Here is a 115,343-nt window from a genome sequence, read left to right as displayed (position 1 = left end):
TGCTTTGGTTCAGTTGTAGCTTTTTCTGTATCAGTGCCATCATCACTTAAGAAAATAGAGACGGCGACAATGACAATAAGAATCGAGACAACGGTGATTGCGATATTATATATTTTATTTACTTTTCTTTTTTGATCTCTCTGATTGTATCTTGAGCCCAAGGTCCATTCCTCCCTTACCATTTCGTCCTGCCTCATTTTAACATGATTTGGCTAGAGATAGAAGGGAAGGCTTTCCTAGACTTTTCGTCAATTCTTGCACTAGTCCTGGTTCTTGGAGTACATAACTTTTACAATATCTGAAAAAAGAGGCGTCATGCTGGCACTATCTTCTTTCGTTTCAAAACTGACTGTAACCAATGCATATTTAGGATTTTTATAAGGGAAATAGCCTGCAAACCATTTATTGAGCTCCCCTTTTTCAGTTTTCGTCTGCGCTGTTCCAGACTTGCCTGCGACCTCTACAGGCAAATCCTTCAAGGAAGCGCCAGTCCCTTTCTCTTCGGTTACGACTTTCCGTAAAAGATGCTGCAGCTTCATTGTTGTATAGGGAGAAAGGGAATTTCCATCCATACTTTTATTTGGAAAGCTTACAACGGTCGTACTGTTGTTAAATTCAACCTTTGACACGGCTTTAACCTGTTCTTTCTTACCGCCGCGGGCAATCGTCGCCATCATGTTGGCTATTGCAAGCGGTGTCGTTTGGACATCCTTCTGACCAATTGCTGTTTGGGCAATCATTTTAGGGTCCTTTTTTAAATCGTCATCATGCCAGACCTTCCCTTGTTGTTCATGATACAGTTGAGTAACTGCTGTATGATACACATCTCCCTGCCATCCTGATTCGCCGGTTAAGCCTAACATTTTCGCATATTTATCCAGATAGTCAGGATCTTTCACAGCGATTTCCTGTGACAACTCAGCAAATGTCCTGTTACAGCTTTGAGCAAAGCTGTTTTCAAAATTAAGCATGCCCAGATCCCTCTGTTTATCTGTTTTTCCGTCAATCGTCAAATTACAATTGAATGTTCTTGTAGGACTAGCTGCTTCATAATCAATTGCAGCTGCAGCTGTGACCGTTTTGAAAACGGAACCTGGCGTTTTTTGAGTTAGCATCATATTGATGGCTCCTTCGCCATTCGGATCCTTTATATCAAGTGCTGGACGTGATACCATGGCTACGATCTCACTTTTTTCTATATCAATCAGTACGAGACCCCCTTTTTTTATTCCGCGTTCGTCAACAAGCTTCTCCGCTTTTTCCTGGATTTCTTTATCAATCGTTGTTACAACCTTCACTGGGTAGAGCGGGTTTGCAGGTTCTACGTATTTTACATCCACACCGAACATTGGACCGCCAGTGGCATCTACATGAAAAACGAGTTTTGATTCTCCTGCTGAAAGCAAGAATTCGTCAAAGGTTCTTTGCAGTCCAGTATTGCCGATCTTCGTTTCGGCAGCTAGTTCCACATCCGGGTAACGCTTTTTCTTTTCGGCATCTGATATATTCGTCGTGCCAATCAATTGCGCTGCCGGAGTTTGATCGTGATATAGCTTTTCTTTCACAGCAAAAACCCCAGGGATCTTCATTTCATTGATAGCCTTCGATTGGCTGGCCGTTAACTCAATCGGTTTATCTCCGCCAAAAACAAATGGTTCATCCGATTCCGCAATTGCCCTTTTCAACTCCGATTCCGGTCTGCCGATAATCGAGGCAATTTCTTCTATAGGCCATGTCATTTTGTTCAAAAACGGAAACAGCACAAGGGTTGGAATCTCTTCATGGGCAAGCGGCTCTCCATTTCTATCATAAAACTTCCCCCGTCCATCATCAATCTTTAAAATCTGCGACCGCTGGTTTACACTTGCTTCTATTAAATTCACATCATGTTTAGAGAAAGATTCTGTCGATACAAGTTGGATGTAGGCAAGCCTGCCTATAAGCATTAGCATCAAAGTAGCCAATACAATAGCCAGCATCCTCATTCGTTTCTTTTTCATAAAAATACACCTCGTAACCATTGTTGACGAGGTGTGAATTTTTAAACAATTATGAACAAATTTAAAGTAGCTTGAATTTCTACTTTCATTCAACTTATAGAGAGACTAACATGAAACCGACAAAAAGAGGATGCCCTAAGGGGCATCCTCTTTAAATGTCATTAGCTAATAGAAACGATTTTGACGCTCATTTCGCCGCCAGGTGTCATAATCGAAACCTTGTCGCCGACTCTTTTTCCAATTAAGCTTTTGGCAATTGGTGAATCATTTGAAATTTTCCCTTCGAATGGGTCCGCTTCAACGCTACCCACGATAGAATAGGTTTCTTCGTCACCGTTTGGAAGTTCTACAAACGTTACAGACTTTCCAAGTGAAACTGTATCTGTATTCGAATCATTGCCTTCAATGATTTTTGCATTACGAATCATGTTTTCGATTGTAGTAATACGCCCTTCAACAAATGCCTGCTCTTCTTTTGCGGAATCGTACTCTGAGTTCTCAGAAAGATCTCCAAAACTGCGGGCGATTTTAATTCTCTCTACAACTTCTTTTCGTTTAACTGTTTTTAATTGTTCCAGTTCCTGTTCAAGCTTTAACTTACCTTCTTTAGTCATTGGATATTCTTTTTCAATTGCCAAAACCCTTCACTCCTTCTAATTCTTTACAGCAAGCATTCGCTGTGACAAGTTTATGTACTATATAGTTCTTAACCCTAAAACTTGAATCAGATTTATAAGTGCACGCCTTTAATAAAGCACACGCTTTGATACTAAGAAACAAACTGTTCCTTAGTATATAAACCGACTGCATTGAGCAGCCGGTTCGTTCTGTATCAAGAATAGAGTATTGCGTTTTCCAACATTTGTCCAGTCTTTCCCAATAAATAAATGGGATTTTTATAAAAAACGAAGGAAAATGGCACCTATCATTATTTATGCTATGTTATTACAAAAAAGACTTTTGTTCAAGGATTGTTTGAATTTTTGTCACCATAAGGTCAATCGCCACATGGTTTTGACCACCTTCAGGAATAATAATGTCCGCGTAACGTTTTGTCGGTTCGATGAACTGATTGTGCATCGGGCGAACGACACTGATGTATTGATCGATGACAGAATCTATGGAACGGCCGCGTTCTTTAATATCTCGCGTCATTCGGCGAAGTATCCGCAAGTCTGCATCAGTATCTACATAGAGCTTCATATCCATCAAATTTCGAAGGCGCTCATCTTCCAGCACCAGAATCCCCTCAAGAATGATAACATCCTGTGGTTCAACGGTGATGACTTCATCTGAACGTGTATGAATCGAATAATCATAAACAGGCTTTTCTATCGTTTCATAGCTTAGCAACGCATTAAGATGCTCGATTAACAAATCATTGTCAAATGCGAGCGGATGATCATAATTTGTTTTCAATCGTTCTTCAAACGGCAGATGGCTCTGATCTTTATAATAATAATCTTGTTCGATCATCAAGATTGAATGCCCTTGAAAGAATTCAAAAATTGAACGGGTAACACTTGTTTTACCTGACCCTGATCCGCCGGTAACTCCGATTACTACTGGTTTTTTCCCTGTCATGTTAATTCTCCTTCCGCATCATATTGTTCACATATACTTGCTTATCTACTTGAATGCGGACAATTTGAAGCGGATGGCGTGCTGCGTCCAACTCATTACCTGACTCATCCCAGATCGTGCCAATTTTTTGAGTGAAGTTTTCGATTTCCGGTCCGAAAAATTCCACTTCATCGCCAGGCTTGAAGAAGTTACGCTGCTGCAGGGTGACGATTTGAGATTCTTCATTGTAATCAAGTACCAGTCCAGCGAAGTCGAAGCGAGTCTTTACGGTATGATTCCCGAACATTTGCTGTTTATACCCAGGAATTTCTCCCTCCATGAACGCTGATGCTGTCTCGCGGTTCGCACATTTGTCCAACTCTTCCAACCATTCTTGCTTAATCTTGAAATTATCCGGATCGGCACAATACGCATCAATCACCTTACGATAGACACTGACTACTGTAGCGATATAATGAATGGACTTCATCCGGCCTTCGACTTTTAAGCTATCAATGCCAATTTCAATCATGCCAGGCAAAGATTCAATCAATTTCAAGTCTTTCGGACTCATTGCGAATGGAGCATCTTCTTTATCAAATAAAGCTTTTTCCCCGTCTTGATTTAATTCATATAAATCATAATCCCAACGGCAAGACTGGCAACAGCCGCCTCGGTTCGAATCACGTGCAGTCATATGGTTTGAAAGGGTACAGCGACCAGAATAGGCAATACACATTGCACCGTGAACGAACGCTTCGATCTCAATATCGACTTTCTCCTTCATTTCACGGATTTCCTCAGCACTTGTCTCACGTGCTAAAACAACACGCTCCAGACCTTCCTCTTTCCAGTACTGAACAGCCTTCCAATTCGACAACGACTGCTGTGTGCTTAAATGGATTTCAACGTTAGGAGCAACCCGCTTACAAGTTTCAATGATTAATGGATCAGCAACGATAATTCCATGAACTCCGGCATCCTGAAGGCCTTCCAGATATTCTTCAAGTCCATCGATATTTTCATTATGAGCGAAGATATTCGTAGTCACATATACTTTAGCACCATATTTTTTAGCGAATTCGACGCCTTCCTTCATTTCCTCAAAAGTGAAGTTACCGGCATTTGAACGAAGTCCGTATTCCTGTCCGCCAATAAACACGGCATCTGCGCCATAATGGACAGCTATTTTTAATTTTTCCAGGTTGCCAGCGGGAGCCAGCAATTCTGGTTTTTTAACAATGACTCTCTTTCCATCAACTATTTTGGAAATTTTATTAGCAATAGCATTCAAGGCTATTCCTCCTCTTTCTCTTACCCTTTTCTTTAATAAACCGATTCTTTAAAGAAGAATCCTGTATCCAACTCACGGTTTTCCGGCTGAATCGCTTTAACCTTTTCATATAGTTCTGTTTTCATATCATCATAACGATCCGTATCTTCTACACATACATCAATCGCTTCACGATATAATTTTGTTATTTCTACGATATACTCAGGTGTTTGTAACACCCCTTCAATTTTCAAAGAATCAATATCCGCTTCAATTAATTCCTGAAGTTCATCAATCATGCACATATCGTTCGGACTCATGATATGCGTTCCATTTTCGTCTTCATAAATCGGATATTTATTTTCACGTTCCTTGTCATGCAGGAACATACTTTTTTGTTCCTTCCGATTTTCCACTTCTAACGCTTTGCCTTGGTATTCGAAATAGTTACCTAGCAGTGTGCGCTTCGATTGGAACATGCACGTCATGCCATGGACCTGCACTTCAATCTCGACTTCGGCATTTCCCTTCATTTCAACAATTTCGTCCAAACTTATTTCACGAGCAGCCAAGGCACGGACAGCACCGCGTTTTCCCCAATAATTACACGTGTACCAGTTCGTTACCGTCATCTCTGTATTCCAGTGCAACGGCATATCCGGCGCTACAGCTCGAACGGCCATTAGGACAGCAGGATCTCCGAAGATAATCCGGTCGGCCCCTGCTTCCTTAAGGAAAACGACATATTCTTCAAGCTCGTCCACTTTTTCATTATGAAAAATAGCATTCATAGACACGTATACTTTTTTACCTGCTGCATGTGCAAGTTCAATTGCTTTCTTGACGTCCTCACGTTTGAACTCCCCTGCTAGACGAAGCGCATAACGTTGTTCCCCGATAACGAATGCATCAGCACCCGCATCGATAAGCGCTGTAATATGAGTGACACTTGTCGGAGTCACGAGTAATTCAGGCTTTTTCATTTTTGTCACCTCTATGTTTACTTATGGCCACACCATCACCAATCGGCAGAATTACTGTATCGTAATGTGGATGGTTGTGTAACCAATTGTTAAAGTCTCTAATTTTTTTTATAAGAGCACGTTTTCGTCTCGTCATTTCCATTTCTTCTATGTTTTCAGCAACCAAGCCTTTAAATAATACATTATCAGTAATAATAATGCCAGCATCCTTCAGGAATGGCTCAAACAGCTCAAAGAAGCGCTTGTACTGCCCTTTAGCTGCATCAACAAAGATGATATCAAACGGACCATGTTCTTTTACTAGCGGCCCTGCTTCAAGGGCATCCCCTTCAATAAGGGTAATCCGTTCCAAAAGGTCAGCCTTAGCAAAATTAGCTCTCGCTTGTTGAATTCTAGCTTCATTCCGTTCAAGTGTGACGATACGAGCTTCTGGCAAGGTTTCAGCCATTCTTATAGCCGAATAGCCAATCGCTGAACCAACTTCCAATATCGCCTGCGGTTGATGAAGCCTCAAAATCTGGAGTAGCACCTCTATACCTTCCGGCTCCATGATCGGCACATTATTTTCCAGTGCAAAATCCTCTAACTCCTTAATTAAACCCGTACGTTCCGGGATTAAGGAATGAAGATATTGTTCTATTTTTCCGTTCAAGACATTTCCTCCAATAATAAGAAAAACGAAAGCGCTTTGGTTGGTTCAAGCAGAAGATGGGCTGGACCGAAAGATAATCAGTACCTTTCAAGTGCCATCATCTTTACACAACATGCTGAAACCAGTATGCTTGACGATCTATATTTCCTTATCTTTCAAAATAAAACCCGGCAATCGCCGAGTTACAGTCATCGATAAAAATCGGATCTGAAATTTCACTTTTACTATTCTATCATAAAAACAAGGGGAAAGTAATATCCCTCCCCCCTAGTCGCTTTAGCTATCAGCTATTATTTATTGGTAATATGTTCTGCCTTTTTATTATTGTGATCTTCCAACGTTTTCGAATAAAGAACTTCTCCTTCAGGTGTTGCCAAGAAGTATAAGAAATCTGTCTTCTCAGGCTTTAACACCGCATCAATCGATGTCGTTCCGGCATTGGCAATCGGACCCGGCGGCAACCCTTTGTTCTTATACGTATTATACGGAGACTTCACCTCAAGGTCTTTGTATAGCACCTTACTTTTATGTGAACCTTTTGCATACAAAACGGTCGGATCCGTTTGTAGCGGCATATCTTTCTTGATACGATTATAGAAGACGGAAGCAATTTTCCCACGGTCTACCTGGGCAGTTGCCTCTTCTTCAACAAGCGAAGCAAATGTCAACATCTGGTGAACAGAATAATCTTTTTTGTTCATCTGAGTTTCATATGCCTGCAAGGTCTCTTCCGTTTTCTTCAGCATCTCAATTACTACTGCTTCTAAAGACGGTTTTTCCTCATAAAAGTCATAGGTCGCTGGGAATAGATACCCTTCAAGCGGATACAAAACATTTTTATTCTCAATCTCCGACGTTAACAGCTCCGGAAATCTCTCTTGCATGGAATTAACGAACTTTTCACTATTCAATTTCTTAAAAATTTCTTTTGGATCTTGATCCGTCTTCACGGCAATGATATCAGCAATCTGAATTAGCTGCTTTCCTTCTGGAATCGTTATTTTCATGGTCGCTTCTTTCATAAGTTTCCCGGTTTTGATGCTAGTCACAATATCTTGAATTGGCATGGATGGTGATAATTTATACTCCCCTGCCTGAAAACCGGATTCATTACGGAATTTAATATAATATTTGAATACACGGGCGTCCTTGATTATCCCCTGCTCTTCAAGCAATGTTGAAATTCCATTCACGGAAGAACCGATTGGAATCTTCACTTTCTTAATCGTGTCATCGTCAGGATCAACTGGCTTCATGGCTGAGTTGATATATAAAAAGCCAACAAGACCAACTATCCCGATTAATAAAATTAGCGAAGCTATCGTAATCATGATAATTTTACGAACAAGCCTTGCTTCTCCTTGCTGTTCTAACAATTTCATTCGAATATGTTCCTTTTTTGATAACTTATGATCTTTTTCATCCATTTTCATTCCCCCTGCAAACTCACACCAACTACATAATAGTTCCTAGAAGATGCTTTCTCTAATTAGACTTTGCTTCGAATATTATACTAAAACCAACAAATAAATACATGTTTTTTGCAAAACTACATTCGTTATTACTCTATTTATGGCAAAATCGCACTAGTTTTGTCAATATACAGGTGTTATTTAATAGGGAATTAGTGATATTTTTTAGTAATTAGCTGTAATAGACTTTCATGAGATTTTCTTCGAATACGATTGGTGTTTCAGACATTTGATAAAATAAAAAGAATATTTATGTGGTTATGCTACTATTAATTTTATGATAAAGAAAGGTGTGAAGGAGTTGGATAATTCTTATTTTGTTGGTTGGGGGACACTAGCACTCATTAATGCCGGGCTTGCTCAAGGTAAAAATAGAACAGCTTTGAATTGGTTCATATTATCATTATTTTTAGGTCCGCTCGCCACTTTTATTCTTTTGTTTGTGGAGAAAAGATAAGGATTTTTTGGTACATAATGAAAAAAACTGACCTTGGTTTAAGGTCAGTTTTTATATATATTATTCTTCTTCAGCTTCTTCTTGGTCAAGGAATGTGTTTAACATTTCTTCGACTAGATCCCACTCTTCTTCTGTTTCGATTGGTGCAAGTTCACCATCTTTATTATCTTCGCTTGGTGTGAATGATGAAGCGTGGATTTCAATTTCTTCCTCGTCATCTTCAGCAGACATCGGATAGTAAAGTACATAAGATTTGTTAAATTTATCAGAATCGAATGTGAACAGGATTTCGCAAAGCTGCTCGTTTCCGTTTTCATCTACTACTGTAATGTTGTTTTCGCCGTGTTCCATTTGTATTCACCTCATATTGAATTTGTTTGTCTGTCCAAGAAACCTTGTAGAATCATGACAGCTGCCATTTTATCAATGACTTTCTTACGTTTGCTTCGGCTCACGTCCGCCTCAAGAAGAACACGTTCAGCCGCCATCGTTGTCAACCGTTCATCCCAGAGAAACACCGGCAGCTTGAATTTGTTTTCTAATCGCTTGGCGAAATCTTGGCTGATCTCACCGCGCGGTCCTACGGTTCCGTTCATATTTTTGGGTAAACCGAGGACAATTTTAGAAACTTCATGTTCTTTTATTATTTCATTAAGACGTTTAAAGCCGAAGTCATTTCCAGCTTCGTTAATTTTGATTGTTTCCAATCCTTGTGCAGTCCAACCCATCGCGTCACTCACAGCAACACCGATAGTTTTTGAACCTAAATCAAGTCCCATTGTGCGCATTAGTATTCCTCTCGATGGTTCTTAAGATACGATTTAACCAATTCTTCAATGATCTCATCGCGTTCAAGCTTACGAATAATGTTTCGAGCATCCATATGGCGCGGGATGTAGGCCGGGTCACCAGATAATAAATAACCGACAATCTGGTTAATCGGGTTATAACCTTTTTCCTGAAGTGCAACATAAACTTGAGACAATACTTCCTGTACATCTCTTTCGAATGGTTCTTCGGGAAAATTAAATTTCATCGTTTTATCAAAGGAACTCATTATCATGCACCTCTCCTCAGCGTCCAGAATCCATTATTATCTTCATTGTACAACACTTTTCATTGATTATGAAATCGTTAAGACCCATTCTTCAACAAAATTAAGTGCTGCATCCAATTTTTCTGGGTCTTTTCCACCGGCTTGTGCCATATCTGGTCGGCCGCCGCCGCCTCCACCGCAACGAGATGCGACTTCTTTAATTAATTTACCGGCATGGAAACCGCGTTCGATATAATCCTTCGTAACTCCGGCAATCAAATTGACTTTATCGCCTTGAGCCGATCCTAATACGATAATGACAGAATCAAGCTTTTGTTTCAAATCATCTGCCATAGCACGCAGATTATTCATGTCAGTAGCTTGAACTTTTGCCACTAATACTTGTACACCATTAATTTCTTTTACGTTAGAAACAAGGCTTCCTGCTTCAATATTACTTAATTTTGCAGTCAAGCTTTCATTTTCACGATGAAGATCTTTCACTTCCGCTAAAACTGTTTCAATTCTTGAAGGTACATCTTTCAAGTTTGTTTTCAATTTAGCAGCTGCGTCTTTTAATACACCGATTTGGTCCGTCATCAATTTGTATGCTCCTGCTCCTGTTACTGCTTCGATCCTGCGTGTACCCGCACCGATGCCGCTTTCAGAAACAATTTTGAACAAGCCGATTACCGCTGTATTCGGGACGTGAACACCGCCGCAAAGCTCAAGACTATAATCGCCAATTTGAACGACACGGACTATCTTGCCGTATTTTTCGCCGAACAAGGCCATCGCGCCCATTGCTTTTGCTTCTTCAATGTTTTTATAATCCGTATTCACTTGTAAGCTTTGCCAAATTTTTTCATTTACAATCGTTTCAATCTGTTCAATCTCTTCTGCTGTAATCTGACCGAAGTGAGAGAAGTCAAAACGAAGACGCTCAGCTTGTACCAGTGAACCAGCTTGGTTAACATGTGTTCCTAGTACATCTTTCAAGGCTTGATGTAAAAGATGTGTCGCCGTATGATTTTTCGTAATATGGATGCGGTTTTCTTGATCTACCGCAGCAACAATTTCAGTGTCTGTAGTCAAAGTACCGGCTACAACAGTTACACGGTGCAGGTTTTGGCCATTTGGTGCTTTTTGAACATCATGTACATTCACTTTAACGGATTCACTAGCCATCGTTCCTTTATCAGCTATTTGTCCGCCGCTTTCTGCATAGAAAGGTGTTTGGTTCAGAATCACCTGAACTTCTTCGCCTTCTTGCGCTTCTGTTACAAGCTCGCCATTTTTCACGATTGCCGCAACTTTTGCATCAACTGCCACCTGATCATATCCGACAAATTCACTTCCAACTTTAATGTCGCCTAATACTCCACCTTGAATCTGCATGGAATCCACATCTTGACGAGCAGAGCGAGCACGTTCACGCTGTGCTTCCATTTCTTTTTCGAAGCCAGATTGATCAATCGTCATGCCTTCTTCTTCCGCATATTCTTCCGTTAATTCGATTGGGAAGCCGTATGTGTCATACAAACGGAATGCATCGCTACCTGGAATGACTGTGCCGCCTTTTTCTTTTTCTTTTTTGATGACTTCAGAAAGAATAGCTAGTCCATCATGAAGCGTTTCATGGAACCGTTCCTCTTCATTCTTGATTACTTTCGCAATGAATTCTTTATTAACGAGAACTTCTGGGTAGAAATCTTTCATGATTTCACCAACCACTGTCACAAGCTCGAACATGAATGGACGGTTAATGTTGATTTGCTTCGCATAACGAACCGCTCTACGAAGTAGGCGACGTAGCACATAGCCGCGACCTTCATTGGATGGAAGTGCTCCGTCTCCAACAGCAAATGCTACTGTACGTATATGGTCGGCAATGACTTTAAATGCCACATCTTTTTCTACATCGACACCATATTTCACATCAGAAATTTCTTCAACAGCTCTAATAATTGGGATGAACAGGTCTGTATCATAGTTTGTCGCCACATTTTGCACGACTGAAGCCATACGTTCTAGACCCATGCCTGTATCAATATTTTTCTTCGGAAGCGGTGTATAAGAACCGTCAGGATTATGGTTAAATTGAGAGAACACAAGGTTCCAAACCTCTAAATGCCGTTCATTTTCGCCACCTGGATATAGTTCTGGATCATTCGGGTCATCACCATATTCTGGGCCACGGTCATAGAAAATCTCCGTATTCGGGCCACTTGGACCTTCACCGATGTCCCAGAAATTCTCTTCCAAACGAATGATTCTTTCAGCAGGAACACCGATTTTTTTATTCCAAAGCTCAAATGCTTCGTCATCTTCCGGGTGGATTGTCACCGCTAATTTCTCTTTGTCAAAGCCAATCCATTTTTCGTCGGTCAAAAATTCCCATGCCCATGTGATTGCTTCTTCTTTGAAGTATTCACCAATTGAGAAGTTACCAAGCATTTCGAAAAACGTATGATGACGCGCAGTTTTCCCCACGTTTTCAATATCGTTTGTACGAATTGCTTTTTGTGCATTTGTAATTCTTGGATTTTCAGGGATCACCCGTCCATCAAAATATTTCTTTAACGTTGCTACCCCAGAGTTAATCCATAGCAATGATGGATCTTCATGAGGAACCAATGACGCACTTGGTTCAATGTTATGGCCTTTTTCACTAAAAAAATCTAAATACATTTGGCGGATTTGAGCACCAGTTAAATACTTCATCTATATATCCTCCTTTAAAATTATGTAATTTTGAGCACACAAAAAACTCCCATCCCAAAAACAGGGACGAGAGTTAACTCGCGGTACCACCCTGATTATGGACGTAGAAAAAGCCTTCGTCCATCACCTTCATAAAAGCCTTAACGCGGCATGACGGCAGGTATTAGCTGCTCTCCGGACTAGCTTTCTGCTGCTCTTCACCTTGAAGTCCCTTTCAGCCAGGGGGACCCCTCTCTTTTAGATGGACTTCAGCATACTTCATCCTTCAACGAATTATCTTATGTAATGGATTATATTCACAAGACTTTTATTTGTCAATAAGGGGCGGCCTCTTTCTGAAGTGAACACGGGCATGAAGCACAAAAACTTTCAGTACAGCCAAGATAGGGATTGAAAGTACCATTCCCGTAATCCCGCCTATTTCACCTCCAGCTACCAATGCAAGCATGATGAAAAGTGGGTGCATATGGAGGCTTTTCCCGACAATAAGAGGTGACAGAATATTCCCCTCAAGAAATTGAAGCACAAGCACGATAACTATTATAATCATCACCATTTTCACAGATATTGTGGCGGCAATTATAACCGCAGGAATGGCCCCGATAATCGGTCCAAAATACGGTATGACATTGGTTATTCCGATAATCGCTCCTAACAACAACGGATATTGCATTCCGACTATCCAAAAAAGAATGGATGAGATCACTCCAATTGCAACACAGACGATAATTTGCCCGCGGATATACCCACCTAGGGAAGCGTCAACATCCCGTACGAATGCACGTCCCTGCTTGCGCCATTTTTTCGGGGTCATATACCAGGCCATTTTTTTTAACGCAGCAAAGTCTTTCAGGATATAAAAAGCAATGAAGGGAATAAGCGCAATCAGAACAACAAAATCAAACAGCTTCATCGCATACTCCATTGCTTTTTCCGGCATACCTTTTAGCCAGCCTTCGAAAAGAACGACCCCTTCTTCAAACCTTTCATGTATCCCGAAAGGCCAGGCCGCCGTTTGATGATTGAGCCTGTCTACCCTGCCTTGATACTGCTCGACCAGCTCAGGAACACTTTCTGACAGCTCACGCACCTGACTAACCATCACCGGAATGCCTTTATAAACCGCAAATCCAATGCCTCCAAAAAACAGCAAGTAAATGATTGTAATCGAAAGCCAGCGATGCATACCTTTCTTATTTAAAAATTCCACAACAGGGTGCAATAAATAACTGATGAATGCACCAATGAGAAAAGGCAGCAGTACTGTTACACTTATAGTTACAGCCGGTCCCCACATAGGCTTCAGTTTCATAAAAATATATATAACAAAAAATAAGAGCAATAAAAAACCAAGCCTATAAAACCACTTGAGACGAATACTCACAAAATCTACACCTCCCGCTCGTTTATTCTTCGAAAGGTGAGAGGTTTTCATACATAAAAAAGAGTGCCCTTAGCATCAGGACACCCATTCCCTTTAAAGTAATGATTTTATTCTTTTGCGTATTTTTTTGATACTTCGGTTAATCATTTTTGTGTTCATCATGTTCATAAGACCATTACGTGAACGTCTAGCCATTGCAAGCACCTCTTCCGTTAATTACATGCTGAAGCGGCGGTCATTTTCCTCAAACAAGTCGTCTAATGAGCTTAAACTTCCATCTTCTTCGACCTGGTGCGTATTAATGATTCCCTCAGAAATGGTCATTTCAATAAAACAATTCCAACAATAATATTGATTTACACCAATCTTCCCAACATCTTTACTGCGGCAATTCGGACAATTTATTTCCAAAATGGACACCTCACTGTTCATAAACTGAAACAATGATGGTATCCTTCCCTAATGTAGGCGGCTGTTTAGATTCAATCACTGTCGTCTCTGAGAAAAAACCATCTGTTGTTTCATACGCTATAATCGTGCCCATTTTTTCCCTAAAATATACATCCTGCAGTAAACCGAGCTCCTCGCCCATTTCTGAAAGAAGCATTCGTCCCAATACTTCATCCTTTGTTAGCCAGATGGAATTATCAGGCACCTTCTTTGGGGTTGACTCCTGTTGTATGATGACAATCCCATCCGGACCATATGAAGAAATATCGTCCAGAGTCAAATGAAAAGATCTCTTAAACAATGCTTGTTGATGAATGACCAAACCTGTTACCTGACCCGCTTCAGAAATAGATAAATCATGGACCGTGCCGATTCTTTCTCCTTTGATAGTAAAAACCGGCATTCCTTTCAATACAGAAAACGTCCGCAAGGTCATCCCGCCTTTCCGAACATTTTTATTATTTCTTTCATCTCGTAAATAGATGTGCTGAAAGGTTTTCCATTGTTGAATCATCTTAGAAAACTAAAGTTTCAGGCATAAAAAAAAGACCGGTTTCCCGGTCAAATCTACCTTACCATCCACGGCTAGAACCTCCGCCACCGGAGCTTCCTCCGCCACCGCCTCGTGAGCCTCCGCCTCCACCTCCGCCTCCGCGACTAATGAACATCAATAGGATATTGATGATAATTTGAAGGAAAAATCCGTTAAACAATTTGGCATCGAGGATGAACAAAATGATGACCACAACGATGATGAGAAAAATCTGTAAACCTGATGGCTTAAAAGTTCCTGTATCTGTCTGAACGGAAAGATCTTGATAAAACTCGTCACCTAAATTATATTCCTCGGTGACCTCGTTATAAACAGCCTTATAGGTTTCAGTCAGAGCAAGATTGTAATTACCTTCTTTCAGCTGAGGGATTGCCACATTGTCCAAAATCTGTCCTGATTTTATATCAGTAATGGCACCTTCTAACCCGTACCCCACTTCAATCCGGATTTTCTGCTCCTCTTCGGCCAGAACAATGAGGACTCCGTTATTTAGCTCTGCATCCCCGAGCTTGAATTTCCTAAATGCTTCGACCGAGTATTCCTCTATTTCAGAGCCTTCCATTGAGTCAACGGTCAAAACAGAGATTTGTGCTTTTGTAGCATCATCTAATCGTTTTCCCAATTCTATAAGCTCTGATTTTTCCTGATCATCGAGGACTCCAGCAAAATCCTGGACATAAATATCTCCAACAGGTTTCGGAATGTTAGGTTCTGCTGCGACTACGTTTGCTAAATTGAAAGTGAAAATAAAAAATAGCGCAAACACAGCGAGTTTTTTCATTATTTATCGCTCCCGAAATCAACTTTCGGCGTTTCTTTTTCTTGATCAGTCACTTCAAAATATGGTTTTACATCGAACCCAAATGCGCTAGCCATCATATTCTTTGGAAACCGTTTAATGGTCTTGTTATACGTGGTTACTTCGTCATTATAGTCTTTTCTTGCGACGGTCAATCTATTTTCTGTTCCTTCTAAACTATCCATAAGGCCCTTAAAGTTCTCATTGGCTTTCAAATCCGGATAGTTCTCGACGACCACCAAAAGGCGGCTTAACGCCCCACTCAGTTCTTGATCTGCATTAATGGCATCTTCTGTTGAATTAGCACCTGCCAACTTTGAACGTGCATCACTGACCGCTTTAATGGCTTCAGTTTCGTGCGACGCATAACCTTTTACCGTTTCCACAAGATTCGGAATCAAATCTGCTCTTCGTTTTAATTGGTTATCTACCTGTGACCACTTATTGTCGACGTCTTCATTGGCACTTACAAGACCATTGTAAGAAGAAACCCCATATATGACAATTAAAACGACAACAACTAATCCTATAATCCATCCCTTTTTCATCCAAATCCTCCTTACTCTTTCTGCACATATAAACTATATTTTATATTAGTTCCACTAAAACTATGAATTTTAAACAAAATTTATCCAAACCAGGTAAAGAACCAGACATTAATCTCCACCTACATAAAATCATAAGGTGTGACATTACCCATCCCAATCATCGGATCTTCATGCATCAGTATGTCAAAATAACTTTCCTCTTGCAATGGCAACTCTGCAGATTCGGCTGGCATTTCTTCATCATTCAAAGTTTCACGAAGTTTTTCAAGTAATGTAGTTTTCCGGCGCATTTCATCATTGCGCTCGATACCTAAACGGAAAGCATCTTCTTCACCACAAAGTATCAAGAAATTCTTGCTTCGGGTAATCGCTGTATACAATAGATTACGTCGGAGCATCCGATAATAACTTTTTACAACAGGCAAAATCACAATGGGAAACTCGCTTCCCTGCGATTTATGGATTGAACAGCAATACGCGTGGGTAATCTGGTTCAAATCCTGCTTCGTGTAAGTTACTTCAATGCCTTCAAACGATATAATGATCTTATCGACATGATCAGTATTTTCCTTCGCAAACAAAATTGATACGATTTCACCCATATCACCGTTAAAGACGCCTTCTTCCGGCTGGTTCACCAGTTGAAGCACTTTGTCTCCCGTTCGGTAGATCACGTCTCCAAACTTGATTTCCCTCCGCTTTTCATTCACATTGCTATTAAACACTTCTTGCAGCATTTTATTCAACGCATCAATCCCGGCAGGTCCTCTATACATTGGGGCCAGCACTTGAATATCTTTGGCAGTGAAGCCCTTCGTCCTGGCATTCGCAACAACTTTCTCAATAACCTGAGCGATTTGGTCAGTCTTACAGCGAATGAACGATCGATCTTCCTGCTGCTTCGTAACATCATTTGGAAGCCGGCCTTTTTTTATATCATGGGCCAGTTCAATGATTGATGAACCATCCGCTTGACGATAAATATGCTCAAGACTGACAGTCGGCACACAATTCGAAGCAAGCAAATCCTTTAGCACCTGTCCCGGTCCGACTGAAGGCAGCTGATCTTCATCACCAACTAAAATCACTTGGCAATTTTCCGGCAAAGCTTTAAACAATTGATGAGCTAACCACGTATCCACCATAGAAACCTCATCAATAATGACAATGCGGCCTTCTAACTGATTATCTTCATCATGGGAAAAGCCTTCACTTCCGTTCCATCCGAGCAAGCGGTGAATCGTAACAGCGGGAAGACCCGTCGATTCAGCCATGCGTTTCGCTGCACGTCCAGTAGGTGCCGCAAGCACAAATGGGAACGGATCGCTGCCCTCTTTTTTATAATCGTTAATGTCCATAGATACACCATGAAGTTCGGCATATAACTCGACAATCCCTTTGATAACCGTTGTCTTCCCCGTACCAGGTCCACCCGTCAAAATCAACATAGGCGACTGCAGGGCTGTTTGTATCGCCTCTTTTTGAGCTGAGGCATAGGAAACATTTAGACGCTCTTCCAGCTTACCAAGTGCCAGTAAAAATTCCGATTCTGGGAACTGGTCTTCATACTCAGTTTGTGCTAGCATCCGCTTGATGTTCATAACAATTCCCTTTTCAGAATAGTAAAGAGATGGCAGGTAAATTCGTTGATCTTCGACAACGATTTTCCCCGCCTCCGTTAATTCGATTATTTCCGAGGAAATGTTTGTGAACTCAATTCGATCGCGCTTATTCTCCTCAAGCAGCCGCTTGACAGCTTCCAACAGCTGCTCAGCTTCTATGTAGATATTTCCATCCTGCAGACATTGTGATTCTAGTGTATATAAGCACGCAGCCTTGATACGATCAGGATGGTTACCGGAAATGCCGAGCTGATGCCCAAGCTCATCCGCTCGCCCAAAACCAATTCCTTCGATATCCTCCACAAGCTTATATGGATTTCCCTGAACCATGGTGATTGTATCATGCTTATACATTTGATAAATCTTCATAGACAGCTGTGGACCAAAGCCATATTGATTAAGAGCAATCATTACCTGTTCCAGACCTTGATGTTCGACTAAAGTATCATAGAGACTCTTCGCCTTTTCCCCGGATAGCTTCGGAATATCATCAAGTATGGAAGGCTGAGCCAGAATTTTAGAAATTGCCTTCTCCCCGAGTGTTTCGACAATGCTTTCGGCTGTTTTTTTCCCAATACCTTTGAACAGTTCACCAGATAAATAACTGACGATTCCTTCCTTGGATTGGGGCAAATCCTTTCGAAAATGCTCGACATGAAATTGAAGACCAAAACGTTGGTGCTCTTTCATTGCTCCATAAAAAATATACGTCTCATCCTCATGCATCCTCGGAAAATAACCCGTGACGACCGCTTCCTTCTCGTCATAGTTCAAATTCGTTTCATTCACACGGATTCTTACAACCGAGTACATATTTTCTTCATTATGAAAGATCGTCACTAAATGACTTCCTTTCATAAACATTTTCTCTTCTGCAAACAAATCCATCGAATCTTGCTGGCTCAACGCTTCTCCCCACCCTTCCATACATATGTCGTCTATTTATTCAGCATTCATTTCTTCCATCAATTTCTTACCGTGTGCCGCCAACATATGGTCTGGCTGTGCTTCCAATGCTTTTTCAAAATATGTTATCGCAGCTTGCGGATCTTCACGGTACCCTGCAAACGCAACCCCTAAATTATAATAAGCATCCGCATGGTCTGGATCCTGTTCAACCACTAAATTCAATTGATTGATCAATTCATCATACAGTTCCGCATTTGCTAGGCAAAGCGCATACTGGAACCTTGCATCCACATCCTCAGGACTCAATTCCACCGTTCTCTGTAAATAAGGCATAGCCAATTTCGGTTGATCTAACGCCATCAACGTCAATCCAAGCATAAAGTAAGCATCGCTGTTCTCAAGACCCAAACGGATTGCTTTTTCAAACATATCTTTCGCTTCGACTAATTTAGAATCTAATTCGTAGTATAAGTTCCCTAGCGAATAATAAGCTGCCGCTGCATTTTCATCAAGCTCAATCGCCTTTTTATAAAACTTGATGGCTTTTTCCGTTTCACCGACAGCTGTAAGTACATTTCCAAAGTTTATGTATGCAACCGGCTCCTTCGGGTTTTCTTCTATAGCCTCATTAAAAACTTTAGCCGCTTCTTCGTATTTTCCTTGTTGCATAAACTCAATACCTTGTTGATTTTTATCCATGATCATTCACGCTCCATTTTTATATTAAAAAGTATAGCATAAGCTAGCAGTGTAATTCAGACGATGCTGTTCACAATCCAAAAGAAGTCCCCAACCGCAAACACAGCTGGGGACATGATTATTTTACCCTACGTAAGTCAGTTTTTCACCTTTTTTAAATACTTCATCAATCGTACCGCCACCTAGGCATATGTCACCATCATAGAAAACGACTGCTTGTCCAGGTGTAATCGCGCGGATTGGCTCGTCAAATATGACTTCGACATCGCCACTTTCCAATACTTTCACCGTAACGCCGCTGTCCTCTTGACGGTACCGGAATTTTGCCGTACACGTAAATTCCGCTGCAGGTTTATGTTCCGCTACCCAACTGACATTCACAGCATTCAGGGAATTGGAATAAAGCACATCGTTATCAAAGCCTTGACACACATATAAAACATTGCGCTTCAAGTCTTTTCCCGCAACGAACCAAGGCTCGCCGCTGCCGCCAATACCTAGACCGTGACGTTGCCCGATTGTGTAATACATCAAACCGTCATGCTTACCCATTACCTTGCCTTCCATCGTAACCATATCACCCGGTTGTGCTGGAAGATAATTGCTTAAAAATTCTTTGAAATTGCGTTCCCCGATAAAACAAATACCGGTTGAATCTTTTTTCGTTGCCGTTGCAAGACCCGCTTCTTTCGCAATTTCACGAACTTCCTTCTTATCAATGTGACCAAGTGGGAACATGACTTTTTCCAATTGTTCTTGAGTAAGCTGGTTCAAGAAGTACGTTTGATCTTTATTATTATCGACACCGCGAAGCATTTTATATTCGCCATCTCTGTATTCAACCTGTGCGTAATGACCTGTCGCTACATAGTCAGCACCAAGGCTTACCGCATGCTCAAGGAATGCCTTGAACTTAATTTCCTTGTTACACATTACGTCCGGATTCGGCGTACGGCCTGCTTTGTACTCATCCAAGAAATACGTAAAAACTTTATCCCAATATTGCTTTTCAAAGTTGACTGCATAATAAGGGATACCGATTTGATTACAAACGGCAATCACATCATTGTAATCTTCCGTTGCTGTACAGACTCCGTTTTCATCTGTATCGTCCCAGTTTTTCATGAAAATCCCAACTACGTCGTAGCCTTGATTTTTCAATAGCAGGGCTGATACAGAAGAATCGACGCCTCCTGACATCCCAACGACGACGCGGGTGTCTTGTGGTGCTTTATTCATTCTGTCACCTCATTTATTTAAAGAAAAAATTATTGTTGTACCAATCTTTTAACGATCTTCACGGTTGTTTCAGCAGCCTGCCTAACTTCCTGTTCGGTGTTGTTCAGACCGAAGCTGAAACGAATCGAATTCTTCGTCCGCTCCGAACCTTTTCCAAACATCGCTACGAGCACATGCGACGGTTCAATTGACCCAGCTGTACAAGCAGATCCACTTGATACCGCAACACCGGCCAAGTCCAGATTAACGAGCATCGATTCAACATTCGTACCCGGAAAACTAACATTCAGCACATGTGGCAGCGACTGCTCCATAGATCCGTTAATTTCATATTGTACATCCGCCTCGTCAAAGACGGCAAGCAATACGTCTTTAAATTGCAAGTATTGCTCCGTTTTCTTATCCATCATGCTTTGAGCAATCCAAACCGATTCGGCAAAGCCAGCAATTGCCGGCACACTTTCCGTACCAGCTCGGCGTTTACGCTCCTGTTCTCCGCCATATAAATGGGGATTCAGCTTTAACCCTTCGCGTATATATAAAAAGCCGATTCCTTTTGGTCCGTTGATTTTATGCGCTGATACACTCAGCAAATCCACGCCCAACTCGCGGACATCAATATGAATCAGTCCATATGCCTGTACCGCATCAGTATGGAAAAAGGCTTGATGATCCTTAAGCAGTTGTCCGATTTCAGCAATCGGCTGGATAGTCCCAACTTCGTTATTACCAAACATAACCGAAACCAAAATTGTATCGTCCCGCAATGCCGCTTTTAAATCGGCAAGTGAAATAAGCCCCGCTTCATTCACAGGTAAATATGTGACCTCAAAGCCAGACTTCTCAAGGAATTGGCATGTATGCAATACTGCATGGTGCTCAATCTCTGTCGTAATGATATGCTTTCCCTTTTCTTTATACGCATTCGCAACCCCAATGATCGCCGTATTATCTGCTTCTGTTCCACCGCTCGTAAAAATAATTTCATTCCGCCCGGCCCCGATACTTGTGGCAATACTTAAACGCGCTTCATCTAAAACATGGCGCGCTTCCCGCCCGAACGCATGAATACTAGACGGATTACCAAAGTCATGGCTCATGACTGTCATCATCTTATCAATCACATTCGGATGCATCGGTGAAGTCGCAGCATGATCTAAATATATTCTGTTCACTTTTTTGTCGCCTCCATTAAAAAACGCAAGCGCCTATATAATAGGCGCGTTGCTAATCACTTAAATATAATACATATAAGAATTGATTTCACCAGTATCCTTGTAGTTCGCCAAATCCATCAACGTAGTATTATCCAATACATCCTTCACAGCATCACGAATCCGAATCCAAAGCTGACGTTTTACCGGCTCTTCATCCTCAATTCCCTCAACAGGAGTAATCGGTCCTTCCAATACGCGAATGACATCACCAGAAGTAATCTCCTGAGGATCTTTTGATAGGACATACCCACCATATGCACCACGAACACTCTTCACCAATCCTGCATTACGAAGTGGCGCAATCAGCTGCTCCAAGTAATGCTCTGACAAACTATGCGTCTGAGCAATCGATTTCAAACTTTTCGGACCTTCTCCATAATGTTTAGCAAGCTCAATCATGATCGTTAAACCATAGCGGCCTTTAGTAGATATCTTCATTAATATACACCTCATATTATTTATCCGTTTATAAATTCTGTTGAAATTATAGCATATTCCCACTAGAAATGCATTCACCCGCCCTTCATTTGTCAAATTATCCTAATTGGAGAGGTAGGAAAAGAGTTAAATATATTGCTCAAGGACGAATTATCTTAGCTCAAGGACGAATTATTCCGCTGACGGACGAATTATCTTCTCTCAAGGACGAATTATTCCGCTGACGGACGAATTATCTTCTCTCAAGGACGATTGTTCCGCTGACGGACGAATTATCTTCTCTCAAGGACGAATTGTTCCGCTGACGGACGAATTATCTTCTCTCAAGGACGAATTATCCCACATGTAGGACGAATTATCTTCTTTGTAAAACCAACGTTCATTTTTTAAAATGAAAGTTCTGTTCTTTGACACATTTATTTTCACTAAAAATACAGGAAACCTATCATTAATAGAGAATATTTCTATTAAAATATCGATAAGGAGTGGTTAAATGATTATTAAAGAATGCGAGATACCTTTAAAAGTACATATGATAGAAGCTCTAATGAGGCGCTTACCACCTGATCATGCTAGGCAACCGATATTAAACTTAGATATCAAAAAAATCAAAGCTGGATATAGCGGAGAATATAGAGTCTTATCAACTCTAAATGCCCTTCCTGAAAAAGAGTATCTACTCTTTCATGACCTCCGTCTAATCGGATTACCCTTCCCCTTCCAAATGGACATCCTTATTCTAACTTCTTATTTTCTATTAATTATTGAAGTGAAAAACATGGCTGGTGAAATCTATTTCGACAACACATTCAATCAACTTATCCGCACAAATACAGATGGAAAAACGGAAGCTTTTGATGATCCAATTCTGCAAGTGAATCGGCAGCGCCAACAGCTGTTAGAATGGTTGAAATCAAAAAAATCATCAACATTCCAGTAGAAACATTAGTCGTCAGTGCCAATTCGTCAACTATAATACGAGCTGAGAATAGAGATATTAATAGAAAAGTGATACGTAAAGATAGTATTCTTATAAAAATTGGAGAATTCAAAGAAAAATATAAAAAGAAAATCCTTTCAACTAGAGATATGAAGAGAATATCTACTTTATTGCTCGACGAACATACACCTTATATTCCAAAGCTTTTAGAAGGTTATGGAATTCCTATTAACGCCCTTCAAACAGGAGTGTACTGCCATAAATGCTATGCATTTTCTATGGAGAGGCGATTAAGAAAGTGGATTTGCCGCATATGTTTGCATTCTTCCCATGATGCCCACATCTCCGCACTTCAGGATTATGTATGCCTCGTTAAACCTACCATTACCAACAGCGAATTCCGGCAATTCCTCCAACTCAAATCTCCATCCAGCGCAAAAAAATTATTAACTTCATTAAAGTTAAATCATTCTGGCCACACCAAAGGAAGAGTTTACTCTTTACGTTCGATTATTGAGGATAGGACGAAATAATTGGTGTGAAGGACAGATTATTTTCCTGAAGGTCGATTTAACTTGCTCAACGGACGGATTAACTTCCTGAAGGTCGAATTAGTTTGATCAACGGACGAATTCATTCACTGAAGGTCGATTTAGTTTGAACCACGGACGAATTTTCTTCCTGAAGGTCGATTTATTCCGACCCACGGACGAATTTTCTCACTGAAGGTCGATTTATTCCGACCCACGGACGAATTCATTCACTGAAGGTCGAATTATTCCGACCCACGGACGAATTTTCTCACTGAAGGTCGATTTAAATACTAATTCAACTGGATTCACAGCATAATCAGAGCATTTTACCCTTTATTTGTGATACCTTATATAAAAAGGAGAGGTGCGCAATGAATATTAAACCGCTTGCTTTCCGGATGCGGCCTCGGTCGATTGATGAAATCATTGGACAGGAGCATCTGGTCGGTGAAGGAAAGATTATCGCAAGGATGGTCAAAGCCAAGCAGTTATCTTCAATGATTCTGTATGGTCCGCCTGGAATTGGTAAGACATCGATTGCTAGTGCGATTGCCGGAAGTACGAAGTTTGCGTTCCGGACGCTGAACGCGGTAACCAATAACAAGAAAGATATGGAGATCGTCGCTGCAGAAGCGAAGATGTCTGGTAAAGTGATTTTACTGCTTGACGAGGTCCATCGCCTTGATAAAGCGAAACAGGATTTCCTATTGCCTTATCTCGAAAACGGGATGATTACCTTAATTGGCGCGACGACTAGTAATCCTTATCATGCAATCAATCCGGCAATCCGTAGCCGGTGCCAGATTTTCGAGCTCAAATCATTGGAAATCAGCGATATCACAAAAGCCCTGGAACGTGCACTTCATGATGAAGAGCGCGGACTTGGTCAATATAAAACAGAGGTCAGCATTGATGCCCTTACGCATTTTGCGACCGCTTCGAACGGAGATGTCCGCAGCGCTCTGAACGCCCTAGAGCTTGCTGTTATTTCCACCGAACCTGACGAGTCTGAAACGATTATTATAGATTTACAAATTGCCGAGGAATGCATGCAGAAAAAAAGCTTTTCACATGACAAGGATGGAGATGCTCACTATGACGTCCTGTCCGCTTTCCAAAAATCAATCCGTGGCAGCGATGTGAATGCTGCCCTTCATTATTTAGGGCGCTTGGTGGAAGCCGGCGACCTTGTCAGCATTGCCCGCCGTTTGGTCGTCATTGCTTATGAGGACATTGGTCTTGCTAATCCGCAGGCTGGCCCGCGAGCCCTCGCTGCAGTTGAAGCCGCTGAACGGCTCGGTTTTCCAGAAGCCCGGATTCCACTGGCCAACTCAGTTGTCGAGCTGTGCTTATCACCGAAATCAAACACAGCCTATATCGCGATTGACGCAGCCTTATCTGATATTCGCAGCGGCCATAGCGGTGACGTTCCTGACCATCTTAAGGATGCCCATTACAAAGGGGCAAAAGATCTCGGCCGAGGCATCGACTATCTATATCCGCATGACTACGAAAACGGCTGGGTGAAGCAGCAATACTTACCTAACAAACTCCGCAACAAAAAATATTATAAACCGAAAAAGAGCGGGAAATTTGAACAAGCCCTTGCCTCGGTCTATGAAAATATTGAGAAAAAGAAATAACTCCGGATCACACCAGACCCGGAGTTTTTTCATTGAGGAAAATGAAAGCTTTTCACATGTCTCATATTGACAAAAACCGTATCACCTTGAGCATTCACCATCTCAATGATGCTGTCTTGCAGATGATTGATTTTCCCAATATCCATCGGATGCCTACCTAAATTGAGCACGACCAGTTTATTAGTTAACTTTTTTAACTGTTCCTCTAATGTCCGTGCCCAGCTTAAAGTAGAGACCTGAAGAAGTTGTTCACTTTTGTTCAAGCCGTACGGCCCTTTTTCTTCATCACAAACTGTAAGCCACTTTAAATGATCCATCGAGATGAACATCGTTTTAAACACAGGTGAATAAAAGACAAAGTAGTTATTCATAATGCCCACGATATAGCCATAGACCGGATTTGTTTTAGCGAGTAAAATTTCAACAAACATGCCCTTCGCGTTCATCAACAATTTGCGGAACGACGTCTCACTGATTTCTGGATCTACCCCCATCTCAATCTCCTCATCCGTTATTGGAAAGGAAAAATTTTTAATGTGCCTTAATGGAATGTAGCGGTACACTTTTCCCGTATACAGGACAATAATGTCCGAACTTGCTTCTATTAAAATCCCAACTACTTGAATATTTCCAGAGAGTTCTAGTTCAATATACTGACCAATATTTTTAGATAACAAGTTGTGACCACCTTTCTATTTTATTGTTTAAAAAACTCAAATCCCACCAATAAGCCATTTTGTCCAAATCATCCACAGGCAGGATGTAAAACTGTCAGTTAAACACTAAGACTAAGCCTTTCTTATTTTGTAACCGGAACACTTAGCTAAATTACATTTGAATTGCCTTGCTTGGCCAATTTTTTCCGGAAATTAGTCATAACTGTGTTAGGGTTTCATCAGTGAGAAACAACATTTCAATCTCTCAATTCTATCCCGATGATCTTTACAGCATTTAATTTAGACCAATTTGGACTGCTATCGACGCGCTTGTAGCCGCAGTAAAATCGCTCCTCGTAACCAGTAAAAGGATTACACTTTTAAGAGTAATAGAATACATTTTCCATTACGAGCACTAGCGGCATGTCCACTTTTCATAAGAAGGCACAACAACTTTGTTGGTTGCTGTACCTGTATGGTCAATCTTCTTCTTTTTTATATTTATAGGTACCATTCGCTGCTTTAATCATATTTTCAAGCCACATTTGCTTAAATATATTTACACGACGACGACGACCCTCAGGTCTGACATTCTCTTCACCCTCAAGACCGACATTCTCTTCACCCTCAGGACCGACACTCTCTTCACCCTCAGCTGGACTTTCATTTAAATTATTTTCTTCTGTTGAGAATTCAATTGTACCAAATCCCTCGATAAGGCATTCATTTGAATTGCCTTCTTCTGATGAGCTTTCAGTTGAACTACTTTCATCTGATGAGCTTTCAGTTGCATTGCCTTCTTCCGATGAGCTTTCAATTGAACTACTTTCATCTGATGAGCTTTCTGTTGGATTGCCTTCTTCCGATGAGCTTTCTGTTGAACTACTTTCTTCCGATGAGCTTTCTGTTGGATTGCCTTCTTCCGATGAGCTTTCTGTTGAATTGCTTTCTTCTGATGAACTTTCTGTTGGATTGCCTTCTTCTGATGAGCTTTCTGTTGGATTACCTTCTTCTGATGAGCTTTCTGTTGGATTACCTTCTTCTGATGAGCTTTCTGTTGGATTGCTTTCTTCTGATGAGCATTCTGTTGGATTGCCTTCTTCTGATGAGCTTTCATTTGAACTACTTTCATCCGATGAACTTTCTGTTGGATTGCCTTCTTCTGATGAGCTTTCTGTTGGATTACCTTCTTCTGATGGGCTTTCTGTTGGATTGCTTTCTTCTGATGGGCTTTCTGTTGGATTGCTTTCTTCTGATGAGCTTTCTGTTGGATTGCCTTCTTCTGATGGGCTTTCTGTTGGATTGCCTTCTTCTGATGAGCTTTCTGTTGTACCTTCTTCTTCTGAGCTTTCAGTTGTTCCACTTTCGTATGGTGAGCTTTCTTCTGTACCACTTTCGTATGATGAACTCTCAGTTGTGTCACTTTCGTATGATGAGCTTTCTGTTGTATCACATTCGTATGATGAGCTTTCTGTTGTATCACTTTCGTATGATGAGCTCTCTGTTGTATCACATTCGTATGATGAGCTTTCAGCTGTATCACATTCGTATGGTGAGCTTTCTTCTGTATCACTTTCGTATGATGAGCTTTCTTCTGTATCACTTTCGTATGATGAGCTTTCTGTTGTATCACTTTCGTATGATGAGCTCTCTGTTGAATTACTGTTTTCTGATGAGTTCTGATTTGAATCACTGTTTTCTGTTGATCCTTCATTTGAATTACTGTTTTCTGATGTGCCTTCATTTGAATTACTGTTTTCTGTTGATCCTTCATTTGAATTACTGTTTTCTGTTGAGCCGTTGTTTGAACTATTTTCATCCTCATCCTTTGCTAAGGACAAAACTTTGATTTGTTCGGTGGTAACATAAAATATTTCTTCATTTTTGACAACAATGACGTGCTCGTCTGCCACTTCAACCAGTACTCCGCCTACCTTTTCAGGTCCGCCGGTATTAATCGAAACCCAGTTGTGGATAAGCAAGGATAGGACGTCATTAAGTGTAATTGCACCCGAAAAGGTAACCTCAGATGAATCATCATTAGATTGGCTTTCCAAGATGGTTACATTTTTAACGTTTGATAACGGGAATACGACAAGCCCGTCCTTCTCGGTGGATAACACTAAAAACTCCTCTTTTGCATCTAAAACCCGGCCAATCTTTGATTCTGGCCCTCCTCCATTCACTTTAATGGAGCTAGCGACAAGTGTTTCCAATAATCCCAAATAAGTATTTGGAAAAACACGCGCTTCATCTACCGTTAAAACATCAACACCTGCTTTTTTCGCTTGCCCGATTACCATTTTCAAATACTGACTGGCATAATAAACTAATTGATTATCTTCTGTTTGAAGAATAATATAATCGTCCTTCACTTCTAATAGCTTGCCTTCTCTAGAATCCGGCCCGCCTTTAAACACTTTCACAAATTTACCTTTCAAAGCTTCAAGGTACGGTAAACTAACAGTCTCTGCCATTTTTCCTTTAGCCTCCAATAGTTATTTATACTTTAATGATATCCGTACTGCATATATATGCGCCTCCTTTCTAATACGGACTCTGCTAATCACCCATTTTAAAGTAAATCCTCGTTCCCCTAGAAAAGATTCAAGCGCTTTTCTCCTTGCAAACAAAAAAATAACCTCGGAAACTTTTCCGAAGCTACATTATTATTTTTCCTTCATATATGAGCACACGGGCACTTTCCTTTTGCCCAGATTTTGTAACTGTCACATAGACCTTTCCTGATTTTTTACCGAGTTGCTTAATGGAAGATGTCACTCCTTTCCCCTTTACCGTTAATTTAGCAAACACACCACCTTTTGAGTTGTTCACCTTAACTACTCACTTTCACGGTATCGGTCTTTCCTTTATTATTCGATGCATTCTCTTGGTTTTTTTTAGATGCAACCAATACGTTTTTTCACAATAAAAAAAACTCCAAATACTAATTTGGAGTCATACAATTTACCTATGATGTCCCTTCAGCCACCCGACCACCGATTTTCCACTACTTTCGCGGAGGTCCTCGACATTTTCCTTGGCGATGATCTGGCCATCCTTAATCAGAATGACTTCATCAAGAATTTTCTCGAGAATCACTCACCTTCATCGGATGAGCTTTCAGTCGAACTACTCTCGTTTGATGAGCTTTCAGTCGAACTACTCTCGTTTGATGAGCTTTCAGTCGAACTACTCTCGTTTAATGTGTTTTCAGTTGAATTACTTTCATTTGAAATTGCCATTTTTCCTTTAGCCTCCAATAGTTATTTATACTTTAATGATATCCGTACTGCATATATATGCGCCTTCTTTCTAATAGGGACTTTGTTTAACCGCCCATTTTTCAAGTAATCTATTTTAATTAGATTCAAAGGCCTTCTCTTTTTCAAACAAAAAAACCTCGGAAACTTTTCCGAAGCTACATGATTATTTTCCCTTCATATTTACCTATGATGTCCCTTCAGCCACCCGACCACCGATTTCCCACTACTTTCGCGGAGGTCCTCGACATTTTCCTTGGCCATGATCTGGCCATCCTTAATCAGAATGACTTCATCTAGAATATTCTCGATTTCCTCGATTTCATGAGTCGTGATGATAACCGTTCGCTTTTCAAAATCGATATAAGACAGCAAACTACGTACAATCGACTCGCGGACCATAACATCCAACCCTGAAAATGGTTCATCTAATAGCACGACCGGAGCATCCCGTGACAGAGCGAGCACTAATTTAAGCCGACCCCGATTACCTTTCGACAGCGAGCGTACCTTCTTCCGGACATCCAACTTCATGAATGCCAGCATTTCGATTGCCTTATCCCGATTAAAATCAGCAAACTGCGATGCATGAAAATCAATATACTGACCCACCGTAAAATTAGGATAGAAAAAATCAATCTCAGTTAGATAAGAGACTGCCGCGGCAATCCTCCTGCTCACCGCCACTCCTTCGACCGTCACAACACCATGATCCGGTTTCGCCAGACCAGCAATCAGCTTGAGCAAGGTCGACTTACCGCTTCCATTCGCTCCTAACACCCCGTATATCTTCCCCACTTCAAACGTGAGCGAAACATTATCCAGGGCAACGACTCTTCCATACTTTTTCGTTATTTCACGCAGTTCAATTATCATTCTGCTTCCCCCTGCTTCATCAAAAATTGCTGTACTGCTGCCAACATTTCTGTTCTGGACAAGCCGATTTCTTTCATGTTTTCAACGAACGTTTCAATAACTTCTGTTTGAATCCGGGTACGCAGTGAAGCAATCAACTCCGGATCATTTTTAACGAATGTACCTTGCCCCCTTCTCGTCTCCACAATTCCATCCCTCTCAATCTCGGCGTAGGTACGCTGAATCGTATTCGGATTGACCCCCATCTCAACAGCCATTTCGCGAACTGATGGCAGTTTTTCGCCGCTTTTTATCTCTCCACGCACAATCGAATAACAAATTCGATCGGCTACTTGTAAATAAATTGGTTTTGATGCATGAAAATCCTCTGACATCAATCACACCTCAATCTTTCGGTCTAGCAGCCAACATGCTGCGAGAAACAATAGCACTAATCCAATAACATCCAACCCGCTTGTTAAAAGTGAAATATCCCCCCCGCCTTCTAGATAAAGCTCCAACTTGAATTCAGACATATTCATTGAAGAACCACTCATCGCAGGTATTAACCATATATCATCTAGCTTCTGATAAAATGCCGTATTTACAATCTCATTCCGGAGCATAATTATCCCTAAACATAGAACAGAAACAAACAGCCAACGAAGATGTTTAATAGAATGCAACCGGGCGAGCGCATGATATACCACCCATAAAAACAGTAAAAACACGGCAATTAAAATACTAACTGTTAACATAAACGCGTCTATCTTAAGTAAGCCCATTATTCCCAACTTATTTTCCACCTGAAAGTCTGCCTGAAAATAACTCACCGGTATCGTCGATGCCACAAAAATAAGACAGGAGGAAAAAATAAGCGAAACCATTTGAAACAGAACACTCGTCAATAATTTACTTCCAAGCAAAATTGCCGACGACTGAGGATTGTAAATCCATAACTGTGTCTTCCCGTCAGAATTCAAACATCCAAAAATCAGAGAGACCATAATAAACGGTTGCATAATCATGATCAACCATGTGCACATATAAAAAAGACCTGCAACTTCCCAATACCTGGATGCTAAAAAAGAAATAAACACTAACCCCCCCTGTACAACCAACAGCCAGAGCAGAGCATTTTTCCCAATCAGCCACTCCTTTTTCATTAAACCTTTAAATGAATTCAACTTCTCAACCCCTTCACCACTGTGTTAGTTACATAGTACACGGTAACACCAAAAATTGTCAAAGGTATTATAAAATAACAAAATAAACTATTCTTTTAAACTGAAATTAAATATAATAGACTAAGTGATTACAAAACGAGGAAGGAAGTAAGATATGAGAAACGAAAAAAAGAAGAAAAAGAAACGGACATGGCTGAAAGTAGTCGGAATTGTCGTCCTTCTTATTATATTAGGCGGTGGGGCCTTTGCCTTCTCCGTATGGAATGCCCTAACAAAAACTGTAGAAACGATGCATACGCCCATAGACCGTAACACGGATAAACGAACTAAGGACCTTGCCCTATCAGATCAGGAGCCCTTTTCTATACTCATGCTCGGTGTCGATGAACGAGATGGCGACAGAGGCCGTTCTGATACAATGATCGTCTTAACCGTTAATCCACAAAAGAAATCGGTTAAAATGCTGAGCATCCCGCGTGATACACGCACCGAGATTGTCGGACACGGTACACAGGATAAAATCAACCACGCGTATGCATTTGGCGGCGCGGCAATGTCAATGGATACTGTCGAGAACTTCCTCGATATTCCGATTGACTACTATATGAAGATCAATATGGAAGGCTTTAAGGATATCGTTGACGCAGTCGGCGGTGTGACTGTGCAAAATAATTTGGACTTCAGCTCTGATGGTGTTCATTTCGCAAAAGGTACGCTTACCCTTAATGGGAAAGATGCGCTAAGTTATGCACGAATGAGACATGATGATCCGAATGGTGATTTTGGCCGTCAATCCAGACAACGCTCCATTATCGAGGCTGTTATCAAGGAAGGCGCAAGCATTTCATCCTTGACGAAATACGATGAAGTTTTCGGTGCACTAAGTAAAAATATTCAGACAAATTTGACGTTTGATGACATGATGGACATCCAAAAGAACTACCGGGCCGCAAGCAAAGACATTTCCGAATCATCCATTAATGGCACTGGAACGAAAATCGACGGAATCTACTATTATATTGTGTCGGAAGAAGAACAAGAAAAAGTTCAAACCGAATTAAAAGAACATTTAGCCATAAAATAATAAATAATAAAAAAGCTGTCTGGACCCGCATCCAGACAGCTTTTTCATTTTCTTCGTCCAATATTCTGACAAAAAACGGACATCAATTGTAGAGATTTGTTGGAATCTTTGTTGTTTATTAGGCGCAAAAAGACGGTATAATCTAGTATGAGTTGAATATTCCTTTCTTCTACTTGAACCTTTTTTATCACTAGACACTATTATTCTTTGGACACGAAATTATGTTAAATATCCTTCATATTCTATAACAATCATAAAAGGAGTGAATTGTATGAAAATCAAGGCAGGTAGTTGGACAATGCTAAGCAAACAGGACAAAATGTTTATTCTGAAAGCCATCAGTGATCGCTCTAAAATGAAATATGTTTCATGAGAAGGAAAACTGTTGATTTCCTAGGTATATACCCTCTCCATTTTCAATAATTAAAAGAATCTTAAACCTCGAAAAAGGAGAGGAATCTATTCAAAACGATAATCCCATAACAAACGCCATTCGTCTTTTTCCTTTACCACATAGCAATCCTGTTCTATTGTAAACACGCCAAAGCGAGAATCGAAGACCTGTGTTACAGGAATCATATAGGCAGTTTTATGCACTTTTCCATCCTTAGCCAGGCTCCAGTTCTTCACTTTCTTAGATCGACCTACATCATACTGAAAGGTTTCCACTTCCATATGCGACATAAAAACATGGGCCCGATTTTGCACATAATCGCCTCGATTCGGGAACCGCAGCTTCATTTCAGAACTTAATAAATCCCATGACTTCCCGAACTCAGCCCCACTCTCATACTCATAAAAATCCTCCACCAAGCGTACAGGGCCACTCGGCCAAAGAAAAAAGATACAACCTCCTACAGCTAAAACTAGGAGCATACTTGCCAATATTCCTTTTGGACTCTTATTTTGTCTTTTCATCTTTCATCACCTTCACAAAGGTCATTGCTATAATATATATGGGATAAACGATAAAAAAGAAGCATGTTGTTAGACATACTTCTTAAGTATTGTATGGGTACGGTTTCATGGGAGATTTCTTATTTATAAGGAGTTGAAGGATAAAGGGGAAATCATTCAATGACGCTTTCGCCGTCGATTTATTATAAAAAAGCATAAAATACCTAGTAATCCACCAAACGTATCAAGCATAACATCCTGCCACAAGGGGGTACGTCCACCTGTGAATTTTTGATGCAGTTCGTCCGCACTAGCATAAAAAAGGACACACAAAAGAGCACCTAAAGACGAAATAACGCCGTTTTTTACAAAAGTGCGCCAAACACTAATCGTCAAAAAACCGAACACAAAAAAGATAATAAGATGGGCACCCTTACGAATAAAAAACTCCAAAAACCCAGCCACTCCAGCTGTATGAACACTCACCTCAAGCCCACCATACATAAATGAAATACCACCGAGTTTTTCATACAAAAACGGGGTATTTAACTGTCCTAAAAAGGGAGAAATCCTTTGCTCCTCATACGTCTGTGAGGAAAAAAAGAAGATTAACATGGCCCATAAAACGAACAAAGCTGGGATTAACCACTTACGGAACTTACGGATCATATTCTATCATGTTCCTCAATGATACCGCTTAGTTTTTCCTTAAGATCTTCCACAAGATCATTTACTGTAACATCCTGCTGAAACTCGCCTTTTGTATACGTATCTATTAATATATCAATAAAATCCATTAGAATATCCACTCCAATTTGAATAGAGCCTCTATGTAAAACAGTTGTACTAAACCTATTTTTCTAAAATAAGGAATATAGCTCTTTTAATTGATAATCACATATAAAAAGTGTATTGGCAAGCGGAAATAAATTCAAAAAGGGTAAAATCAGAATTTTTAAAGAAATATTAATAGAATAATCACAAAAAGTTCATAACTGACGGATTATTAATATCATCAGCTGAAAATATGTAGTTCATTAGGTGTAAAAAACAAAAGAAAAAGAAATCAAAAAGGACTGATCTCTCAGCCCTATTTGATAAACACCCTTATGATCGACCAAGAAAAAAAGTCAATAAAGAAATCAAGATTAAAGTAATAGTAATATAAGACCCAATAAAAATTTTCTTGCTTCTTTCTTTCTTTTCATAAACTTCCTCGAACGTAATATATTTATTTTTTGTCATCAAATTCTCCTTGTATTTTGATGGCAGCTTGACATCGCCCTCTGCGAAGTCCTTTTAGCTTTTTCTTTATAGTATAGTATCGTCAAATACACAAAAATATTAACTGTTTTATTCACTATTTTTTTGTTGGGCATTTATATCTATTCGTCACTTTATAGTCTACTATAAATCATACAAAATACATTAATTCAAAATATTCCAATATACCAATTACCCTATTAAACTGTCCAAGGTTTCATCCATCACTAAAAAGTTTTCTATCTTTATCTGTTGCTAAAGAACTGTTTTTAGGGCTACAATTTGTTTAAACCATTTACTGTTCTTAAATAATACCACTTCTTTGTACTCACTACCTTCTTCATATTAATCCAATGAGAAAACGCTTACAATAGTACTATATACTTATTATCCTGATTTTTTATTAAATATTTTACTACTTGTTGAAAAGTCTTAGAGCCGGAACATTCTAGTCGGAAAAATATCTAATTATATCCAAATATTCTATAGAAATATTGGTACTTACAATTTCCGAACAATACTATAGGGAACTAACAATATATTGTGCTAATCTATTAGAAACTCTTAGGTATCAGCTCACGCAAATGACTAATTTTGTTGATAGCAGATCGCTTCATCCGCAAGCTTTTAAGTTATAACAAAAGATAACAGAAGAATCCAGTTCATAAAAAAAAAGGCTGAATAACAGCCCTCCAAAGTATATATATATTTTTGTTTATCTAATTCTAATTCTTGTGGGGCTGATTATTCAAGTTCTGTTCATTCTGAATAAACTCTCGCACTTCTTGAATGGAAACCCCTACACTTTTTGCTTCCAAAATTAAAATAATCCATTCTGCATCAATTTTTTTCTGCATATCTTCTTTTTCACCCTATTTGTGGTAACACAGCCGTCTTAGCATAGCCTTAGACCTGTAATTTTGCGTCCCTACTTTTCAATAGGTTTGCGTTTCTCAAGAGTATTGAACATTTTACGTAATCTTCTTACGATGGTGGTTAAAAACCATGATAAAGACACTTCCATTATCTATTTAAAAAGCTTAACTCCAATTAATTTAATTGGTGTCCAAATTTCTCTCATTTGAATTAAAGGCATAAATTCATTTCATCCTTTTTGCGGTAAACCAGCCTCCTAGCAAATACCTTAGACCTCTGGTTTTGCGCCCTTACTTCAATTACTATATTGAGATTAATTATACTTAATAAGTTAACAATTGTTAATAGATAACTATTAATTACTTTATAACATTATTCGATAAAGTTTTAATTAGTAAGTAATTCAAATATCTTCTTAATAATCTTAAGGTCTATATTCTTTAGTCTAATGACAGGCTATAACTAATTCTCTTCCTTTATATATTAAACATAAAAAAACTACTATATATAAACCTTTGACATAAACAGTTTTTCCGTCCCCCATTTACTTTAAAACTGACTTTGAAAACTGTATATCCCTTATATAAAACCTCCCCTAAATACCAACTGGTCAGTAACACTTTCTTTAAAGTTTTTTAAATTCAAATTCCAAGAAGATTGAAATTTACCAGCTTTCCGGAATTTCCTTGTAGATTCAAATTTAAACTTCCCCTAATAATTTGCTTATAGATTAGGATACCATGGTTCACCTTTTTACTTTTTTTGTCTATTTTTGTCTACCTTTGTCTGTTTTAGAGAACTAACTATACTTTATAACGAACAAATGCTATATTATAAAAAAAACGGTTCTTATGGAGGGGGAATATGTCTAGTAGATATGAGGAATTAGACTCACTAAGAGGATTAGTCGCACTTATTGTATTAATTGGGCATTATATGATGATATACCCATCATATGCAAGTTATCGGTATGATTCAAGCAGTCCCTACATATTCTATTTATTCAAGGAAACTCCTCTAAGACTTTTTTTCAGTAGCGGCAATGAGTCTGTCATTCTATTCTTTGTATTAAGTGGTTTTGTTTTGTATTTATCTATTAATAATGAGAAATTCCATTATCCTACATACTTAATAAAACGAGTTTTTCGAATTTATTTACCATATCTAGTAGCAATAATTATAGCTATATTGGCTAAAATGCTTTTAAGCCATAATGATATGCCGTTTATTAGTAACTGGTTTAGCAAATCCTGGACCGTTTCAGACACACCGACTCTATTATTACAACATCTTTTGTTTATCGGGAGTTACAATACTGACGCCTATAACAATGTAATATGGTCTCTTGTCCACGAAATGAGAATCTCGATTATATTTCCAGTTTTGATTTTTCTATTTATACGAAAAAAATTCAAATATTCCTTATTTTGGTTTATGATTTTAAGTTTTTCATCAACTATGGTTTTATATTTGTTTGGTTCCAATTTGAACATAACTAGCAGTCTTTTGAGTTTCCACTACATAACTATTTTTTTATTGGGAGCAATATTAGCGAAGTATCGCCATTACCTATTTAACTATACTTCCAAGATGAAAAAAACTGTAAAAATTGTAGTACTGATGATCGCATTTATTTGTTTTATGTACGAAGGTATAATTGGTGAAGTAGATTTATTAAACAATTATATTTTCAGGGACTATGTTGTATCGTGTGGTGTTTGTATCTTTATGATTATGAGCATATCTTCCTTAAAACTTTCATCATTATTACGGTCTAAAGCACTTACTTTTCTCGGTAAAATTTCTTATAGTCTGTATTTGTATCATCTCATCTCGTTATTCTCCTTCATGTACCTATTTTATGATAAGTTGCCTACCGGCTTAATATTAATGTTTTCATTCTTCTTTTCCTTTTTACTATCTTCATTGGCGTATGTATTCGTTGAAAAACCATGCATGAACCTTGGATCGTATATTACGAGAAGAAAAAAACCAGTAACAGAAATATCCGTGAATCCTAAACCTGTAAAACGAAAAATAGGGTAAAAGCTTACCTATATTAAGTGGGATTTTTCAAACTGATAGTGCGAAATGAAAGGTAAATATTTATTGAATATGAGTCTCAAACAAAATTTTTACGATTCCTAAAAAAGTGGTGAAATTGATGAATGAAAAAGTAAAAATTAAAGATTTTATACGAATCTTAAAAAAGCGAATATTAATCATTATACTTTCTACACTTTGTATTACTGGTTTCGTTATTTTTTCGTCCATGTACATTATGAAACCGACTTATCAGTACTCTACTCAAGTTTTGGCAGGATCTTTAAGTATGGGAGAAAAGGAAACTTCCATAAATAAAGTGCAAGAAAACAGACAGTTGGCTCTTTCGTACATGGATATCATTAAAAGCCCACAAATTATGACAGGAGTTAAAGATTCGTTAAACCTAAAGACTTCAAGTTATGAGTTACTCAAGCAAGTTTCCATTACCAATAGAGATAATTCGCAGATTATTATTATTACCGTCAAAGATTCTAATCCTGAATCAGCTAAAGCCATTGCACAGGCTGTCGCAATTCAGTCCATAACTAAATTTAAAGAGTTTGCAAATGTAAAACAGATTAATATTCTTAATGATAACGAAATGGAACAAGCAGAACTTCTTTTTCCAAAACCAAAGTTTATTATAGCCATTTCCATCGTAATAGGCTTTTTTGCTGGAATAGGTTTAGCACTTCTTCGAGAACACTTTGATGATGCGGCTTACAGCGATCGTGAGCTTGAGCGTCTTGGACTTCCATTGTTAGGAAGAGTGAACTTAAATACAAAAATGAAAAACAAAAAACGGAAAACACCTTATCAGACATTATCCTCTACGGAACGAGGTGAACATGGTGGCTATTAAATTCACAAGGAAACAATCCTTTTATCTAAATGATGTCAACAATAAAGAACAATTTTATTCCATATGTAACAATATCGAATCAAATCTCAAAAAAGAAGATTCACTATTAATGGTTACATCACTTACACATTCACAAAATATAGCTAATGCAACCGCGTTCTTAGCCCTTGCCTTTTCTGAACAGCGTAAACGAGTGCTGGTAGTGGATGCTAATCTTCGCCAACCTTCTCTACATCATGTGTTTAATATCGATAATTCATTTGGTTTGACCAACTTGCTCTTAGGTGAGCACCCCAAAAATAGGGATCATGCTATACATATAAAGGATAGTCTTTTCTGTTTACCCACAAGTGAAGTCCAGTATGAGCCAACGACATTATTAACTTTAGAGACCCTTCCCTCATTAATTGAGGAGTGGAAAGAGCATTTTGATATTATTCTATTTCATACTTCAGATAGTATAAACAAACCTGATGCACAAATTCTAGCGAAACATTGTGATGGCATTATTTTAGCGATACAAGAAGGAAGAGATAAGTTAGAAAAGATTGTGAATGTGAAAACACAATTTGAAAGGGGCAAACATGAAATAACCGGTACAATGATCATTTCATGAATAAAGGAGGGTAACCATTGGATTCAAAGATTAGAGTTGATGGACAGGAAGAAATACTGATAAACCCGATACCGACATCATCATATTTTACTTTAAAGCGTTCAATAGATTTTATCATTTCATTTTTTATGTTACTTCTTTTAACACCTATTTTAGTTTTATTCTGTATTCTTATCCCTATTGACTCAACTGGTTCCCCCTTTTTTTGTCAACAACGACTGGGATTAAATGGGATATCTTTCAATATGATTAAATTACGTTCCATGAGTTTAGATGCCGAAAAAAACGGGCCACAATGGGCAAGTGAAAAAGATTCTAGAGTTACAAGAATAGGAGCATTTATACGAAAAACCCGCATTGATGAAATTCCTCAACTTATTAATGTTTTAAAAGGAGATATGTCACTCATTGGTCCAAGGCCTGAAAGAGAGTTTTTCTATAAGGAATTTGATAAGTTTTTGCCTGGCTTTAAAAATCGTTTATTTGTTAAACCAGGCATAACTGGATGGGCCCAAGTAAATGGGGGGTATGATTTATCACCCAAAGAGAAGTTGAATTTCGACCTATATTATATTCAACACCGCTCACTTGCTATGGAAATCAAGATTTTGTTTCGAACAGTGGCCATTGTATTTACTGGTAATGGAGCTAGATAATCGATTAAAAGGGGTTTTGAAAAATGGATAAAGTACTAGTAACCGGAGGATTTGGTTTTATTGGGTCTCATATTGTGGATACATTAATTCGTAATAATTATGAAGTGGCTGTTTATGATAACTTATCTACCGGATCTACCGAGAATGTCCATTCAAAAGTCATTCCCTTCTTTGGAGATGTAGAAGATGAAGGCTCACTAGAAACGGCGATGGAAACATTTAGGCCTGACTATGTCGTTCATCAAGCTGCACAAGTTAGTGTACAACAATCAATTTCAGATATTACGAATGATGCGCAGATCAATATCATGGGAACCATAAATATTGCTAAGCTTTCTCACAAGTATAAAGTTAAAAAGATTGTATTTGCCTCATCAGCGGCTGTATATGGAAACTCTAATGTTATGCCAATTACCTTATCGCATGATACTCATCCCTTATCACCTTATGGTGCCTCAAAAAAAACGGCTGAAGATTATCTAGAGCTTGCAAAAGAATTATATGATTTAGACTATGTGAACCTCCGTTACAGTAATGTGTATGGTCCAAGACAGACAGCAAGTGGTGAAGGCGGTGTTATATCAATCTTCACAAATCTTGTCATTAACAATAAGCGGCCTGTTATTTATGGTGATGGTTATCAAACAAGGGATTTTGTTTATGTAAAAGATGTAGCAAATGCCAATCTAAAAGCGTTAGAATTTGATGGAAGTGGAACATTTAATGTTTCATCAACTACTAGTACAAGTATCAATCAATTATTCTCGATTATTCAATCATTTGGCACACATGATTTATCCCCTATTTATCAACCAGCCAAAAATGGAGACATCAAAGATAGTTTACTATGTAACAAAGTGAGTATCCAAAAATTGGGTTGGCACCCCGTTTATTCGCTTGAAAAGGGACTTGCGAATACATATGACTATTACCTTAAACAAAATCAGTCTACTATAACTACAGATAAATCACCTGTACCACAACTCAATCCAACTACTATATCGTCATAAAATGGGGATAGAAACACGTGAATAAGAAGAAAAATTCTATTTTTAAAAATATTATCCATTTATTTTACAGTACAATTCTATCTAATGTTTTAAATGCAATTACACTCATATTATTAGCCAATTATTTTAACTCAAAAAATTATGGAATTTTTAGTGTCGCTCTAGCTCTAGCTATGATTATGAACTTTTTCACAGACCTCGGAGTTAGTAACACTTTCCTTCGAGAAGGGTCGAAGAAAGGAAACTTAGGTACTACATTTTCTTCTTATATTAAGATCCGGGTTGTATGTTTGCTTTTAGCATTTATTGTATTTTCTGTCGGCATTCATGTCCTTTATCAAGAACAACAAATTCTTTATATGATTTATAGTTTAATGATTCCCATGGTCATTGGTTTGGCGATACAAAGTATAGGAATCACCTATTTTCAATTAACGGAAAGGATGCAGTTTATCGCGTCCATTAAAATCTTCTCAGCCATTGCATTAATCATTTCAACCACGGTGAGTATGGGCTTAAAAGTGGATGTCCATCTAGCAACATTTTTATATGGATTTTCTTATTTAGTAGGAGGCCTATACAGCCTATATTTACTTCTCAGTAAAGCGGATTTAAAATGGAAATCTCCTTTTGAAAAACAATTATTAACAAATCTTAGTCCGTTTTTAATCAGTGGGTTATTTATTATGTTAACCCCTCAATTAGGTCCCTTAGTGTTAGAAAAAACACTGCCTTTAACGCTTGTTGGTCTCTTTGCAGTCGCTTATCGGATTCCTTCTGCTCTATACCAAATACCAGGAGTTATTGCAGGCGCATTTTTCCCCCTCTTATTTAAGCGATACAACCGTGGCGAGTTGGAGGAACATACTAGATTAAATATTCTACAAATGAAAATTATGTCCTATACCGGTATGTGTATGACCATATCCCTATTCTATTTGGCTGAATATCTCGTCACTATTTTATTCGGAGACGAATGGGGAGCAGCGGTGCTACCTTTAAAAATATTGTCCTTTATTATAGTCCTACAAGGCTTTAACATTGCTATTGCGGACGGCCTCACAACAAAAGGGTTACAGAACCGGCGTACTATCGTACAGTTTATAACCATCGCTATTGGTTTGTTGTCCTTCTATTATCTGAGCGTAAGCTATGCAGTGGCTGGTTCAGCTTTTGCCGTTTTAACTATGGAGATCGTATCATTCATTGGTTATGTCGCGGTTAATCCAGTAAAAAGAACGATATTAGCCAAGGTTATTATTCCATATGGGTTCTTCTTTTCTGTAAGTTTTATCCTTATACACTACTCATTATCTCAGTACCCTTTTATAGCCATGTTATCTACCATCATTTTAGTTTCTACTTTAATTTTACTATTAGATAAGCCAATCAAGGGCTTAATAGTAGGTTTTATAAAAAAGAAAAATCAAGATGGGAGACAAAAAGAGAATGGAAAGATCGCAAATTAATAAAAACACCTCTATGTGGCCAGTCTTTCTCTTGTTATTTTTTATTACACTTAGTAAATATAATTTGTCTATCGGTTTTTCATTGAAAATTTACATGATTTTTCTAGGCATTTTCTTGTGCTTGTATTTTCGGGATTTTTACTTTCATACCCCTTATCATTATGAAATTTTATTGCTGTTATTTTATTTCACCTATTGTCTGAGTGGCGCTTTTTCACAGTATCCGGAATCAAGTATTCGAGTCATTCTAGGAGTGATACTTGTACTTGGCTGTTATTTCATCATGAGATATATACTGGAGCTAACCTCAATAAGTGCCATTGAAAATTCCATTGCAAATGTCGGGATCATATTTAACGTCATTAGCTTATTATTGTACATCATCGGAATAAAGGTGACGGGTAGATTCCCAACAGGTGTTGAGGTTACATCTTATGGATTATTATTAGACCGAGATTATCCGAGATTAATTGGATTGCTTGATGACCCAAACATCTTTATTTTTTTTAATACATTGTTTTTTTCCTTTTATTTAACAAATTTAAAAGGATTCAAGCATTCAATTGGATTCATCTTATGTGTGATTACCTCCCTTCTTACTTTTTCAAGAGGTGGAATTCTAGCTCTCATACTGGTGGTCATTTTGTACATGCTGTTAGCGAATTTTTCAAAAAAAATAAAAATGATGACTGTTTCTCTGTTATGTCTAGTTGGGATCTATGCTGCAGGTTCTTTCATTCAAATAGATTTCAATGAGATTATTGCTAGTCGTATTACCGACTTTTCTACTGATGGTGGTAGTGGCCGCTTTGAATTATGGAGTCAGGCGATTAACTATTTTATGTCAATTCCCCTTTTGGGTATTGGTGCCTTTAACTTTTCCGATTACTACGCATTTGAGCATAATGAAAAGCTATATGTTCACAATACGTATCTAGAAGTCCTAGTAGAGTCAGGAATCATTGGTTTTCTTTTTTACATTTCCTTTTTATTGATGCTCGTTATCACCTTATTTAAGGCTAAATTACATAAGGAAAAACCCTTCATTGTGCTTACACTTTTTGCTTTTTTAATACAGATGATGTCCCTTTCTCTCATGATTAATGAAGCATTTTTTTCCTTTTTAGCACTTACTTTAAGATATATTACCGTATATGAAAGAAAAGAGGTGGATGTTTATGATAAACAACAAAAAGGATAGCAGACCTTTAGTTTCCGTTATAACTCCCTCGTATAACAGCTCGTCTTTTATTAAAGAGACTATTAAATCTGTCCAAGATCAATCCTATTCTAACTGGGAAATGATTATTGTTGATGATCAATCAAAGGATGACTCGATTCATGTCATTAAATCATATACAGAAAGCGATCCACGAATTAAACTTATACCTTTAACTCAAAATGTTGGTGCTGCTATGGCTAGAAATGTAGCTATAAAAGAAGCCAAAGGAAATTATATTGCGTTTCTTGATAGCGATGATCTATGGATGCCTACTAAATTGGAAGAACAAGTCACCTTTATGCAAAAGGGAAACCTTGCTTTTTCTTTTACTTCCTATTCTTTAATGGACGAAGAAGGCAATCCTCTAGATATTGAAGTAAGTGCACCAAAAACGGTAGATTATTATAATCTGATTGGAAATACAACGATTGGCTGTTTAACTGTGATGTTAGATAGGCTACAAATTAAGCAAATTGAAATGCCCGATATTCAGCCTGAGGATTCGGCATTATGGTTGTTACTGTTAAGACAAGGGTATCAAGCGCATGGCTTACAAAAGGTTTTATCCAAGTATCGTATTGTTAGTAACTCTACTTCAAGGAATAAATTAAAGGCTGCTTACCGATATTGGAAACTGTTACGGAGCCAAGAAAAATTAAACTTTGTAAAAGCAAACTATTATTTTAGCAAATATGCCTATCATGCATACAATAAAAACAGAGGTTCGCGGCCTACCTCTATACAAAATGGGGGTAAATAAGGAAATGAACAATGTCCTACTACTAACCGATAAACTCATAACAGGCGGCGCTGAGATGTATTTTTGTAAATTAGAAAACCATCTTAAGGATGAAAACATGACGTTTTACTCAGCAGCTGCTACTGGTGAGTTGTACAATCAAATTCATAATAAACATCAATTCATTCCTTTAAGCTTAAAAAATCACCTCGCAAATCTCAAGACACTGAGTAAAGAAGTTAACCAAAAAGAAATTGATGTTATCCATGCAAATAGTTTAAGAATGTTACTATATTCCATCGCAATAAAGAAAATCACGAGAAGAAAAATCAAGCTGGTGTATACCAAACATAATGTAACCATACTTGAAAAAATGACGCCCTTACTATTTAAAAAGGTGTTAAATCAGTATGTGGATCAAATTATTGCGGTTAGTAATTTCGAAAAGGAGAACTTACTTCAGTTTGGTGTAAGGAAGGAACTTATTCGGACCATTTACAACGGAGTGGATGTGGAACACTTTTCTTTTCAACAGCTACAACCTAAAGAAACCTTCAATGTCGGAATTCTAGCACGGTTATCAAAAGAAAAAAACCATGAACTCTTTTTAAAAATAGCTAATGAGTTAAAAGATATACCTAACGTGATGTTTTATATTGCTGGAGATGGACCTGAGCGGGAATTTGTTGAAAAAATGATTAAAGACCTAAAGTTACACCCTAAAGTGAAGCTTTTAGGAAATGCATCCAATCCTTATGAATTTATTTGCAATATGGACTTGCTGCTCCTTACGTCCTTAAGAGAGGTTTTTCCAATGGTAGTCCTAGAAGCAATGGCAACAGGTACACCAATTGTTTCTGTAGATGTAGGCGGCATTAAAGAAGCCGTTGTGGATCATGAAACAGGGGTTCTCATTTCCCATCATTCAGAAAAAGAATTTGCTGAAAAAATTAGAATACTTCACGATGATAAGGGTTTAAGACAACGCTTGGGTAGCACAGCAAGACAAAAAGTAGAAAAATCCTTTTCCCTTACAAATATGATTCATTCTACGCTGGAAACCTATCATTGATTTAAAACAAACGATGACTCGTTTGTTTTTTGTTTTTTATACCTATACTTTTTTTTTGGACAAACATATGCTGTATAACATCACTTTATAAGGAGTGTTATAAAATTGACAGACTCACTAAACCTGTCTGAAGATTGCCAGAACAGAGATGTTCTTAATATTGATTGTTTTGGCGCTAATCCAAATTTGGTAGACAATTCCCCAGCCATTCAAGATACGATTAATTATTGTGTTGCCAATAATCACTCTAAAGTTGTCATTACAGGAAAGAAACAATATACCCTCTCCTCCCCCATTGTCATTAAGTCGAATGTACATCTTGAAATTGATCCTACTGTAACATTAATCATCAAAGGGAATTTCCGAGTTTTTGAACTTCAGAAGGATGCTTCCATCTCAGGTGGCACGATTGAAATCGTGGATAATAGCTTTAATTCATCCGTCATTTTTCTTTCTGGTGCCCAACAAATAGAAATTCATAATCATACAACTATATCCAATATTAATATTATAAACCGTACAACAACGTACCAGGGTATAGCCATTCATTTGTACTGTGAAAAAGCATGGGATTTCATCAGTTTCTTTAAGGCAAGCTCCCTCCAAATCACAAACTTCCATACGGCTATCTATTTAAAAACAGAAAAGCTTCTAAATATAAATACCCCGTGTTGGATTAATGCGAACTCCTTCCATTCTATTTTTATAGATGGTTGTCAGTATGGTATTGAGATTGTAGGAAACGGTGAATTACCGTACGAAATTTCAGGGAATATGTTTACCGGAATCCAAGTTCAATGCCGGAGTCAAACAAAGAAAGTCATCCGTTGCTCGGGTGCCTATAATATTTTTGAAGGAGTGATATGGGATACCTACCGTATGGATGCTCCTCCTCTGGTCATCGAATTCTCTTCTACTTCTCATCACAACTACCTCTTTTCAAACCAACTAGCTACATCAATTCTAGACAGTGGCCAATACAATCGGTGCACATCGCCACATGAAGAATCCCTTCAAGTATATCCTCCTCTTGCCTTAGGTACAGCCCATCTGGTTGGGAATCAAGACGATATCTTAGTGAACGCAAACGTCCGATACGCCGTACGTCAGCTTTCTGGGAAAGCTCCATATGGAGGAAATATTAATAATTGCTTTAACTTACTCGATGAACAAAGTGTGAATTACCTTGATGTTCCAAGTTCTCAACCTGTTGTGATTGAATTAGATTTTTCTAACCAGCCTATTAAAATGCTGAATTGCATGGGTATATATTTTGGATGGAATGAAAGCCCAAGTCGTATTTTGATAGAATATCAACAGAGCTTAAATGGACCCTGGACAGTTGCAAAAAATGTTCCATTTAATGCAGGAAACACTGTTATTTCGGAAGTAAGAGCCGATACGTTGTACAAAATTAAACTGACTCTAAGCGGATATACCCAAGATCACAAACGATTTCGGATTAATCGCATATTTGCAAGATCATCTTTACAGTATGGGTCCTCTTGGTTATCGACCACAGGTGGGACATTATATGGAGATTTAGAACTCCAAAAAGGGAAAGTTGTGACAATGGTTTCTCCAAACGGAACCAAGTGGAAAGTGAGTATTAATGATCAAGGACAAATTATCACTTCGAAACTTTGAACATATTAACCTTAAAAAGCTCAAAAAGCAGCTTTTTCTTATTTCATAAAATAAATTAAGCCGCTTTTTTCTATTAATTTATAACTTTTTTAGTTATTAGACTTTCCTTTTGATCCATATTTTTAATGAGATTTGGGTATGAATACTACTATCTCAACTATGAATAATAGAGATGGACTCTTATTCCTCATTAATTTACTATATTTGCTTGACCTGTGTCGGAAATTCTACTCATAGGCAAGGAAGGTATGTCAATGGTGGTACCCATACTCTTATCCGTAAGTTCAATAACATCGTTTTGAAGAATGATTTGGTCCAAATCCCAGAACATACCCTCAAACTTATTATATTGCCCACTTACCTTCAAAATGCTCTTTGTTTTGCTTGAAGGTTGTATCTGTAAGTTAGTAAATTGATTACCACTAGTCTCATTCGGTATGGTTAAAGAACTATCCATGTAAATCATGTTTACGCAATCCTCTAAAGATACATTCATAAACCGATTAGCGTTGATCCAGGCCTTTCCAGAAGGCGGCTTTTCAGCTATTAACTTTATTCCAGTCTCCATTCCTGCCACCTTAACATTTTCAAAGTTCACGAAAGAAATCTCATGTTCCTTTCCGCCAGCATATAAAGATATTCCTGTACCCTTATTACTTTCAGACCAGTTGATAATATTTACATCTTTTACTTGTGTTTTGTTCCAGGTGTTATAATATTTATATTTACCATCTAAGTAAATGACCTCTGAATTAAATTTAGGATCATTTATTGCTACATATGCACCTTCAATGGAAGCATTCTGCTCAAGTTCAAGCACCCTGAAGTTCCCCTCAACAATGAACTTCGTTCCGTATCCGAATTGCAGCTTAACACCTTTCCTAACTATGATCGGTGATGAAATTTTATACTTCCTATCATCAAGCATAACCGTCTTTAATTTATTGGCCTTTGCTTTATCGATGGCGACTTGAATCTTAGCAGAATCATTAGTCCCTTTAAAATCTTCAACGTATATCTTCTCTTTATGGTTAGAAGCAGAATTATTCTGTTGATAGAAAAAAACAATAATGACCATTAAACATAAGAATAAACCGATTATTTTTTTCATAAAATACATCCTTATTCCGATATTTTGATTCTATATTTGTTAATCTATCTGAAGGTATTATCAATGTATTAAAAGACTTCCCCTAAATGGCGGTAAAGTTCACCATGCCAAATGCATTATTAATGTGAAATTGAATTAGGGCTTTATGAACATACAATTCCAGTTCGCAGATAATTTCTACTCCAATTATATTTTGGTTCCACGCCTTATATATATCAAAATAAAAATTCACAATTGTTACCTTATCCTAAAAAAAGGATACTTAGCTCTCATATTGAACTAAATATCCTATAAATTTTTATAGATTTTTCGATTGCTATTCTTCTTTTCTATTCATATGATTATATGATTATATGATTAAGTGATTTTCTCCAAATAATTTTTAACTTTAGAATAAGTTTGTTAAAGGATACCGGCTCTACCATTTAACACATTTATCACTTTATCAATTACTCTCTCTTGCTGTTCTTCTGTCATATTTGATCCTGAAGGCAGACAGATTCCGCTATTGAATAGTTCTTCTGACACACTTCTATCTTTTTCATAGGGGTAATACAATGTACCCTCAAACAGTGGTTGCAAATGGAGTGGCTTCCACACTGGGCGAGCCTCGATATTCTCTTCTCCTAATGCTTCAATTAGTTCAATTTGTGAAATACCAAGCTTTTCCTGATCAATTGTAATTGTTGTAAGCCATCGGTTATGTAAAGTACCTTCAAGCTCAGGCTTAAAGCTAATTCCTTCAATCCCGCTTAGCACCTCAACATAACGGTCAAACTTTGCCCGTCTAGATGCTACTCGGTCATCTAAGACCTCCAACTGGGCTCTTCCGACACCAGCTAAAATATTGCTCATTCGGTAATTATATCCTGAAACACTATGTTGATAATGTGGTGCTGGATCACGTGCCTGTGTTGCCAAAAAACGAGCTTTCTTCAAGGCCTCTTCATCATTAGAAACAAGCATACCACCGCCTGAAGTTGTAATGATTTTATTGCCATTAAACGAATAGATACCAAACTTACCAAATGTACCGCTTTTCTTACCTTTATACTCAGCACCAAGCGATTCAGCAGCATCTTCAATAACTGGAACTCCATAATGATCACAAATCGACATTATTTCGTCCATCTTGGCACTTTGTCCATACAAGTTCACAACGATTACTGCTTTTGGCATTTTGCCATCAATCTCTGCATCAACAAATGCTCGTTCTAGGGCAGCTGGTGACATATTCCACGTTTCAGGTTCAGAATCAATAAACACCGGTTCTGCTCTTTGGTAAATTATCGGATTTGCACTCGCAATAAATGTCAATGAGGAGCAAAAAACTTTATCACTTTGTTCAACTTCAAGTAATCGCAATGCCAAATGAATAGCTGCCGTTCCTGAGCTGACGGCCGCCGCATCGCGTACACCCACATAATCCGCTAGTTCTCGCTCAAACTTATCTACATTCGGCCCAAGTGGTGCAATCCAGTTCGTTTCAAATGCTTCGTTGATATATTTCTGTTCATTTCCGCTCATATGGGGCGAAGAAAGAAATATTCTTGATTGGTTAGACATAAATTCACCTTCTAATTAGTTTAAATGCTTTATTATTTTTGCAGGTAATCCTATAGCTGTTACAAAATCAGGAATGTCATTTATAACTGTTGCACTTGCTCCAATTATAGACCATTTACCAATCTTTTTCCCAGGTATCACAGTTGCACTTGCCCCAACATGTGAACCTTCTCCAACCTGTACACTGCCCGTTAATATCGCACCAGGAGAAATATGAGCGTAGTCACCAATTTTGTTATCATGCTCTACCACAGCTATAGAGTTAATAATAACATGGCTTCCAATGTTTGCATCAGCATTGATTACACTCCCTGGCATCACAACTGTTCCTTCTCCTATTTTCACTGAAGGACTAACAAAAGCAGATGGATGGATGACTACCGCAAACTTCCCTCCTACTTCTGTCAGGCTACATGCAATCCTTTTACGAGTAGCATTATTACCAATAGCAATGATAAACTCTACTTCCATTCGCCTAATAAGTTCCTTCGCAAAAGCGATAGGTCCAAACAAAATATCATTAACCATTATTGTTTCGCTATATTTATCATCCAATATAGCAATAATCTTATAAATTCTACTAGATGAAATAATATCTTGAATTACCCTACTATGGCCACCTTCACCGATTACAATAATTGGCTTCATTAATAATCTCCGCCTTTTGAACCTTCAAACTTCTCAATTGTTACATGGCCATTCTGACTAATACCTTCAGACTTAAACACCTTATGCACTGTCATAAATAGGATCTTCATATCCAACCAAAAAGAACGATTATCAACATACCAGACATCCAATTTGAACTTTTCCTCCCACAAAATGGCATTACGACCATTTACCTGTGCCCATCCAGTAATACCAGGACGGACTTCATGCCGTCTCGCTTGCTCAGGTGTATATAACCCCAAATACTCTATTAATAACGGACGAGGACCGACTAGACTAATATCACCTTTTAGTACATTATACAGTTGGGGCAATTCATCCAAACTAAGCTTGCGGAGTAACTGTCCAAACTTTGTTAAACGCACATGGTCAGGCAGGGGTACTCCATTTTCATCTTTGTCGTCTGTCATAGAACGAAATTTGTATACATAAAACGACTTACCATACATTCCAGGACGTTGTTGTTTAAATATTATAGGTGATCCTAGCTTAAACCTTATAAGCAAACCAGTTATCAAAAAAATGGGTGACAAAAAGATAAGCCCTAAAAAAGAGAAAATAAAATCAAATAGTCTTTTCAATAAAATCACTCTTATTCTTTTTAGAAATTAAATAGTTAAATAAATTTATTTGTTTATTTATCACTTTTTCTTCATCAAATAATTCTTCTACAATTTTTCGGCTCTCGTGACCAAACTTTACTCTTTTATCTTTATTTAAGAAAAGCTGGATCATCTTGTCAGACAATTCTTTACTTGAGCCTTTATTCACCAAATAACCGTTTTTTTCGTTAAACACTTCTTCCCGACATCCTCTAATATTTGAAGCAATAACCGGTAACTTCATTGACATTGCTTCAATAATAGATCTTGGTAGTCCTTCACGATAAGAAGGTAGAACAAATACATCTGTTATTGCCATTAGATCAGGAATATCTTTTCTAAATCCTAATTGGATAATCCCTGGGTTATTTAATAACTCTTTCATCTTATGAAAACTACTTTGGTCACGTTCACTTTCTAGCAGACTTCCTATTAATACCAGTTTAATATTATTATACTTTTTGGAAATACCCTTAAAAGCTTCTAATAGCTCAAAAATTCCTTTTTCTTTTACTAACCGTCCAACAAACATAAACACAACATCATCCTGCTCAACACCAAGATTAGATTTCAGTTCATTTATTTTCGATAGTGACTTCAGGTTAGGGTTAAATTTATTATGGATATCAACACCGTTACTCAAATGCAGTATACGATTTTCTTTATGACAGAATTTATCTTTTAAAGCAAGCTCATAATCCTCTCTGCTTTGTAAAAGGAGCCAATCTGTCAAAATACGGGCAGCATATTTTTCGATAAAATAAAAAAGTTTATATTGTCTAGGTGACATATCTTCATGAAAATAAAAACCGTGAGCTGTATATATGATATTTTCTATACCTGCCAATCTGGCTGCAACCCTACCTAATAAAGCAGCAATTGGAGTATGTACATGGACAATATCATATTTTTCCCTTTTCATTAACTTGAACAGTTTAATAACTGATTTGAGATTAGAAACAGGGTTGATTTGACGATCGATTTTAATATCTACCATCGTCAACCCTTCTGTTCTTAACCTTTCAAATCGTCCTGTATCTGTACATGCGTTATGTACCTCATACCCTTCCTCCATTGACTTGAGTATCAATGGCTTTAAAAGAGCATCAACACTCAAATCAATTGCACAAATTTGTAGTACTTTTTTATTTTGCATACTATAATCTCCAAAGAGTAATATGATCAGGGCATGTTTCTCTTTCTAACACACTCTTAATATCAACAACTATTCCTTTACCATGCTTAAGTAATTGACTAAATTGTTCCCACCCTTTTTGAATATAATCATCGTGGGCTACAGCAAAAACAACCACATCTGCTGGCTTAAGTTGATTATGAGGAATTAATTCGACCCCGTACTCTTTTACTGCTTCACCAAAGTCAGCCATGGCATCTGTGACTTGGACCTCAACACCAAACTCCTCTAGTTCTCGAATAACATCTATTACTTTAGAATTGCGAAGGTCTGGTACATTTTCCTTAAAGGTAAGACCCAGTACAGTTACTCTTGCCCCTTGTATAGGCATATTTTTATGAATCATTTGTTTAACCAAGGAAGTTGCAATGAATTTACCCATTTCATCATTAATACGGCGCCCCGCTAAAATAACTTCAGGGTGATACCCTACGCTTTCTGCTTTATGAGTTAAATAATATGGGTCAACCCCGATACAATGTCCTCCAACTAAACCAGGGGAAAATTTAAGGAAGTTCCATTTTGTTCCAGCCGCCTTCAATACTTCATTCGTATCAATGTTTAGACGGTCAAATATAATGGATAATTCGTTCATCAGTGCAATGTTAAGATCACGTTGGGTATTTTCAATAACTTTTGCAGCTTCTGCTACCTTAATAGAACTAGCACGGTAAACACCTGCCTCTACTACAGATCCATAAACACTAGCTACAGTCTCTAATACATCTTCATTTTGTCCTGATACAACCTTGGTAATTGTTGTGAATTTATGCTCTTTGTCTCCAGGATTAATACGTTCAGGTGAATACCCTACAAAGAAGTCCTCCCCTGCTTTTAGGCCCGATGCTTTCTCCAGTACTGGAACACATTCTTCCTCTGTTGCCCCAGGATAAACAGTTGACTCAAATACAACAATTGTACCTTTTGATAGATTTGCACCTACTGTTTCTGAAGCTTTTAGTAAAGGTGTTAAATCTGGTTGCTTATTTTCATTAATTGGGGTTGGAACAGCGACAATAATAAAATCACTTTCGTGTAATCTAGACCCATCATTGGTAAACTCAATTTCAGCTGCTAAGAGATCATTTGTTTCTACTTCATTTGTATAATCTATTCCTTCTATTAAAGTATTAATACGGTGCTCATTAATATCAAAACCAACAATGCGATGTGTTTTACCAAAAGCAACTGCTACTGGTAATCCTACGTATCCAAGTCCAACTACTGCTATTTTTCTATTCATCTCTAAATCACACTCCATAATATTCTCTGTACCAATCAATAAAGTTGCTAATTCCGTCTTTAATATCCGTTTGAGGTTTAAAATTGATATCACGATATAAATCCTTAACATCCGCATATGTTTCCGGAACATCACCGGCTTGAAGTGGTAAAAACTCTTTCTTTGCTTCAATTCCTAATTTTTCTTCGATAGCATTGATAAACTCCATCAATGTTACTGGGTTGTTATTTCCTATATTATAAACCTTGTATGGAGCATAACTTGTTCCAGGATCTGGATTTTTACCACTCCATTCTAAATTTGGTTCTGGCTTTCGTTGAATTAAACGAAAAATACTTTCAACAATATCATCAACATACGTAAAGTCACGCATCATATTTCCATTATTAAATACTTTTATAGGTTCACCATTGATAATTGCCTTAGTAAACAAGAACAAGGCCATGTCTGGTCTACCCCATGGACCATATACCGTAAAGAAACGAAGTCCGGTAGTAGGCAAGCCATATAAGTGACTATATGTATGTGCCATTAATTCATTTGCTTTCTTCGTTGCAGCATACAAACTAATTGGATGATCCACATTATCATGAACAGAGAATGGAAGGTTCGTATTTGCACCATATACTGAACTTGAGGACGCATAAATTAGCTGTTCAACTTTGTTATGGCGACATGCTTCTAAAATGTTAGTAAAACCCACTATGTTTGATTCAATGTATGCATGTGGATTCTCTAAGCTATAGCGTACGCCTGCTTGAGCAGCTAAATTTACAACTGCGTCTGGCATATGTTTTTCAAAAATAGCAGTAATGCTCTCTCGATCTTCGAGATTCGTTTTCTCAAAATAAAAATTTTTATCCTCTATCAACGAAAGTCGGGATTTTTTCAAATTCACATCATAGTAGTCATTTAAATTATCAATTCCAATAACTGTATATCCGTTTGTTAATAACTTTTTTGATAAATGAGAGCCGATGAAACCAGTTGCACCGGTTACTAAAATCTTTTTCATAAAAATTTCCCACTCCTTTTATAATAATTCTTTTTCTTTAAATGAATTCCAAAAATAATTTCTCCTATTAGCTAAATTTTCAGCGGAATAATACTTAGATTCTTCGTAATTCCTTATACTTTGTTCATTTAATTTATCTTTATTTTCAATTAGAAATTTAACTTTTAATGATAAACTTTTAACATTATTTGGTTCATGAATCATATTTGAATCTAGTAATTCCGGAATTCCACCTACGTTTGAAGCTACACAAGGACATCCTCTACTCATTGCTTCAATTAAAGCACGAGGTAACCCTTCAGTTAAGCTAGGTTGTATATAAATGTCTATTTTATCTAACCAATGATTGACTTCCTTTCCTGCAGGCAGTGAGCCACATAGATGAACTTTATTGGTTACCTTTAGATCAGTAACCATTTTTTCTATCCAATTGCTGTTACCACTTCCTAAAATAAAAAGTTCAACATTAAAACCATCCTCTATAAGCATTTTTAAAGATTTAATTGCTGTATCAATTCCTTTATATTTTGAAGAATAAGATCCAATAAGTCCTAGTTTGATTGTCGATTTCTTTTCATGAATTTTGCACATTCTTTTCTCAATAATTTCATTTTCAATATTAATCTCAACATTTGAACAATCAATTGTTAAACGGGCATTTTCAGCTGGATATATTTCTTGAAGGTAGTTTTTGGTTACATATAATACATATGGTGCTTCTTTTATAATTTTTTTTATTTTAATATACGATATTGGAGCAAGTACCTTACCAAAAACTGAACCATGATACCATAAGGAAGTATAAACATCTCCTACTAATTCAATTGCATAAGGTTTTTTATATTTTTTAGCCAATTTTATAGCTTCTGAAGCATGGATACTTGGTAGGCGAGCAATTATCCCATCTGCTTCTTTTACCAATACTGTTAATTCATTATTGAGTTTTCTTTTAAGTTTAAAACGATTTTTTATTTTCGAAACACTTGGTAATTTATAATGTTTTACATTACTACCACTTGAAACATTTAAGTTCACTATATCTTTATCTTTAATATTTTCAGCACGGCCGGCTACTACTAATTCATCAAAGTGGTTTAAATAACGCTTCCAACTGTTATAAGTCAATTTCCCTTCGGAATATGCAATACCCTGTTCATCATATTTAAAAATATGACTATGTACGAATAACATTTTCATCTCCTGCAGCCCCCTTTATCATAAGTTTTTGGTTTAAGCAGTTTGAAAAGTATATAATTATTTGAAATGGGCTATTTAAAAATTCACAGAATCGACTTAGAATTCCTATCTAAAGGAACTACTTTGTAACATAGGAGTTACTGTATCATAATTAGTTAAGTACTTTGATCCACTTTCAGATGAATTTATAAATCAAGTTCACTAACCAACTGATTTATTTCGCAATATTAATAAATAGTTTGCAATTTATAACATTTGAAATTTTCACACCAGTAAAAAAACTTCTTAAACTAGAGATTTAATTTTTCTTCCTGGTACTCCTCCAACAAGTGACTTGCTTTCTACATTTTTATTTATTACTGATCCTGCGGCAATAACACACCTTTGACCAATATCAATACCTGCTAATATGCGGCAACCACAGCCTATCCACACATCACTTTCAATTTTAATTTTTTTATTTATTATTTCATTATATTTAATTGGTATTTTTTCATTTATCCATGTATGGTCGAATGAAATTAAAGATGAATTGTGAGCAATAGAAATATTATTGCCAAGTTCTATTCCTCCTTTAGCATCAAGATAACAATTTGCGTGAATACTTATATTGTCTCCTAGTATTAAAGAGCTGATATTTTTTAAAGTTACTCTTTTTCCTATAAATATATTATCTCCACAAGTTTTTGCGTATTTCCAAATATACAAATATCTAAAAAGAAGAGAAATTCTAGATTCTGAATTATCACATAAAACATAAATTAACTCTAAAAGGCTTTTAGGAATTAGCTTCACTACAAATTTCAATAATTTTATAATAAAACTATATTTCGAAAATAAATCTCTACCTGTCATGACAACCACCTTAAAATACAATAGTTATTTGTTGTTTATTATTTTTAAATATCCTTCTATATGATTTCCCATGTGAAATGGTGAACTATTAAATTCCTTTCTTATTTTTTCCTTCATTGAAGAAGAATTTTCTGAAGATATAATTTCAATAATTTCTTTTGCCCATTCTAAATCACTTTTATTCAAATTTATCACTTTAAGGTAAGAAAAATATCTTGTTAACTCTTGGTGTGGAGATATGTCACTAGCAACAACAGGAATACCCATTGACATGGCTTCCAACAATACTCCAGGTAACCCTTCTCTAATAGAAGGAAAAATCATAACTTTTTTATTATTCAAATGAGAATATACATTTTCTTGAACACCCCAAAAGATAACTTTTTCATCTAAATTGTTTTTTGATATAAGTTGCATAATTTCCTTTTCAATCATTTCATCCGGTTTACCCACTAAATGCAAATAAGAATTTGGTAATTTCTTGTTTATTTCCACAAATATGCGAATTAATTTTTTGTGATTTTTCGCTTTTGTCTGTCTTCCTATATGAATTATATTAATATTATTATCATCTATATCTTTTATTTCAAATCTCCGTGGATTTTTTATTCCATTATATAGTATTTGGAATTTTGTATTTTGATAAATTTCAGTTCCGAAATTTTCTAATAAAACAGACTCATTAACTCCAACTATATAATTGGAATACTTCTTAATTAACAATTTCAACACTTTATTTCTATATTTCCTTATAAAATTTTCTTTCTCGTCGTATAACGTTCTAATATGTGTTATACGATGAGGAACTCTAAAAATTTTAGATAGTAACATAAAAAAACCTGAAAACAAAAAGACATTAGAGTAAACTATATTTATTTTTTCTTTTTTAATTAGCATAAAAAATTTAATTATAAAATCAAATTTTTTTAATTTAATATAATAAATATTCACACCTAAATCTCTAAATGTGCTATCCAATGAACCCTCTTTTCCTCCCAAGACTAAAATATGAAACTTGATATCTTGGTTCAGTAACTTTATTTCTTTAATTAAATCTAATGTTCGTAATTCTGCACCACCGGGGTCTAATTTCCCAAATATTTTTAATACATTTTTTCTCACAATAATTCTCCCTTAAAAATTAAAAAAAATTTAAAATAGTTTCTCTAGTAAGATTTTCTTTTTGGTATCCTTACTTTTACTTTTTATAAATGAAGCTTTTTTCATTACTTTATGTTCATAATCATCAAGAGTACAAATAAATCTTGCTGGTACCCCACCAATTACAGTGTTAGAAGGAATACTTTTTGTTACAACTGATCCTGCTCCTATGACAACATTATTTCCAACTTCAACACCCGGCATAATAATCGAGTTTATCCCAATAAACACATTATTCCCTATGATTATTTTACCGAAAACATCTATTTCTGGATTTTCACCCCTGAATACCCATACGCCACCATCATGAGTCACGAACCTTACACCACTTGTAATAGTAACATGGTCTCCTATTTGAATAAGATATGGTTCTGAACCAAATGTATTAGGTTTAAGACTTAAAATTCTACAATTCTCACCAATTTTCACTCCTATTCTTCTAGCATAATGAATAGGACTTTTTTTATTTGATATCTTCTATTTAAGTAATTAAATATCTTAAGCAAATTGCTTCACTTCTTTCTTATTTTGTTTGATAAAGTATATTATTGAAAAAAGGTAACCTATAGAAGTTACTAAATAACCTATAACTAATGACCAGGCCATCCCTATTAATTTATATTCGTCAATAAGTAGAATAGATGAAATAGTTAAGAATAAAAGACTTAAACTGTGAATATATGGTTGTATCTTAAACATTTTTAAAGCAGTAATAGCAGTACCAAGAAAAACTGAACTATACAAAACAGAGATACCCATTACGAGAACCATTAAGATATTTTTGTATGCTACATATTCCTGGGAATATATTATTGTTAATATTATTTCTCCAAAGAAATTAAAAATTAATACCATTAAGACACTAACAAAAAAACCAAATAAAACCATTTTAAATACTACCCTTTTAAAACTTCTATAATCCTTATCTTGATTAAATTTTACTAATTTCGGCATTAAAACTTGTGAGACTGAGCTTAACAAAGTATTTCCAATAAAAAGTAAATAGGCTAATCCCGAAAATATTCCCAATTCATATAGTCCTAATTTATTTTCTATAATATAACGTGGAATATTTGTATTTAAAGATCCTATAAGAGTAGATAAACCTAAAGGAAATGATAGAAGAAATATAAGCTTTATGTTTTTATAATTCACTTTCCTTTTTGAAAAATCGATTTTTATAAATTTTTCTATATTTCTTTTATCATAAAAATAATGAACAAAAAAATTAGTTAAAGCAATCCCTAGTATTGCCCACATTAAATTTTTAGTAAGCCCAAAAAACAAAAAAACCAATATTAAATTTGTAAGACCCCTTAATATAACAGATTTTGCTATTAATTCAAATAATTGCTTTTTTTGGAAAAAACCATAATATACTTCACTTTTCATTTCAAAGAACTTCGCAATGGAAAATAATATTATTGTTGTTGAAATATATTTATCATAACCTGCAAAAGAAATGACAATTATGATTAGAAAAATCGCAAAAATACTTGTAATTTTTCTAAGACCTTCATAATCAAAAAAATGGTATTCATCATTAAAATCAGTTGCTATTACAGATCTTAATTTTAAGTTTAAAAATAAAAATATTGGTGAACACATAGCTAAAGATAACGTAAACATTCCTACATCTTCTGGGCCTCCAAACTTTGCTAAGACAGATAATATCATGAATTGAGTAAACGCATATATAATACTTCCAGCTACAGTCCACGAAACCTTAGTTATAAATGGAATAATTTTCATTTGTTTCACCTTTCAATTTCCTAAAAGCAAATTATTTAATGTAAACTTTTTTGTTTTTACTAAGTAATAAATTTAAAAGGACAATCATTCCTAACAAGCCGATAATAATAATTATTTGTCCAGGAACAAACGCAAAAGCGTTTCTAATATTATTGATTAGGACTGTTGTTATCCCTGTAATTAATGTTAGTATTAAAAAGTTCTTTGGTCTATCTCCAAGATAAGTTAAAAAAAACACTAATAATGGAGAAATGATAAACGATCCGATTATGCCAAAGTTATAATATGTTTCCGCTACAATTGAATATCCCATTGTTGGTAATCGATCTCTAAAAGAGTAAGGCTTTCCTTCGTATTCAATGGGAGGCATAAAAGGGATAAAGTTTGAAAGACCTCTTTGAACTGGTACCAGAAATGACTCTCCAAAAATAAATTCTTCCCCATTCTCTATCCAACCAACTGTATAAACATGAGGCCTAAGAGTATACCCTATTTGAACAAAAGGATCGATAATTGATAAATTCACTTCTTCTAAAGTTTGATTGGAATCCATGTTTCTAATTTCTTTCACGGAAGGTATTACAATGAAAAAAACAATGACAACTACTAAAATTAATTTATAATTTATTTTTAAACCTCTTGTAATTAGGACCCCCATCCCCGCAAGTAAAGGATAAAATATTTCACCTCTATTTCCAGTTAACAACAATAATATTCCTGGTAGGAAAATAATAAAAATGGATTTTTTATTATTTTTCATATTGAATATGTTGGAGAGAATCATTGTAATACCAACTGCATATAAAAAAATTCCTCTTTGATAAAAATTCAAATTACTTAGTGCACTAAAATAGTTTTGATATGTACCAAATAAAGGTAATTTCCCAGTTGTAAAAAGATAAACTAAATATATAAAAAAGATAATAATTAAAAGTTCCCCAGTGAAAATCCACTTATTATCACCCTTAAAATTTATATCAGTTTTATTACTGAGTGTTCTTTTTTTAAATAAATTAATTAACATAGCAAAAAAACAAATGCTAGTTATAAATATATAAGAAATTAATACAGCTTTTTCTCTATATGAAGTAAAATACCAGTTTGTATTTACATCTAAATCTCTTAAAGGATCTTCTAATAATAAATCTATTATCGGTATACCAGCATGGGCTAATATTAAATAACTCAAATAGACGAAGGTTAAACCACACCTTAATTTTAGTAAACTATACGAGGTTAAAATATAAACCACTATTACTAAAATAGTACTGAAATTTTGACTAACCAAACTATAAAATAAATTCACTATTAAAAAGATCAGTATTATACTTATTGATAAAAATATTAAAAAATTTTTTCTTACCATAATAACATCCTTTATGTGAAATACCTTTTAACTGAGTATTTACAAGTTTTTACATTAAAATCAATTCATGGGTACAGAAAAAATAGATAGCTTAAGCATAAATAATCATGACTCCATATGTTTTAGTTTTTTTCAAATATAAATAGGTTTGAATATGCAGTTTGGGCTTCTTTTATTTCTGAAATTATTCCAAAAACGAAAAGCGGTATTTTTTTATAAGCTAAGTGCTTCTTGTATAAATTCTTTTATATTCCTCTTTGCGTTAGCCATTTCAATGACTTGTTCTTTTATTTGATTATTATGTTTCGTTGCTAAACTATCTATAAAACTATATAGAATATCTTGTGCTAGAGGTGTCGACTTTCCTATATAAATTTTCGGAAATATTTGATTGGGTAATACTTCATTATCATTCAACAATTCTTCGTACATTTTCTCTCCAGGCCTAATCCCAGAGTATTCAATTCCAATTTCCTCAATTGTATAACCTGATAATTTAATGAGGTTTTTCGCTAAATCTACTATCTTGACAGGATCCCCCATATCAAGGACAAATATTTCTCCACCTCTTGCTAATGAACCAGCCTGAATAACTAACCGAGAAGCTTCTGGTATGGTCATAAAGTATCTCGTCATTTCTGGATGAGTTACAGTTACAGGCCCACCTGCTTGTATTTGCTTTTTAAATAAAGGGATTACACTTCCCCGACTTCCTAAAACATTCCCAAAACGGACGGCCACAAATTTTGTCTCACTATTTTTATCTAGTTGCTGAATAACCATTTCTGCAATCCGCTTTGTTGATCCCATTACGTTTGTAGGGTTAACCGCTTTATCTGACGAAATCATGACAAAAGTTTGTACACCATACGTATCTGCGGCTTCCGCAACATTTTTTGTCCCTAACACGTTATTCTTAACCGCTTCACTTGGATTGAATTCCATTAAAGGAACATGTTTATGAGCAGCCGCATGGTAAATGACTTCAGGTCTTTGTTCGCCAATTACGTCAAATATTCTTTCTCTATCCTGAATATCCGCAATTATCGGTACAATTTCTATTTTATTTAAATAGAGACTTCTCAATTCCATATCAATTAGATAAATACTATTTTCACCGTGCCCTAATAGAACAATTTTTTCGGGGGAAAATCTACATATTTGACGACAAATTTCCGAACCAATTGAACCGCCTGCACCCGTTACTAGAATGGTCTTACCGGTAACGTTCCCCGAGATACTATTCATATCCAATTCAACAGGTTCTCTTCCCAATAGATCTTCTACTTCTACTTCTTTAAACTGATTAACAGCTACTTTCCCTAACATAATATCTTCAATCATCGGCATGATTTGTGTTTTTGCATTTGTTTTCACACATTCATCAAAGATGACCTTTAATTCTTTTTTACTTAATGAAGGAATCGCAATGACAATATTATCAATATGATATTTTTCAACCATTTCAGGAATATGTTTAGAGTTGCCAACAACGGGTATTCCTAAGATGTCTAATTTGTCTTTCTTCGGATCATCATCAATGAAAGCTACTGGTTTAAGTGCAGTATCCTGATTATTAAGAAGTTGACGAACAACCATAGTTCCTGCCGATCCCGCCCCAATAACCAATGTATTTTTGATTTCCATATGATTATTTACTAAGCGATCACGCAGCATTCTCCACGAAAAACGGGAACCACCAATAAGAATGACATGCATCATCCAAGTTAATGCCATAGCTCTTACATACACATCTTGAAAAACCAATATCTGAATAACGATAACGGTGATAACAGATAAGGTTACAGCTTTAACAATGGATATTAACTCCCCAATGCTTGCATACTCCCATGCCTTTTTATACAGCTTATAAATAGAAGCAAAAATATGATGGCTAATTAATAGAGAGACTGAGCTGACTAAGAGTGCTGTTAACTTAAATATTTCTAAATATGGATGTAGAACTAAATAACTTACATAAATGGCCGATAATACAATTAAGGAATCTAATAGCGCCAGTAGTGTTAGTCGATTTCGGTAAGCCAACCAAACTTCCCCCTTTATTAATTTATTCAGGTAACTCACTTATTAAATCCTGCAGAAAGCAGTACCTAATGTTCTAGGTATTTACATTTCAATGAAAACAGGCATAAATTCCATTTCAAATCACAACCTAGTAGTCCCCATTTATATTTTCAATGACTCTCATAGTTCGTTTTCCTTCTTTTGTAGAGATTCTTTTCTTTTCTTAATAGTCCTTGTCAGGCTCGCCTCTAATTGGTTTAATAAGGCTAATGGAGCATCTTGTTGAATGTAACGCAGTGCTTTCTTTATAGATTTCGGATAATCATCAAACCTTTTCAAACGAATCTATCTCCTTATTTAATTCCATTTACACTGAATCCAATATTTCAAATGACCCCTATAAAACTTTACACTTAAACGAATATTATTTATAATAATGAAAGCGTTTCCTGACAAACTATAATTCTAAAAGATTCCAAAGAATTTCTTTTTAAACGGTACTGGTTTTAAATTTCTTGGAATTTGTCCCTTTATTAGTTGTTCAGCATTTTCTTGGAAATAAAATGTACGCTCAATTCCAAATGTTTTTGTGATGGTTTCATAAGCCTCTTGTAAAGTAAATCCCCTAGAGTTCATATTATGGGCATCACTTGCAATAAAATGGGCCAAATTATGTTCAATAATTTTTTTTGAAAATGACTTAACATTCTTACCAAAGAGACCGATAATACTACCAGAGGTAAGTTGAGTTAAGGCACCTTCTTGAACTAATTTAAATAATAGATTATGATTCTTTAACAATTCCTTATTTCTCTCAGGATGTACAATAATTGGTGTAATCTCTTTTAACAAAAGCTCATAAATCAGTTCTTGTGTGTATGTAGGCACATGTCCTGACGGGAGTTCAAGCAATAAATACTTGTTGGTATTATCAAGCGTTAGTACTTCTCCCTTTTCAAGTGAAACAAATAATTCTCTATGTATTCTCACTTCTTGTCCAGGATGAACAGAAAGAGGAATATTCTCTTGTTGTAAGCACTCATTTAACTCAAATACACGATCAATAATGTTATCCTTCACATTTACATATCTCTCATTTAAGTGATGTGGTGTGGCAAATAAATCAGTTATCCCTGCTTCTACAGCTTTTTTTGCCATATTCAAGCTTTCCTGCATATCCGGGGATCCATCATCAACTCCAGGGAGAATGTGGCAATGCAAGTCAATCAAATTTCACACACTTCCTTTATAAATAATAGGATAATGGGCTTAATCACATAGAAATCAGATAGGAATTAATACCCCGTTAATAGTAGCATAGAAAACTGCTATAAAATAGGGTATTAATTTGTCTTAATTTGTCGAAAAATATTTTATTTAGGACTGATAGTAATAATAATTGCTGGTATCTGATTCCATTCCATTCAAAACGACCCCAAGTAATGCCGTATTAGCTTTTTCTAAAAGTTCTTTTGCTTTTACTGCACTTTGTTTGTTTGTCTTGCCGCTTGCTACTACCATGATCACGCCATCACATTTATTAGCTACAATTTGAGAGTCAGTGACTACAAGAACTGGCGGTGTATCAAAAATGATATAATCATAGATACCTTTTAGTTCATTAATAGCTGTTTCTATCGCTTTGGAATTTAATAACTCTGAAGGATTAGGTGGTATCGGTCCACTTGTTAAAATGTCTAAATTCGAAACATTTGAATTCGAGATAGTTTTTCTTAAGTCCATTTTCTTTGTCAATACGCTAGTTAGTCCATGTATATTACTAATGTTAAAAGCATAATGAATGGATGGTTTCCTTAAGTCCGCATCCACAAGTGCAAGTCAATCAAATTTCACACACTTCCTTTATACAAATGTGATAATAGGCTTAATCACTTAGCAATCAGATAGGAATTAATACCCTGTTAATAGTAGCATAAAAAACATCTAGTAAATAGGGTATTAATTTGTCGAAAAATATTTTATTTAGGATTCATAGTAATAATAATTGCTGGTATCTGATTCCGTTCCATTCAACACGACCCCAAGTAATGCCGTATTAGCTTTTTCTAAAAGGTCTTTTGCTTTTACTGCACTTTGTTTGTTTGTCTTGCCACTTGCCACTACCATAATCACGCCATCACATTTATTAGCTACAATTTGAGAGTCAGCGACTACAAGAACTGGCGGTGTATCAAAAATGATATAATCATAGATATCTTTCAGTTCATTAATAGCTGTTTCTATCGCTTTGGAATTTAATAATTCTGATGGATTAGGTGGTATCGGTCCACTTGTTAAAATGCCTAGATTTGAAACATTTGAATTCGAGATAGTTTTTCTTAAGTCCATTTTCTTTGTCAATACGCTAGTTAGTCCATGTATATTACTAATGTTAAAAGCATAATGAATGGATGGTTTCCTTAAGTCCGCATCCACAAGCAATACTTTTTTCTCCTCTTGAGCCAGCACAATAGCTAGGTTGGCAGCTGTAGTCGATTTCCCATCATTAGGCTCCGCTGAAGTAACCACAATGGTTTTGATTTCTTTATCCACTGAAGAGAATTGTATATTTGTCCTAATTAATCGATATTGTTCAGTAATAGGCGATTTAGGATTAGTCTGCGCAATTAAATTCACTTGTTTTTCATCTTTACCTCTCAAAAATCCCACTTCCTTTCTTAATGTCAATGTCACTGAATGGTTCTTTATTTATGTTGCGATATTTTTTGGATGGACCCAAGTAATGGCAAGTCAAGGAGCGTCTCAATATCCTTCTCGTCTCTAATCGTATTATCCATGTACTCTAGTAGGAATGCCAAGCCTATTCCAGCCATCAACCCAACTATCACCGCAATAGCAATATTCAATAATGGATTAGGGTTTACAGGAGTAGGATCCTCCTTTACTTCTGCCTTCGCAAGTATGCTAACATTGTCGACATTCATTATATTTTTAATTTCCTTTTGGAATGTTCCAGACACTGCGTTTGCAATTTCGACTGCCTTCGATGGATTACTATCTTGAACAGTTAAAGAGAAAACTTGAGAATTTTCTTGGCTGTTAATCGTAATTTTTTGACTAAGTTGGTCCACGCTTTGTGGAAGATCAAGATCACCAATAACCTTCTCTAATATAGCAGGACTTTTTATGATCACACTGTATGTATTGATCATGTCAATATTAGATTTTATTTGAATAGAATCAAGTTGGTTCTCCGATTGTTTCTGATTAACTAAAATCTGTGTAGATGATTGGTAAACAGGTGTTAATAAAAAATAAGATATTACACCACTAATCAACGCGGCGATTAATGTCAGTAGCGTTATTAACTTCCAACGTTTCTTTAGTGTTTGAAAAATATCTTTAATACTAATAGTTTCTTCCATATTATCCTCCCAAAATATTAAAAATGACCTATTGCATTATAGCATAATATTTCCTGTATTTATGTATTTTCAAGGAAATTTACATGAAATTTACATTGAATGACTACTTTTTCAATAAAAAAATGCTTTCAAAAATTATTTAATAGTTTTCCAAACGAAACAATTACAATTATTTGTGTCAATTTAGCGATTTTATCTAAAACCCCGCCTAAAAACCCATTCAAAGAATGGGTTTTTAGGCGGGCATTCAGTAAATATTAGTAAACACTACATCCACCTTGAGAACTAATGATATTAGAAATAATTATGAAAAGCAAGACCTAACTAAATGCCTATAGAAAAAAGAAAATCTGTTTATACATATGATTGTGTCAAGTATTTTAGTGCCTATTTATCATTAAAAATGGTGAAAAACTGTGTAAACTTAAAGTAGTGATAGTTAACAATAAAGCTTAGTAACTTTTACAGTATTTTTTTGAAAATATTAAATAATTAATAATACATATCAATGGTTAGGTGTGGTATATATGATAGGTTACCGTGTTAAAACGCTTAGAGAAGAAAAAAAGATGTCAATTAGTGAACTCTCAGCAAAATCTGGAGTGGCAAAATCTTATATAAGCTCACTGGAAAGAAACCTTCAAACAAACCCTACTATTTTAGTTCTGGAAAAAATTGCAAGTATCCTTTGTATAACTGTTGATGCCCTACTATATGAACAAGTAGACCACAGCATGGATGATGAGTGGAAGGAAATCATGAAAGATATTATGGGTTCAGGAATATCAAAAGATGAAATACGCGAATTTATCGAGGTTAGGAAATGTACAGTTCGTTAAACATGGAGAAATTATGATAAGGTTTCTCTGTTTTGCTCAGTAACATCGAAAAGCCCCACAGTATTCATTATTTAAACTATTTCCAGAGAGGAGAAAGTGGTTATAACCACTTTTCCCCTCAATACATCTTATTTTGACCACTAATAGAATCATTCAACCTATTAACATAGGCTTTATAATCTGTATTTCTTATTTCTATAATTGATATACAAATATTTGTGTCATTACTTCAGCTTAAAATATTCATCCAACACCTCGAACCATATGTTATGTCCTTGATCATTGGGATGGACATTATCATATGTTAATATATCAGCCAATCTCAAATTCTCTTCTTTTAATTTTTTTTCAATCCCATTCATGCTATTTATATAAGTCCATTTATTTTTTTTAATAACCCTTTCAGAAACTTTAATATAATCCACATAATTCAACCCTAAGCTATTCTTTGTTTTACTATTTGCCACTGGATTCGGTGAAATGATTAGAATCTTTGCATTCGGTAGCTCTTTTTGCAACTTTGACATAATGTTTTTTAAATCTTTTTCCGTCTGTTCCAAACTAATGGATTGATATTGATTATTAATCAGGGGGTTTTCAAAAATAACTAGATCGGGATTATCATGAATGACCGCATCAATTTTTTTACCTTCTAACAAATCCTTTGTGGAATACCCCTCTTGGCCATGATTGATAAAACCTAATGTTTCTAATTCATCCCTTTCTGAACGTAAACTCTTCTCTAAGCGTCCTGCCCAACTATTAGAAGAATTACTTGCACCTGTTCCTGAAGTACCATTACTGCCCATAAGGGATACAATAACCTTATCTTGTGTAAGCGATTTGTAATGCAGGTAATCTATTAGTGACTGCTGTTTATTATTTTCTGGTTTTAAACTTCGTATCAAAGCTTCCCTATCTTCTTTTTCCTTTTCTTTTATTCTTTCTTCAGCTTTTTTACCCTCTATCCCCGCTGCCTGACTCATGTTTTTCCAATGAAGATGACCAAAAACCAATACTACTAAACAAATTCCAGCCATAAATAATAAGCCATATTTCTTCATCTTTACCTCCAAATTTTGAACGTTATGGACTGACATGGAAGTCTTAGCATTAGAATTCTTTCTATGAGCACTCTTAACAAGCAGTATTATCTAACCTTCATTACTTTTTATCGGCGTTTATTTTTCACTATTTCTTTATGTTCTTCTCATATTAATTATAACTATTGAAACAACGGCAATAAAGGATAATTTTCCAATTAATTCCGACATCACTCGACTTTGATAATCACCAAACTTCATTAATTTGCTTATTTAGAATTTAAAAAAACCAGCATTTCTGCTGGTTTCCAAGGTAACAATCACTTAACCAAATTCAATACTTCTAGAAGTCTACCATCTGAATTATAGTTAAAAGTAACCGTCTTATCATCATGAATGTGATAGGTTAAACCAAAAAACTCTCCGGTATCTGGAAATCTTTGAATAAAATCGTCAAGCTGTTCAGAATTTAGTTTAACAACCATAGGTTTCTTACTACTATTAAGAGTATCTACTTCCTTCTCCATTACTATCTCTGTACCCATAATTAACTCCTTTAATCTCTCTCATTTCCCCATCATAATATACCTTAATAAATGGTAAATAAAAGGTCCTTAATTAAAATTTCACATTAATGATACGAACTCTTAACAACTCCCCCGAATATCTGACAAAGTTACCATACTTTCCAGGAAGAATAATTTGTTTCCATTGGAACTGCACGATAAAGATAACACTACAACTACGTTTGTTTTCTTGGTATGCAGAGGTAACTCCACTCTACATATGGATTCTGTAAAGGCAGGAACATGATTTAATAGCAATTCAATAATAATCCGCTAAAAAACCCCTGTGAATTCTTGTTTTCTGACTCACTAAAAAGTTCAATCCAATAGATTCCACTTTCAACACTTCATTTTGTTCAGTTACTTTTTCAAAATTTCCGTTTTCGTATTTTCAAAGAGCCCCATTTCTATGATGAAGCGTACCAATAATGGTCTGAATCACTTCCGCTACAGAGAACTTCGCCATGGTTATGCTTTCGATTCCGTGCTTAGCGCCATCATCTAAATCACAATAAAAGGTAAAATATAAGAGTGAATATCAATCATCATTTAAACCCCTTCTCCTCTTCGTAAGTCTATTATCTTATTTATTTACCTAAATATAACATCTTTATTAATTTTTACAAATTAAATTAAGTATATTCTGAATACAAAGTGACCTCCATCCTAATATTTTGTTTCTATAATAATTTTACGGACTAACTATTAGTCAATATTACTTAGATTCATAGTGATTACTTATTTTGTATTTCTAATTTTTATAGATTGTTCTCTATAACTTTAGTAAAATGAGAATGATAATTACTATCAATTAAGGAGAATAACTATTATGGGTGTACCCTTGTTAAAAGAAGAACTTCCGGTTTCTAATACAATCTGGACACGTGATTTTATTATGATTTTCTTAGCTAATTTCTTTGTATTTTTATCCTTTCAAATGACTTCCCCGACCCTCCCGCTTTTTGTAAAAGAGCTTGGTGGAAATGAACGGTTTATTGGGTTGGTTGCTGGCATGTTTCTATTTTCTGCTCTGATTGTCCGCCCCTTTGCTGGACAGGCCTTGGAAACAAAAGGAAGACGTTTTGTTTTCCTTTTCGGTCTAGCCTTTTTAGCTGTAGCGATTGGCTCGTTTGGATTTATGATGAGTATTTTCCTTTTATGCACAATGAGAGTTGTTCAAGGGATTGGCTGGGGATATACGACCACCGCTTCAGGTACGATTGCTTCCGATCTTATTCCAGCAAAGCGTCGTGGTGAGGGAATGGGATACTTCACTTTATCGGGAAATTTGGCGATGGCTTTTGGACCTTCATTTGGACTTTTCTTAGCGGATGTGTTAACGTTTCAACAGTTGTTTCTGTTTTGCGGTGCATTAAGTCTAGCCGCTTGGATCATGGCTTCGACTATTTCCTATAAGAAAGTAGAACAACCTTCTTTTCCCGTTAAAACTAATAGGTTTGATATTTATGAAAAAAGCGCTGTTGCTCCGTCCGTTCTTGTTTTTTTCATTACGGTATCTTTTGGTGGGATTGCCACCTTCTTACCGCTTTATACAATGGAAAAAGGCCTGACAGGTATTCAAGTTTACTTTTTTCTATACGCATTAGCTCTTATTTTCACACGAATGTTCGCTGGCAAAATCTATGATCAAAGAGGACATCAAGCCGTCTTCATTCCATCTACCCTTTTTATCGTAGCGGCGATGCTACTGCTTGCCTGGATGCCAAGTAACATGATTCTGTATATTGCAGCTATTTTTTACGGCATTGGATTCGGTGCTGTCCAACCAGCTCTTCAAGCGTGGTCACTTGAACACGCGGCTCGAAATAGAAAAGGCATGGCCAATGCCACTTTCTATTCCTTCTTTGATCTTGGAATCGGTTTCGGTGCCATCCTCTTCGGACAAATCGGCTATCTGTTTGGGTATAGAAGTATTTACATAATGGCAGCAATCTCAGTTCTGATCTCCATTTTGGCTTACCTATGGATTTTGAAAAAAAAATGAAGTATTCTATGAATCATTTCTAAAATCTAAAAATCTTTCCACATTAACCGATAATATTTGTAGGGAACATTTTTGGGGGAATTCGCATGAAAAAGTTATGGCATAAATTTAATATACGCTATTATGAAATCCTTTTTAAGGATTGTTTAAATGATAAAATGAAATGTGAATTTCAAAGAAAAATATCTTACCATAAACTTAAACTGGGTGAATTAAATTATGCATGCAGACAAACTTCCTGAAAGTTTAAAAAGGAAGTTTAGGCCGTTCCATTTGGGCGGCTTTTTTCATGCAATGAAGAGAGAGTGCCTCTCCCCCTACTTACATCCTAATAAACTAGGCCATGAATCGTCTCAGGTAAAGATTTTTTTGATTCTATGTAAAGTTTGTAATGAATCTATGTGTATTTCGTAATTTTATTGGAATCCTTGTTTGTCTCCTAACTTTTAGTAGTATGATAGAAAAAAGGGGGTTCTTGGGATGAAATTTTCGAAGTATATTGTCAAATTATTTTCAATTATACAAAAGGAAATACCAGTAACTCATAATAAATGTCATGTTTGTGACGGAACAGGTGCCTATGATATATATACGGACTGTCTTACTTGTAATGGAAAAGGGCTAATAAGTAAAATGGAGTATAATAGGATGATTGAAGAAGGTGAAATTTAATGGTTTCGTATATGAAGAAACTTCGTGACAACTCTAATTCACCGACAGTTATCAATCTCAGTTATACTAGCGAAATATGTGATATATGGAAGAACAATCCTTATTACTTAATTTATTGTGAAGATCCAATCGGTAATATTATTGAACTTTACAGTCGAAGTAATGAAATGATGTATGAAAATAAAGAGTAATGGTATATAAAAGTATAGGCTTTTTTTAAGCAACCGAATGATTCTCGGAGGCTTTTTATTCATGTTTCGACTTGCCTTAACACGTCACAATTAATATGGTAGCAAATAATTAAAAAACAACTACATCATCCTTCCTCCCCACTTTCATCCCGCTCCCAAAATTTACTTCAATAGAAAACTACCAGCTACATAAAAAATCGACATAGATATACAAGTTTTTTCCGGCTTTTTGCTTAGGAATTTTGACTGTGAATGTGCCTTTACTCGTTGCTTTGGCAGAGCCGATTACATCAACTATTGGATCAAGGATTTCAAATTCTGCTATTCAGTACAGTCATTATTAACTTTCTTATTGTATGTAGAGTTTCCTTCCTTATCATCAACCATAATTATGACAATAAGACTATGCATCCTTTTGGTTACAATTAACTTTTAATAAAGTGTAACTTATTTACAATTAAAATAGAGAATTTATCTTTATTTATTTGACTTTATTATTGTAGACATATTGAATTTCATTTGTATGTAACAGGGTGAAAAGGATCAATAAATTTTATATTTTTTAAGACGCACATTTACAACCTTGAGTAATATTATGGGCTAATATACTAGGAGTTTTTTAGGGGGAATGATGTGAGTGTTAAAAAAAGTTAGCCTATTATTTCTTTTACTCGTACTTGTATTAAGTATTGGGGGTTTTTCTTCTGCATCTGCAGCAGAGGATAAAACAAGTAAGGTTGTCTATTTAACGTTTGACGATGGTCCGAATCAGTACACGCCAACAATTTTAGATATCTTAAAAAAGAAAAAAGCAAAAGCGACCTTTTTTATGATTGAAGGAAATATTAAACGTAATCCAAAAACCGTAAATCGAATGATTAAAGAGGGAAATTATCCTGGGTTACATAGTGTTTCCCATGATGCAAAAAAATTATATAGAGGGAGTTCAAGTAATGTCGCAATCGAAATGGAGAAGACAAGACAAACGTTATTAAAGGTTTCAAAGTTTGACAGTAAGCTGACTAGAGTTCCATACGGTAGCAAACCTTATATGACAAAACCGTTTCGAGATGCCTTAGCCAAAAAGGGGTTCAAAATGTGGGATTGGAATATTGATACACTAGATTGGAAGTATAATAAAACAAACCCTAGCAAGATAACGTCTAACGTTAAAGCAGGTTTGAAAGGAAAAAAAGGTCCAATCGTCATTCTTTTCCACGATTCAAAAGGAACCGCACAACAGCTTCCGGAGATTATTGACTATCTAAGAGCACAAGGGTATAAGGTAGAGGTTTACAATCCAAAAAACCATATTGTCATGAATTTTTGGGAAGATAAAAGATTCTAGGATACCAAAAGAATTGAGCACTAACATACATTGATGTTATATGAGAGTGCAAAGGTATTTAGCGACCTATGGTAGCAGATTTCTGAATTTCAAAGAAAAATAGCTTACCATAAATTTAAACTGGTTGATTTAAATAATTCTCAAACTTCCTCATAGATTAAGGAAGTTAGGCCGATCCATTTGGGCGGCTTTTTTCATGCAATGAAGAGATAGTTCCTATACCCCTACTTCCACACCCCTCTCAAAGTATAATTTCATCAGATAACTACCAGCTACAAAAAAAAAGCCTCCGATATTGACTCAGAGTCTTTTCATATTCAAAAAATATTCTCGTCATTTTTTAACAGTAACTTTCCTTGACGCACTTACGTTTTTCGCTTTATCTTTGGCATAGATATATAGGTTTTTCCCGGCTTTTTGTTTAGGGATTTTGATTGAGTATGTGCCTTTACTCGTTGCTTTGGCAGAGCCGATGACTTTTTTAAAAGCTTTTACGTATACAATGGAGTTGGCTTCTGCTTTGCCGGTTACTTTTGTCGTTTTTGTTGTTACTGTATTGACTGAAGGTATACTTGGTGCTGTTTTGTCTGCGACGGTGACTGTTTTGACCGAGCTCGTATTTCCTGCCTTGTCGGTTGCTGTTACGGATAGGACTTTACCGGCCTTTTGTTTTTTCGTCATCGTAACAGTGAAATTCCCTGAGCTATTGGACTTTGCTTTGCCAAGCGCAGTGCTGCCCATTTTGACAGTAACAGTAGAGCCTGCTTCTGCTTTGCCAGTTACTTTTGTCGTATTGTCACCGACACTATTTACTGTCGGTTTCATAGGTGCTGTTTTATCTTCTACCTTAACTAAAACAGGAACACTTTTATTTCCCGCATTATCGACAACTCTCGTATAGATTAACGTGCCAGCTGTCTGTTTAGCGATTGTCGCTGAAAACGTCTTTTCCCCGTTAATCTTCACTGTGGCGAGTGTTTTTTCATTGGTATAAATGGAAAGGGTGCCTGTTTTGAAATCACTTGGAATTTTCCCTTTGATCAACGTATCCTTATCAGAAATCGCCGTCACAGTTGGCCTGGTCAGCGTCTTCATTTCAAGCGCTTTTTTGGCATTCACCCGGCCATTTCCATAGTATATATCTTTCCCTTTTGTACCTAGGTCAATAGCTGAATCATAGAGACGGTATTCCACCTCATATTTAGTGAGTTTTGGCTCATTGGACCAAATCAGTGCTGCTACACCGGCCACCATAGGCGTAGCCATTGATGTTCCACTCATCCAACCATATCTATTATTTGGTAATGTTGAAAGAATATAGTCGCCAGGGGCGGCAATATCGACTGTTGAATGATAGTTGGAATAATTAGTTCGCTTATCTTTTGAATCGGTAGCGGCCACAGAAATGACATGACTGAATGCAGCTGGATACACGCGCTGTACACTTTTCCCCATATCTCCTTCATTTCCGGCAGCTGCGACAATCAATAAGCCTTTATTATAAGCCTCTTGGACAGCCTTGTTTAACGCTTCCGAATAACTGGTCTCGCCTAGACTCATATTAATAATGTCTGCCCCCTGCTGAACGGCATAATGAATGGCCTCAATGATATCAGCAGTATCGGCATATTTGCCATTAAAAACGTTAATCGGCATAATTTTAATGTTTGGCGCAACACCTATTCCACCTAAGTCATTGTTGGCAGAACCTGCGATGATTCCTGCAATATGTGTTCCATGTTCCCCTACTGGTACAATATTCTTCCGATTGCGTACCGCATCATAGGGATGGTCGATTTTCCCTTTTAAATCTTCGTGATTACGATCAATTCCATCATCAATGATGGCCACGACCATTTCCTTTGAACCCATGGTTTTTGTCCATGCAGCTTGTGTACCAAGTGTTTTGTGATGCCACTGGTCTATGTAGCCTGGATCGTTCGGGCTTTCCATCTTCTTAAAAAGATAGTTAGGCTCTGCATATTCTACATTCTTCTGATCTTCAAGTTCCTCGATAAGATTGTCGGTTGTTTCCCCTTTAGGAACATCGACCGTCTCTATTAAATCTCTGATTGGCTCATTGTTCGTCTCTTTATATTTGACAAGAACACCGTCAGTTTGTGGACTCTCTGCAGCTTCTGGCTGATAGCTTGGTAGAATCATAAGTATTAATATAACTGAAAGGCTCAACTGAATGAATTTGTGCATAAAATCACTCCAAAAGTATGATTAAGAATAGATATGGATGAGGTTTGATACTTGAACCAACTCTACTATTATTCCTAATTAGATTGTATACCTAGTGATTTAGATTTACTAACCTTTTCATCTAGTTAAAATAGCTCATTTCTGGCAAAACAAAAAACCGCTATTGCGGTTTAATGTCCTCCTAAATATGCATTCTTGATTTCTTCACTTGCGGTTAGTTCCTCGGATTTACCGGATAGAACGATTCGGCCTGTTTCGACGACATAGGCTCTGTCCGCGATAGATAGGGCCAAGTTAGCATTTTGTTCGACAAGCAAGATGGTTGTACCGGTTTTATTGATTTCTTCTATAATATTAAAGATTTGTTTTACTAGTAATGGTGCAAGTCCCATAGACGGCTCGTCCAATAACAGGAGGCGCGGCTTTGCCATAAGGGCTCGGCCCATCGCAAGCATTTGTTGTTCCCCTCCGGAAAGAGTTCCAGATTGCTGCTTCAGTCGTTCAAGCAAACGCGGGAATAATTCATAGACTTTCTCCATATCTTGCTTGATGCCTGCTTTATCTTTTCGTAAATAGGCACCGAGCTGAAGGTTTTCTTCCACCGTCATATTCGCGAAGACGCGGCGGCCTTCTGGAACATGAGAGATTCCCATTTTCACAATAGATTGTGCGGCTTTTCCGCCGATAGATTGCCCTTCGTACATTATTTTTCCTTGTTTCGGTTTTAATAGGCCGGAAATTGTTTTCAGCATCGTACTTTTCCCTGCACCGTTAGCCCCGATTAAGGTTACGATTTCACCTTCGTTAATAGAAAGTGAGATACCCTTCAGCGCTTGAATGTTTCCGTAATATACGTTAATGTCCTCGATTTTTAACATTATGAAACCTCCTCGCCAAGATAGGCCTCGATGACTTTTGGATTGTTACGAATTTCTTCTGGCTTTCCTTGAGCGATTAGCTGTCCGTGATCGAGTACGTATATGCGTTCGCAAACACCCATGACAAGCGGCATATCATGTTCAATCAATAAAACGGTCAGGTCAAATTTTTCACGGATGAGGGCAATCAAGTTCATTAGTTCATGCGTTTCCTGTGGGTTCATCCCGGCTGCCGGTTCATCTAGTAAAAGCAGTTTCGGATTTGCGGCAAGCGCACGGGCTATTTCCAAGCGTCGCTGTTTACCATATGGCAGGTTTTTTGCCTTTTCATCCTTGTATTGATCCAGGTTAAAAATTTTCAAGAACTCAATGGCCTTTTCATCCATCTCCTTTTCCCCTTTAAAATGGATAGGCAAACGGAAGATTGAACTCAAAATGCTATGCTTCGAAAGAGAATGATAGGCAACTTTTACATTATCAATCACTGAAAGTTCACTGAACAAGCGAATGTTTTGGAATGTCCGACTGATCCCTTTTTGTGTGATTTTATATGGAGGCAGTTTTCTTAAGTTCTCACCTTCTAAAGAAATCGTGCCCTCTGTAGGGACGTAAACTCCTGTCAGCAAGTTAAAGAAAGTTGTTTTTCCAGCGCCGTTCGGCCCAATCAAGCCAATTAGTTCTCCTGGGTATAACTCGACGTTAACATCAGAAACGGCTTTAAGCCCGCCGAACTGGATGCCGACTGAATCGACTTTAAGCAGCGGTGTTTTTGTTTTCATGGCTGCTGCCTCCTTTACGTTTGAACATAGATGTTATTTCTTTTGTACCCATTAAACCTTGTGGACGATAGATCATCATCACGATAAGAACCAGGCTGTAGATAATCATTCGTGTTTCCGGGTAATCTTGCAGGAAAGTCGTAACAACCGTTAGTAATATTGCGGCCAATACAGCACCGGAAAGACTTCCAAGACCACCAAGTACTACTAAAATCAAAATATCAAATGATTTCAAGAATCCGAAGTTCGATGGCTGGATAATATAGAAGTTATGCGCGTATAACCCTCCAGCAATACCTGCAAAAAAAGCACCAATCGCAAACGCGACAACTTTGTAATACGTCGTATTAATTCCCATCGAATCTGCAGCCGTTTCGTCCTCACGAATCGATATGCAGGCTCTTCCGTGGGTCGAGCTTGTAAAGTTACGGATGACGATGATCGTAACGAGAACCGCAGCAAACACCCATGGCCAGGTAGTTAAATGGGAAACCTGCATGCCGCTCGCCCCTCCAACATAATCAATATTCAAAAGAATAATCCGGACGATTTCCCCAAAACCAAGGGTCGCAATCGCCAAGTAGTCTCCTTTAAGACGTAAACTTGGGATTCCGATGATCAAGCCGGCCAACGCTGCCACCAAACCGCCAACTATCAATGCCACAACAAACGGCATTTCTAACTTCATGGTCATTATTGCTGAAGCATAGGCACCAACTGCCAGGAATCCAGCATGTCCGATGGAAAACTGTCCGGTCACCCCGATGATTAAGTGTAAGCTTGCTGCTAGGATAATATTAATCCCGATGAACATGAGCGTATTTTGATAAAAAGGATTTAGCGATCCGCCGCCGATTAAAACTTGAATCACGGCGAAAAAGATCAGTGATAGCGAAATCGAGAGCCAAAAACCTTTTGCTCGCTTAAATGTAGTCATTGCTTTGTCTCCCCTATACTTTTTCTTTTTTGTTTTTACCGAATAAGCCTTGTGGCATGAAAATCAAGATAAGAATCAGTACGATGAAGGCTACAGCATCACGCCATAATGAGTAACCGGCGGCACTGACCAATGCCTCGATGACACCAAGCAGTAAGCCTCCAACCATCGCGCCCGGTATAATCCCGATTCCTCCAAGTACGGCAGCAACAAATGCCTTCAAACCTGGCAGAACACCCATAAGCGGCTCAATTTTAATATAATAAATACCGAAAATGACACCTGCTGCTCCAGCTAAAGCGGAACCGATTGCAAATGTTGCCGAAATTGTGTTATTAACATTTATCCCCATCAACTTAGCCGCATCCGCGTCAAAAGAAACGGCACGCATGGCTTTTCCTATTTTTGTTTTATGAACAATGATTTGTAAAATGATCATTAAAACTACAGCTACACCGAAAATTAAGACCGATTGACTGTTGATAGAAACTCCAAAAATATTAAATTTGTCTGTTGGCAATACATCACTTGGATAAGCCTCTGGCTGTGCACCACGAACGTAGATGAATCCATATTCGATTAAAAGCGAAACCCCTATAGCTGTGATAAGTGCGGCAATACGCGTTGCGTTCCTCAACGGCTTGTACGCAATCCGCTCGATTAATACCCCAAAGATAGCGCAGACTGTCATCGAGATTAATAGAGCAGGTACGAATGATAGATCCAGAACCGTTATTGAGTAAAAACCAACGAATGACCCAACCATGAAAACATCACCATGAGCAAAGTTAATTAATTTAACAATCCCGTAAACCATCGTATAACCGAGAGCGATAAGGGCATAAATACTTCCTAGTGAAACCCCGTTAATTAGCTGTTGTATCAATTCCATGTTCGACTCTCCTTGAAAAATCTAATTTTATAATATGGCAAGTTCAGACTCTCGTTTCCACTCAAAATGGAAGTTCCATAAGCCTTTATATACTAGAAAAATGAGAATTCGCCAGCACCTTCTATTGTAAGAAAGGCCGGCGAAAGGATTAAAACTTTTACTCTATCATTAAGGATTGATTTTTGTGTTAAATACTTGTTTCCCATCTTTAAACTCAAGAATGGTAGCAGATTTGATTGGATTGTGTTTTTCATCCAAAGTAAATGTCCCAGTTACAAGTTCAAGGTCTTTTGTTTTCTCAAGGGCATCCTTAATTTTTTCTGAATCTGTCGAGCCTGCCCGTTTAATTGCATCTGCAAGGTAGTATCCTGTGTCATATCCTAAAGCATTAAAAGCATCAGGAGATTTATCTTTGTATTTCGCTTTAAATGCAGACACAAAATTCTGAATTTTCTCATCAGGATCACCTGAAGAATAATGGTTCGTGATGAATGTGTTATTTAGCGCTTTAGCACCGGCAATTTCTACTAGTTTAGGAGAGTCCCAACCGTCGCCGCCCATAAATGGTACGTCAAGTCCTGTTTCACGTGCCTGTTTCACAATCAGACCAGCTTCTTCATAATAACCAGGTAGGAAAATAAAATCCGGTTTTGCTGATTTCAAACGAGTCAATGTAGAACGGAAATCAGTATCCTTCGCAATGTAAGCTTCTTCCGCAACGATTTTTCCGCCATTTGCAATGAATTGTTCTTTAAAGGCTGCCGCTAATCCTTTTGAATAATCACTTGCGCTATCAATATAGATGGCAGCACTTTTTGCTTTGACTTCACTAGTTGCAAAATTCGCAGCAACTGTACCTTGGAACGGATCGATGAAGCTTGTTCTGAAAATATAATCGTTCAATTTATCATCTTTATATGTGATTTCCGGGCTTGTCCCAGAAGGGCTGATAACTGGAACTTTATTATCTTGTGCAATCTGTACTTGTGCAATCGTGTTCGTACTAGTAGCTGCACCAACAATTGCTGTAACCTTATCTTGTGAAGTCAGCTTGATAGCACCGCTTGTTGCTTCAGACGCTTCAGATTTATTATCAACTTTTATAAGTTTGATTTTTTTACCGTCAATTCCTTCTTTGTTAATCTCTGCAGTCGCAAGCTCTAGACCTTCCGCAATCGATTGACCATATGAGGCTACACCACCTGATAATTCAAGGTTGACCCCAATCTTGATTGTTTCTCCATCCCCACTTGATTTCTCTGATGAACCAGAGCCGCCGGAACAACCTGCTAGAACACCTGCTGCAAGTGTTAGAGAAAGGAATGCACCTGCTAGTTTTTTCTTTTTCATAATTAACCCCTCCATTTTGTAATCATAGCTCTGATGCATGAATATTTATTCAAAACGCCCCAGAAAAAATTGATTAGATTAAATGTTTATAATTAAATAAATATTTCGAAAATTAGTTTACCGCATAAATTTCATTCCGTCTATACAATAATTGAATGAATATTTTGCTAAATGGTATATTTTTCACAGAGGCAACTCACTGTTTCTATTTTTATATATTTTAATTATTGTGAAAATAGCCTGTATTATCAGAAAATACAGATTAATTTTATTATATTGATATTATAAAGTTCTAAATTAATCCTAAAAAAATTTTATTCCACTTTCCATTATTTTCATCCTATTTAATACATTTTTTCCAAAAAACAAGTATAACGGTAGGGAATTAAACCCATTTTTTTACTATGTTTTAGTCTTTGTTCCTAGTTTATAATTGAACTAGATTCTCTTAAATGTATAAAATGCTGTATATAATTCTATTCTATTTCATATCTAGAATGGTGCTTTCTTGCTAACATTATGATCATAATCAGAAACACTATTCTTTCTCTCCACAACAAAAAACCGCCAAACGGCGGTTTAGTGGCCTCCTAAGTAGGCCATTTTAATTTCTTCACTCGAAGTGAGTTCATCGGCGTTGCCAGAAAGGACAATCCGTCCTGTTTCAACGACGTAGGCCCGATCTGCAATGGATAGAGCAAGGTTGGCGTTTTGCTCAACTAAAAGAATCGTTGTGCCAGCCTCGCTGATCTCTTGGATGATGTTGAAGATTTGTTTCACCAGCAACGGCGCAAGTCCCATGGAAGGTTCATCGAGCAGTAATAAACGTGGTTTCGCCATTAAAGCTCGCCCCATTGCAAGCATCTGCTGTTCACCACCTGATAGAGTGCCCGCCTGTTGTTTGATCCTTTCTAGTAACCTCGGAAATAGTTCATAGACTTTCTCCATATCTTTTTTGATGCCTTCTTTGTCTTTTCGTAAATAGGCTCCAAGCTCCAAGTTTTCAGCAACCGTCATGTTAGCAAAGACACGACGGCCTTCGGGAACATGGGAGATGCCCATTTTCACGATAGATTGGGCTGCTTTTCCTCCAATCGAACCCTCTTCGAAAAGAACCTTTCCTTGTTTCGGTTTTAACAACCCCGAAATCGTTTTGAGCAATGTGCTTTTCCCGGCTCCATTTGCTCCGATTAAGGTGACGATTTCCCCTTCGTTAATTTCCATCGTAACTCCCTTTAACGCTTGGATGTTCCCATAATAGACATTGATGTCCTCAATTTTCAGCATTATGAAACCTCCTCGCCAAGATACGCTTCGATAACCTTTGGATCGTTGCGGATTTCATCAGGCTTTCCGTGGGCGATAAGCTGACCATGATCGAGTACGTAAATACGTTCGCATACACCCATGACAAGTGACATATCATGTTCGATGAGCAATACCGTAAGATTGAATTCCTTTCGGATAAACGCAATTAGGTTCATCAATTCTTTCGTTTCATGCGGGTTCATCCCAGCTGCTGGTTCGTCGAGTAAAAGAAGTTTTGGATTTGCTGCAAGAGCCCGAGCAATTTCCAGTCGTCTCTGCTGTCCATATGGCAGATTCTTCGCTTTTTCATCCTTATATTGGTCCAGGTTGAAAATCTTCAAGAATTCAATCGCCTTTTCATCCATTTCCTTTTCACCGGAAAAGTGTCCCGGCAATCTGAATACAGAGCTTGCAATCATATGCTTGGCGAGTGAGTGGTAAGCAACCTTAACGTTATCGATCACGGATAACTCACTAAAGAGGCGGATATTTTGAAAGGTCCTGGAAATTCCTTTTCTCGTAATTTTATAAGGCGGTTGTTTTTTTAAATTTTCCCCATTTAAAGCAATCGTTCCTTCTGTAGGAACATACACACCCGTCAACAAATTAAAGAAGGTCGTTTTCCCGGCACCATTCGGACCAATCAGGCCAACAAGTTCCCCCGGAAATAATTCCACGTTAACATCTGAAACAGCTTTCAATCCACCGAAGCGGATTCCCACTGAATCTACTTTAAGCAACGGTATTGTGGCTTCCATCCTTAGGTCCCCCTTTAGTTTTTTTACCAGTGAACAATGTCGTAATTTCTCTTGTCCCCATTAAACCTTGCGGGCGGAATATCATCATCAAAATCAGTACAAGGCTGTAAATAATCATCCTTGTTTCCGGGTAATCCTGAAGGAATGTGGTCACGATTGTTAATAAAATCGCGGCCAAAACTGAACCTGATAGACTTCCAAGACCACCGAGAACCACGAAGATCAGAATATCGAATGATTTTAGGAAACCGAAATTCGACGGCTGGATAATATAGAAGTTATGAGCGTAAAGCGAGCCAGCAACCCCTGCAAAGAAGGCTCCAATGACGAAAGCTGCCACTTTATAATAAGTCGTATTGATTCCCATCGCGTCAGCGGCCGTTTCATCTTCTCTTACGGAAATACATGCACGACCATGGGTTGAATTCGTGAAATTACGAATCACAATAATAGTAATCATTACACAGGCAAATACCCATGGCCACGTTGTCAAATGGGATACCTGCATCCCGCTTGCTCCGCCTACATAATCAATATTCAAGAGGACTATCCGGACAATTTCCCCAAATCCAAGTGTGGCAATCGCCAAGTAATCCCCCTTCAGACGTAAGCTCGGAATTCCAATTACCATACCTGCTACAGCGGCTAAAATCCCCCCTGCCAATAAGGCAATAATGAATGGTAGTTCTAGCTTCATTGTCATCACAGCGGAAGCATAGGCCCCTACTGCTAAAAACCCGGCATGTCCGATTGAGAACTGTCCGGTGATTCCGATGATTAAATGTAGACTCGTCGCCAGCATAATATTGATACCGATAAACATGAGCGTATTGATATAAAATGGATTGAGCATGCCGTTTGAAATGGTAAACTGCATGACCGAGAAAAAAATAAGTGCCAACACAATCGAGAGCCAAAAACCCTTTGAATTCTTTAAAGTAGTCATCGCTATGTCTCCCCTATACTTTTTCTCTTTTATTTTTACCGAATAAGCCCTGTGGCAAGAAAATTAATATCAAGATGAGTACGATAAAAGCCACACCGTCACGCCATAAAGAGTAACCGGCGGCACTGACCAACGCCTCAATAACTCCAAGCAGTAGACCGCCGACCATTGCTCCAGGAATAATGCCAATGCCGCCTAAAACTGCTGCAACAAAGGCTTTAAGGCCAGGAAGGACACCCATTAACGGCTCAATCTTAATATAGTAGATTCCAAAAATAACACCTGCCGCCCCTGCAAGAGCCGAACCTATTGCGAAGGTAGCGGAAATCGTATTATTGACATTGATGCCCATAAGCGTAGCCGCTTCGGAATCAAATGAAACGGCACGCATGGCTTTGCCGATTTTTGTTTTATGTACAACAAATTGTAGGATAATCATTAAAATAATCGATACGGATAAAATTAATATAGATTGGCTGCTGATGGAAACTCCTAATATATCGAGTTTATCCATCGGAAGGACATCGTTTGGATAGGCTTCTGGCTGAGCGCCACGGATGTAGATTAGACCATTTTCTATTAGAAGGGAAACACCGATGGCCGTAATTAAGGCCGCAATCCGTGTTGCATTTCGAAGGGGTTTATAAGCAATACGTTCAATTAAGACACCAAATATGGCGCATACAATCATTGAAATCAATAAAGCAGGGATGAACGATAAGTCCAATACCGTAATTGAGTAAAAACCAACAAATGAACCAACCATAAATACGTCACCATGAGCAAAGTTTATCAGCTTGACGATTCCGTATACCATCGTATAGCCAAGAGCAATCAATGCATAAATGCTGCCGAGTGAAATGCCATTTACCAATTGCTGAATCAGTTCCATATTGCACTCTCCCCGAAAAGGTGTTTTTTTAGTGAAGATAGAATAGGGGGACTTGCCCCCTATCCGCTTAACTATTATGGATTGATTTTTGTTTTAAATGTTTGTTTACCATCTACATATTCTAAAATAGTAGCCGATTTGATTGGATCATGATTTTCATCGAGGTTAAGAGTCCCTGATACTAATTGAAGATCTTTGACATCTTCCAATGCTTGTCTGATTTTTTCGGGAGAAGCATCTCCAGATCTTTTGATAGCGTCAGCCAGGTAGTACCCAGTGTCATAGCCAAGGGCAGCAAAAGCATCTGGTGTTTTATTGTATTTCTTTTTGTAAGCTGCAACGAAATCTTGGATTTTTGCATCTTCATCTTCTGGAGAATAGTGATTAGTGATAAAGGTATTTTTCAATGCCTCTGCCCCAGCAATTTCAACGACTTTCGGAGAATCCCAGCCATCTCCACCCATGAATGGAAGGTCGATGCCGTCTTCACGAGCTTGCTTTAAGATAAGTCCAACTTCTTCATAATAACCAGGAAGGAAAACGAATTCCGGTTTTGCAGATTTGATACGTGTTAATGTTGCGCGGAAATCAGTATCTTTCGTTACATAGGCTTCTTCCGCTACAATTTTACCGCCGTTTGCAGTAAATGCTTCTTTAAATGCTGCGGCTAATCCTTTTGAATAATCACTTGCGCTATCTACATAGATTGCTGCAGTCTTCGCCCCAATATCATCAGATGCGAAATTAGCTGCAACCGTCCCTTGGAAAGGATCGATAAAGCAAGTTCTGAACACATAATCGTTTAATTTTCCAGCTTTATTTGTTATGTCGGGATTTGTTGCAGTTGGTGTGAGAAGAGGAACTTTATTATCTTGTGCGACTTGAACCTGTGCCAAAGTGTTCGTGCTTGTAGCTGATCCAACTACAGCGACAACTTTGTCCTGACTGACTAATTTAATTGAACCGCTTGTAGCTTCTGCTGCATCAGATTTATTATCAACTTTAATGATTTCTAGCTTTTTTCCGTCAATGCCTTCTTTATTAATTTCTTCGATGGCCAGTTTCAAACCATCCGCAGCCGACTGACCGAATGATGCAGTACCACCTGACAATTCAAGGTTGGCACCAATTTTAATGGTGTCACCCGAGGTGGATGAGCCCCCACTTGAACTGCTAGTTTTCGAGTCGCTATTACAACCTGCCAGCGCCCCAGCTACTAGTGAAAGTGATAGAAACACTCCTGCTAGCTTTTTCTTCTTCTTCATTTGAAACCCCCTAATTTAGTATATTATTCTCATTGACAGAATATTTAAATAAAAATAATATTCTGAAAACAGTGTATCTCATTCTATCGACTCCGTCTATATGTCATAGAAAAAAATGTTAATAAAAAATATTTTCGTGATAATATGAACAAAAAAAACTGACTCCGTTTAGAGTCAGTTAAATGTCTATCAGTCATTAACACGGCGAACTTCAATGTCTTTTACAATATCATTGATTACCCAACTGGCCGCAATTAAGCCAGCTACAGATGGTACGAAAGCATTGGAAGATGGCGGCATTTGAGCTTTACGGATTTTAGCATTGTCATTGCCGACTTCTTTTCGAACATCCTCACGAATGACAATCGGGCTTTCATCGGAAAAGACGACAGGAATTCCCTTTGTGATGCCCTCTTTTCGTAATCTTGTACGAATGACCTTGGCAAGCGGATCTGTATGCGTTTTAGAAATATCAGCAATTTGGAAACGGGTTGGGTCCATTTTATTGGCAGCTCCCATGCTTGAAATCACCTTAATATTTCGTTTCAGGCATTCCTTCATCACATGCATCTTATAAATGACCGTATCTGATGCATCAATGACATAGTCAAGATTATAACTGAAGAACTCTTCAAACGTTTCTTCTGTATAGAACATTTTTAGCGCGATTACTTCGCAGTCCGGATTAATATCTTGAATGCGGGTCTTCATCAATTCCGCTTTCGGCTGACCTACAGTTGAGAGAAGAGCATGAATCTGTCTGTTCACATTAGTAATGTCGACATCATCTTTATCAACAAGGATAATTCGACCTACTCCTGTACGTGCCAATGCCTCAGCTGAAAAAGAACCGACGCCACCTACACCTAGAACAGCAACGGTCGTGTTCTTCAGTATATCTATGCCTTCCTTACCAATCGCTAATTCATTTCGAGAAAACTGATGCAGCATATATATTCAACTCCAATAAATTCTGTTCTTATTTAGATTCCCAATTAACAATATATCATAAACATCATTTATGACAAGTGAAATATGAGCAGAGTTATCGGAATTAGTATACTAGTTCATTGTAGACAATTTTTGAAGAACTGTTGCTAAAAGAAGTGTTCGTTCTGTCAGGCTAGGAATTTCTAAATACTCGTCTTCACTATGTGCATTCCCGCCAATTGGACCTAGTCCGTCTACGGTTGCAATCCCTAATTCAGATGTAAAAGAAGCATCTGAACCTCCACCCGTAGCCGTATCGGTGATATTGATGCCGATTTCCTGCCCCGCCTGATTGATAGCCTCTAATAGAATGGTCGTTTGTTCGTTCTTTTCCATGGGTGGCCGGTCCATTTTGCCGCTAAGTGTCGTTTTCGTTCCCGCAATATAAGTGTGAGCACAGATTTTTTTCATTTGTTTTAGGATCATAACTTCCTGTTTTTTTTCTGAGATTCGCACATCCACAAAGGCAGCGGCGTGGGAGGCAATGGTATTGACAGCTGAACCGCCTTCAATTATCCCGACATTTACACTAATCCCCTGCTTAAGATCATTTAACCTATGCAGTGCGATAATCTTATGAGCCAATTCTTCAATTGCACTTCGTCCTTTTTCCGGTTCAATCCCCGAGTGAGCAGACACTCCTACTATGTCCACTTTAAATTGCCCGCAGCCTCTTCTCGCCGTAACAAGTGAACCATCCGACCTCGCCGGCTCTAGAATTAACGCAAATTTCTTATTTGCCGCATTCTCAGAAATGAGTGAAGCAGAAGAAGGAGACCCTATCTCTTCATCACTATTGAGAATGATTTGAATATGTTTATACCCGGTCTTCCCTGCCTGTTTCATACAAAGAATCGCATAAAAAAGTTCGACTAAGCTTGCCTTCATATCAGCAACACCAGGTCCGTATGCGCGATCTCCTATCACTTTAAAAGGACGTTTTTGTACCGTCCCTTCTGGAAAAACTGTATCCATATGTGCGACAACAAGAATATGTGGTTGAAGCGCATCACGATGCTGAATAACTAATTGATTGCCATAATTCTTTTGTTCCACAATATTCACAATAAAATCAAGACTCTCAAACTTCGTTTTTAAAATCGTACCAATTTTATCAATTCCCTGTTTTGTATAAGAACCACTATCAATATTCACAAGCTGCTCCACTAATTGAAGCATTTCTCTCCTCTTAGCATCCAATAAGTCTTTCAAAGCCCTCACTACTTTCTTTTTCCTTGCTCTTATTATTTCAACCTTACTACATACTTTACGAATGTATATTGTGGAGTGTTCCTTAAATGGGGGTTTTTGATGCTAACTCGTGAGTTTCAGCCATTTACTCGTGAGTTTAGGGCGTTTACTCGTGAGTTTCAGCTTTTTACTCGTGAGTTTCAGCTTTTACTCGTGAGTTTCAGCTTTTTACTCGTGAGTTTCAGCCATTTACTCGTGAGTTTCAACCATTTACTCGTGAAATAAGCAATCAAGGTTATATTCTCGATTTTTATATTGCCCTGTATAAGGCAATTCCATAGTAGAGAGTATTCTCTGCATGATATCTATTGATTCAATCTGTAAAAATAACCGCGCTTGTTTATTTGTAATCTTGGGCCTTATGAGGAGGGCATAATCACGAAGAGTTTGAATGTGGGCATCTTTAGAAGAGTAAGAACAATGCGCGCAGATCCATTTTCCCCAGTGACGTTGCATTTGGAGAATTGAACATTCTGGGCAGTGAACACTTTTGAGTAGATCCGTTTCAGAGATTTGATACCACTTGAGTATATCTGGATTATGTGGAGTATTTTTTTGAAGGAATGTGTTTGATAGTTTATTGCGTTGCCTTTGGGTTAATTGCGCAGATGGATACTTTTTTTCAAGAGTTTGAATTTTTGAGATGAGTGTTTCTTTTCCGGTGATTTGCTTGAAGATGGAGGCATGACCAGGAGTAGTCTTAATGATGGTGTTCGAGTTTGCATTTGCAATGAGCGTTTCAATCGGAAGCAGCGGGAATTTATGAAGGTTAAGCCAATTGATTAAGCGTGATTTTTGCACATCAACCTGGATAATCGGATCAAGATAGGCTTGTTCCTGTCCATCTTTTGTCCGAATCAATTGAGGATAGGTGCGGTCAAAATAGAGCAAACCGGCAAAGTTTTTCACCTCGATGATAATGCAGCAATTTGTAGATACGATAAGAAAGTCCATTTGGAAAAAGCTGCTCTCATCGCGGCTCAGTCTGAGGTCATGAAATACTTGATATTTTTTTGAAAGATCCTTTAACTCTTTTCCAATACTTGATTCTCCATAAAAACCAGTACGGATTTTCCGGTAATCATTCGTTATTTTTTTCTGTTTAGGATGGTTTGGTGAGAGCCTTCTGCTTAATGCCTCCAGTTTAAGCATTTTCATTGGCTTTTCACATGGTTTTTTCATTAATTCATCACTCCTTCTTCTATATTTTCTGTGATCATGCTTTTGATTCCTGCCTGGGTATCTGAAAAATAGTGGTTACTCGTGAGTTCGGGCATTTTACTCGTGAGTTTCAGCTTTTACTCGTGAGTTTGGGCTTTTTACTCGTGAGTTTCACCGCTTTACTCGTGAGTTTCACCGCTTTACTCGTGAGTTTCAGCTTTTACTCGTGACTTTCAGCTTTTACTCGTGAATTTCAGCTTTTACTCGTGAGTTTCAGCCTTTTACTTGTGAGTTTGGGCATTTTACTCGTGAGTTTAACCCTTTTACTCGTGACTTTCAGCTTTTACTCGTGAGTTTCACCCTTTTACTCGTGAGTTTCAGCTTTTACTCTGAGTTTCAGCCTTTTACTCGTGAATACAGATTTTTCAGCACAAAAAAACCCATGTTTACTCAACATGAGTTGCTTTGTAAGTTATAAGAGTCCCAATTGTGCCGTTTACGCCTTTGTTTTGAACCCGCTCTCCGCAGGTGGGTGCTCGGTTCCTCGCGTTTGTAAGTCCTCTACGAGGGAGGCATGTACGCGGCCAGGAAACTAGTGCTCCCGGTAACTATAAGTGTTCGGTCAAAACTTATAGGTTAAAGAACGAACACATCAGGACTCTTACTTGTTGAAAATATCATATCATATTGCTTTACTCCGTTTCAAGAGAAAGCATCTAGGTAAATTTTCATATTTTTTCCCAATAAAATTATTTCTTTAATGCAGCAAGTCTTAAGCTAAGTTCTGCTAATTGCTTATCACTTACAGTACTTGGAGCGTCAACTAGCAAGTCGCTTGCGCTTGCTGTTTTCGGGAACGCGATGGTGTCGCGAAGGTTTGTACGACCCGCAAGCAACATTACCATACGGTCCAATCCAAGTGCGATTCCGCCGTGTGGAGGTGTTCCATATTCGAAAGCATCCATTAAGAAGCCGAATTGTGCGTTTGCTTCTTCTTCTGTGAATCCAAGCACTTTGAACATTTTTTCTTGAACATCGCGTTCAAAAATACGCAGTGATCCACCGCCAAGTTCGTAGCCGTTCAAGACAAGGTCATACGCTTGTGCACGGACGCTGGCTGGGTCTGATTCCAGTTTTTCCAGGTCTTCACGGAATGGCATTGTGAATGGATGGTGAGCTGCATAATAGCGTCCTTCTTCTTCATCGTATTCAAGTAATGGCCAGTCCGTTACCCATAGGAAGTTGAATTTGCTTTGGTCGATCAAGCCTCTTTCTTTACCTAGCTTAATACGAAGCGCGCCAAGTGCATCCGCAACAATGCTTTTCTTATCTGCAACGAATAAGATCAGGTCGCCTACTTCTGCTTCCAATACTGCAACTAATTGCTGTTGGTCTTCAGCGAAGAATTTTGCAATTGGTCCTTTTACGCCATCTTCTTCTACTTTTAACCAAGCAAGGCCTTTTGCACCGTAAATAGCTGCAAATTCAGCCAATGCATCAATGTCTTTACGGGAATAATCTGCATTTCCTCCTTTAACTACGATCGCTTTAACTTGTCCACCATTTGCAACAGCACCTGTGAACACTTTAAAATCACTGTCTTTCACGATTTCTGAAACATCTTTAAGTTCCATTTCGAAACGTGTATCAGGTTTGTCGGAACCATAACGGCTCATCGCTTCGTTATATGTCATTCTTGGGAATGGCAGTGTTACGTCCAGCCCTTTTACATCTTTCATAACTTTAGCCATCATGTTTTCAGCCGTTTTAATGATATCTTCCTGGCTCATGAAGCTAGTTTCAATATCGATTTGTGTGAATTCAGGCTGTCTGTCAGCACGTAAATCTTCATCACGGAAACAGCGGGCAATTTGATAATAACGTTCGAAACCGGATACCATCAATAGCTGCTTAAAGATTTGCGGTGACTGTGGCAGTGCATAAAACTCACCTTCGTGTACACGGCTAGGCACTAAATAATCACGTGCGCCTTCTGGTGTACTTTTCGTTAAAATAGGTGTTTCGATATCAAGGAAGCCTTCGCCGTCCAAGTAATCACGAATCGCCTTAGTTGTTTGGTTACGCATTTTCAACGTTTCAAACATTGCCGGACGACGCAAGTCCAAATAGCGGTATTTTAAGCGAATATCTTCAGAAACATCTGTTCTCTCATCAATGATGAAAGGAGGTGTTTTTGCTTCATTTAAAATTGTTACGCTTTCTGCTTGAACTTCAATTGTACCTGTTGATACATTCGGGTTGAAGTTGGCTTCATCACGTTTGATGACTGTACCTTGAATATCAAGAACGTATTCATTACGAATTTTTTCAGCTGTCGCCAATGCTTCTGCCGAGATGTCCGGGTTGAAAACAACTTGTACAACTCCGCTTCTGTCACGAAGGTCGATAAAGATTACTCCGCCCAAATCACGACGTTTTTGTACCCATCCTTTTAATGTAACTTTTTCACCAATAGCTGCTTCTGTAACTTCTCCATTGAAGTATGTTCTGCCAAACATGGTATTTCCCCCTTAAGCCTGTAGCTTTTTAAATTGTTCAACGAAAGTAGCAAGATCCATATGGACTTGTTCACCGGTTGCCATGAACTTTAGATTAATTGTATTATTTTTCAATTCATCATCTCCAAGTGTCGCCACGTATCTTGCTTCAAGGCGATCGGCTGATTTAAATTGAGCTTTTACTTTACGGTCTTGGTAGTCTTTTTCGACTGTGAAACCGGCATTACGCAATTGGTAGGCAAGTTTGACATTATAATCCTTAGCGGACTCACCTAGTGAAACAAGGTAGCAGTCAATGCCCTTTTTGATCGGAAGTTCGATGTTTTCTGCTTGAAGTGCTGCAATCAGACGTTCAATGCTCAGAGCAAAGCCAATCCCAGGTGTTTCCGGTCCACCAAGCTCTTCAGCAAGCCCGTTATAACGGCCGCCTCCACAAAGTGTCGTAATCGCACCAAAACCTTCCGCATCACTCATGATTTCAAAGGCCGTATGATTATAGTAATCCAGGCCGCGCACAAGCGTCGGATCTTCAACGAATTCAATTTCCAAATCCGTTAAGTGTTGTTTCACTTTTTCGAAATAGGTACGCGATTCATCATTTAAATATTCAATGATGGAAGGTGCCGTTTTCATCAATTCGTGATCGTGATCTTTTTTACAATCCAGAATACGCAATGGATTTTTTTCAAGACGGTTTTGACAATCGCTACAAAACTCGCCGATACGGGGTTCGAAATGCTTGATTAACGCATTGCGATGCGCTGTCCGGCTTTCATTATCACCAAGGCTATTTATCACGAGCTTCAGTTTTGTCAACCCAAGCTCTTTATAAAGATTCATTGCCAGCGATAGAACCTCTGCATCAATTCCTGGATCTTTACTTCCTAATGCCTCGATGCCAAATTGAACGAACTGACGGAAGCGACCTGCTTGCGGACGTTCGTAACGGAACATTGGCCCGATATAATAAAGTTTGACCGGTTGATTTGCCCAACCAAACATTTTGTTCTCAATGTATGATCTAACAACAGATGCAGTGCCTTCAGGACGAAGGGTCAAATTCCGTTCACCGCGGTCCTGAAATGAGTACATCTCTTTTTGCACGATATCGGTTGTGTCTCCCACACCACGTAAGAACAGCTCTGTGTGCTCAAAAATCGGTGTACGGATTTCTTTATATTGATAACGGTGACAAATCTCACGCGCTGTCTTTTCGATATACTGCCAAATTTCCGTTTGACCAGGCAATAAATCCTGCGTACCTCTAGGAATCTGAATAGACATATTTGGTTCCTCCTTTAAAAGCAATGCGTCATTTCTTATACGACGCTGTACTGAATTTTTTCCAAACAAAAAACTCCCGCCCCTTGTAACATAGTCGTTACAAGGGACGAGAGTTGGATATCCCGTGGTGCCACCCTAGTTGAAACACAATTAAATAAGTGCCTCCGCTCAAAAACAGTTAACGCCTGCTTTACGTCCATCTCCTACTAAAAAAATTCGTTCAGAGTGAAGCCTACGGAGGGTTCTTTCATTAAGTCATCATGTGGAATGCTTTCAGCCTCGGCATTTCCTCTCTTTTCATGTGTTTCTTAATTACTCTTCTCCATCATTGGTTATTGCAGTAATAGGTCTGATACTTTATAATCATACGGACGTTAACATCAAATGTCAAGATAGGCTAAGGAATTTTGTCGTATTTTATTGGTTCAAATGTTTTTTCATATTCTTGATTGTTCGGACATTGACTCCGAATTCGGATGCTAATTCAATTAGATTTGCGCTTTGTTCCTTTTGAATAAAATCGTGAAAATCGACTCCTAGTACTTGATTGCCCCCACTTAAACTCGTTTGGTCTTTTTCGCTGAATTTCATATGGCTTCCCTCCATTAGTTAATAAGACTTATTCTTTCCTAAAAAAAATGTTTTTTGCACAATTAAGGAGGGAAATTTTTTATTGAACGAGAATACATACAAATAGATATAAAAGGGAGAGACAACTTATGAAGAAGAAATCAGGATTATTTGGCCTGATCCTATTGCTGATAATAGCAGCAATTTTCCCCGTCAATCAAGCATTTGGAGAAAACGAAGGGGAAATTGTCGTGACGACCAAGGTGGTCAATGTCCGTGAAGGCGCAGGCCTCAGTTTCCCTATTGTGAAAAAACTAACAAAAGGGGAAACGTATCCGATTGTGAATGAAGATGGCGATTGGATTGAAATTCGGATTGGCGCCGGTAAAACGGGATGGGTTGCCAATTGGCTTGTGGGAAAAAAATCAGATTCAAATCAGGTTAAGCAGGAATCAGGTCAGGGAATAATTACCGGTAGCTCTGTCCGCGTCCGTACAGGCCCCGGTACTACATTTCAAACAGTTGGTTCGATAACGAAAGGAACGGCTGTTGACATTATTGAAAAAAATGAAAATTGGATTCAAATCAAACATGCAGAAATCGAAGGTTGGGTCTCTTCTGACTATCTCAAACTCACTGCGGCTTCCGAGAATGCAGTAGAGAGAAAGACGAAGCAGAAGAAAGAAGAATCGGAACAATCCGTACAAACGGGAGTCACTTTGGTCGACCGTCTCAATGTTCGTTCTGAACCTTCAAAAAGCAGTGCCTCGCTCGGTAAACTAAATAGAAATACGATAGTTACTGTTTATCGAATTGAAAACGAATGGGTTGAAATTGATTTTCAAGGAAGCCATGGCTGGGTCGCCAAATCTTACATAGAATTGGGCAAGAATAAGAGTGAGACGAAAATCAATAAGGCAGGTACCACTGCAAGAGTAACCGTTTCTGGTTTAAATGTGCGGAAAAAGGCCTCTCCTAACAGTAAAATCATTGGTTCGGTAAACAAGGATGAAACCTACCAAGTTTTGCAGACAGCAGGCCAAATGACACAGCTTCAGCTTTCTGATTCAAAAAAAGGCTGGGTGGTGAGCTGGTATTTAGAAATAGAGAATGCCGAACAAACAACAAAGAAAAAGAAGATTGACGTAAAAGGCAGTAAGATTACCACCATTCATGATGGGACAATCCTTAGAAGTAAGCCAGATGGCAACTCGCAGATTGTAGCGCAGGTGAAAGAAGGAGAAACATTCTCCGTTCTCGGTATGGAGGGCAATTGGTACTCCATTAAACTCAAGAATGGCCAAACCGCTTATGTTGCTGGTTGGATTGTGACGATTGAAGGTAATGCTGAGCAGATCCAGCGTCCAGGCGTTGAAAAATATTTAGCGGATAAAGTCATCGTAATCGATCCCGGCCATGGCGGCAGGGACAGCGGTACAGTTGGAGTCGGTGGTACTCTTGAGAAAAACTTAACAATCCGTACCGCTGAGTTGCTGCGTGACAAGCTTCATGCGGCAGGTGCAAAAGTGATTCTGACAAGAAGCAGTAATACATATGTTCCACTGCCTTCAAGGGTTAGCACTTCACATATCAATAACGCGGATGCATTCATCAGCCTCCATTATGATAGCACCAAAGATCAGATTGCGAGTGGAATAACTACATTCTACTATCATGACTATCAACAGAATTTTGCCTCAACACTTGCCAATTCACTAGGATCCACGATGCAGGTGCCTAACCGAGGTTCCCGATACGGAGATTACCATGTTATCCGTGAAAACAATCGTGTAGCTACACTTATTGAACTAGGCTATTTAAGTAATCCTGTTGAAGAGTTGAGGATTACAACGAATGAATATCAAGAAACCATTACAACCGCTATCTATAATGGATTGGCGCGGTATTTCAAATAATGACAAGCCAGCTTCCCATGGAAGCTGGCTTTCAATTTGTTTACAATCACTTTTTCTCAACAAAAAAACCTGCCGCAGCAGGTTACTTTTTACTTTCCATTATTAATGTTACAGGTCCGTCATTAGTAAGCTGAACGTCCATCATTGCGCCAAATTGACCGGTTTCAGTATGGACGCCTTTTTTGCGTAGTTCTTCATTGAATGATTCATAAATTTTGTTCGCCTCTTCAGGACGGGCGGCGTCCATGAAGTTCGGACGACGGCCTTTACGGCAGTCGCCATATAGCGTAAATTGTGAAACTGATAGAATCGAACCACCAACGTCTAGTAGTGAGTGGTTCATCTTTTCATTTTCATCTTCAAAAATTCTAAGATTAACAATCTTATCGGCCAAATAGATGGCGTCATCTATTGTATCGCCATGGGTGACACCAACTAGCAGGACTAGTCCGCTGTCAATTTGCCCGATTGTTTGGCCTGCCACAACAACTTTGGCAGCTTTGGAACGTTGTAAAACAACACGCATAGTAATAAAACTCCTTAGTTCATAATCCTTCTAACGGAATAGACATCTGAAATTTGTTTTATACGGTCGACGACCTTTTGTAGATGTGCAATGTTATGGATATAAATCGACATGTGAATGGTCGCCACTTTATTCCGGTCCGATTTACCTGATACTGCTGAAATATTTGTCTTTGTTTCGTTGACAGCTTGCAACACTTCGTTTAATAAGCCGCGGCGATCATATCCGCTGATCTCAATTTCAACGATATATTCCTTACGTTCGTTAATCTTGCTTTCCCATTCAACAGGCACAAGACGATGATCGGAATCACCGCTTTCTAGGTTCGGACAGTCTTGTCTATGGACAGATACTCCACGGCCTTTTGTAATATAACCAACGATTTCATCCCCAGGAACCGGATTACAACAGCGTGATAAACGGATAAGGAGGTTCTCAATTCCCGGTACACGTACACCTGAGTCACGTTTTTTGGAGGAATTAGGGAAAGTTTTCAGATCAGCAACAGCTTCCGAAATATCTGCTTCTTGCTCGACCATCTTCTGCTTACGCCATTTTTCAGTAAGGCGGTTCGCTACCTGAAGGGCTGTAATTCCGTTATAACCAACCGCTGCATACATATCTTCTTCATTCAGGAAATTGAATTTATCCGAAACGCGCTTAATATTCTCAGATGTCAGGATTTCCTTCAGATCAAACTCCATGATCCTGATTTCTTTTTCAACAAGTTCTTTGCCTTTTTCGATATTTTCTTCTCGGCGCTGCTTTTTGAAAAATTGACGGATTTTATTTTTCGCCTGAGATGTTTGCGTGAGTTTAAGCCAATCTTGACTTGGACCATATGAATGCTTGGATGTTAAAATTTCAATAATATCGCCTGTTTTTAGTTTATAATCCAGCGGTACCATTTTCCCGTTCACTTTGGCCCCTATCGTTTTGTTACCGATTTCCGAGTGAATCCGGTAAGCAAAGTCAATCGGATTGGATCCTGACGGAAGTTCAATAACATCGCCTTTTGGCGTAAAAATGAACACCATATCAGAAAAAAGATCGATTTTAAGGGATTCCATGAATTCCTCGGCGTTTGTTGCGTCATCCTGGAATTCAAGAATTTCCCTGAACCAAGTCAATTTTTCCTCTAATGAAGGCTGTTCACCAACATCTTTTCCTTCTTTATAAGCCCAGTGTGCGGCAACCCCGAACTCGGCAATGCGATGCATATCGGAGGTACGGATTTGCACTTCAAGCGGATCGCCTTTTGGCCCGATTACCGTCGTATGTAAGGATTGATACATATTCGGCTTCGGCATCGCGATATAGTCTTTAAATCGGCCAGGCATCGGCTTCCAGCATGTATGAATGATCCCTAAAACGGCATAACAGTCTTTTATGCTATTGACGACAATCCGAACCGCAAGCAGGTCATAAATTTCACTGAACTGCTTATTCTGCAACGCCATTTTGCGATAAATACTGTATATATGTTTCGGTCTACCAGAGAGGTCTGCTTTAATATTGACTTCTTCCACGTTTTTACGCACTTCATCAATGACTTCTTCTAAATACTGTTCACGTTCTGCACGCTTTTTCTTCATAAGGTTGACGATTCGGTAATACTGCTGCGGGTTCAAATACCTTAGTGCCGTATCTTCAAGTTCCCATTTAATCGTACTGATCCCAAGACGATGAGCAAGCGGCGCAAAGATTTCTAATGTTTCGTTCGAAATTCTTCTCTGCTTTTCCTGCGGCAGATGCTTCAATGTCCGCATATTGTGCAGTCTGTCAGCAAGCTTAATCAATATGACCCGGATATCCTGGGCCATCGCAACGAACATTTTCCTATGGTTTTCCGCCTGTTGTTCTTGCTGTGATTTATACTTAATTTTCCCTAATTTGGTCACACCATCAACGAGCATGGCGACTTCAGGACTGAAATTCTCTTCAATATCCTTCAGAGTGACCTCCGTGTCTTCAACAACATCATGTAAAAAGCCTGCCGCAATAGTTGCAGGATCCATTTCAAGATCAGCCAGAATACCCGCTACTTGAATCGGATGAATAATATACGGTTCTCCCGATTTACGAAATTGTTCTCGGTGAGCATACTCTGCATACTTAAACGCTCTATGAATAAATTCAGCTTCTTCCGGCTGAAGATATAAGCTGGCCATTTCTACAACTTGCTCGGCAGTCAATATTTGATCGTTAGCCATTTAATCACCTTAACCCCACTTTAACTGCCACCGGATATTAACCGGATTGAGTATGATTGGTAGCACTTCTCTTTGTTCAGCAAAACGTGACAATTTTTGCGAAAAAAATAAATCCGCCGAAACGGATACAAGTGCAAATAAACTTAATAGCAGAAAACTCTTTATTATTACTATTATCGAAAAAAATGGCATGGATGTAAAGGGTAAAACATGTATTTTATTAAGAATAGTTCTTTTTTTCACTGGAAATTCGACAAAATCTATGAAAAACGGGTAAAACAGAAAGAGCACCCTGGTCAGAGTGCTCTTCTTTATTAAAAGTTCATTAGTGTTAAAACATCATAGCCTTCTAATTTATCTTTACCGTCTAGGTCTGTTAATTCAATAAGGAATGCAATCCCGGCTACAATTCCGCCAAGCTCTTCCACTAATTTGATCGTTGCTTCGATTGTACCGCCAGTAGCAAGTAAATCGTCCGTAATCAGGATACGTTGTCCTGGTTTAATGGCATCTTTATGGATAGTCAATACATCCTTACCATATTCTAAGCCATATTCGACTTTTATCGTTTCACGTGGAAGCTTTCCTTCTTTTCTCACTGGCGCAAAGCCCACTTCCAATGAGTATGCGACTGGACATCCGATAATGAATCCGCGTGCTTCCGGTCCGACCACTAAATCGATATTTTTATCGCGAGCGTACTCGACGATTTGGTCTGTTGCGTATTTATAAGCTGCGCCGTTATCCATTAATGTTGTAATATCTTTGAAGACAATACCCGGTTTTGGCCAGTCTTGCACAATTGTTACATATTGCTTTAAATCCATTGCTTTGTTTCCTCCTCAAGGTCTGTTGCCTCATGAACTAAAAAATGATTGAACCAATCGAATAATTGCTGATAGGAAGAATAGACAAGCTCTTGTTCAAGCTCAAATTGCTCTTTCTTTCTTATAAACGATTCAGACTCACTGAGATCGCGTTTTTTCGCATTGGCTGTGAGCATAATTAACCCATTCTCTATTGTAACAAAATCAAGCTCAAAAAACACCTTTGAAATAAAATCCACTGTATCTCTTGACCAGCCTCGGTATTTGGCAAGATCATCACCATACCTTTTCACATCAAGCGGACCCTTTTTAGCAAGAAAGGCATAGAACCATTTAAAGTCGTCCCGTGTTGGCACCGTACTTAAGAAATGATCCTGTTCATGAGAAAAATGTGCGTATATCCGCGACGGCTTCTTATTTTCAATCACCCGTTTTAACAACTCTCTTAACGGGGGCATGTCCATAAGAACCACATGTCCTTGCATGCAGTCGAGCTGATCTGCTTCCTGTTCATTCTTGATTAAAACAAGATCGGGATGGTTTTGTAAAAAAGGATATCTTCTATAAATATCTTCCGAGAAAATAACAATTTTCCGATTATGAACCGGTATCTCAGCTAGCCACTTCTCTGCCTGTCCCTTGCCGCGATAATCAAAGAGCTGCCAATGATTGACCGATACATCCTGAACAAAGATTTGCGGCTTTTTGATATTATTCCACTCATTAATGGAAAGCTCGCCGATCACGGAGACTTCTGCATGCGGAGCTATTTCATCCACATAATGACCTAGACCAAACCCAACGCCGTCGAGTTTATGATTCTCACTATCTTCAAGCTGCACCTTCAAGTGATTCTGATTGGCGCCAATTTTACGGACACTTGAAAGCTGGACGGAATCTATCAAGATTTTAGGCTTTGGATTGGTAACTCCAAATGGCGCTAGCAGGCTCATTTCCTGAATCGTTTGAATGGAAACTTCCGCTAATGTTGTGGCTCCATCCAAGTTGGTAATAGGTGTGAAATCTTCTTCGCTGAGCTGTTCTTTCGCAATCATGTTCATGCGATCTCTAAGCTCCTGTACGTCTTCTATTTTCAAGGTCATTCCCGCAGCCATCGGATGTCCACCAAAATGAGGCAGCAATTCGCGACAAGTAGAGAGACTCTCAAAAAGGTCGAATCCAGCAATACTCCGGGCTGAACCTTTCGCGTGCCCCTTTTCTCGGTCATAGCTCAACACAATGGTCGGACGGTAAAAGCGTTCAACCAGTTTGGAGGCTACAATACCCACTACCCCTGCGTTCCAGCCTTCTCTCCCGATAATAAGCACACCATTTGACTCCGGTGGGAAGTTTTCCTCAACCTCTTGAATCGCTTCTTCCGCCATTGCAGCAACCATCGCCTGACGCTCTTTATTAATATCATCGATTTCATTAGCCAGTTCCGTCGCTTCAGCCAAGTTTTCAGACATCAATAAATCAACAGCCGGGTCAGCATCACCAAGGCGGCCAACTGCATTGATTCGTGGTGCCATTGCAAAGCCGATTGATTCCTCATTCAATGCTTCCTGCTGAATATTCGCCACTTTCATTAGGGCAACAAGCCCCGGACGTCTAGTTAAGCGTAACTGCTCAATCCCTTTCGCTGCAATGAGGCGGTTTTCTCCTTTTAAAGGTACCAAATCCGCAATGGTACCGATTGCCGCAATCTCCAGCAAATCCTCTGGCAGTTCACCTAGCAAAGCATGTGCCAGTTTAAAAGCAACCCCTACGCCAGCAAGATCTTCAAATGGATAGGAACTGTCCTCAAGTTTTGGATGAATAATCGCTAGTGCTTCGGGAAGTTCCGGCCCCGGTTCATGGTGATCCGTCAAAATATAATCCATGCCAAGCTCGCTAGCAAGTTTCGCTTCATCAACTGCGGAAATTCCCGTGTCCACGGTTATTAATACCTTTACACCTTGCTCAGCAGCCAAGCGGAATGCCATTGGATTCGGCCCGTAGCCCTCTGTAAACCGATTAGGAATATAAAAGTCCACATCGGCTCCTAGTCTAGTAAGCGTCGTCATCATCACCGTAGTCGATGTCACGCCGTCCGCATCATAATCACCAAAAACCCTGATTTTCTCTCCGTTTTGAATGGCTTCTTTTATTCTATATACTGCTTTATCCATATCTTTCAGTAAAAATGGATCATGAAAAGTTTGATTTTTTACAAATAAAAATGATCGGGCACTTTCAATTGTATCCAGGCCACGATTCACAAGTAAGGCCGCAACTAAGGGTGTGATATGAAGCTCTTCCGCTAGTTCAGCAACTTTGTTTTCATCGGCAGTTCGTAAGTTCCACCGTGTTTTTGGCTTTAACATAAATTCACCCCTCAACTTACTTATTATACAAAACGACAATAACGGTTTCAATTTTATTTTAAACTCAAAATTGGCTGTATTTCCCAATTCAAAAAGCTAGTCTCACAAAAAGAAGGCTGGCATCATGCCAGCCCCCCCTCTCACATATTAAACTTGTCCTTCAAGACTTTGTTTCTTTTCTTTTGCTGTATTCAGTGGTCCTTTTTTCTTCAATTCTTTGATTTTCAAATCAAGCCAGAATTGAGATGCGATTAATAAAGACGAATACACGCCACATATTAAACCGATAAACAGGGCAATTGAGAAGTTTCGGATAGCTTCACTACCGAAGATCGCCAACGCGATAACCGTAATGAGAACGGTTAGTACGGTGTTAATGGATCTCGTCAATGTTTGCCTGATACTGATATTTACAATATTCTCAAGCTCTTCAACGGTTTTGATTTTACGACTGAAGCGTAGGTTTTCACGAATACGGTCAAAGGTTACGATCGTATCATTGATGGAATAACCGACAATCGTCAGAACCGCAGCAATGAAGGTGATATCTACTTCAAGTCGAAGTAGGCTAAATATCGTAATAATAAAGAACGCGTCATGTATAAGCGCTACGACGGCAGGAACAGCCATCCGCCATTCAAATCGTATGGATACATACAAGATAATGCCGAGTGATGCAATCGCTAACGCAAACATAGCATTTTTCGCGAGTTCTTTTCCGACTGTCGGGGATACGGTGCTGACATTCGGTTCTGTTCCATAATCCTTCTTGAAGTAGTCCTTCAACTCAGCGATTTCCTGTTTATTAAGCACACCGACTGTACGAACGACAGCATTTTTATTTTCTTGTCCAGCGAGCCTAACATCCTTGATATCATCCGCAGCAATACCGACCTTTTTCATTTCGGTTCTGACTTGCTGAGTCGTTAAAACATCTTTGGACGCAATCTCAATTCGGGTACCACTAGTAAAATCAATACCAAGATTTAATCTAAAGACGAACAAGAAAATAATCCCGATAAGGGTAACACCGATTGAAATACTATAAAAGACTTTCCTATGTTTGACGAAATCGATTTTATCAAAGCGAGTTGGCAATGACATTAAATTAATTTTCTCAGATAAATTGTGAATGTATTTCTTCTTCACGCCAAACCATGTTGTACGTTTGTCCAAGAACCCACTATTTACCCACAGGCTCATGAAAAGACGTGTACCATAGACGGCTGTAATGAAACTCATTAAAATCGAAATGATCAAAGTAGTCGCAAACCCTTTAACTGAGCTTGTTCCATAATAAAACAGAACGGCCGCAGCCAGCAAGGTTGTTAAGTTGGCATCCATGATCGTACTAAGTGAATTTTTCGTACCTTCTTTATAGGCTGCTTTAACAGATCTACCAAGTTTCAATTCATCCCTAATTCTCTCGTAGGTTATGATATTGGCGTCGACAGCCATACCAACTCCGAGTACTAATGCCGCAATACCAGGAAGCGTAAGGACTGCATTCATCCAGTCAAACACTAATAGCGTCAAGAAAATGTAGATGCTTAAAGTGACGACTGCAATGAATCCTGGGAAGCGGTAATACACAAGCATAAAGATAAAAACAAGTGCAATTCCGATGATTCCGGCAAAAATAGTATCATTTAGTGCACCTGCACCAAATTGGGCACCTACAGAAGTAGAGTACTTTTCTTTTAAATCTACAGGCAGCGCACCTGCATTCAGAAGGGCTGCAAGCTCTTTCGCTTCTTCCACCGTAAATTGACCGGTAATATACACCTTCTTCGTATTAAAAACTTCACTGACAGCTGGAGCTGAAATCATATTGTCTTGTGAAGCTGTATCTTTAATGGAATCTTTTCCTTCCTCGAAATCCAACCAGATTGCAAGTACATTTGTCGGGCTTTCCATTGAGGAAATTTTTTGAGTGATTTCTTTAAACTTATTCACGTCTTTCAGCGTGACTTCAACAACCGGTTTATTATCTTGGAACGTTTGTTTCGCGCCGCCTTCTTTCAGATCAGCACCGGTCATCATTTCCTTATCGTTGTAATCACGGAACGATAATTTTGCTTGAGTCGAAAGGATTTCCCGAGCGTTGTTTTGGTCTTTAACACCGGCTAATTGAACACGGATCCGGTCTTTCCCTTCGATTTGAATATTAGGTTCACTTACACCTAATACATTGACACGCCGCTCCAGTGAGCTTACTGTAGCCCTCAAAACATCCGGAGTGATCTTTTCCCCAGAAAGCGGTTTTACTTCATATAACACTTCAAAACCGCCTTGAAGATCAAGACCCAGCTTGATATCCTTTAGGATTCCTTTTGAAGTCGTTCCCATCGCTGCGAAAATCAAAAGTACGATTAGAAAAAACGCAACGATTCTGCTTCTTTTTACCATTATGTAGTAGGCCCCTTTCTATAATACGCCTGTTCATGGAGTTTCAAAAACTGTCATTTTTTTTCGTTTTATAAGGTTGCATTCTCTTCAAATCGTTAGAAAAAAGACACCGCTCTCCATACTCTTTTTCCAAAAAAAAGCATAACCATATCTATTATGATTCATTTACAAACTGCTGTCAATTTAAGTATTTCGCAGTTTTATTCTTTCAAAAGTTCTTTAAGCTCTTCTTCAGAAAGCGGTTCAAAAAGATTTGGTGATTTATAAGCTTCGACCATTTGAAAGGTCATGAACTGGTTGCTCGAAAATGTCACAATGTCGGCTACGAGTTCGTGAAGGTGAATGTTTTCCTGAGGCCGCTTCCATTTGTTCTTGGTTAAGGTTGCCCATATATCTTCCTCTGTAACAGCATTCAATCCAACCATTTGGAATTCCTCACGTTTGCTCTTCAAGAATGGACGTACCTTTACATAATAACGTTGATATGGGTGATTCTTTTTCGTCATCACTTTGCCTCCAGTAAAAATGATTCTCAATTGAATGCGCATTTTCTAAGAAGGAAATTCGATCATTTGTAAGAACGCAAACACTTTTGTCATGCTTTGTCCAAGTACAAGCATATAGATAATTGTATAGCATAACCGCTTTTTTGAGAAGGCAGGGAGGGAGTTCAATGTCTAAGTTTTTAAAAGGGACGCTGATTTTATTAATCGCAAGCCTGATAACAAGGGTTCTTGGGTTCATTAACCGCATTGTCATCGCCCGTTTTATCGGCGAAGAAGGCGTTGGTTTATATATGATGGCTTTACCGACCCTATTTCTTGTCGTCAACATTACCCAGTTAGGCTTGCCAATCGCCATATCCAAATATGTGGCCGAAGCCAATGCCCGAGGTGATGAAAGGAAAATCAAGAAAATCCTTGTCGTCTCTTTGGCCTGTACATTTACTTTATCAATGATCTTTACTCCTGCGATGCTATTTTTTGCACCGGTTCTATCCGAATATTTATTCACAGATGAAAGAACGGTATGGCCGCTTATGGCGATTGCCCCTATTGTTCCAATTATCGCTATTTCATCTGTCTTGCGCGGATATTTCCAAGGCAAGCAAAATATGAAGCCCTTCGCTTTCTCGCAAGTTATAGAACAGGTAGCCCGTATCACTTTCATTGCCGTCCTAACCAAGGCCTTTTTGCCATACGGAATCGAATATGCCGCAGCTGGCGCAATGTTTGCTTCGATTATTGGTGAGCTTGTATCACTTGTATACCTATTGACAAGCTTTAAATTAAAGAAACATTTTAAATTCCGGAAAGGCTTCTTCAAAAATGTCAAATCCGGGAAAGGCACATTTACTGAATTGATGGGGATTGCCCTGCCTTCAACAGGAAGCAGAATGATTGGGTCAATTTCTTGGTTTTTTGAACCAATTGTGGTCGCTCAGAGTTTGCAACTTGCCGGTGTGACCGCGGCCGCAGCTACCAGTCAATATGGAGAGTTAACAGGATACGCACTGCCTTTGCTCATGCTTCCTTCTTTTGTTACGGCTTCATTAGCTACAGCCCTTGTTCCTGCTGTTAGTGAAGCAAGGACAACAGGAAACTTTTCACTCGTTGAACACAGGCTTCAGCAGGCCCTGAAAATCACCTTTATTACAGGTTGTTTAGCTGTCGTCACTCTGTTCATCTTTGCTGAACCGATTTTACAAGTAATGTATGGCTCTTCCCACGCTGCTGTTTTCATTAAATTTCTTTCACCTTTTTTCATACTCTATTATTTTCAATATCCGTTGCAGTCGATGCTTCAGGCACTTGACCTTGCAAAAGCCGCAATGTTTAACAGCCTTGCAGGAAACATTCTTAAAATTGGTGTAATCTGGCTGCTGGCATCCAAGGAAAGTTTCGGTATTATGGGGGCCGCAATCGGAATAGCAGTCGGTTCGATGCTCGTTACCTTTCTGCATTTTTCAACTGTGTTAAAAGTCGTTCCTTTTACCCTTCATTTTCGGAGTTATATGTTGGCTTTAGTTATTGCATTAATTTCCGGTTGGGGTGGTTATTATATTTATCAAGATCCACTCTCCTCTCAGCCTCTAGGAACCCGACTGTTGCTTTCCGTTACCGTTGTGTTCCTGCTGTTCACATTTTTCATGCTCTTGACTGGCTTCATAAAAAAAGCAGACTTAATTCGAATCCCTGTAATCGGCGTGTTTTTATCAAGGTTTGCATGGAAATAGAAATAACCGAAGTAACAGCAGCTTCGGTTATTTCTTCGTTTCATTTGTATCAATGTAAAATTGGCCATCTATGTATCCGCAAATCGATATCTCTTTAACCTTTGTATCCCCATGTTCTTTTAACTGATGCAGAAGCCAAAAATGATTTTTTCCAATTTTATTAAGATTTTCTTCCTGTATCACTCCGTCGACTATTAGCGGATAGGGTATTGATTCACTTTCCGACCTTTCTTCTTCGCTATTTTTAATCACCGAGAGCTTTCCTGAAGTTTCAAGGATCGCAAATCGAACTTCGTTTAAATCAATAATTCCTTGTTCACGAAGCTGGGTCAATAAGTCATCAAAATTATATCGTTGTCTGCGCATCGCTTTTTCATCTATTTTCCCCTGATTGATGATGATCTGTGGCTTACCATCCATGAAATAGCGAAACTTGACACTTTTCAATGAGATGAATGCTAATGTAATTTGGAGGGTCGCGAGGACAAACATTGGGATAGTCTGTCGGATAAACGGTTTTTCCAAATCTTCAAAGGATAGCACAGCAATGTCCCCTATCATGATAGATACCACTAAATCAAGAACGCTCAGTTCTCCTACTTCCCGCTTACCCATCAATCGAAAAAGGAACCAGATGACTAAATAGATTACCGTCGTTCGAAAAATAATACCTAGATAGATATCCAATTCAATAACACTTCCTTCATCCATAGGATGGCTTTGAAAATGAAAAATTACTCTATATTCTTTTTCAAATTTCATAGAACTTCTTAAACCAGGTCTAAAGGTTCCAATAGAAGAATATGCTTGTACAAACACATCAACAGGCTAAATGTATCAGCCTTTTAAAAAGGGGGAATAACCATCGAAACTAAAAAAATGAGTGTCGCCGTAATCTATGGCGTCGGCTCCATCTTTGCCATAGCGATGATTGCAAGCTTACTCTTTTCTATCCTTCTTCGTTTTACTTCACTGACGGAATCATCCCTGACATACGTGATCATGATTGTGTCCTTTTTATCGCTGTTCATTGGTGGATTTATTTCAGGAGGTAAAGGGAAAAAGCAAGGACTTTTCTTAGGTGGAAGTACTGGTTTGCTTTACCTTTTAGTTGTGTTTCTTTTTCAATATTTAGGTAATGATGCACTTTTCACCATCAAACAATGGATTTATTACGGCTGTTTTGTGATCACAGCCATGATGGGTGGCGTGCTTGGAGTAAATATGAGTTCAGAATCGCGAACCAATTAAAAAACCACAGCAAAAAACCGGGCACAATAGCCCGGTTTTAGTTTGTCTTATACAGTTACTTCTTTATTTGGTGCGCTTTCCGTAATTTCACGGATGGCAGCACGGTCAAATGTAAGCTTTGAACCGTCTGGTGATTTAATGACAATTTGCAATTCATCGATTGCATCGATTGTTCCGTGCATGCCGCCGATAGTTGCAACTTTATCACCTTTTTTCAAACTGCTTTGCATGTTTCGCGTAGCCTTCTGGCGTTTTTGTTGCGGACGGATTAATAAGAAATAGAACAATACGAACATTAAAATTAACGGAAGTATTTGTGTTAAACTACCCATTTTTCTTCACTCCTTTCATTCTTTAAAATATTTATGGAATTAGAAGTTTTTTGCATTTGGCTTATTGAAACCATATTGTTCAAAAAACTCTTCCCTAAAGTCTCCAAGGCGATCTTCTCGAATAGCTTGTCTGACCTGTTCCATCAAGTTTAACAGAAAATGAAGATTATGATAAGTCGTAAGACGAATACCAAAGGTTTCTTCACATTTAATCAAATGGCGGATATAAGCCCGGCTATAATTTTTACAAACATGACAATCGCAATTTTCATCTATTGGACCAAAATCACGAGCATACTTCGCATTTTTCACAACCAGTCGGCCATTGCTTGTCATCAACGTACCATTACGTGCAATACGTGTAGGGAGTACGCAATCAAACATATCTACGCCGCGGAGCGCACCATCAATCAATGAGTCCGGTGAACCGACTCCCATTAGGTAACGCGGTTTGTTAGTTGGCAGTAATGGACTTGTAAATTCAAGGACACGGTTCATGATATCCTTCGGTTCCCCAACAGATAATCCTCCAATAGCATAACCCGGGAAATCAAGGGAGACAAGGTCTTTCGCACTTTGTTTACGAAGGTTTTCAAACTCTCCACCCTGAACGATACCGAACAACCCTTGATCTTTTGGACGCTCATGCGCATTCAAGCAGCGTTCTGCCCAGCGTGATGTCCGTTCAACTGATTTCTTCATATACTCTTCGGTTGCCGGGAATGGCGGACATTCATCGAATGCCATCATAATATCAGAGCCAAGTGCATTTTGTATTTCCATCGCTTTTTCAGGAGATAAGAATAATTTATCACCATTGATATGGTTTCTGAAATGTACGCCCTCTTCTTCAATTTTACGGAATTCACTCAAACTGAACACTTGAAAACCGCCAGAGTCTGTTAATATCGCCCTGTCCCAGTTCATGAATTTGTGCAATCCGCCAGCTTCCTTGATAATTTCATGTCCAGGACGCAGCCATAAGTGATACGTATTGCTTAGGATGATGCCTGCCCCCATTTGTTTCAAATCTTCTGGTGACATCGTTTTGACAGTTGCCATTGTTCCAACCGGCATAAATGCTGGTGTTTCAAAAGAACCATGCGGCGTATGAACACGACCTAGCCGTGCCCCTGTCTGTTTACATGTTTTGATTAACTCATATCGTATTGCAGTCAACGCAATAACTCCCTTCAAGAGCATCTCACTCTTATATTACTTAATTAACATTGCATCTCCAAAACTAAAGAACCTGTATTTTTCTTCCACAGCCGTTTCATAGGCATGAAGAACATGTTCCCTGCCTGCGAGGGCGGAGATAAGCATGATTAAAGTTGATTTTGGTAAATGGAAATTCGTAATCATCGCATTAATCCCTTTGAATTCATAACCAGGATAAATGAAAATGCTCGTCCAGCCACTCTCTTCCTTAAAAACTCCATCATTACGAGACGCAATCGTTTCCAGCGTTCTCGTCGACGTAGTACCGACCGTGATGATTTTCCCACCGTCTTCTTTAACTTTATTCAGTAATCGGGCTGTTCCTTCGGTCATTTGGTAGAACTCAGAATGCATTTCGTGACTATCAATATCGTCCACGCTGACTGGGCGGAACGTACCTAGTCCAACATGAAGCGTGATAAAAGCGATATGAACGCCCATGCCTTTAAGTTTCTCAAGCAAATGCTCCGTAAAGTGCAGCCCTGCCGTTGGGGCTGCAGCCGACCCGCGTTCACGCGCATATACCGTTTGATAACGGTCTTGGTCGTCGAGCTGTTCCTTGATATATGGAGGCAGCGGCATTTCGCCAAGTTCCTCTAATATCTCATAAAAGATACCTTCATATTGAAACTTTAGGATTCGACCGCCATGTTCAAGTACACCTGTGCAGACGGCACTCAGCTTACCATCGCCAAAGATGATTGTCGTGCCTTCTTTAATTCGTTTCGCTGGCTTTACAAGTGTCTCCCATACATCATCATGTTCTTGTTTCAACAGCAAAACTTCTACTTTTCCACCTGTTTCTTCTTTACTGCCGTATAGCCGTGCCGGCAGTACTTTCGTATCGTTTAACACAAGACAGTCACCAGGTTTAATATACTCCGTGATATGACTGAATACATCATGCTGAAGCTCACCAGTTACTTTGTCTAGCACCATCAATCTACTTGCTTCCCTATCTTCCAAAGGAACTTGGGCAATCAGTTCCTCTGGTAAATGAAAATCAAACATATCCAATTTCATCTGTTCCACTTCCTAACCTGTCTATCAAAGCAGTAATTTGTTATTTAAAACGGCTGATTAGATAAAAAATAGCTGACAACACAACACTGACAATGATTGATGTTACGATTGGAAAGTAAAAAGTTGTGTTCCCCTTTTTGAACAAAATATCTCCCGGCAGCCTACCAAGATGTATATATTTCATCGCAAAACCAATCACAAATATAATCACGCCAAGTATCATAACCATTTTTGGTACATTCATCCTTCAGGCATCTCCATTTCGAAATGCTCATAAACAAGCGGTGTTGCCATTCGTCCTCTTGGGGTCCGTTGTAGAAAACCGACCTGTAACAGATATGGCTCATACACATCTTCAATCGTATGTGCTTCCTCACCAATTGTTGCTGCAATCGTCTCCAACCCAACGGGACCACCACGAAATTTCTCAATAATCCCTTTAAGTAATTTATGGTCAATATGATCGAGTCCTAAACGGTCGACCTGCATTAATTCAAGTGCATAATCGGCGAGTTCTGCCGTTATCGTCCCATCTCCACGGACCTGGGCGAAATCCCTGACCCGACGCAAAAGACGGTTTGCAATTCTTGGGGTTCCCCGTGATCTTCTAGCAAGCTCGCCTGCGGCCTGATCATCCATTTCCGTGTCCATGATTCTTGCCGTACGGATGATGATATCAGTCAAGTGATTTTCCGTGTAATATTCAAGACGGCTCAAAACGCCAAAACGGTCCCTGAGCGGTGCCGACAGCGAACCTGCCCTTGTCGTGGCCCCAACGAGGGTAAACGGAGGCAGGTCGATCCTGATCGAACGTGCCTCTGGTCCCTTGCCGACTACGATATCAAGACAGAAATCCTCCATAGCGGGATATAGAACTTCTTCGACAACACGAGGCAAACGGTGAATTTCATCAATGAATAACACATCACCGGGTTCGAGCGCACTCAAAATTGCCGCCAGATCTCCCGGCCGCTCAATGGCTGGCCCGGAAGTCGTGCGGATATTGACACCCATTTCGTTGGCGATGATGACAGCTAGTGTCGTCTTCCCAAGTCCTGGGGGTCCATATAAAAGAACATGATCTAGCGTTTCTTCACGCATCCTTGCCGCTTCGATATACACGCTCAAATTCGCCTTCACTTTATCCTGTCCAATATATTGCTTTAAGTTTTGCGGTCGCAGGCTTTGTTCAAAGGATAGTTCGTTCAAATCGGCTTCCTGATTGAATACTCTCTCCTCCATTGCGCCACTCCTTATCTTAACATCATTTGCAATGCTTTCTTAATATATTGCTCGGTCGTCATTTCTTCCGTTTGTAATTTCTTTGCGACCTTTTGAATTTCTTTTTCAGAATAACCAAGAGCCTTTAAGGCGAGAATTGCTTCATCCAGCTCCTCGGTATAACCGTTTTGGCTGATTGCCGCTGTAATGCCTTCGTTAAACAAGTTTGGAAACGCATCCGGAATTATGTTCTCGAGTTTTCCTTTTAAATCAAGAATCATTTGGCGTGCCGTCTTCTTTCCGACTCCTGGGAATTTAACAAGAAACGTTTCATCCTCACTTTCAATCGCTTGCACCACTTGATCGACCTGGCCTGACGCTAATATGGCAAGCGCCCCCTTCGGCCCAATTCCAGTAACATTCAACAACTTGGTGAACAATGCCTTTTCTTGACGAGTCTGAAATCCGTAAAATGCGGCCATATCCTCTCGCACATAATGATACAGAAAAACTTGAATCTCTTTTTGATATTGAGCGGAAAAAATAAAAGGATTCGGCGTCATCACTTGATATCCGATCCCCCCATTTTCCACAACTATGTATTCAGGTCCGATATAATCGACCTTGCCTTTTATATAATCATACAAATTATTTCTCTCCCTGATTTTGCTGTACCTCTCATTTTATCATAAAAAAGGGTGGAAGTTTATTAAAAGTTATTTAGCAATTGATCAGGGCTATTTCCCTAGATCTTGCTACCTTTTAACACCTTGTTTATTTTATTGGAGTTTTATGCTTCTGCTGAAAAACGGTGATATAATTTTTCCACTTGAATGAAATTCACTTTTTTAAAAAAACCTGTTCCCATACAAAAAGGACGGGTGTTATTCCCATCCTAATTTACCGAATATGGCTCATATTCTTTAATGAGCTGTTTATATTGGTCTTTATTCACGATTGGTATGCCTTTTTGCAATTCTTCTTGCTTGTATACTTCGAGTTTACCAACGTCTAATTGGTAGAAAGTATGAATGATCTTAGCGTGCTCCGGTCGACCAATAAAAATGGATAACGTACCATCTTTTTTCATGCCTAGATATCCATTTGCCTTTAAAAGCGGAGATATATCATTTTCTATTTTCTTAAGTACAATCTGGTCTTCATTCTGATCGACTACTTTCCAGCCTTGATATTTTAACCAAAAGTCTTCCATCGTCCAAATTGTTTCTGTCAATTTTTCCTCACTTAACTCACCATCAAGATACATACGCTGAAGAATTACCTTTCTTTCAATTGGATTATTTTCCTGTTGCACCAACTCTTCTGCAAAAACGGTATAGCAAAATGGCAGTATAAAAAGTGTCAAGAAAAACTGAATTCTAAGTTGATTAGTCAATATTCTCACCTCTTAAGGGAGTTTACTTTTTAAGTAGTTTGACCCGAAATTAGGATTATTAACCAGAAAAAATCCGGCCGGGTTGATAAAACAAAAAAAGCTGACTCCAAAAATTAAGTCAGCTTCACATAATCATTGTAAATGATTTTCATGAATGTTTAGGTTATCGAACATGTCATTGGCATCCAGAATGATTGAGTCTCTCGTATCGCCATCACGAAGGTTGTTATCGAGTGTCATTGTCCGGAAATACACGCCTTTATCAGTCGTTACGTTAAGGGTCCGGCCTTCAGTGAGTGGTTCGACTTTTTTCATTACTGATTCTTTAACAGCTTTTGCCTGGTTGTAGTCATCGAGCAACAAGGCTACAAGCATTTCATCTTCCATAATAATGGCCCGGGAGTCAATAACTGAATCCTCTGAATTGGCCACCCTATTAACTTGGTCGGCTAATTCACCTTCATACGCATTATAATATGATGATCGAGCCCGAAGTGGTTTACTTTCATGACCATGGTAATTACGATCCCGCTTACTATACTCATCATCCTTGTTGTAAAGGCCTTGAACCACATTCTGATAATTAATGTTGCGAACTAACGCATCTTTTTCAGTGGAATGATATCCTGTCTCATTCGTAATATTCTCGTTTTCCGCTGCATTATTATTAGCGCACCCAACCAAGCCTGTGGCAGCTAATACCGTGCAAAGCGGTAATACCCATTTTATTTTCCGCACCAACAACCCTCCCCATTACAATAGAGCCTATATTTCGCTCATAATTATCATGGTTGTCTAAAGGGAATTTTACTCTGTTAGTTACGGCCAAAAGCACGTTTTATTTCCTATTTAGGGAGGAAATCTTTTCTTTCAGTTTTTCATTCATCTCCATCCGTTCTGAAAAATCTTCCACCGTCATTTTCCAAACAGAATGAAGCTGAGAAGAACTTTTATTTTGGCGGTTCCATTCACGGAAAATATCCGTTGGATAAGTTAAAGCATATAAAAAGGCTGGGTCTGATTGATATTTTTTCAGTTGAGGTATTTGCCATAACATCGTAGCAGCGTCTTCTAAATGATTGGATATTCGATTTGCATACTGTAAATAATCAATGCACCTTGGAGCGCTGGCCATTAAGTCAAAATCGATTAAGGTTAAGGTGCCATCTGCTTTCCGCAAAAAATTATGATGAGCACAATCACCGTGAATGATTACTTTTTTTTCCTTATTCCACAAAGACTGATTTTTTTCAAAACCATCAAGGGCCCACTCACCCCAGCCAATCCATTCCTTAATAATCTCTTCGGAAACATATTGGCGAATATAAGAAAAGTTCTTTTTGAATAGCGATAACCGTTCTTTCCATTTTCTTAATTGATCAAAAACTGGCGCTTTAATATACAGATGTTCCGAAACATCATGGAAGCTTTCAAGTAACTGAATTCCTTCAAGGCGATCCTTTTGATTGGAATATCGGAATTTTTTCTTACTAGGTGGCAAATAGTCTATACTGCCATACCATTTCCCTTCAAATTGGAAAGGCATTAAATTCTGATGAATATAATACGTTTGAGTGAATCCCTTTTGTTTTAACAAAGAAGTCAATTCTCTTTGTCGATCCCACTTTTCAAAACTGTCAAATCCTTTAAGAATCAGCGGAGGATCCTTTTCAAAGGTAATTAAATAGACACTACTTTGAAGATGGTGGATATTCTTTGGCCTACGATTTAAATAAGAGAGGAGACGAGTGTAAAATACACTGTCTTGCTGATAATTAGTAGTCATCGCTTTCATCTACATAAGTTGGCATTCCAAACGTTTCAGGTGCACGAACGCCCCCGAATTGACCTGGTTGGCCTCCCATTTGTCCAGGTAACATTGCTTCCGGCTGACCACCAAATTGACCTGGCATCATTCCTGGTTGACCTCCAAATTGACCTGGCATCATTCCTGGTTGACCTCTATACTGGCCTCCCATCATCCCCGGCTGTCCTCCTTGCTGGCCTCCCATCATTCCCGGTTGACCTCCTTGTTGGCCTCCCATCATTCCCGGTTGACCTCCTTGTTGGCCTCCCATCATCCATGGTTGACCTCCTTGTTGGCCTCCCATCATCCCCGGTTGACCTCCTTGTTGGCCTCCCATCATTCCCGGTTGACCTCCTTGCTGGCCACCCATCATCCATGGTTGACCTCCTTGTTGGCCTCCCATCATTCCCGGTTGACCTCCTTGCTGGCCTCCCATCATTCCCGGTTGACCTCCTTGCTGGCCTGCCATCATTCCCGGTTGACCTCCTTGTTGGCCTCCCATCATCCATGGTTGACCTCCTTGCTGGCCACCCATCATTCCCGGTTGACCTCCTTGCTGGCCACCCATCATTCCCGGTTGACCTCCTTGCTGGCCTCCCATCATTCCCGGTTGACCTCCTTGCTGGCCACCCATCATCCATGGTTGACCTCCTTGCTGGCCTCCCATCATTCCCGGTTGACCTCCTTGCTGGCCTCCCATCATTCCCGGTTGACCTCCTTGCTGGCCTCCCATCATTCCCGGTTGACCTCCTTGCTGGCCACCCATCATCCATGGTTGACCTCCTTGCTGGCCTCCCATCATTCCCGGTTGACCTCCTTGCTGGCCTCCCATCATTCCCGGTTGACCTCCTTGCTGGCCTCCCATCATTCCCGGTTGACCTCCTTGCTGACCTCCCATTCCCATAAAACCGGATTCTGAAGACTCTTCTTCATATTGATGTTGCATCTGTTGTGGTTGAGCTGCTTGATATTGATGATAATCAGGATGGTGATGTGCATAAGGATTTCCCGCCTGATTGGCATGGTACTGACCCTTCACTTCCGGTCCGTATGATCCAATTATTCCTTTATTACAGCCGCAATCTTCCTCTTTTTTACCCGCATGCTGTGTAAAATGTTGCTGAGGGAAATTTTGATAATCGTGGAAAGATGGCGATTCAGCAGATGACTCATAAGCTTCTTGCATATGAGAACCTGCTACTTGATACTGTTGCGCCATTCCTCCATAAAAATGGTGTGGAACCGGTGCTGATGCTTGATATGGATAATTTTGCTGGGCTCCTTGGACATATCCTTGACCCATTGTATGCATGTCAGGAGATTCTCCCCATACGTCTGAACTTTCTTCCATCATTTGATAGCCTTGCATAGCTGGAGCAGGCTGAAACCCAGGAACACCTTGATAAGGGACTCCTTGCATAGGCATACACGCCCAAGGGGGCGGCTGAATACAAAAACCACTTCCAGGCATGATTGGTGTTACGGGAATGCAATCATCGACAGGCTCACAAATTTCCTGAACAACTGGCTGCTCTTCGTAAACCTCCTGAACTGCTGGCTTTTTCTTTTTTGGTGCCACTGCCTTTTCTTTTTTCTTTGGTAAAGGAGGTGGCGCTGGGGGCTTTTGCACACTCATATTAGTCATATTGACCATATAATAATTATTAATATCGATTTCCGGGACTACCGGAATGGGTACCGGTACTTCTTTCGGAACAACTATTTGTTTTTCTTTAATAATAGGCTTTGGCTGAACAATTTGTTGTTCTTTTTTAGGAATGATCTGCTGTTCTTTCATAGGCGGTTTCGGCATAATTTGCTGTTCTTTCTTATGTGCATGCTGAATTTGAGTTTCTTTCATTCCTGATGGAATGTTTGTGCTGGGAATAATGGTTTCTTTTTTTACAGCTCCAGATGTTCCAGGTATTTTAATTTTCATTCCCGGCATCATCATATCCGGGTTGCTTAATTGAGCGTTTACTTTTTTCAGTTCTTCAAAACTGACGCCGTATTTTTTGGCGAGCTTCCAAAGCGTATCGCCTTTTTGGACTATATGAATTTTCACGCTGTTAACCCCTCCTGTGCATATGTCCATATATACTATGATGTAGTGGGTAAATTGCTATTATTTTTATCATGAAAACTTATGCATGAAAATTGACTTTTATGATTGGATCACTAAATAAGGAACAAGGATGGAACTTTTAAGAGAAGAAAAAGTTACGGTTCAAATACTGAAAAAAGAAAAAT

At 38.3% G+C, this 115,343-nt stretch carries 111 protein-coding genes, 1 other RNA gene, 1 pseudogene, 1 riboswitch and 2 other annotated features (1 of these 116 running past the window's edge); of the genes and pseudogenes, 24 read left to right on the top strand and 89 right to left on the bottom strand.

From position 1 onward, the window contains the following. The 8 genes from JFU24_RS24750 to mltG all read right to left on the bottom strand — a co-directional run. Positions 1-161, bottom strand: the beginning of a protein-coding gene (locus JFU24_RS24750; RefSeq protein ID WP_201250660.1) for a YrrS family protein. It extends 583 nt beyond the left edge of the window; the window shows 161 of its 744 coding nt (coding positions 1-161); its start codon is at positions 159-161; its stop codon lies beyond the left edge, outside the window. Positions 162-260: 99 nt separating this feature from the next. Then, on the bottom strand, positions 261-2,000 hold the full coding sequence (locus JFU24_RS24745) for a peptidoglycan D,D-transpeptidase FtsI family protein (protein WP_201223612.1): 1,740 nt from the start codon (positions 1,998-2,000) through the stop codon (positions 261-263). A gap of 161 nt (positions 2,001-2,161) precedes the next feature. Continuing rightward, complete coding sequence (gene greA, locus JFU24_RS24740; protein ID WP_056528546.1) at positions 2,162-2,638, bottom strand: transcription elongation factor GreA; 477 nt, start codon at positions 2,636-2,638, stop codon at positions 2,162-2,164. A gap of 307 nt (positions 2,639-2,945) precedes the next feature. Then, positions 2,946-3,584, bottom strand: coding sequence for a uridine kinase (gene udk, locus JFU24_RS24735; protein ID WP_201185905.1), 639 nt, complete (start codon positions 3,582-3,584; stop codon positions 2,946-2,948). Between the two features lies 1 nt (position 3,585). Then, on the bottom strand, positions 3,586-4,857 hold the full coding sequence (locus tag JFU24_RS24730; RefSeq protein ID WP_201185906.1) for a peptidase U32 family protein: 1,272 nt from the start codon (positions 4,855-4,857) through the stop codon (positions 3,586-3,588). 32 nt (positions 4,858-4,889) lie between these two features. Then, positions 4,890-5,819 (bottom strand): peptidase U32 family protein, encoded by a 930-nt coding sequence (locus tag JFU24_RS24725; RefSeq protein WP_201250659.1) that lies wholly within the window; start codon positions 5,817-5,819, stop codon positions 4,890-4,892. Next, positions 5,806-6,471 carry an O-methyltransferase gene (locus JFU24_RS24720; protein WP_201185907.1) on the bottom strand — a complete coding sequence of 222 codons (666 nt, stop codon included), beginning with the start codon at positions 6,469-6,471 and terminating at the stop codon, positions 5,806-5,808. The genes JFU24_RS24725 and JFU24_RS24720 overlap by 14 nt, the downstream gene beginning before the upstream one ends. A gap of 290 nt (positions 6,472-6,761) precedes the next feature. Further along, positions 6,762-7,898, bottom strand: coding sequence for an endolytic transglycosylase MltG (mltG, locus tag JFU24_RS24715; protein WP_397328315.1), 1,137 nt, complete (start codon positions 7,896-7,898; stop codon positions 6,762-6,764). A gap of 346 nt (positions 7,899-8,244) precedes the next feature. Between mltG and JFU24_RS24710 the strand changes: the two genes are divergently transcribed. Next, complete coding sequence (locus JFU24_RS24710; protein ID WP_201223604.1) at positions 8,245-8,400, top strand: hypothetical protein; 156 nt, start codon at positions 8,245-8,247, stop codon at positions 8,398-8,400. A 60-nt stretch (positions 8,401-8,460) separates the two neighbouring features. Here JFU24_RS24710 and JFU24_RS24705 read toward each other — a convergent pair whose 3' ends face one another. The 14 genes from JFU24_RS24705 to cymR all read right to left on the bottom strand — a co-directional run bounded on the left by JFU24_RS24705 (position 8,461) and on the right by cymR (position 22,018). After that, positions 8,461-8,751, bottom strand: coding sequence for a DUF1292 domain-containing protein (locus tag JFU24_RS24705; RefSeq protein ID WP_053347051.1), 291 nt, complete (start codon positions 8,749-8,751; stop codon positions 8,461-8,463). Between the two features lie 11 nt (positions 8,752-8,762). Beyond that, positions 8,763-9,188: a Holliday junction resolvase RuvX gene (gene ruvX / locus JFU24_RS24700; protein ID WP_053347052.1), complete on the bottom strand. Its 426-nt coding sequence runs from the start codon at positions 9,186-9,188 to the stop codon at positions 8,763-8,765. Beyond that, entirely contained in the window at positions 9,188-9,457 is a 270-nt protein-coding gene (locus JFU24_RS24695) for an IreB family regulatory phosphoprotein (RefSeq protein ID WP_034311358.1), read from the bottom strand. The genes ruvX and JFU24_RS24695 overlap by 1 nt, the downstream gene beginning before the upstream one ends. Positions 9,458-9,523: 66 nt before the next feature. Beyond that, positions 9,524-12,160, bottom strand: a complete 2,637-nt coding sequence (gene alaS / locus JFU24_RS24690; protein WP_201185909.1) for an alanine--tRNA ligase — start codon at positions 12,158-12,160, stop codon at positions 9,524-9,526. A 59-nt stretch (positions 12,161-12,219) separates the two neighbouring features. Then, positions 12,220-12,438, bottom strand: a binding site (T-box leader). A 29-nt stretch (positions 12,439-12,467) separates the two neighbouring features. Next, complete coding sequence (locus tag JFU24_RS24685) at positions 12,468-13,544, bottom strand: AI-2E family transporter (protein ID WP_201223601.1); 1,077 nt, start codon at positions 13,542-13,544, stop codon at positions 12,468-12,470. A gap of 216 nt (positions 13,545-13,760) precedes the next feature. After that, entirely contained in the window at positions 13,761-13,976 is a 216-nt protein-coding gene (locus JFU24_RS24680) for a hypothetical protein (protein ID WP_053348138.1), read from the bottom strand. Then, entirely contained in the window at positions 13,966-14,424 is a 459-nt protein-coding gene (locus JFU24_RS24675) for a PRC-barrel domain-containing protein (protein WP_201225122.1), read from the bottom strand. The genes JFU24_RS24680 and JFU24_RS24675 overlap by 11 nt, the downstream gene beginning before the upstream one ends. 142 nt (positions 14,425-14,566) lie before the next feature. After that, a complete protein-coding gene (locus JFU24_RS24670) occupies positions 14,567-15,328 on the bottom strand; it encodes a TPM domain-containing protein (RefSeq protein WP_201250658.1) in 762 nt (253 codons plus the stop codon). Further along, on the bottom strand, positions 15,328-15,894 hold the full coding sequence (locus JFU24_RS24665; RefSeq protein ID WP_201185915.1) for a LemA family protein: 567 nt from the start codon (positions 15,892-15,894) through the stop codon (positions 15,328-15,330). Before JFU24_RS24665 ends, JFU24_RS24670 begins: the two co-directional genes overlap by 1 nt. A gap of 119 nt (positions 15,895-16,013) precedes the next feature. After that, a complete protein-coding gene (gene recD2, locus JFU24_RS24660; protein ID WP_201250657.1) occupies positions 16,014-18,422 on the bottom strand; it encodes an SF1B family DNA helicase RecD2 in 2,409 nt (802 codons plus the stop codon). Between the two features lie 36 nt (positions 18,423-18,458). After that, a complete protein-coding gene (locus tag JFU24_RS24655) occupies positions 18,459-19,124 on the bottom strand; it encodes a tetratricopeptide repeat protein (RefSeq protein WP_201223599.1) in 666 nt (221 codons plus the stop codon). 123 nt (positions 19,125-19,247) lie between these two features. After that, entirely contained in the window at positions 19,248-20,363 is a 1,116-nt protein-coding gene (mnmA, locus tag JFU24_RS24650) for a tRNA 2-thiouridine(34) synthase MnmA (protein ID WP_201250656.1), read from the bottom strand. Positions 20,364-20,392: 29 nt separating this feature from the next. After that, positions 20,393-21,538 carry an IscS subfamily cysteine desulfurase gene (locus JFU24_RS24645; protein ID WP_201250655.1) on the bottom strand — a complete coding sequence of 382 codons (1,146 nt, stop codon included), beginning with the start codon at positions 21,536-21,538 and terminating at the stop codon, positions 20,393-20,395. A 60-nt stretch (positions 21,539-21,598) separates the two neighbouring features. Then, positions 21,599-22,018 carry a cysteine metabolism transcriptional regulator CymR gene (gene cymR / locus JFU24_RS24640; RefSeq protein WP_053347061.1) on the bottom strand — a complete coding sequence of 140 codons (420 nt, stop codon included), beginning with the start codon at positions 22,016-22,018 and terminating at the stop codon, positions 21,599-21,601. Positions 22,019-22,511: 493 nt separating this feature from the next. Here cymR and JFU24_RS24635 point away from each other — a divergent pair, with 493 nt between their 5' ends. From JFU24_RS24635 to JFU24_RS24625, 3 genes are all read left to right on the top strand, one after another. Next, the gene (locus JFU24_RS24635) at positions 22,512-22,958 is read left to right on the top strand and encodes a nuclease-related domain-containing protein (protein ID WP_201185924.1); all 447 of its coding nucleotides are present in this window, start codon (positions 22,512-22,514) and stop codon (positions 22,956-22,958) included. Beyond that, on the top strand, positions 22,922-23,491 hold the full coding sequence (locus JFU24_RS24630; RefSeq protein ID WP_201185926.1) for a hypothetical protein: 570 nt from the start codon (positions 22,922-22,924) through the stop codon (positions 23,489-23,491). The genes JFU24_RS24635 and JFU24_RS24630 overlap by 37 nt, the downstream gene beginning before the upstream one ends. 371 nt (positions 23,492-23,862) lie before the next feature. Continuing rightward, a complete protein-coding gene (locus JFU24_RS24625; protein WP_201223593.1) occupies positions 23,863-25,134 on the top strand; it encodes a replication-associated recombination protein A in 1,272 nt (423 codons plus the stop codon). Between the two features lie 29 nt (positions 25,135-25,163). Here JFU24_RS24625 and JFU24_RS24620 read toward each other — a convergent pair whose 3' ends face one another. The 3 genes from JFU24_RS24620 to JFU24_RS24610 form a co-directional block, all read right to left on the bottom strand. Continuing rightward, a complete protein-coding gene (locus tag JFU24_RS24620) occupies positions 25,164-25,811 on the bottom strand; it encodes a hypothetical protein (RefSeq protein WP_056528496.1) in 648 nt (215 codons plus the stop codon). Positions 25,812-26,269: 458 nt separating this feature from the next. After that, complete coding sequence (locus JFU24_RS24615) at positions 26,270-28,267, bottom strand: hypothetical protein (protein WP_201250654.1); 1,998 nt, start codon at positions 28,265-28,267, stop codon at positions 26,270-26,272. Between the two features lie 184 nt (positions 28,268-28,451). After that, entirely contained in the window at positions 28,452-28,625 is a 174-nt protein-coding gene (locus JFU24_RS24610; RefSeq protein WP_201250653.1) for a hypothetical protein, read from the bottom strand. A gap of 138 nt (positions 28,626-28,763) precedes the next feature. Between JFU24_RS24610 and JFU24_RS29800 the strand changes: the two genes are divergently transcribed. Beyond that, positions 28,764-29,144 carry a hypothetical protein gene (locus JFU24_RS29800; protein ID WP_207203222.1) on the top strand — a complete coding sequence of 127 codons (381 nt, stop codon included), beginning with the start codon at positions 28,764-28,766 and terminating at the stop codon, positions 29,142-29,144. A 92-nt stretch (positions 29,145-29,236) separates the two neighbouring features. Here the strand turns inward: JFU24_RS29800 and JFU24_RS24600 are convergent, their stop codons facing one another. The 3 genes from JFU24_RS24600 to JFU24_RS24590 are packed head-to-tail and all read right to left on the bottom strand — an operon-like array spanning position 29,237 to position 31,095. Continuing rightward, positions 29,237-29,929 carry an ABC transporter ATP-binding protein gene (locus JFU24_RS24600; protein ID WP_201250651.1) on the bottom strand — a complete coding sequence of 231 codons (693 nt, stop codon included), beginning with the start codon at positions 29,927-29,929 and terminating at the stop codon, positions 29,237-29,239. Beyond that, a complete protein-coding gene (locus tag JFU24_RS24595) occupies positions 29,926-30,303 on the bottom strand; it encodes a GntR family transcriptional regulator (RefSeq protein ID WP_201185932.1) in 378 nt (125 codons plus the stop codon). The genes JFU24_RS24600 and JFU24_RS24595 overlap by 4 nt, the downstream gene beginning before the upstream one ends. A gap of 3 nt (positions 30,304-30,306) precedes the next feature. Next, the gene (locus JFU24_RS24590) at positions 30,307-31,095 is read right to left on the bottom strand and encodes a hypothetical protein (protein WP_201250650.1); all 789 of its coding nucleotides are present in this window, start codon (positions 31,093-31,095) and stop codon (positions 30,307-30,309) included. Positions 31,096-31,249: 154 nt separating this feature from the next. Here JFU24_RS24590 and tagU point away from each other — a divergent pair, with 154 nt between their 5' ends. Further along, positions 31,250-32,179, top strand: a complete 930-nt coding sequence (gene tagU, locus JFU24_RS24585) for a polyisoprenyl-teichoic acid--peptidoglycan teichoic acid transferase TagU (protein WP_201185937.1) — start codon at positions 31,250-31,252, stop codon at positions 32,177-32,179. 459 nt (positions 32,180-32,638) lie between these two features. On the opposite strand, the gene JFU24_RS24580 is transcribed toward tagU, so the two are convergent. The 5 genes from JFU24_RS24580 to JFU24_RS24565 all read right to left on the bottom strand — a co-directional run bounded on the left by JFU24_RS24580 (position 32,639) and on the right by JFU24_RS24565 (position 35,196). After that, positions 32,639-33,097, bottom strand: a complete 459-nt coding sequence (locus JFU24_RS24580) for a hypothetical protein (RefSeq protein ID WP_201185938.1) — start codon at positions 33,095-33,097, stop codon at positions 32,639-32,641. A gap of 156 nt (positions 33,098-33,253) precedes the next feature. Continuing rightward, positions 33,254-33,745, bottom strand: a complete 492-nt coding sequence (locus tag JFU24_RS24575; protein ID WP_201250649.1) for a VanZ family protein — start codon at positions 33,743-33,745, stop codon at positions 33,254-33,256. Then, a complete protein-coding gene (locus JFU24_RS30875) occupies positions 33,742-33,873 on the bottom strand; it encodes a hypothetical protein (protein ID WP_274608148.1) in 132 nt (43 codons plus the stop codon). The genes JFU24_RS24575 and JFU24_RS30875 overlap by 4 nt, the downstream gene beginning before the upstream one ends. Positions 33,874-34,183: 310 nt before the next feature. Further along, the gene (locus JFU24_RS24570; RefSeq protein ID WP_157444003.1) at positions 34,184-34,321 is read right to left on the bottom strand and encodes a hypothetical protein; all 138 of its coding nucleotides are present in this window, start codon (positions 34,319-34,321) and stop codon (positions 34,184-34,186) included. A 743-nt stretch (positions 34,322-35,064) separates the two neighbouring features. After that, positions 35,065-35,196, bottom strand: coding sequence for an anti-repressor SinI family protein (locus JFU24_RS24565; protein WP_201250648.1), 132 nt, complete (start codon positions 35,194-35,196; stop codon positions 35,065-35,067). 20 nt (positions 35,197-35,216) lie between these two features. Continuing rightward, a riboswitch (cyclic di-GMP riboswitch) is annotated at positions 35,217-35,298 on the bottom strand. Between the two features lie 781 nt (positions 35,299-36,079). On the opposite strand from JFU24_RS24565, the gene JFU24_RS24560 reads away from it, so the two are divergent. From JFU24_RS24560 to JFU24_RS24515, 10 genes are all read left to right on the top strand, one after another. Then, the gene (locus tag JFU24_RS24560; RefSeq protein ID WP_201250647.1) at positions 36,080-37,261 is read left to right on the top strand and encodes an acyltransferase family protein; all 1,182 of its coding nucleotides are present in this window, start codon (positions 36,080-36,082) and stop codon (positions 37,259-37,261) included. Between the two features lie 118 nt (positions 37,262-37,379). Then, on the top strand, positions 37,380-38,123 hold the full coding sequence (locus JFU24_RS24555) for a YveK family protein (RefSeq protein WP_201250646.1): 744 nt from the start codon (positions 37,380-37,382) through the stop codon (positions 38,121-38,123). Continuing rightward, complete coding sequence (locus JFU24_RS24550; RefSeq protein ID WP_242485393.1) at positions 38,110-38,739, top strand: CpsD/CapB family tyrosine-protein kinase; 630 nt, start codon at positions 38,110-38,112, stop codon at positions 38,737-38,739. The genes JFU24_RS24555 and JFU24_RS24550 overlap by 14 nt, the downstream gene beginning before the upstream one ends. Positions 38,740-38,756: 17 nt before the next feature. Further along, a complete protein-coding gene (locus JFU24_RS24545) occupies positions 38,757-39,395 on the top strand; it encodes a sugar transferase (protein ID WP_201250645.1) in 639 nt (212 codons plus the stop codon). 23 nt (positions 39,396-39,418) lie between these two features. Then, entirely contained in the window at positions 39,419-40,405 is a 987-nt protein-coding gene (locus JFU24_RS24540; protein ID WP_201250644.1) for an SDR family NAD(P)-dependent oxidoreductase, read from the top strand. A gap of 17 nt (positions 40,406-40,422) precedes the next feature. Further along, positions 40,423-41,874, top strand: a complete 1,452-nt coding sequence (locus JFU24_RS24535; protein ID WP_201250643.1) for an oligosaccharide flippase family protein — start codon at positions 40,423-40,425, stop codon at positions 41,872-41,874. Then, positions 41,855-43,075, top strand: coding sequence for an O-antigen ligase family protein (locus JFU24_RS24530; protein ID WP_201250642.1), 1,221 nt, complete (start codon positions 41,855-41,857; stop codon positions 43,073-43,075). Before JFU24_RS24535 ends, JFU24_RS24530 begins: the two co-directional genes overlap by 20 nt. Beyond that, complete coding sequence (locus JFU24_RS24525) at positions 43,053-43,856, top strand: glycosyltransferase family 2 protein (RefSeq protein ID WP_201250641.1); 804 nt, start codon at positions 43,053-43,055, stop codon at positions 43,854-43,856. Before JFU24_RS24530 ends, JFU24_RS24525 begins: the two co-directional genes overlap by 23 nt. 4 nt (positions 43,857-43,860) lie before the next feature. Further along, positions 43,861-44,907: a glycosyltransferase family 4 protein gene (locus tag JFU24_RS24520; protein WP_201250640.1), complete on the top strand. Its 1,047-nt coding sequence runs from the start codon at positions 43,861-43,863 to the stop codon at positions 44,905-44,907. 105 nt (positions 44,908-45,012) lie between these two features. Then, positions 45,013-46,554, top strand: a complete 1,542-nt coding sequence (locus tag JFU24_RS24515) for a hypothetical protein (protein WP_201250639.1) — start codon at positions 45,013-45,015, stop codon at positions 46,552-46,554. 190 nt (positions 46,555-46,744) lie between these two features. On the opposite strand, the gene JFU24_RS24510 is transcribed toward JFU24_RS24515, so the two are convergent. From JFU24_RS24510 to JFU24_RS24420, 19 genes are all read right to left on the bottom strand, one after another. Next, the gene (locus JFU24_RS24510; protein WP_446728307.1) at positions 46,745-47,680 is read right to left on the bottom strand and encodes a hypothetical protein; all 936 of its coding nucleotides are present in this window, start codon (positions 47,678-47,680) and stop codon (positions 46,745-46,747) included. A 387-nt stretch (positions 47,681-48,067) separates the two neighbouring features. Continuing rightward, positions 48,068-49,231, bottom strand: a complete 1,164-nt coding sequence (locus tag JFU24_RS24505; protein WP_201250637.1) for a DegT/DnrJ/EryC1/StrS family aminotransferase — start codon at positions 49,229-49,231, stop codon at positions 48,068-48,070. Between the two features lie 15 nt (positions 49,232-49,246). Further along, the gene (locus JFU24_RS24500) at positions 49,247-49,879 is read right to left on the bottom strand and encodes an acetyltransferase (protein ID WP_201250636.1); all 633 of its coding nucleotides are present in this window, start codon (positions 49,877-49,879) and stop codon (positions 49,247-49,249) included. Then, positions 49,879-50,481, bottom strand: a complete 603-nt coding sequence (locus JFU24_RS24495) for a sugar transferase (protein ID WP_207203221.1) — start codon at positions 50,479-50,481, stop codon at positions 49,879-49,881. Before JFU24_RS24495 ends, JFU24_RS24500 begins: the two co-directional genes overlap by 1 nt. Next, positions 50,465-51,658, bottom strand: coding sequence for a glycosyltransferase family 4 protein (locus tag JFU24_RS24490; protein WP_201250635.1), 1,194 nt, complete (start codon positions 51,656-51,658; stop codon positions 50,465-50,467). The genes JFU24_RS24495 and JFU24_RS24490 overlap by 17 nt, the downstream gene beginning before the upstream one ends. Position 51,659: 1 nt before the next feature. Continuing rightward, on the bottom strand, positions 51,660-52,940 hold the full coding sequence (locus JFU24_RS24485; protein WP_201250970.1) for a nucleotide sugar dehydrogenase: 1,281 nt from the start codon (positions 52,938-52,940) through the stop codon (positions 51,660-51,662). Between the two features lie 7 nt (positions 52,941-52,947). Next, positions 52,948-53,955 (bottom strand): NAD-dependent epimerase, encoded by a 1,008-nt coding sequence (locus tag JFU24_RS24480; RefSeq protein ID WP_207203220.1) that lies wholly within the window; start codon positions 53,953-53,955, stop codon positions 52,948-52,950. Between the two features lie 18 nt (positions 53,956-53,973). Next, the gene (locus JFU24_RS24475) at positions 53,974-55,152 is read right to left on the bottom strand and encodes a glycosyltransferase family 4 protein (RefSeq protein ID WP_201250634.1); all 1,179 of its coding nucleotides are present in this window, start codon (positions 55,150-55,152) and stop codon (positions 53,974-53,976) included. Positions 55,153-55,437: 285 nt separating this feature from the next. After that, a complete protein-coding gene (locus JFU24_RS24470) occupies positions 55,438-56,007 on the bottom strand; it encodes an acyltransferase (protein ID WP_201250633.1) in 570 nt (189 codons plus the stop codon). Between the two features lie 24 nt (positions 56,008-56,031). Further along, entirely contained in the window at positions 56,032-57,129 is a 1,098-nt protein-coding gene (locus JFU24_RS24465; protein WP_201250632.1) for a glycosyltransferase, read from the bottom strand. Positions 57,130-57,159: 30 nt separating this feature from the next. Beyond that, positions 57,160-57,597 carry an acyltransferase gene (locus JFU24_RS31070; protein ID WP_342214711.1) on the bottom strand — a complete coding sequence of 146 codons (438 nt, stop codon included), beginning with the start codon at positions 57,595-57,597 and terminating at the stop codon, positions 57,160-57,162. Between the two features lie 69 nt (positions 57,598-57,666). Continuing rightward, the gene (locus tag JFU24_RS24455; RefSeq protein WP_201250631.1) at positions 57,667-58,920 is read right to left on the bottom strand and encodes an oligosaccharide flippase family protein; all 1,254 of its coding nucleotides are present in this window, start codon (positions 58,918-58,920) and stop codon (positions 57,667-57,669) included. Between the two features lie 31 nt (positions 58,921-58,951). After that, complete coding sequence (gene wzy, locus JFU24_RS24450) at positions 58,952-60,286, bottom strand: O-antigen polysaccharide polymerase Wzy (protein ID WP_201250630.1); 1,335 nt, start codon at positions 60,284-60,286, stop codon at positions 58,952-58,954. Between the two features lie 213 nt (positions 60,287-60,499). After that, the gene (locus tag JFU24_RS24445; RefSeq protein WP_201250629.1) at positions 60,500-62,332 is read right to left on the bottom strand and encodes a polysaccharide biosynthesis protein; all 1,833 of its coding nucleotides are present in this window, start codon (positions 62,330-62,332) and stop codon (positions 60,500-60,502) included. A gap of 159 nt (positions 62,333-62,491) precedes the next feature. Next, positions 62,492-62,650, bottom strand: a complete 159-nt coding sequence (locus tag JFU24_RS24440) for a hypothetical protein (protein ID WP_201250628.1) — start codon at positions 62,648-62,650, stop codon at positions 62,492-62,494. Between the two features lie 126 nt (positions 62,651-62,776). Beyond that, the gene (locus JFU24_RS24435; protein WP_201250627.1) at positions 62,777-63,541 is read right to left on the bottom strand and encodes a tyrosine-protein phosphatase; all 765 of its coding nucleotides are present in this window, start codon (positions 63,539-63,541) and stop codon (positions 62,777-62,779) included. Positions 63,542-63,688: 147 nt separating this feature from the next. Continuing rightward, the gene (locus tag JFU24_RS24430) at positions 63,689-64,141 is read right to left on the bottom strand and encodes a polysaccharide biosynthesis tyrosine autokinase (RefSeq protein ID WP_201250626.1); all 453 of its coding nucleotides are present in this window, start codon (positions 64,139-64,141) and stop codon (positions 63,689-63,691) included. 153 nt (positions 64,142-64,294) lie between these two features. Further along, positions 64,295-64,972, bottom strand: coding sequence for a CpsD/CapB family tyrosine-protein kinase (locus JFU24_RS24425; RefSeq protein WP_207203219.1), 678 nt, complete (start codon positions 64,970-64,972; stop codon positions 64,295-64,297). A 44-nt stretch (positions 64,973-65,016) separates the two neighbouring features. Next, positions 65,017-65,697 carry a YveK family protein gene (locus JFU24_RS24420; RefSeq protein WP_201250625.1) on the bottom strand — a complete coding sequence of 227 codons (681 nt, stop codon included), beginning with the start codon at positions 65,695-65,697 and terminating at the stop codon, positions 65,017-65,019. Positions 65,698-66,224: 527 nt separating this feature from the next. Between JFU24_RS24420 and JFU24_RS24415 the strand changes: the two genes are divergently transcribed. Then, positions 66,225-66,536 (top strand): helix-turn-helix domain-containing protein, encoded by a 312-nt coding sequence (locus tag JFU24_RS24415; RefSeq protein ID WP_201250624.1) that lies wholly within the window; start codon positions 66,225-66,227, stop codon positions 66,534-66,536. A gap of 224 nt (positions 66,537-66,760) precedes the next feature. Here JFU24_RS24415 and JFU24_RS24410 read toward each other — a convergent pair whose 3' ends face one another. Beyond that, complete coding sequence (locus JFU24_RS24410; RefSeq protein ID WP_201250623.1) at positions 66,761-67,600, bottom strand: SGNH/GDSL hydrolase family protein; 840 nt, start codon at positions 67,598-67,600, stop codon at positions 66,761-66,763. Between the two features lie 299 nt (positions 67,601-67,899). Continuing rightward, positions 67,900-68,124: a hypothetical protein gene (locus JFU24_RS24405; RefSeq protein ID WP_201250622.1), complete on the bottom strand. Its 225-nt coding sequence runs from the start codon at positions 68,122-68,124 to the stop codon at positions 67,900-67,902. A gap of 850 nt (positions 68,125-68,974) precedes the next feature. Here JFU24_RS24405 and JFU24_RS24400 point away from each other — a divergent pair. From JFU24_RS24400 to JFU24_RS24385, 4 genes are all read left to right on the top strand, one after another. Next, on the top strand, positions 68,975-70,150 hold the full coding sequence (locus JFU24_RS24400; protein WP_201250621.1) for an MFS transporter: 1,176 nt from the start codon (positions 68,975-68,977) through the stop codon (positions 70,148-70,150). Positions 70,151-70,630: 480 nt separating this feature from the next. Beyond that, positions 70,631-70,822: a hypothetical protein gene (locus JFU24_RS24395; protein WP_201185987.1), complete on the top strand. Its 192-nt coding sequence runs from the start codon at positions 70,631-70,633 to the stop codon at positions 70,820-70,822. Then, positions 70,822-71,013, top strand: coding sequence for a hypothetical protein (locus JFU24_RS30440; RefSeq protein WP_242485392.1), 192 nt, complete (start codon positions 70,822-70,824; stop codon positions 71,011-71,013). Before JFU24_RS24395 ends, JFU24_RS30440 begins: the two co-directional genes overlap by 1 nt. A 637-nt stretch (positions 71,014-71,650) precedes the next feature. Beyond that, positions 71,651-72,361, top strand: a complete 711-nt coding sequence (locus JFU24_RS24385) for a polysaccharide deacetylase family protein (protein WP_201250620.1) — start codon at positions 71,651-71,653, stop codon at positions 72,359-72,361. Positions 72,362-72,694: 333 nt separating this feature from the next. On the opposite strand, the gene JFU24_RS24380 is transcribed toward JFU24_RS24385, so the two are convergent. The 18 genes from JFU24_RS24380 to JFU24_RS24295 all read right to left on the bottom strand — a co-directional run bounded on the left by JFU24_RS24380 (position 72,695) and on the right by JFU24_RS24295 (position 92,370). Next, positions 72,695-74,569, bottom strand: coding sequence for a S8 family peptidase (locus tag JFU24_RS24380; RefSeq protein ID WP_201250619.1), 1,875 nt, complete (start codon positions 74,567-74,569; stop codon positions 72,695-72,697). 170 nt (positions 74,570-74,739) lie between these two features. Next, the gene (locus tag JFU24_RS24375) at positions 74,740-75,447 is read right to left on the bottom strand and encodes an ABC transporter ATP-binding protein (RefSeq protein ID WP_053347107.1); all 708 of its coding nucleotides are present in this window, start codon (positions 75,445-75,447) and stop codon (positions 74,740-74,742) included. Then, entirely contained in the window at positions 75,447-76,226 is a 780-nt protein-coding gene (locus JFU24_RS24370; protein WP_201250618.1) for an ABC transporter ATP-binding protein, read from the bottom strand. The genes JFU24_RS24375 and JFU24_RS24370 overlap by 1 nt, the downstream gene beginning before the upstream one ends. Then, positions 76,201-77,163, bottom strand: coding sequence for a branched-chain amino acid ABC transporter permease (locus tag JFU24_RS24365; protein ID WP_053347109.1), 963 nt, complete (start codon positions 77,161-77,163; stop codon positions 76,201-76,203). Before JFU24_RS24365 ends, JFU24_RS24370 begins: the two co-directional genes overlap by 26 nt. Positions 77,164-77,176: 13 nt before the next feature. Further along, entirely contained in the window at positions 77,177-78,055 is an 879-nt protein-coding gene (locus JFU24_RS24360; RefSeq protein WP_201223526.1) for a branched-chain amino acid ABC transporter permease, read from the bottom strand. A gap of 168 nt (positions 78,056-78,223) precedes the next feature. Continuing rightward, on the bottom strand, positions 78,224-79,405 hold the full coding sequence (locus tag JFU24_RS24355) for an ABC transporter substrate-binding protein (RefSeq protein WP_201250617.1): 1,182 nt from the start codon (positions 79,403-79,405) through the stop codon (positions 78,224-78,226). A gap of 579 nt (positions 79,406-79,984) precedes the next feature. Then, positions 79,985-80,692 (bottom strand): ABC transporter ATP-binding protein, encoded by a 708-nt coding sequence (locus JFU24_RS24350; RefSeq protein ID WP_053347112.1) that lies wholly within the window; start codon positions 80,690-80,692, stop codon positions 79,985-79,987. Beyond that, entirely contained in the window at positions 80,692-81,471 is a 780-nt protein-coding gene (locus JFU24_RS24345) for an ABC transporter ATP-binding protein (RefSeq protein ID WP_201250616.1), read from the bottom strand. Before JFU24_RS24345 ends, JFU24_RS24350 begins: the two co-directional genes overlap by 1 nt. Then, positions 81,446-82,417 carry a branched-chain amino acid ABC transporter permease gene (locus tag JFU24_RS24340; protein ID WP_053347114.1) on the bottom strand — a complete coding sequence of 324 codons (972 nt, stop codon included), beginning with the start codon at positions 82,415-82,417 and terminating at the stop codon, positions 81,446-81,448. Before JFU24_RS24340 ends, JFU24_RS24345 begins: the two co-directional genes overlap by 26 nt. Positions 82,418-82,430: 13 nt before the next feature. Beyond that, positions 82,431-83,309: a branched-chain amino acid ABC transporter permease gene (locus JFU24_RS24335; RefSeq protein ID WP_053347115.1), complete on the bottom strand. Its 879-nt coding sequence runs from the start codon at positions 83,307-83,309 to the stop codon at positions 82,431-82,433. 74 nt (positions 83,310-83,383) lie between these two features. Continuing rightward, on the bottom strand, positions 83,384-84,574 hold the full coding sequence (locus JFU24_RS24330; RefSeq protein WP_053347116.1) for an ABC transporter substrate-binding protein: 1,191 nt from the start codon (positions 84,572-84,574) through the stop codon (positions 83,384-83,386). Between the two features lie 189 nt (positions 84,575-84,763). Further along, complete coding sequence (locus JFU24_RS24325; RefSeq protein WP_053347117.1) at positions 84,764-85,525, bottom strand: tRNA threonylcarbamoyladenosine dehydratase; 762 nt, start codon at positions 85,523-85,525, stop codon at positions 84,764-84,766. A 111-nt stretch (positions 85,526-85,636) separates the two neighbouring features. Next, a complete protein-coding gene (locus JFU24_RS24320) occupies positions 85,637-86,743 on the bottom strand; it encodes a M20 family metallopeptidase (RefSeq protein ID WP_201250615.1) in 1,107 nt (368 codons plus the stop codon). 282 nt (positions 86,744-87,025) lie between these two features. Beyond that, positions 87,026-87,997 (bottom strand): nuclease-related domain-containing protein, encoded by a 972-nt coding sequence (locus tag JFU24_RS24315; RefSeq protein ID WP_201223521.1) that lies wholly within the window; start codon positions 87,995-87,997, stop codon positions 87,026-87,028. A gap of 455 nt (positions 87,998-88,452) precedes the next feature. Continuing rightward, positions 88,453-88,638: non-coding RNA, 6S RNA (ssrS, locus tag JFU24_RS24310), on the bottom strand. Positions 88,639-88,725: 87 nt separating this feature from the next. Next, positions 88,726-90,495: an aspartate--tRNA ligase gene (gene aspS, locus JFU24_RS24305; RefSeq protein ID WP_056528354.1), complete on the bottom strand. Its 1,770-nt coding sequence runs from the start codon at positions 90,493-90,495 to the stop codon at positions 88,726-88,728. A 12-nt stretch (positions 90,496-90,507) separates the two neighbouring features. Next, positions 90,508-91,779: a histidine--tRNA ligase gene (gene hisS / locus JFU24_RS24300; protein WP_053347120.1), complete on the bottom strand. Its 1,272-nt coding sequence runs from the start codon at positions 91,777-91,779 to the stop codon at positions 90,508-90,510. A 99-nt stretch (positions 91,780-91,878) separates the two neighbouring features. Continuing rightward, positions 91,879-92,117: a binding site (T-box leader), on the bottom strand. Between the two features lie 79 nt (positions 92,118-92,196). Beyond that, the gene (locus JFU24_RS24295) at positions 92,197-92,370 is read right to left on the bottom strand and encodes a hypothetical protein (protein WP_053347121.1); all 174 of its coding nucleotides are present in this window, start codon (positions 92,368-92,370) and stop codon (positions 92,197-92,199) included. 128 nt (positions 92,371-92,498) lie between these two features. Here JFU24_RS24295 and JFU24_RS24290 point away from each other — a divergent pair, with 128 nt between their 5' ends. After that, positions 92,499-94,265: an SH3 domain-containing protein gene (locus JFU24_RS24290; protein ID WP_201250614.1), complete on the top strand. Its 1,767-nt coding sequence runs from the start codon at positions 92,499-92,501 to the stop codon at positions 94,263-94,265. A gap of 82 nt (positions 94,266-94,347) precedes the next feature. On the opposite strand, the gene dtd is transcribed toward JFU24_RS24290, so the two are convergent. The 6 genes from dtd to JFU24_RS24260 form a co-directional block, all read right to left on the bottom strand. Beyond that, positions 94,348-94,791: a D-aminoacyl-tRNA deacylase gene (dtd, locus tag JFU24_RS24285; RefSeq protein WP_201223517.1), complete on the bottom strand. Its 444-nt coding sequence runs from the start codon at positions 94,789-94,791 to the stop codon at positions 94,348-94,350. 14 nt (positions 94,792-94,805) lie between these two features. Then, positions 94,806-97,004: a RelA/SpoT family protein gene (locus JFU24_RS24280; protein ID WP_201186002.1), complete on the bottom strand. Its 2,199-nt coding sequence runs from the start codon at positions 97,002-97,004 to the stop codon at positions 94,806-94,808. Between the two features lie 314 nt (positions 97,005-97,318). Continuing rightward, a complete protein-coding gene (locus JFU24_RS24275; protein ID WP_053347125.1) occupies positions 97,319-97,831 on the bottom strand; it encodes an adenine phosphoribosyltransferase in 513 nt (170 codons plus the stop codon). Further along, the gene (gene recJ / locus JFU24_RS24270; protein WP_201186004.1) at positions 97,822-100,197 is read right to left on the bottom strand and encodes a single-stranded-DNA-specific exonuclease RecJ; all 2,376 of its coding nucleotides are present in this window, start codon (positions 100,195-100,197) and stop codon (positions 97,822-97,824) included. Before recJ ends, JFU24_RS24275 begins: the two co-directional genes overlap by 10 nt. Positions 100,198-100,344: 147 nt before the next feature. Further along, the gene (gene secDF / locus JFU24_RS24265) at positions 100,345-102,606 is read right to left on the bottom strand and encodes a protein translocase subunit SecDF (protein WP_201250613.1); all 2,262 of its coding nucleotides are present in this window, start codon (positions 102,604-102,606) and stop codon (positions 100,345-100,347) included. A 200-nt stretch (positions 102,607-102,806) separates the two neighbouring features. Beyond that, positions 102,807-103,112, bottom strand: a complete 306-nt coding sequence (locus tag JFU24_RS24260) for a post-transcriptional regulator (protein WP_053347128.1) — start codon at positions 103,110-103,112, stop codon at positions 102,807-102,809. A gap of 167 nt (positions 103,113-103,279) precedes the next feature. Here JFU24_RS24260 and spoVB point away from each other — a divergent pair, with 167 nt between their 5' ends. After that, complete coding sequence (gene spoVB / locus JFU24_RS24255; RefSeq protein ID WP_057218865.1) at positions 103,280-104,842, top strand: stage V sporulation protein B; 1,563 nt, start codon at positions 103,280-103,282, stop codon at positions 104,840-104,842. Between the two features lie 27 nt (positions 104,843-104,869). On the opposite strand, the gene JFU24_RS24250 is transcribed toward spoVB, so the two are convergent. Continuing rightward, the gene (locus JFU24_RS24250) at positions 104,870-105,553 is read right to left on the bottom strand and encodes a DUF421 domain-containing protein (RefSeq protein ID WP_201186010.1); all 684 of its coding nucleotides are present in this window, start codon (positions 105,551-105,553) and stop codon (positions 104,870-104,872) included. 168 nt (positions 105,554-105,721) lie between these two features. Here JFU24_RS24250 and JFU24_RS24245 point away from each other — a divergent pair, with 168 nt between their 5' ends. After that, positions 105,722-106,093, top strand: a complete 372-nt coding sequence (locus JFU24_RS24245; protein WP_056528324.1) for a TIGR04086 family membrane protein — start codon at positions 105,722-105,724, stop codon at positions 106,091-106,093. Positions 106,094-106,140: 47 nt separating this feature from the next. Here the strand turns inward: JFU24_RS24245 and yajC are convergent, their stop codons facing one another. From yajC to safA, 10 genes and pseudogenes are all read right to left on the bottom strand, one after another. Then, a complete protein-coding gene (gene yajC, locus JFU24_RS24240; RefSeq protein ID WP_053347132.1) occupies positions 106,141-106,425 on the bottom strand; it encodes a preprotein translocase subunit YajC in 285 nt (94 codons plus the stop codon). A gap of 39 nt (positions 106,426-106,464) precedes the next feature. Continuing rightward, complete coding sequence (gene tgt / locus JFU24_RS24235; RefSeq protein ID WP_056528321.1) at positions 106,465-107,604, bottom strand: tRNA guanosine(34) transglycosylase Tgt; 1,140 nt, start codon at positions 107,602-107,604, stop codon at positions 106,465-106,467. Between the two features lie 36 nt (positions 107,605-107,640). Further along, the gene (queA, locus tag JFU24_RS24230) at positions 107,641-108,669 is read right to left on the bottom strand and encodes a tRNA preQ1(34) S-adenosylmethionine ribosyltransferase-isomerase QueA (protein ID WP_201223513.1); all 1,029 of its coding nucleotides are present in this window, start codon (positions 108,667-108,669) and stop codon (positions 107,641-107,643) included. Positions 108,670-108,709: 40 nt separating this feature from the next. Then, complete coding sequence (locus tag JFU24_RS24225) at positions 108,710-108,913, bottom strand: DUF2905 domain-containing protein (RefSeq protein ID WP_201223511.1); 204 nt, start codon at positions 108,911-108,913, stop codon at positions 108,710-108,712. Continuing rightward, on the bottom strand, positions 108,910-109,911 hold the full coding sequence (ruvB, locus tag JFU24_RS24220; RefSeq protein ID WP_201223509.1) for a Holliday junction branch migration DNA helicase RuvB: 1,002 nt from the start codon (positions 109,909-109,911) through the stop codon (positions 108,910-108,912). Before ruvB ends, JFU24_RS24225 begins: the two co-directional genes overlap by 4 nt. Before the next feature lie 11 nt (positions 109,912-109,922). Beyond that, positions 109,923-110,537 (bottom strand): Holliday junction branch migration protein RuvA, encoded by a 615-nt coding sequence (gene ruvA / locus JFU24_RS24215; RefSeq protein WP_201250612.1) that lies wholly within the window; start codon positions 110,535-110,537, stop codon positions 109,923-109,925. A gap of 248 nt (positions 110,538-110,785) precedes the next feature. After that, positions 110,786-111,286, bottom strand: a complete 501-nt coding sequence (locus JFU24_RS24210; protein WP_201250611.1) for an intercompartmental signaling factor BofC — start codon at positions 111,284-111,286, stop codon at positions 110,786-110,788. 132 nt (positions 111,287-111,418) lie between these two features. Continuing rightward, entirely contained in the window at positions 111,419-112,024 is a 606-nt protein-coding gene (locus tag JFU24_RS24205) for a YhcN/YlaJ family sporulation lipoprotein (RefSeq protein WP_201186012.1), read from the bottom strand. Between the two features lie 100 nt (positions 112,025-112,124). Continuing rightward, positions 112,125-113,072, bottom strand: a complete 948-nt coding sequence (locus tag JFU24_RS24200; protein ID WP_201250610.1) for a phosphotransferase — start codon at positions 113,070-113,072, stop codon at positions 112,125-112,127. A gap of 1,941 nt (positions 113,073-115,013) precedes the next feature. Beyond that, positions 115,014-115,158: pseudogene (gene safA / locus JFU24_RS30435) on the bottom strand (SafA/ExsA family spore coat assembly protein); the annotation flags it as partial. Positions 115,159-115,343 lie beyond the last annotated feature (185 nt).

Source organism: Peribacillus sp. TH27, from assembly GCF_016650915.1.
Classification (GTDB): Bacteria; Bacillota; Bacilli; order Bacillales; family DSM-1321; genus Peribacillus; species Peribacillus butanolivorans.
This window is presented reverse-complemented; position numbering and strand designations above follow the sequence as displayed.

Excerpts from the sequence above, each read along its gene's own strand:
- ruvX (WP_053347052.1), bottom strand. The coding sequence starts at position 9,188 with ATGCGCACAATGGGACTTGATTTAGGTTCAAAAACTATCGGTGTTGCT.
- JFU24_RS24635 (WP_201185924.1), top strand. The coding sequence starts at position 22,512 with ATGATTATTAAAGAATGCGAGATACCTTTAAAAGTACATATGATAGAA.
- JFU24_RS24600 (WP_201250651.1), bottom strand. The coding sequence starts at position 29,929 with ATGATAATTGAACTGCGTGAAATAACGAAAAAGTATGGAAGAGTCGTT.
- alaS (WP_201185909.1), bottom strand. The coding sequence starts at position 12,160 with ATGAAGTATTTAACTGGTGCTCAAATCCGCCAAATGTATTTAGATTTT.
- JFU24_RS24525 (WP_201250641.1), top strand. The coding sequence starts at position 43,053 with ATGATAAACAACAAAAAGGATAGCAGACCTTTAGTTTCCGTTATAACT.
- hisS (WP_053347120.1), bottom strand. The coding sequence starts at position 91,779 with ATGTCTATTCAGATTCCTAGAGGTACGCAGGATTTATTGCCTGGTCAA.
- JFU24_RS24415 (WP_201250624.1), top strand. The coding sequence starts at position 66,225 with ATGATAGGTTACCGTGTTAAAACGCTTAGAGAAGAAAAAAAGATGTCA.
- JFU24_RS24290 (WP_201250614.1), top strand. The coding sequence starts at position 92,499 with ATGAAGAAGAAATCAGGATTATTTGGCCTGATCCTATTGCTGATAATA.
- JFU24_RS24550 (WP_242485393.1), top strand. The coding sequence starts at position 38,110 with ATGGTGGCTATTAAATTCACAAGGAAACAATCCTTTTATCTAAATGAT.
- tagU (WP_201185937.1), top strand. The coding sequence starts at position 31,250 with ATGAGAAACGAAAAAAAGAAGAAAAAGAAACGGACATGGCTGAAAGTA.
- JFU24_RS24595 (WP_201185932.1), bottom strand. The coding sequence starts at position 30,303 with ATGTCAGAGGATTTTCATGCATCAAAACCAATTTATTTACAAGTAGCC.
- spoVB (WP_057218865.1), top strand. The coding sequence starts at position 103,280 with ATGTCTAAGTTTTTAAAAGGGACGCTGATTTTATTAATCGCAAGCCTG.
- JFU24_RS24475 (WP_201250634.1), bottom strand. The coding sequence starts at position 55,152 with ATGAAAATGTTATTCGTACATAGTCATATTTTTAAATATGATGAACAG.
- JFU24_RS24330 (WP_053347116.1), bottom strand. The coding sequence starts at position 84,574 with ATGAAGAAGAAGAAAAAGCTAGCAGGAGTGTTTCTATCACTTTCACTA.
- JFU24_RS24455 (WP_201250631.1), bottom strand. The coding sequence starts at position 58,920 with ATGAAAATTATTCCATTTATAACTAAGGTTTCGTGGACTGTAGCTGGA.
- JFU24_RS24275 (WP_053347125.1), bottom strand. The coding sequence starts at position 97,831 with ATGGATTTAAAGCAATATGTAACAATTGTGCAAGACTGGCCAAAACCG.
- JFU24_RS24245 (WP_056528324.1), top strand. The coding sequence starts at position 105,722 with ATGAGTGTCGCCGTAATCTATGGCGTCGGCTCCATCTTTGCCATAGCG.
- JFU24_RS24490 (WP_201250635.1), bottom strand. The coding sequence starts at position 51,658 with ATGCAAAATAAAAAAGTACTACAAATTTGTGCAATTGATTTGAGTGTT.
- aspS (WP_056528354.1), bottom strand. The coding sequence starts at position 90,495 with ATGTTTGGCAGAACATACTTCAATGGAGAAGTTACAGAAGCAGCTATT.
- JFU24_RS24400 (WP_201250621.1), top strand. The coding sequence starts at position 68,975 with ATGGGTGTACCCTTGTTAAAAGAAGAACTTCCGGTTTCTAATACAATC.
- JFU24_RS24370 (WP_201250618.1), bottom strand. The coding sequence starts at position 76,226 with ATGAAAACAAAAACACCGCTGCTTAAAGTCGATTCAGTCGGCATCCAG.
- JFU24_RS24260 (WP_053347128.1), bottom strand. The coding sequence starts at position 103,112 with ATGACGAAAAAGAATCACCCATATCAACGTTATTATGTAAAGGTACGT.
- queA (WP_201223513.1), bottom strand. The coding sequence starts at position 108,669 with ATGAAATTGGATATGTTTGATTTTCATTTACCAGAGGAACTGATTGCC.
- JFU24_RS24200 (WP_201250610.1), bottom strand. The coding sequence starts at position 113,072 with ATGACTACTAATTATCAGCAAGACAGTGTATTTTACACTCGTCTCCTC.
- JFU24_RS29800 (WP_207203222.1), top strand. The coding sequence starts at position 28,764 with ATGATGTCCCTTCAGCCACCCGACCACCGATTTTCCACTACTTTCGCG.
- JFU24_RS24410 (WP_201250623.1), bottom strand. The coding sequence starts at position 67,600 with ATGAAGAAATATGGCTTATTATTTATGGCTGGAATTTGTTTAGTAGTA.
- JFU24_RS24225 (WP_201223511.1), bottom strand. The coding sequence starts at position 108,913 with ATGAATGTACCAAAAATGGTTATGATACTTGGCGTGATTATATTTGTG.
- JFU24_RS24560 (WP_201250647.1), top strand. The coding sequence starts at position 36,080 with ATGTCTAGTAGATATGAGGAATTAGACTCACTAAGAGGATTAGTCGCA.
- JFU24_RS24705 (WP_053347051.1), bottom strand. The coding sequence starts at position 8,751 with ATGGAACACGGCGAAAACAACATTACAGTAGTAGATGAAAACGGAAAC.
- JFU24_RS24405 (WP_201250622.1), bottom strand. The coding sequence starts at position 68,124 with ATGGGTACAGAGATAGTAATGGAGAAGGAAGTAGATACTCTTAATAGT.
- secDF (WP_201250613.1), bottom strand. The coding sequence starts at position 102,606 with ATGGTAAAAAGAAGCAGAATCGTTGCGTTTTTTCTAATCGTACTTTTG.
- JFU24_RS24325 (WP_053347117.1), bottom strand. The coding sequence starts at position 85,525 with ATGCTGCATCAGTTTTCTCGAAATGAATTAGCGATTGGTAAGGAAGGC.
- JFU24_RS24575 (WP_201250649.1), bottom strand. The coding sequence starts at position 33,745 with ATGATCCGTAAGTTCCGTAAGTGGTTAATCCCAGCTTTGTTCGTTTTA.
- recJ (WP_201186004.1), bottom strand. The coding sequence starts at position 100,197 with ATGTTAAAGCCAAAAACACGGTGGAACTTACGAACTGCCGATGAAAAC.
- JFU24_RS24580 (WP_201185938.1), bottom strand. The coding sequence starts at position 33,097 with ATGAAAAGACAAAATAAGAGTCCAAAAGGAATATTGGCAAGTATGCTC.
- ruvB (WP_201223509.1), bottom strand. The coding sequence starts at position 109,911 with ATGGAGGAGAGAGTATTCAATCAGGAAGCCGATTTGAACGAACTATCC.
- JFU24_RS30440 (WP_242485392.1), top strand. The coding sequence starts at position 70,822 with ATGGTTTCGTATATGAAGAAACTTCGTGACAACTCTAATTCACCGACA.
- dtd (WP_201223517.1), bottom strand. The coding sequence starts at position 94,791 with ATGCGTGTTGTTTTACAACGTTCCAAAGCTGCCAAAGTTGTTGTGGCA.
- JFU24_RS24295 (WP_053347121.1), bottom strand. The coding sequence starts at position 92,370 with ATGAAATTCAGCGAAAAAGACCAAACGAGTTTAAGTGGGGGCAATCAA.
- JFU24_RS30875 (WP_274608148.1), bottom strand. The coding sequence starts at position 33,873 with ATGGATTTTATTGATATATTAATAGATACGTATACAAAAGGCGAGTTT.
- JFU24_RS24520 (WP_201250640.1), top strand. The coding sequence starts at position 43,861 with ATGAACAATGTCCTACTACTAACCGATAAACTCATAACAGGCGGCGCT.
- JFU24_RS24250 (WP_201186010.1), bottom strand. The coding sequence starts at position 105,553 with ATGGATGAAGGAAGTGTTATTGAATTGGATATCTATCTAGGTATTATT.
- JFU24_RS24505 (WP_201250637.1), bottom strand. The coding sequence starts at position 49,231 with ATGTCTAACCAATCAAGAATATTTCTTTCTTCGCCCCATATGAGCGGA.
- JFU24_RS24565 (WP_201250648.1), bottom strand. The coding sequence starts at position 35,196 with ATGCAGAAAAAAATTGATGCAGAATGGATTATTTTAATTTTGGAAGCA.
- JFU24_RS24470 (WP_201250633.1), bottom strand. The coding sequence starts at position 56,007 with ATGACAGGTAGAGATTTATTTTCGAAATATAGTTTTATTATAAAATTA.
- yajC (WP_053347132.1), bottom strand. The coding sequence starts at position 106,425 with ATGGGTAGTTTAACACAAATACTTCCGTTAATTTTAATGTTCGTATTG.
- JFU24_RS24725 (WP_201250659.1), bottom strand. The coding sequence starts at position 5,819 with ATGAAAAAGCCTGAATTACTCGTGACTCCGACAAGTGTCACTCATATT.
- JFU24_RS24555 (WP_201250646.1), top strand. The coding sequence starts at position 37,380 with ATGAATGAAAAAGTAAAAATTAAAGATTTTATACGAATCTTAAAAAAG.
- JFU24_RS24365 (WP_053347109.1), bottom strand. The coding sequence starts at position 77,163 with ATGACTACATTTAAGCGAGCAAAAGGTTTTTGGCTCTCGATTTCGCTA.
- JFU24_RS24395 (WP_201185987.1), top strand. The coding sequence starts at position 70,631 with ATGAAATTTTCGAAGTATATTGTCAAATTATTTTCAATTATACAAAAG.
- JFU24_RS24630 (WP_201185926.1), top strand. The coding sequence starts at position 22,922 with ATGGTTGAAATCAAAAAAATCATCAACATTCCAGTAGAAACATTAGTC.
- mnmA (WP_201250656.1), bottom strand. The coding sequence starts at position 20,363 with ATGAATAAAGCACCACAAGACACCCGCGTCGTCGTTGGGATGTCAGGA.
- JFU24_RS24350 (WP_053347112.1), bottom strand. The coding sequence starts at position 80,692 with ATGCTGAAAATTGAGGACATCAATGTCTATTATGGGAACATCCAAGCG.
- JFU24_RS24570 (WP_157444003.1), bottom strand. The coding sequence starts at position 34,321 with ATGACAAAAAATAAATATATTACGTTCGAGGAAGTTTATGAAAAGAAA.
- cymR (WP_053347061.1), bottom strand. The coding sequence starts at position 22,018 with ATGAAGATATCTACTAAAGGCCGCTATGGTTTAACGATCATGATTGAG.
- JFU24_RS24540 (WP_201250644.1), top strand. The coding sequence starts at position 39,419 with ATGGATAAAGTACTAGTAACCGGAGGATTTGGTTTTATTGGGTCTCAT.
- JFU24_RS24615 (WP_201250654.1), bottom strand. The coding sequence starts at position 28,267 with ATGGCAGAGACTGTTAGTTTACCGTACCTTGAAGCTTTGAAAGGTAAA.
- JFU24_RS24340 (WP_053347114.1), bottom strand. The coding sequence starts at position 82,417 with ATGACTACTTTAAAGAATTCAAAGGGTTTTTGGCTCTCGATTGTGTTG.
- JFU24_RS24680 (WP_053348138.1), bottom strand. The coding sequence starts at position 13,976 with ATGAACAGTGAGGTGTCCATTTTGGAAATAAATTGTCCGAATTGCCGC.
- JFU24_RS24335 (WP_053347115.1), bottom strand. The coding sequence starts at position 83,309 with ATGGAACTGATTCAGCAATTGGTAAATGGCATTTCACTCGGCAGCATT.
- JFU24_RS24360 (WP_201223526.1), bottom strand. The coding sequence starts at position 78,055 with ATGGAATTGATACAACAGCTAATTAACGGGGTTTCACTAGGAAGTATT.
- udk (WP_201185905.1), bottom strand. The coding sequence starts at position 3,584 with ATGACAGGGAAAAAACCAGTAGTAATCGGAGTTACCGGCGGATCAGGG.
- JFU24_RS24345 (WP_201250616.1), bottom strand. The coding sequence starts at position 81,471 with ATGGAAGCCACAATACCGTTGCTTAAAGTAGATTCAGTGGGAATCCGC.
- JFU24_RS24625 (WP_201223593.1), top strand. The coding sequence starts at position 23,863 with ATGAATATTAAACCGCTTGCTTTCCGGATGCGGCCTCGGTCGATTGAT.
- JFU24_RS24480 (WP_207203220.1), bottom strand. The coding sequence starts at position 53,955 with ATGAAAAAGATTTTAGTAACCGGTGCAACTGGTTTCATCGGCTCTCAT.
- JFU24_RS24670 (WP_201250658.1), bottom strand. The coding sequence starts at position 15,328 with ATGAAAAAACTCGCTGTGTTTGCGCTATTTTTTATTTTCACTTTCAAT.
- JFU24_RS24420 (WP_201250625.1), bottom strand. The coding sequence starts at position 65,697 with ATGGAAGAAACTATTAGTATTAAAGATATTTTTCAAACACTAAAGAAA.
- JFU24_RS24375 (WP_053347107.1), bottom strand. The coding sequence starts at position 75,447 with ATGTTAAAAATCGAGGACATTAACGTATATTACGGAAACATTCAAGCG.
- JFU24_RS24530 (WP_201250642.1), top strand. The coding sequence starts at position 41,855 with ATGGAAAGATCGCAAATTAATAAAAACACCTCTATGTGGCCAGTCTTT.
- JFU24_RS24355 (WP_201250617.1), bottom strand. The coding sequence starts at position 79,405 with ATGAAAAAGAAAAAACTAGCAGGTGCATTCCTTTCTCTAACACTTGCA.
- JFU24_RS24315 (WP_201223521.1), bottom strand. The coding sequence starts at position 87,997 with ATGAAAAAACCATGTGAAAAGCCAATGAAAATGCTTAAACTGGAGGCA.
- JFU24_RS24485 (WP_201250970.1), bottom strand. The coding sequence starts at position 52,940 with ATGAATAGAAAAATAGCAGTAGTTGGACTTGGATACGTAGGATTACCA.
- JFU24_RS24280 (WP_201186002.1), bottom strand. The coding sequence starts at position 97,004 with ATGGCTAACGATCAAATATTGACTGCCGAGCAAGTTGTAGAAATGGCC.
- JFU24_RS24500 (WP_201250636.1), bottom strand. The coding sequence starts at position 49,879 with ATGAAGCCAATTATTGTAATCGGTGAAGGTGGCCATAGTAGGGTAATT.
- JFU24_RS24655 (WP_201223599.1), bottom strand. The coding sequence starts at position 19,124 with ATGGATAAAAATCAACAAGGTATTGAGTTTATGCAACAAGGAAAATAC.
- JFU24_RS24320 (WP_201250615.1), bottom strand. The coding sequence starts at position 86,743 with ATGCTTCAATTAGTGGAGCAGCTTGTGAATATTGATAGTGGTTCTTAT.
- mltG (WP_397328315.1), bottom strand. The coding sequence starts at position 7,898 with ATGGATGAAAAAGATCATAAGTTATCAAAAAAGGAACATATTCGAATG.
- wzy (WP_201250630.1), bottom strand. The coding sequence starts at position 60,286 with ATGGTAAGAAAAAATTTTTTAATATTTTTATCAATAAGTATAATACTG.
- JFU24_RS24695 (WP_034311358.1), bottom strand. The coding sequence starts at position 9,457 with ATGAGTTCCTTTGATAAAACGATGAAATTTAATTTTCCCGAAGAACCA.
- JFU24_RS24380 (WP_201250619.1), bottom strand. The coding sequence starts at position 74,569 with ATGCACAAATTCATTCAGTTGAGCCTTTCAGTTATATTAATACTTATG.
- JFU24_RS24745 (WP_201223612.1), bottom strand. The coding sequence starts at position 2,000 with ATGAAAAAGAAACGAATGAGGATGCTGGCTATTGTATTGGCTACTTTG.
- JFU24_RS24665 (WP_201185915.1), bottom strand. The coding sequence starts at position 15,894 with ATGAAAAAGGGATGGATTATAGGATTAGTTGTTGTCGTTTTAATTGTC.